This window comes from Nocardia aurea (genome assembly GCF_003123685.1).
GTDB classification, from domain to species: domain Bacteria; phylum Actinomycetota; class Actinomycetes; order Mycobacteriales; family Mycobacteriaceae; genus Nocardia; species Nocardia aurea.
The window spans coordinates 56,924-172,266 of the sequence record NZ_QCYJ01000175.1 but is presented as its reverse complement, the minus strand read 5'-3'; the positions used below and the strand labels follow the sequence as shown (position 1 = coordinate 172,266).

The 115,343-nt window shown below is 67.5% G+C and carries 106 protein-coding genes and 1 tRNA gene (2 of these 107 running past the window's edge); 54 read left to right on the top strand and 53 right to left on the bottom strand.

All coding sequences use genetic code 11. From position 1 onward, the window contains the following. Positions 1 to 347, bottom strand: the 5' portion of a protein-coding gene (locus DAT37_RS43360) for a tyrosine-type recombinase/integrase (protein ID WP_109530786.1). The gene continues 904 nt to the left of window position 1, outside the view; the window shows 347 of its 1,251 coding nt (coding positions 1-347); it begins with the start codon at positions 345 to 347; its stop codon lies beyond the left edge, outside the window. A gap of 772 nt (positions 348 to 1,119) precedes the next feature. Here DAT37_RS43360 and DAT37_RS46315 point away from each other — a divergent pair. Then, positions 1,120 to 1,572, top strand: coding sequence for a helix-turn-helix domain-containing protein (locus DAT37_RS46315; RefSeq protein WP_332873400.1), 453 nt, complete (start codon positions 1,120 to 1,122; stop codon positions 1,570 to 1,572). 246 nt (positions 1,573 to 1,818) lie between these two features. Continuing rightward, positions 1,819 to 3,084, top strand: a complete 1,266-nt coding sequence (locus DAT37_RS43350; RefSeq protein ID WP_109530785.1) for a site-specific integrase — start codon at positions 1,819 to 1,821, stop codon at positions 3,082 to 3,084. Between the two features lie 85 nt (positions 3,085 to 3,169). On the opposite strand, the gene DAT37_RS43345 is transcribed toward DAT37_RS43350, so the two are convergent. The 3 genes from DAT37_RS43345 to DAT37_RS43335 form a co-directional block, all read right to left on the bottom strand. Further along, positions 3,170 to 3,243: transfer RNA gene (locus DAT37_RS43345), tRNA-Pro, on the bottom strand. A gap of 180 nt (positions 3,244 to 3,423) precedes the next feature. After that, entirely contained in the window at positions 3,424 to 4,278 is an 855-nt protein-coding gene (locus tag DAT37_RS43340) for a crotonase/enoyl-CoA hydratase family protein (protein WP_198654729.1), read from the bottom strand. Between the two features lie 268 nt (positions 4,279 to 4,546). Then, on the bottom strand, positions 4,547 to 6,376 hold the full coding sequence (locus tag DAT37_RS43335; RefSeq protein ID WP_109530783.1) for a flavin-containing monooxygenase: 1,830 nt from the start codon (positions 6,374 to 6,376) through the stop codon (positions 4,547 to 4,549). A 137-nt stretch (positions 6,377 to 6,513) separates the two neighbouring features. Between DAT37_RS43335 and DAT37_RS43330 the strand changes: the two genes are divergently transcribed. From DAT37_RS43330 to DAT37_RS43300, 7 genes are all read left to right on the top strand, one after another. Beyond that, on the top strand, positions 6,514 to 7,803 hold the full coding sequence (locus tag DAT37_RS43330) for a GAF domain-containing protein (protein ID WP_109530833.1): 1,290 nt from the start codon (positions 6,514 to 6,516) through the stop codon (positions 7,801 to 7,803). A gap of 10 nt (positions 7,804 to 7,813) precedes the next feature. Further along, on the top strand, positions 7,814 to 9,028 hold the full coding sequence (locus tag DAT37_RS43325; protein ID WP_109530782.1) for a transcriptional regulator: 1,215 nt from the start codon (positions 7,814 to 7,816) through the stop codon (positions 9,026 to 9,028). A 115-nt stretch (positions 9,029 to 9,143) separates the two neighbouring features. Next, complete coding sequence (gene adh, locus DAT37_RS43320) at positions 9,144 to 10,661, top strand: aldehyde dehydrogenase (RefSeq protein ID WP_109530781.1); 1,518 nt, start codon at positions 9,144 to 9,146, stop codon at positions 10,659 to 10,661. After that, complete coding sequence (locus DAT37_RS43315) at positions 10,661 to 11,056, top strand: DUF779 domain-containing protein (protein ID WP_109530780.1); 396 nt, start codon at positions 10,661 to 10,663, stop codon at positions 11,054 to 11,056. Before adh ends, DAT37_RS43315 begins: the two co-directional genes overlap by 1 nt. 202 nt (positions 11,057 to 11,258) lie before the next feature. Next, positions 11,259 to 12,338 carry an alpha/beta hydrolase gene (locus DAT37_RS43310; RefSeq protein WP_109530779.1) on the top strand — a complete coding sequence of 360 codons (1,080 nt, stop codon included), beginning with the start codon at positions 11,259 to 11,261 and terminating at the stop codon, positions 12,336 to 12,338. 114 nt (positions 12,339 to 12,452) lie between these two features. Then, positions 12,453 to 13,439, top strand: coding sequence for an alpha/beta hydrolase (locus DAT37_RS43305; RefSeq protein WP_109530778.1), 987 nt, complete (start codon positions 12,453 to 12,455; stop codon positions 13,437 to 13,439). 99 nt (positions 13,440 to 13,538) lie between these two features. Beyond that, complete coding sequence (locus DAT37_RS43300) at positions 13,539 to 14,969, top strand: carotenoid oxygenase family protein (RefSeq protein WP_109530777.1); 1,431 nt, start codon at positions 13,539 to 13,541, stop codon at positions 14,967 to 14,969. 3 nt (positions 14,970 to 14,972) lie between these two features. Here the strand turns inward: DAT37_RS43300 and DAT37_RS43295 are convergent, their stop codons facing one another. The 4 genes from DAT37_RS43295 to DAT37_RS43280 form a co-directional block, all read right to left on the bottom strand. Further along, positions 14,973 to 15,284 (bottom strand): Rieske (2Fe-2S) protein, encoded by a 312-nt coding sequence (locus DAT37_RS43295; protein ID WP_109530776.1) that lies wholly within the window; start codon positions 15,282 to 15,284, stop codon positions 14,973 to 14,975. Next, positions 15,281 to 17,785, bottom strand: coding sequence for a nitrite reductase large subunit NirB (nirB, locus tag DAT37_RS43290; RefSeq protein WP_109530832.1), 2,505 nt, complete (start codon positions 17,783 to 17,785; stop codon positions 15,281 to 15,283). The genes DAT37_RS43295 and nirB overlap by 4 nt, the downstream gene beginning before the upstream one ends. A gap of 32 nt (positions 17,786 to 17,817) precedes the next feature. Further along, on the bottom strand, positions 17,818 to 18,171 hold the full coding sequence (locus DAT37_RS43285) for a molybdopterin oxidoreductase (protein ID WP_109530831.1): 354 nt from the start codon (positions 18,169 to 18,171) through the stop codon (positions 17,818 to 17,820). A gap of 100 nt (positions 18,172 to 18,271) precedes the next feature. Then, a complete protein-coding gene (locus DAT37_RS43280; RefSeq protein WP_157979001.1) occupies positions 18,272 to 18,799 on the bottom strand; it encodes a DUF2269 domain-containing protein in 528 nt (175 codons plus the stop codon). 262 nt (positions 18,800 to 19,061) lie between these two features. Here DAT37_RS43280 and DAT37_RS43275 point away from each other — a divergent pair, with 262 nt between their 5' ends. Then, positions 19,062 to 21,182 carry an acyltransferase family protein gene (locus tag DAT37_RS43275; RefSeq protein WP_232840350.1) on the top strand — a complete coding sequence of 707 codons (2,121 nt, stop codon included), beginning with the start codon at positions 19,062 to 19,064 and terminating at the stop codon, positions 21,180 to 21,182. Between the two features lie 106 nt (positions 21,183 to 21,288). On the opposite strand, the gene DAT37_RS43270 is transcribed toward DAT37_RS43275, so the two are convergent. The 3 genes from DAT37_RS43270 to DAT37_RS43260 form a co-directional block, all read right to left on the bottom strand. After that, positions 21,289 to 23,820, bottom strand: coding sequence for a DUF6493 family protein (locus DAT37_RS43270; protein ID WP_109530773.1), 2,532 nt, complete (start codon positions 23,818 to 23,820; stop codon positions 21,289 to 21,291). Positions 23,821 to 23,822: 2 nt separating this feature from the next. Beyond that, positions 23,823 to 25,148 carry a zinc-binding metallopeptidase family protein gene (locus DAT37_RS43265; RefSeq protein ID WP_109530772.1) on the bottom strand — a complete coding sequence of 442 codons (1,326 nt, stop codon included), beginning with the start codon at positions 25,146 to 25,148 and terminating at the stop codon, positions 23,823 to 23,825. Positions 25,149 to 25,239: 91 nt separating this feature from the next. Then, positions 25,240 to 25,527: a hypothetical protein gene (locus DAT37_RS43260; protein ID WP_109530771.1), complete on the bottom strand. Its 288-nt coding sequence runs from the start codon at positions 25,525 to 25,527 to the stop codon at positions 25,240 to 25,242. A gap of 180 nt (positions 25,528 to 25,707) precedes the next feature. Here DAT37_RS43260 and DAT37_RS43255 point away from each other — a divergent pair, with 180 nt between their 5' ends. Both DAT37_RS43255 and DAT37_RS43250 read left to right on the top strand, forming a co-directional pair. Then, on the top strand, positions 25,708 to 26,721 hold the full coding sequence (locus DAT37_RS43255; RefSeq protein ID WP_109530770.1) for a sensor histidine kinase: 1,014 nt from the start codon (positions 25,708 to 25,710) through the stop codon (positions 26,719 to 26,721). Position 26,722: 1 nt separating this feature from the next. After that, complete coding sequence (locus tag DAT37_RS43250) at positions 26,723 to 27,376, top strand: response regulator transcription factor (protein WP_109530769.1); 654 nt, start codon at positions 26,723 to 26,725, stop codon at positions 27,374 to 27,376. A gap of 35 nt (positions 27,377 to 27,411) precedes the next feature. Here the strand turns inward: DAT37_RS43250 and DAT37_RS43245 are convergent, their stop codons facing one another. Both DAT37_RS43245 and DAT37_RS43240 read right to left on the bottom strand, forming a co-directional pair. Beyond that, positions 27,412 to 28,626 (bottom strand): amidohydrolase family protein, encoded by a 1,215-nt coding sequence (locus DAT37_RS43245; RefSeq protein WP_109530768.1) that lies wholly within the window; start codon positions 28,624 to 28,626, stop codon positions 27,412 to 27,414. 215 nt (positions 28,627 to 28,841) lie between these two features. Further along, positions 28,842 to 29,234, bottom strand: a complete 393-nt coding sequence (locus DAT37_RS43240) for a pyridoxamine 5'-phosphate oxidase family protein (protein ID WP_109530830.1) — start codon at positions 29,232 to 29,234, stop codon at positions 28,842 to 28,844. 226 nt (positions 29,235 to 29,460) lie between these two features. Here DAT37_RS43240 and DAT37_RS43235 point away from each other — a divergent pair, with 226 nt between their 5' ends. Then, positions 29,461 to 32,709 (top strand): BTAD domain-containing putative transcriptional regulator, encoded by a 3,249-nt coding sequence (locus DAT37_RS43235; RefSeq protein WP_232840349.1) that lies wholly within the window; start codon positions 29,461 to 29,463, stop codon positions 32,707 to 32,709. Here the strand turns inward: DAT37_RS43235 and DAT37_RS43230 are convergent. The 8 genes from DAT37_RS43230 to DAT37_RS43195 form a co-directional block, all read right to left on the bottom strand. Next, positions 32,696 to 33,370, bottom strand: coding sequence for a hemerythrin domain-containing protein (locus DAT37_RS43230; protein ID WP_109530767.1), 675 nt, complete (start codon positions 33,368 to 33,370; stop codon positions 32,696 to 32,698). The genes DAT37_RS43235 and DAT37_RS43230 overlap by 14 nt on opposite strands. A gap of 331 nt (positions 33,371 to 33,701) precedes the next feature. Beyond that, on the bottom strand, positions 33,702 to 34,472 hold the full coding sequence (locus DAT37_RS43225) for an SDR family NAD(P)-dependent oxidoreductase (protein WP_109530766.1): 771 nt from the start codon (positions 34,470 to 34,472) through the stop codon (positions 33,702 to 33,704). Between the two features lie 54 nt (positions 34,473 to 34,526). After that, positions 34,527 to 35,288: a crotonase/enoyl-CoA hydratase family protein gene (locus DAT37_RS43220; RefSeq protein WP_109530828.1), complete on the bottom strand. Its 762-nt coding sequence runs from the start codon at positions 35,286 to 35,288 to the stop codon at positions 34,527 to 34,529. 117 nt (positions 35,289 to 35,405) lie between these two features. Beyond that, a complete protein-coding gene (locus DAT37_RS43215) occupies positions 35,406 to 36,584 on the bottom strand; it encodes a thiolase family protein (protein ID WP_109530765.1) in 1,179 nt (392 codons plus the stop codon). A 123-nt stretch (positions 36,585 to 36,707) separates the two neighbouring features. Further along, positions 36,708 to 37,979 carry an NAD(P)/FAD-dependent oxidoreductase gene (locus tag DAT37_RS43210; RefSeq protein ID WP_109530764.1) on the bottom strand — a complete coding sequence of 424 codons (1,272 nt, stop codon included), beginning with the start codon at positions 37,977 to 37,979 and terminating at the stop codon, positions 36,708 to 36,710. Next, positions 37,976 to 38,167 carry a rubredoxin gene (locus tag DAT37_RS43205; protein ID WP_109530763.1) on the bottom strand — a complete coding sequence of 64 codons (192 nt, stop codon included), beginning with the start codon at positions 38,165 to 38,167 and terminating at the stop codon, positions 37,976 to 37,978. Before DAT37_RS43205 ends, DAT37_RS43210 begins: the two co-directional genes overlap by 4 nt. 2 nt (positions 38,168 to 38,169) lie before the next feature. Beyond that, entirely contained in the window at positions 38,170 to 39,018 is an 849-nt protein-coding gene (locus DAT37_RS43200) for a mycofactocin-coupled SDR family oxidoreductase (protein ID WP_109530762.1), read from the bottom strand. Positions 39,019 to 39,072: 54 nt separating this feature from the next. After that, positions 39,073 to 40,611: an aldehyde dehydrogenase family protein gene (locus DAT37_RS43195; RefSeq protein WP_109530761.1), complete on the bottom strand. Its 1,539-nt coding sequence runs from the start codon at positions 40,609 to 40,611 to the stop codon at positions 39,073 to 39,075. 91 nt (positions 40,612 to 40,702) lie between these two features. On the opposite strand from DAT37_RS43195, the gene DAT37_RS43190 reads away from it, so the two are divergent. From DAT37_RS43190 to DAT37_RS43175, 4 genes are all read left to right on the top strand, one after another. Further along, positions 40,703 to 41,923: a CaiB/BaiF CoA transferase family protein gene (locus tag DAT37_RS43190; protein WP_109530760.1), complete on the top strand. Its 1,221-nt coding sequence runs from the start codon at positions 40,703 to 40,705 to the stop codon at positions 41,921 to 41,923. A 129-nt stretch (positions 41,924 to 42,052) separates the two neighbouring features. Beyond that, positions 42,053 to 43,351 (top strand): amidohydrolase family protein, encoded by a 1,299-nt coding sequence (locus tag DAT37_RS43185; RefSeq protein ID WP_109530759.1) that lies wholly within the window; start codon positions 42,053 to 42,055, stop codon positions 43,349 to 43,351. A 147-nt stretch (positions 43,352 to 43,498) separates the two neighbouring features. Beyond that, positions 43,499 to 45,022 (top strand): class I adenylate-forming enzyme family protein, encoded by a 1,524-nt coding sequence (locus DAT37_RS43180; RefSeq protein ID WP_109530758.1) that lies wholly within the window; start codon positions 43,499 to 43,501, stop codon positions 45,020 to 45,022. Further along, the gene (locus DAT37_RS43175; RefSeq protein ID WP_109530757.1) at positions 45,019 to 45,321 is read left to right on the top strand and encodes a hypothetical protein; all 303 of its coding nucleotides are present in this window, start codon (positions 45,019 to 45,021) and stop codon (positions 45,319 to 45,321) included. Before DAT37_RS43180 ends, DAT37_RS43175 begins: the two co-directional genes overlap by 4 nt. Before the next feature lie 69 nt (positions 45,322 to 45,390). On the opposite strand, the gene DAT37_RS43170 is transcribed toward DAT37_RS43175, so the two are convergent. The 10 genes from DAT37_RS43170 to DAT37_RS46175 all read right to left on the bottom strand — a co-directional run bounded on the left by DAT37_RS43170 (position 45,391) and on the right by DAT37_RS46175 (position 55,580). Next, positions 45,391 to 46,008: a cysteine hydrolase gene (locus DAT37_RS43170; RefSeq protein ID WP_198654728.1), complete on the bottom strand. Its 618-nt coding sequence runs from the start codon at positions 46,006 to 46,008 to the stop codon at positions 45,391 to 45,393. A gap of 25 nt (positions 46,009 to 46,033) precedes the next feature. After that, complete coding sequence (locus DAT37_RS43165; protein WP_109530756.1) at positions 46,034 to 47,047, bottom strand: aromatic ring-hydroxylating oxygenase subunit alpha; 1,014 nt, start codon at positions 47,045 to 47,047, stop codon at positions 46,034 to 46,036. 92 nt (positions 47,048 to 47,139) lie between these two features. Then, positions 47,140 to 48,069: a TIGR03619 family F420-dependent LLM class oxidoreductase gene (locus tag DAT37_RS43160; RefSeq protein WP_109530755.1), complete on the bottom strand. Its 930-nt coding sequence runs from the start codon at positions 48,067 to 48,069 to the stop codon at positions 47,140 to 47,142. A gap of 15 nt (positions 48,070 to 48,084) precedes the next feature. Then, on the bottom strand, positions 48,085 to 48,969 hold the full coding sequence (locus DAT37_RS43155) for an alpha/beta hydrolase (protein WP_269814837.1): 885 nt from the start codon (positions 48,967 to 48,969) through the stop codon (positions 48,085 to 48,087). Further along, positions 48,966 to 50,624, bottom strand: coding sequence for a thiolase C-terminal domain-containing protein (locus DAT37_RS43150; protein ID WP_232840348.1), 1,659 nt, complete (start codon positions 50,622 to 50,624; stop codon positions 48,966 to 48,968). Before DAT37_RS43150 ends, DAT37_RS43155 begins: the two co-directional genes overlap by 4 nt. Before the next feature lie 7 nt (positions 50,625 to 50,631). Continuing rightward, on the bottom strand, positions 50,632 to 51,834 hold the full coding sequence (locus DAT37_RS43145) for an acyl-CoA dehydrogenase family protein (protein ID WP_109530753.1): 1,203 nt from the start codon (positions 51,832 to 51,834) through the stop codon (positions 50,632 to 50,634). A 9-nt stretch (positions 51,835 to 51,843) separates the two neighbouring features. Then, positions 51,844 to 52,896, bottom strand: coding sequence for an acyl-CoA dehydrogenase family protein (locus DAT37_RS43140; protein WP_109530752.1), 1,053 nt, complete (start codon positions 52,894 to 52,896; stop codon positions 51,844 to 51,846). A gap of 26 nt (positions 52,897 to 52,922) precedes the next feature. Beyond that, complete coding sequence (locus tag DAT37_RS43135; RefSeq protein ID WP_109530751.1) at positions 52,923 to 53,756, bottom strand: amidohydrolase family protein; 834 nt, start codon at positions 53,754 to 53,756, stop codon at positions 52,923 to 52,925. After that, positions 53,757 to 55,400, bottom strand: a complete 1,644-nt coding sequence (locus tag DAT37_RS43130; protein ID WP_109530750.1) for an AMP-binding protein — start codon at positions 55,398 to 55,400, stop codon at positions 53,757 to 53,759. Positions 55,401 to 55,457: 57 nt separating this feature from the next. After that, a complete protein-coding gene (locus tag DAT37_RS46175) occupies positions 55,458 to 55,580 on the bottom strand; it encodes a hypothetical protein (protein WP_269814836.1) in 123 nt (40 codons plus the stop codon). A gap of 245 nt (positions 55,581 to 55,825) precedes the next feature. On the opposite strand from DAT37_RS46175, the gene DAT37_RS43125 reads away from it, so the two are divergent. Then, a complete protein-coding gene (locus tag DAT37_RS43125; protein ID WP_232840347.1) occupies positions 55,826 to 56,644 on the top strand; it encodes an enoyl-CoA hydratase/isomerase family protein in 819 nt (272 codons plus the stop codon). 64 nt (positions 56,645 to 56,708) lie between these two features. Here DAT37_RS43125 and DAT37_RS43120 read toward each other — a convergent pair whose 3' ends face one another. Both DAT37_RS43120 and DAT37_RS43115 read right to left on the bottom strand, forming a co-directional pair. Beyond that, positions 56,709 to 58,205: an acyl-CoA carboxylase subunit beta gene (locus DAT37_RS43120; protein ID WP_109530749.1), complete on the bottom strand. Its 1,497-nt coding sequence runs from the start codon at positions 58,203 to 58,205 to the stop codon at positions 56,709 to 56,711. A gap of 100 nt (positions 58,206 to 58,305) precedes the next feature. Continuing rightward, positions 58,306 to 59,541 (bottom strand): cytochrome P450, encoded by a 1,236-nt coding sequence (locus DAT37_RS43115; RefSeq protein WP_109530748.1) that lies wholly within the window; start codon positions 59,539 to 59,541, stop codon positions 58,306 to 58,308. A 155-nt stretch (positions 59,542 to 59,696) separates the two neighbouring features. Between DAT37_RS43115 and DAT37_RS43110 the strand changes: the two genes are divergently transcribed. The 6 genes from DAT37_RS43110 to DAT37_RS43085 all read left to right on the top strand — a co-directional run bounded on the left by DAT37_RS43110 (position 59,697) and on the right by DAT37_RS43085 (position 65,772). Continuing rightward, on the top strand, positions 59,697 to 60,494 hold the full coding sequence (locus tag DAT37_RS43110; RefSeq protein ID WP_109530747.1) for an SDR family oxidoreductase: 798 nt from the start codon (positions 59,697 to 59,699) through the stop codon (positions 60,492 to 60,494). Positions 60,495 to 60,671: 177 nt separating this feature from the next. Further along, entirely contained in the window at positions 60,672 to 61,880 is a 1,209-nt protein-coding gene (locus tag DAT37_RS43105) for a cytochrome P450 (protein ID WP_232840346.1), read from the top strand. After that, a complete protein-coding gene (locus tag DAT37_RS43100; RefSeq protein WP_109530746.1) occupies positions 61,870 to 62,646 on the top strand; it encodes an SDR family NAD(P)-dependent oxidoreductase in 777 nt (258 codons plus the stop codon). The genes DAT37_RS43105 and DAT37_RS43100 overlap by 11 nt, the downstream gene beginning before the upstream one ends. Further along, positions 62,646 to 63,896 carry a CaiB/BaiF CoA transferase family protein gene (locus tag DAT37_RS43095; RefSeq protein ID WP_109530745.1) on the top strand — a complete coding sequence of 417 codons (1,251 nt, stop codon included), beginning with the start codon at positions 62,646 to 62,648 and terminating at the stop codon, positions 63,894 to 63,896. Before DAT37_RS43100 ends, DAT37_RS43095 begins: the two co-directional genes overlap by 1 nt. Next, positions 63,893 to 64,693, top strand: a complete 801-nt coding sequence (locus DAT37_RS43090) for an enoyl-CoA hydratase/isomerase family protein (RefSeq protein ID WP_109530744.1) — start codon at positions 63,893 to 63,895, stop codon at positions 64,691 to 64,693. Before DAT37_RS43095 ends, DAT37_RS43090 begins: the two co-directional genes overlap by 4 nt. A 323-nt stretch (positions 64,694 to 65,016) precedes the next feature. Then, a complete protein-coding gene (locus DAT37_RS43085; protein ID WP_109530743.1) occupies positions 65,017 to 65,772 on the top strand; it encodes a TetR/AcrR family transcriptional regulator in 756 nt (251 codons plus the stop codon). 97 nt (positions 65,773 to 65,869) lie between these two features. Here DAT37_RS43085 and DAT37_RS43080 read toward each other — a convergent pair whose 3' ends face one another. Both DAT37_RS43080 and DAT37_RS43075 read right to left on the bottom strand, forming a co-directional pair. Next, the gene (locus DAT37_RS43080) at positions 65,870 to 66,778 is read right to left on the bottom strand and encodes an enoyl-CoA hydratase/isomerase family protein (RefSeq protein ID WP_109530742.1); all 909 of its coding nucleotides are present in this window, start codon (positions 66,776 to 66,778) and stop codon (positions 65,870 to 65,872) included. 23 nt (positions 66,779 to 66,801) lie between these two features. Next, positions 66,802 to 67,509 carry a hotdog family protein gene (locus DAT37_RS43075; protein WP_109530741.1) on the bottom strand — a complete coding sequence of 236 codons (708 nt, stop codon included), beginning with the start codon at positions 67,507 to 67,509 and terminating at the stop codon, positions 66,802 to 66,804. 112 nt (positions 67,510 to 67,621) lie between these two features. On the opposite strand from DAT37_RS43075, the gene DAT37_RS43070 reads away from it, so the two are divergent. The 7 genes from DAT37_RS43070 to fdxA all read left to right on the top strand — a co-directional run bounded on the left by DAT37_RS43070 (position 67,622) and on the right by fdxA (position 75,274). Continuing rightward, complete coding sequence (locus DAT37_RS43070) at positions 67,622 to 68,425, top strand: enoyl-CoA hydratase/isomerase family protein (protein WP_109530740.1); 804 nt, start codon at positions 67,622 to 67,624, stop codon at positions 68,423 to 68,425. Next, positions 68,422 to 69,267, top strand: a complete 846-nt coding sequence (locus DAT37_RS43065) for an enoyl-CoA hydratase/isomerase family protein (protein ID WP_109530823.1) — start codon at positions 68,422 to 68,424, stop codon at positions 69,265 to 69,267. The genes DAT37_RS43070 and DAT37_RS43065 overlap by 4 nt, the downstream gene beginning before the upstream one ends. Then, positions 69,267 to 70,751, top strand: coding sequence for a class I adenylate-forming enzyme family protein (locus tag DAT37_RS43060; RefSeq protein WP_109530739.1), 1,485 nt, complete (start codon positions 69,267 to 69,269; stop codon positions 70,749 to 70,751). The genes DAT37_RS43065 and DAT37_RS43060 overlap by 1 nt, the downstream gene beginning before the upstream one ends. Then, entirely contained in the window at positions 70,741 to 73,656 is a 2,916-nt protein-coding gene (locus DAT37_RS46610) for an AMP-binding protein (protein ID WP_408637498.1), read from the top strand. The genes DAT37_RS43060 and DAT37_RS46610 overlap by 11 nt, the downstream gene beginning before the upstream one ends. After that, on the top strand, positions 73,653 to 74,075 hold the full coding sequence (locus tag DAT37_RS43045; protein WP_109530738.1) for a PaaI family thioesterase: 423 nt from the start codon (positions 73,653 to 73,655) through the stop codon (positions 74,073 to 74,075). The genes DAT37_RS46610 and DAT37_RS43045 overlap by 4 nt, the downstream gene beginning before the upstream one ends. A gap of 215 nt (positions 74,076 to 74,290) precedes the next feature. Continuing rightward, complete coding sequence (locus DAT37_RS43040) at positions 74,291 to 74,887, top strand: TetR/AcrR family transcriptional regulator (RefSeq protein ID WP_109530737.1); 597 nt, start codon at positions 74,291 to 74,293, stop codon at positions 74,885 to 74,887. A gap of 42 nt (positions 74,888 to 74,929) precedes the next feature. Continuing rightward, entirely contained in the window at positions 74,930 to 75,274 is a 345-nt protein-coding gene (gene fdxA / locus DAT37_RS43035; RefSeq protein ID WP_109530736.1) for a ferredoxin, read from the top strand. Positions 75,275 to 75,336: 62 nt separating this feature from the next. Here the strand turns inward: fdxA and DAT37_RS43030 are convergent, their stop codons facing one another. Together DAT37_RS43030 and DAT37_RS43025 are read right to left on the bottom strand one after the other, a co-directional pair. Next, positions 75,337 to 76,836 (bottom strand): class I adenylate-forming enzyme family protein, encoded by a 1,500-nt coding sequence (locus tag DAT37_RS43030; protein ID WP_109530735.1) that lies wholly within the window; start codon positions 76,834 to 76,836, stop codon positions 75,337 to 75,339. 6 nt (positions 76,837 to 76,842) lie between these two features. Next, entirely contained in the window at positions 76,843 to 77,352 is a 510-nt protein-coding gene (locus DAT37_RS43025) for a DoxX family protein (protein WP_109530821.1), read from the bottom strand. 170 nt (positions 77,353 to 77,522) lie between these two features. On the opposite strand from DAT37_RS43025, the gene DAT37_RS43020 reads away from it, so the two are divergent. Then, on the top strand, positions 77,523 to 78,713 hold the full coding sequence (locus tag DAT37_RS43020; protein WP_109530734.1) for an acyl-CoA dehydrogenase family protein: 1,191 nt from the start codon (positions 77,523 to 77,525) through the stop codon (positions 78,711 to 78,713). A 62-nt stretch (positions 78,714 to 78,775) separates the two neighbouring features. Here the strand turns inward: DAT37_RS43020 and DAT37_RS43015 are convergent, their stop codons facing one another. The 3 genes from DAT37_RS43015 to DAT37_RS43005 all read right to left on the bottom strand — a co-directional run bounded on the left by DAT37_RS43015 (position 78,776) and on the right by DAT37_RS43005 (position 82,888). Beyond that, positions 78,776 to 80,446 (bottom strand): acyl-CoA synthetase, encoded by a 1,671-nt coding sequence (locus tag DAT37_RS43015; RefSeq protein WP_109530733.1) that lies wholly within the window; start codon positions 80,444 to 80,446, stop codon positions 78,776 to 78,778. 87 nt (positions 80,447 to 80,533) lie between these two features. Beyond that, positions 80,534 to 82,054 (bottom strand): coniferyl aldehyde dehydrogenase, encoded by a 1,521-nt coding sequence (locus tag DAT37_RS43010; protein WP_109530732.1) that lies wholly within the window; start codon positions 82,052 to 82,054, stop codon positions 80,534 to 80,536. 24 nt (positions 82,055 to 82,078) lie between these two features. Further along, positions 82,079 to 82,888 carry an NAD(P)-dependent oxidoreductase gene (locus DAT37_RS43005; protein WP_109530731.1) on the bottom strand — a complete coding sequence of 270 codons (810 nt, stop codon included), beginning with the start codon at positions 82,886 to 82,888 and terminating at the stop codon, positions 82,079 to 82,081. Between the two features lie 370 nt (positions 82,889 to 83,258). Here DAT37_RS43005 and DAT37_RS43000 point away from each other — a divergent pair, with 370 nt between their 5' ends. The 7 genes from DAT37_RS43000 to DAT37_RS42970 all read left to right on the top strand — a co-directional run bounded on the left by DAT37_RS43000 (position 83,259) and on the right by DAT37_RS42970 (position 89,882). Further along, positions 83,259 to 84,080, top strand: coding sequence for a mycofactocin-coupled SDR family oxidoreductase (locus tag DAT37_RS43000; RefSeq protein ID WP_109530730.1), 822 nt, complete (start codon positions 83,259 to 83,261; stop codon positions 84,078 to 84,080). A gap of 114 nt (positions 84,081 to 84,194) precedes the next feature. Beyond that, positions 84,195 to 84,923: a 3-oxoacyl-ACP reductase FabG gene (gene fabG / locus DAT37_RS42995; protein ID WP_109530729.1), complete on the top strand. Its 729-nt coding sequence runs from the start codon at positions 84,195 to 84,197 to the stop codon at positions 84,921 to 84,923. Then, a complete protein-coding gene (locus DAT37_RS42990) occupies positions 84,920 to 85,801 on the top strand; it encodes a hypothetical protein (protein WP_109530728.1) in 882 nt (293 codons plus the stop codon). Before fabG ends, DAT37_RS42990 begins: the two co-directional genes overlap by 4 nt. Continuing rightward, positions 85,794 to 87,005 (top strand): acetyl-CoA C-acetyltransferase, encoded by a 1,212-nt coding sequence (locus DAT37_RS42985; protein ID WP_109530727.1) that lies wholly within the window; start codon positions 85,794 to 85,796, stop codon positions 87,003 to 87,005. Before DAT37_RS42990 ends, DAT37_RS42985 begins: the two co-directional genes overlap by 8 nt. A gap of 2 nt (positions 87,006 to 87,007) precedes the next feature. Next, positions 87,008 to 87,460 (top strand): MaoC family dehydratase, encoded by a 453-nt coding sequence (locus tag DAT37_RS42980; RefSeq protein WP_109530726.1) that lies wholly within the window; start codon positions 87,008 to 87,010, stop codon positions 87,458 to 87,460. Next, on the top strand, positions 87,457 to 88,695 hold the full coding sequence (locus DAT37_RS42975; protein WP_109530725.1) for a CoA transferase: 1,239 nt from the start codon (positions 87,457 to 87,459) through the stop codon (positions 88,693 to 88,695). The genes DAT37_RS42980 and DAT37_RS42975 overlap by 4 nt, the downstream gene beginning before the upstream one ends. Continuing rightward, positions 88,692 to 89,882, top strand: coding sequence for an acyl-CoA dehydrogenase family protein (locus DAT37_RS42970; protein WP_109530724.1), 1,191 nt, complete (start codon positions 88,692 to 88,694; stop codon positions 89,880 to 89,882). Before DAT37_RS42975 ends, DAT37_RS42970 begins: the two co-directional genes overlap by 4 nt. A gap of 22 nt (positions 89,883 to 89,904) precedes the next feature. Here DAT37_RS42970 and DAT37_RS42965 read toward each other — a convergent pair whose 3' ends face one another. Further along, positions 89,905 to 90,969, bottom strand: coding sequence for an NAD(P)H-dependent amine dehydrogenase family protein (locus tag DAT37_RS42965; RefSeq protein ID WP_109530723.1), 1,065 nt, complete (start codon positions 90,967 to 90,969; stop codon positions 89,905 to 89,907). Positions 90,970 to 91,215: 246 nt separating this feature from the next. Between DAT37_RS42965 and DAT37_RS42960 the strand changes: the two genes are divergently transcribed. The 3 genes from DAT37_RS42960 to DAT37_RS42950 all read left to right on the top strand — a co-directional run bounded on the left by DAT37_RS42960 (position 91,216) and on the right by DAT37_RS42950 (position 93,098). Beyond that, positions 91,216 to 91,983, top strand: coding sequence for an alpha/beta fold hydrolase (locus DAT37_RS42960; protein ID WP_109530722.1), 768 nt, complete (start codon positions 91,216 to 91,218; stop codon positions 91,981 to 91,983). A gap of 219 nt (positions 91,984 to 92,202) precedes the next feature. Continuing rightward, positions 92,203 to 92,682: a DNA-directed RNA polymerase subunit beta gene (locus DAT37_RS42955; protein ID WP_109530721.1), complete on the top strand. Its 480-nt coding sequence runs from the start codon at positions 92,203 to 92,205 to the stop codon at positions 92,680 to 92,682. 143 nt (positions 92,683 to 92,825) lie between these two features. Beyond that, on the top strand, positions 92,826 to 93,098 hold the full coding sequence (locus DAT37_RS42950; RefSeq protein ID WP_157979000.1) for a hypothetical protein: 273 nt from the start codon (positions 92,826 to 92,828) through the stop codon (positions 93,096 to 93,098). Positions 93,099 to 93,140: 42 nt separating this feature from the next. Here DAT37_RS42950 and DAT37_RS45190 read toward each other — a convergent pair whose 3' ends face one another. Genes DAT37_RS45190 through DAT37_RS42905 form a run of 9 tightly spaced genes read right to left on the bottom strand, consistent with a single transcriptional unit; the run spans position 93,141 to position 102,545 of the window. After that, on the bottom strand, positions 93,141 to 93,971 hold the full coding sequence (locus tag DAT37_RS45190; protein WP_198654727.1) for a hypothetical protein: 831 nt from the start codon (positions 93,969 to 93,971) through the stop codon (positions 93,141 to 93,143). 56 nt (positions 93,972 to 94,027) lie between these two features. Beyond that, entirely contained in the window at positions 94,028 to 95,299 is a 1,272-nt protein-coding gene (locus DAT37_RS42940) for an MlaD family protein (RefSeq protein WP_109530719.1), read from the bottom strand. Beyond that, the gene (locus tag DAT37_RS42935; protein WP_109530718.1) at positions 95,296 to 96,396 is read right to left on the bottom strand and encodes an MlaD family protein; all 1,101 of its coding nucleotides are present in this window, start codon (positions 96,394 to 96,396) and stop codon (positions 95,296 to 95,298) included. The genes DAT37_RS42940 and DAT37_RS42935 overlap by 4 nt, the downstream gene beginning before the upstream one ends. Further along, positions 96,393 to 97,499, bottom strand: coding sequence for an MCE family protein (locus DAT37_RS42930; RefSeq protein WP_232840345.1), 1,107 nt, complete (start codon positions 97,497 to 97,499; stop codon positions 96,393 to 96,395). The genes DAT37_RS42935 and DAT37_RS42930 overlap by 4 nt, the downstream gene beginning before the upstream one ends. Then, a complete protein-coding gene (locus DAT37_RS42925; protein ID WP_232840344.1) occupies positions 97,496 to 98,554 on the bottom strand; it encodes an MCE family protein in 1,059 nt (352 codons plus the stop codon). Before DAT37_RS42925 ends, DAT37_RS42930 begins: the two co-directional genes overlap by 4 nt. A gap of 5 nt (positions 98,555 to 98,559) precedes the next feature. Next, positions 98,560 to 99,597: an MlaD family protein gene (locus DAT37_RS42920; protein ID WP_109530715.1), complete on the bottom strand. Its 1,038-nt coding sequence runs from the start codon at positions 99,595 to 99,597 to the stop codon at positions 98,560 to 98,562. Beyond that, entirely contained in the window at positions 99,594 to 100,859 is a 1,266-nt protein-coding gene (locus DAT37_RS42915; RefSeq protein ID WP_109530714.1) for an MlaD family protein, read from the bottom strand. The genes DAT37_RS42920 and DAT37_RS42915 overlap by 4 nt, the downstream gene beginning before the upstream one ends. Positions 100,860 to 100,863: 4 nt before the next feature. Continuing rightward, positions 100,864 to 101,718, bottom strand: coding sequence for an ABC transporter permease (locus tag DAT37_RS42910; RefSeq protein WP_109530713.1), 855 nt, complete (start codon positions 101,716 to 101,718; stop codon positions 100,864 to 100,866). Continuing rightward, positions 101,718 to 102,545 carry an MlaE family ABC transporter permease gene (locus DAT37_RS42905; RefSeq protein WP_109530820.1) on the bottom strand — a complete coding sequence of 276 codons (828 nt, stop codon included), beginning with the start codon at positions 102,543 to 102,545 and terminating at the stop codon, positions 101,718 to 101,720. The genes DAT37_RS42910 and DAT37_RS42905 overlap by 1 nt, the downstream gene beginning before the upstream one ends. A gap of 980 nt (positions 102,546 to 103,525) precedes the next feature. On the opposite strand from DAT37_RS42905, the gene DAT37_RS42900 reads away from it, so the two are divergent. Then, positions 103,526 to 103,990: a hypothetical protein gene (locus DAT37_RS42900; RefSeq protein ID WP_109530712.1), complete on the top strand. Its 465-nt coding sequence runs from the start codon at positions 103,526 to 103,528 to the stop codon at positions 103,988 to 103,990. 198 nt (positions 103,991 to 104,188) lie between these two features. On the opposite strand, the gene DAT37_RS42895 is transcribed toward DAT37_RS42900, so the two are convergent. After that, positions 104,189 to 104,830, bottom strand: a complete 642-nt coding sequence (locus tag DAT37_RS42895; RefSeq protein ID WP_109530711.1) for a TetR/AcrR family transcriptional regulator — start codon at positions 104,828 to 104,830, stop codon at positions 104,189 to 104,191. A gap of 74 nt (positions 104,831 to 104,904) precedes the next feature. On the opposite strand from DAT37_RS42895, the gene DAT37_RS42890 reads away from it, so the two are divergent. The 8 genes from DAT37_RS42890 to DAT37_RS42855 all read left to right on the top strand — a co-directional run bounded on the left by DAT37_RS42890 (position 104,905) and on the right by DAT37_RS42855 (position 112,626). Next, positions 104,905 to 105,732 carry an SDR family oxidoreductase gene (locus tag DAT37_RS42890; protein WP_109530710.1) on the top strand — a complete coding sequence of 276 codons (828 nt, stop codon included), beginning with the start codon at positions 104,905 to 104,907 and terminating at the stop codon, positions 105,730 to 105,732. Between the two features lie 34 nt (positions 105,733 to 105,766). Continuing rightward, on the top strand, positions 105,767 to 106,696 hold the full coding sequence (locus tag DAT37_RS42885) for an alpha/beta hydrolase (protein ID WP_109530709.1): 930 nt from the start codon (positions 105,767 to 105,769) through the stop codon (positions 106,694 to 106,696). Positions 106,697 to 106,902: 206 nt separating this feature from the next. Further along, a complete protein-coding gene (locus DAT37_RS42880) occupies positions 106,903 to 107,511 on the top strand; it encodes a TetR/AcrR family transcriptional regulator (protein ID WP_109530708.1) in 609 nt (202 codons plus the stop codon). 210 nt (positions 107,512 to 107,721) lie between these two features. Next, positions 107,722 to 109,254, top strand: a complete 1,533-nt coding sequence (locus DAT37_RS42875) for a nitric oxide reductase activation protein NorD (protein ID WP_109530707.1) — start codon at positions 107,722 to 107,724, stop codon at positions 109,252 to 109,254. Continuing rightward, on the top strand, positions 109,251 to 110,057 hold the full coding sequence (locus tag DAT37_RS42870) for a CbbQ/NirQ/NorQ/GpvN family protein (protein ID WP_109530706.1): 807 nt from the start codon (positions 109,251 to 109,253) through the stop codon (positions 110,055 to 110,057). The genes DAT37_RS42875 and DAT37_RS42870 overlap by 4 nt, the downstream gene beginning before the upstream one ends. A 141-nt stretch (positions 110,058 to 110,198) precedes the next feature. After that, positions 110,199 to 110,933, top strand: a complete 735-nt coding sequence (locus DAT37_RS42865) for a hypothetical protein (RefSeq protein WP_109530705.1) — start codon at positions 110,199 to 110,201, stop codon at positions 110,931 to 110,933. A 34-nt stretch (positions 110,934 to 110,967) separates the two neighbouring features. After that, on the top strand, positions 110,968 to 111,405 hold the full coding sequence (locus DAT37_RS42860; protein ID WP_109530704.1) for a hypothetical protein: 438 nt from the start codon (positions 110,968 to 110,970) through the stop codon (positions 111,403 to 111,405). A gap of 60 nt (positions 111,406 to 111,465) precedes the next feature. Beyond that, complete coding sequence (locus DAT37_RS42855; protein ID WP_232840343.1) at positions 111,466 to 112,626, top strand: phosphotransferase family protein; 1,161 nt, start codon at positions 111,466 to 111,468, stop codon at positions 112,624 to 112,626. A gap of 44 nt (positions 112,627 to 112,670) precedes the next feature. On the opposite strand, the gene DAT37_RS42850 is transcribed toward DAT37_RS42855, so the two are convergent. After that, on the bottom strand, positions 112,671 to 113,468 hold the full coding sequence (locus tag DAT37_RS42850) for an SDR family NAD(P)-dependent oxidoreductase (protein ID WP_109530703.1): 798 nt from the start codon (positions 113,466 to 113,468) through the stop codon (positions 112,671 to 112,673). A gap of 200 nt (positions 113,469 to 113,668) precedes the next feature. Here DAT37_RS42850 and mftA point away from each other — a divergent pair, with 200 nt between their 5' ends. From mftA to mftC, 3 genes are read left to right on the top strand one after another with little or no spacing between them, the layout of a single operon-like run. Further along, positions 113,669 to 113,776, top strand: coding sequence for a mycofactocin precursor MftA (gene mftA / locus DAT37_RS42845; RefSeq protein WP_109530702.1), 108 nt, complete (start codon positions 113,669 to 113,671; stop codon positions 113,774 to 113,776). Further along, positions 113,766 to 114,059 (top strand): mycofactocin biosynthesis chaperone MftB, encoded by a 294-nt coding sequence (gene mftB / locus DAT37_RS42840; RefSeq protein WP_109530701.1) that lies wholly within the window; start codon positions 113,766 to 113,768, stop codon positions 114,057 to 114,059. The genes mftA and mftB overlap by 11 nt, the downstream gene beginning before the upstream one ends. Before the next feature lie 16 nt (positions 114,060 to 114,075). Further along, positions 114,076 to 115,281: a mycofactocin radical SAM maturase gene (mftC, locus tag DAT37_RS42835; protein ID WP_109530700.1), complete on the top strand. Its 1,206-nt coding sequence runs from the start codon at positions 114,076 to 114,078 to the stop codon at positions 115,279 to 115,281. 20 nt (positions 115,282 to 115,301) lie between these two features. On the opposite strand, the gene DAT37_RS42830 is transcribed toward mftC, so the two are convergent. Next, positions 115,302 to 115,343: the final stretch of a formylglycine-generating enzyme family protein gene (locus DAT37_RS42830; RefSeq protein ID WP_109530699.1), read on the bottom strand. The gene runs 873 nt beyond the window's last position; 42 of the gene's 915 nt are visible here — the last part of the coding sequence; the start codon falls outside the window, past its right edge — the gene reads right to left on this strand; it ends in the stop codon at positions 115,302 to 115,304.

Genomic DNA, 115,343 nt, shown 5'->3' with positions numbered 1-115,343 from the left:
GCCTCGAGGGTGGCGTGCTCGCCGAAGAACGGGACGATGTCGTTGACGATGTAGCGGTGGTAGTTGGCGCGCCCGTCCTCCTGCACGCTGGTGAGACGGTCGATGTAGCGGGCCAGCCACTCGACCAGCAGGACCGCGCCAGTACCGGCGTCGCGTTTGCCCGCCAGGACATCGCGAGCGGCGTCGAGGCCGATGCGCTCGATCAGATCGGCCCACCACTGGGCCTGGTCGTACTCGTCGAAGCTCTCGGCCGACTGCCGCCGTTTGCCGTCGAGGTCGTAGTAGTGGAACGGGACCTGCCAGCTGACGGTGCCGTCCTTGCGGGGCCGTGGGCGAGGTGTGGGCATACGCCACTCCTGTCGTGTCGAAGATGGCGACACGAGCTGCCTGAGAGGCGGTGGTGACGGCGGTGATGACCGCGATCGAGATCCAGGCTACCGAAGTAGCCCCTGACCTGCACATGAAAAAGTGGAGCTAAGGGGACTCGAACCCCTGACCCCCACATAACATAGTAACCGCAGGTCAGAGGGCTAACTACCTCTTGGACCAGGTGGCGCTCCGACCCGCTTGACGGCGTGTCACGTCAATTCACTACACATGAGTACAGAATTTGATGACGGCGATCGCGGACAAAGGATTGCCAGTTTCACTGACGGCGCGGTCACTCGACCACGGCTTCCGCTGCGTTGCTTTCGGATTCGACTGGATCTCGTTCTGACTGAATCACCGAAGGTCACCTGTAGATATGGGCGATGAGGGGCGCACAGAAGGGAGATCCCATGCCTGGTTCAGCATCTGAAACATCGCACGTCCGAATGGTTGCCAATCGCACGTCAGCCGTGTTCGGGTTGCAGTCGGAGGATCGTTCAGGAGGTCGACCGTTCGCTGGGATTCATCGGTTATTGCCTACTTTTCCGGTCGACCCTTCGCATTTGTGTCGCAGCAGGCTAGCGGTGCACAATGTGGTGCTTCGGATTGGGACGCACGCCCGGTCCGAAGCGCCGTCTTCTGCCGTCGTCTCTGCACTGAATGGTTCGAGCCGCCCGAACCTGTGGTCCGGGCGGCTCGCCTCCCTACCACGCGAGTGACGCCGCCACTCCACGCGCTCGCCGATCGTAGATGTGCCACCGCACAACGAGTCGACAACCAGGCCACGAACAGGACCTCGCGCCGATCGCCTGTCAACCGAATCTAGCGAGATGGGGCGATCTCGGTGTTCAATGGATACGGGGTACGTCTGCGTTAGGGAGGATCCGAGAGAGGTGTCCTCCCATGCCGCAAAAACGCCCACCGAACCGACTTACCCACTCGGGAAGTAACGCCTCTGACGAGCCATCCATCACCAGCCCCGCCAGGTCCGATGACGAGGTTTGGCTGAGTTCACTCGATGTCTCCCAGCGATTGAAGATTCCGATCAAGACGCTGGCATCGTGGGCAAGCGCCGGACGCGGGCCCCGCTTCGCCCGAATGGGCCGATACCGCCGATACCGCCTCAGCGACCTATTGGCCTGGGAACAAGAACAACTCGCCCGCGGCGGGGGCGCACGCGACGGTTCGCGAACACGCGACTGACCGAACCGACGAGCCATGACGTGGCACTTCATCCGTCCCGCCTGGAGCGATCAGAGTGACCAACGGCAGCATCTGAGCTATTTCATGGCTACTACTCAGATCTTGTGGCGCTCACAGCGTTTTGGTCAAGATTCTCTAGCAAGTTCTGTCCGCGAGCGCACTCCAACGGCTGACACAGCATGGCCGATTCCGGACGGCACACGGGCTCGTGAACTGCGGGCAATCATCGACTTATAGAGGGGTGTGATGAGCGGTAGGTTACCGAAGCCGGTCGGGACGTTCGGGGTTCCGACCAAACCGAAGAAGCAGCGCAATGGGCGTTGGCGCACCACGGTCCGCTACTACGGTGCGGGCGGGGCGCAGCAGCTCGAGCGCATGGGCGTCAGCGCCGACGACGCCCGTAACCGGTTGGCCGAGGCCATGCGCGATTTCCGTGAGCAGCTCGGTCGGGATCGGATCACGCGTAACACCAAGCTGATCGCGTTGGCCAAGGAACTGCTCGTCGACCTCGCCGGTGACGACGCCTACACCGCGGGCAATATCGAGGACTACCGGCGCGAGATCTACGTCTCCACCGACCGGCGCGCCAACAAGGCCACGATCAAGATCGAGAACTCGATCGGGCACTTGCAGATCTGGCAGGCCACCCCCGGCGAACTCGACCGACACCTCAAACACCTCGTCTCCCTCGGCCTGCGACGCAAAGCCAAGCAGCACAAGATCATCCTGCGCGCGATGATGCAGATCGCGGTCCGCCACGGCGTCCTCGACACCAACCCCATCGACGGCGTCGCCGCCTTCACCCGACGCCGAGTCCTCGCACGCGGCAAAATCCAGGACCACGGCGCGTTGCCCGCGTTCCGGGCACAGGTACGGGCCTGGGCACGCGGCGAGGCGATCCCGGGCACCCCCGCCCACACCAGCGGACCCACCCGGGACTGGACCGTGGTGTGGGTGGTCGACGTGATCACCGGCACCGGAATGCGACCCCACGAAGTCTTCGCGCTCCTGCTCGACGATATCGACCTCGATGCCAGCGACCCCTACCTCGATGTCACCGGAACATTGGTCGAGGTCAAAGGCTCCGGCGCCGGAGGCTGGGTACGTAAACCCGCACCCAAGTCCGAGAACGGGTGGCGACGGATCCTGTTGCCCGAACACACCGTCCAAGCCCTCCGCGAGGCCATCAAGGACCTCGAGGTCACCGCGGGCCCGAACCCGGACCGACTGCTCTTCCCCGCACGCAACGGCTCTGTGCGTAACCCCAACAACTTCGGCCGCATCTGGCGCGCAGCGCGTGGTGAGGACTTCGCGTGGGTCACTCCTCGCACCTTCCGCAAAGGCGTGGCCACCGCGGTCGACCACGCCTACGACAACCCCGAACGCGCCGCCCGACAACTCGGCAATACCCGCGAGGTCGCCAAGACCCACTACATCGACGTGCCCGAAACCGTGCCCGACAACCGCGCCGTCCTGGAAGCCTGGGCACGCGGACCGGGAACGAAAACGTGAGATTTATGTGAGAACGCTCAAATCCCGAGCCTTCTCCGGGAACGAGAAAACCCCTTCCGATGCTGGTCGGAAGGGGTTTACACTGTCGGGCTGACAGGATTTGAACCTGCGACCACCTGACCCCCAGTCAGGTGCGCTACCAAGCTGCGCCACAGCCCGTTGCCCCCGCTCGGCGGGTGCTTGATGAGGTTACCCCATCACCCCCCTGCTGGACCAAATCGGCTGGACGCGGCACGTCGGGGCGCGGTTGACGTGCGAGGAAGGCGATCTCGTCGGCGATATCGGGCCGCACGGAATCGGGCTCGACGAACCGAATAGGTAGCAGCGAAAGCGGACGTGTCAGTGCGACGGCCGGAACGGTGGGACGGCGAGGTCGGGGCCGAAGATGTCGGGGACGTCGCGGGCAACGCTGTCGGGGAATCGGGCGGGGCGTTTTTCCAGGAAGGACGAGACGCCTTCCAACGCGTCGGCGCTGGCGCCGCGGGAGAGGAGGGCGCGGGATTCGATGCGGTGGGCGATCATCGGGTGGTCGGCTCCCAGTCCGCTCCAGAGCATTTGGCGGGAGAGTGCGACGGAGACGGGGGCGGTGTTGTCGGTGAGGCGGCGGGCGAGGGTGTCGGCTTCGGCGACGAGGGTTTCGGCGGGGTGTAGGGCGTAGAAGAGGCCAGCGGTGAGGGCTTCTTCGGCGTCGACGAGGCGGCCGGAGTAGACCCAGTCGAGCGCGGTCTGCATCGGGACGAGGCGGGGTAGGAACCAGCTGGAGCAGGATTCGGGGACGATGCCGCGGCGGTTGAAGACGAAGCCGATGCGGGTGCTGTCGGTGGCGAGGCGGAAGTCGGCGGCGAGGGTCATGGTAATGCCGACGCCGACGGCGGGGCCGTTGATGGCGGCGATGACGGGTTTGCGGAATTCGAACATGCGCAGGACGACTTCGCCGCCGATGTCGCGGAAGTCGTCCGGGTCGCCGGGGTCGGCGACGAAGGTCTGCGCGCCCGCGGAGAGGTCCGCGCCCGCGCAGAAGGCTCGGCCGGCGCCGGTGAGGACGACGGCGCGGATCCGGTCGTCGCGGTCGCAGGTGTCGAAGGCCTCGATCAGTTCGTGTGCCATGGCGGTGGTGAAGGCGTTGAGCTGTTTCGGGCGGTCGAGTGTGATGGTGGCGACGGCGTCGGTGACATCCAGGCGAATATCGGGCATGGCGGTTAGCATGCCATTCGGGCGGGTGATCGACGGGCGCGGTCGACCCGGTTCGGTACGTGGGCGGCGGGCACCGCGGGGTCGGCCTACGGCGTACCGGCCCGCCGATCGACGCCCAGTCCTCGTCGCCCCCACTCCACCGGCCGGTTCGGCACGGCGCGCCCGCGCGGGACGCGCTTTCTACCGCACAGCGGCGGTCGCCGCCCTTGATCGTCGGATAGATCGGTGTCGGTGATCGAGATCGGAAAGCGCTTGTGCGGTGCGCATTTCAGCTGCGGTGGTGTACTTCCTGTAGTCCGTACACGGGTGTCGGAATACTCTCGTATCGCGCTTTCAATTGCAGTGCGAGGTACAGCGAATAGTGCCGGGACTGGTGCAGGTTGCCGCCGTGGAACCACAGTCCTTCCTGCTGTGTCGGCTTCCACATGTTGCGGAGTTCGCCTTCCCACGGTCCGGGGTCCTTGGTGGTGCCCGATCCGTAGCCCCAGCATTTGCCGACTTTGTCGGCGACCTCCTGTCCGATGAGGTCGGCGGCCCAGCCGTTCATCGATCCGTAGCCGGTCGCGTAGACGACGAGGTCGGCGGGGAGTTCGGTGCCGTCGTCGAGGATCACGGCGGTTTCGGTCAGCTCGCGCACTTCCCCGTGCGCGAGGGTGATGTCGCCGTCGGCGACCATTTCGGCGGCGCCCACATCGATGTAGTAGCCGGAGCCGCGGCGCAGGTATTTCATGAAGAGACCGGAATCGTCGTCGCCCCAGTCGATTCGGAATCCGGCGTGTTCGAGTCGTCGATAGAATTCGGCGTCGCGTTCGCGCATGGCACGGTAGAGGGGGCGCTGGAATTCGGGCATGAGGCGGTAGGGCATCGAGGCGAAGGCGAGATCGGCTTTGTCCGTGGTGATTCCGGCGTCGATCGCGCGTTCGGAGTACAGGTCGCCGAAGGCGAGGTCCATCAGTGACTCGGATTTCACGACGTGGGTCGAGGAGCGCTGCACCATGGTGACCGAGACCGCGCCCGCTTCCCACAGGGCGGCGCAGATGTCGTGCGCGGAATTGTTCGAACCGATGACGACCGCGCGTTTGCCCGCGTAGCCGTCGGGGCCGGGGTGGGCGCTGGAATGGTGCTGGTCGCCCATGAAGCGGTCCATGCCGGGGAAGTCGGGAATATTCGGTTTGCCCGACATTCCGGTGGCGAGTACCAGGTGGCGAGGTCGGAGTTCGACGGCCGCGCCTTCGCGTTCGACGGCGACCGTCCACTCCCCCGCGAGTTCGTCGTAGCGGGCGGAGGTGCAGGTGGTCGACGACCAGTACGGGACCTCCATCACCGTGGTGTACATCTCCAGCCAGTCGGCGATCTTGTCCTTGGGGGCGAAGACGGGCCAGTTGTCGGGGAACGGGAGGTAGGGCATGTGGTCGTACCAGACGGGGTCGTGCAGGCACAGCGATTTGTAGCGTTTTCGCCACTGGTCGCCGGGGCGGTCGTGGGCGTCGACGACCAGGGCGGGCACGCCGAGCTGGCGCATGCGGGCGCCGAGCGCGATGCCTGCCTGGCCGCCGCCGACGATCAGGGTGTAGGGCTGACGGGTGTAGCCGAGTTCCCGGTCTTCGAGAGCGCGCTGTTCGGACCAGGTGACCCGGCTCGGGTCCGCGCCGTGTCGCACTCCGGTGGGGCGGCGGGTTCGGGTTCCCTCCTCGAAACCTTTCAGTTCCCGCAGGGCGGTGAGCAGGGTCCAGGCGCCTTCGTCGGCGAGTCGCAGGTGTCCGGCGCCGCGACCGGCGGCGGTTTCGAAACCGATCCAGGCGGTGACGACGCCGTCGTCCTCGGTCGGCGGCTCGGTGGTGTGGAATCCGGAGGGGTTGGTCGCGTCCGGATCGGCGCGCAGCAGGTCGGTGATGGCGGCGCGGCCCTCGACGGTGGTGATGTTCCAGGTGAAGGCGATGAGGTCACGCCAGAAGCTGTCGGTGGCGAACAGAGCGGCGGCGGCCTCGGCGTCGCGGGCGGCGAGTGCGGTCTCGAAGGCGGCCAGCCAGGCGTCCACGCGCTGCTGTGGTGTGGGGGCCGCCGGGTCGCGCACTATGTGATCGAGCGTCTGGGTCATGAATACTCCTCGGCATGGATCTGTGAGCTACAGCACAGCGCATGCCGCGTAATGTCACAATCGTTGCAACGCGTTGCGACCGACGCGGGCAAGATCCGGTCGCGCGACCGGGACCGCACGGACGAGGGATGGAGATCGTGGGTGACTTCGCCGCCATCGAACCCGGTACCGACCTGTCCGGTTACGCCCGCCAGCTGATCCGGATGCACGGCGCGTTGATCGGCGGCAGCCGGTCGACCCTGCGGCCCCGGCCCCTCGTCGGCAGATCGTGGTCGCGCGCGCTCGACGCGGGGCTCGCGCCCGACCACACGAATGCCCGCGCCGTGCTCGGATTCGACGAGGTTGAGATCCGCCGACGCACCTCGGTCCTGGCCGACGTCGTCGGCGATATGCGGAATGTGATCTCCGGGGTCGGTGACGACTCGGATATGTTGCTCGTCGTCGCCGACGCCGAGGGGGTGGTGCTGTGGCGGCACGGTTCGACGCGGATTCGCCGACAGGCCGACGCGCTCGGTTTCCAGGAGGGGACGCGGTGGAGCGAGGACGCGGTCGGCACCAACGGCATCGGCACCGCGATCACGGAAGCCACTCCGGTGCAACTGTTCTCGGCGGAGCATTTCGAACGCAACCAGCACCCTTGGTATTGCACGGGAGCGCCGGTGCACGATCCGCGGACCGGCGATCTGCTGGGCATCATCGACATCAGCGGGCCCGCCCTCTCACTGCATCCGGCGGTCACCGCGCTCGTGGCGACTTCGGCGCGGCTCGCGGAGACACAACTGTGGCGTCGGCACGAGGACAGGCTCGAACGACTGCGGACCTCGGCGGGACCGGTGATGGCCGCGTCCACGGGGCCCGCGCTGGTGGTCGATGACGAGGGGTGGGTCGCGCACGCGGTCGGTGTCGCGCCGGTCCGGCGCATCCCGGTGCCGCGGACGGGCAAGGCGATGAGCGTCCCGGGGCTGGGGATGTGTGTGGCGGAGCAGATCGTCGACGGCTGGCTCGTGCGACCGGAAGCGGGCGGTCTGACGGTGCGCGTCGAACTGGCCTTGACCGATCCGCCGACCGTCGCGGTGCAGGGCAGCGGGTCGGGCTGGCGCAGCGCCGTCTCGGTGCGGCACGCGGAAATTCTTGTACTGCTTCATCTTTCGGGTCGAAACGGGATGACGGTGACGCAGGTGAGCCAGGCGTTGCACGGGGACCCTGATCACGAGGTCACGGTCAGGGCGGAGATCTCACGACTGCGCCGGATCCTGGGATCGGTATTGGCGAGCAGGCCGTACCGCTTGGCCGACGGGGTCGAACTGTCGGTGAGCTACGGCGATGCCGAGGGTTTGGCGGGGTCGGATTTCATCCGTCGGGTGGCCGGGCCCGATGTGCGAGCGTTCGCGATGGCCGGTTGGCCGGGCCTGCCCGGCGAGATGTGAGGGGCGACCGTTGGCGCAACGTCGGATCCTGTCCCAGCAGCGAGCCGCGCTGGAGGACGCGTGGGCTCGCTGGCTGACGCGCGGGGCGGAGGGGGCACCCGCCGGTGATGACGCGCCGCCACGCGGCGAGGTCGAGCGATCGTGGCAGCGGTCGCTGCGCACCGTAAATCCGGCGCGCGACTGCGCGCCCAGCGCCGGGGATATCGACGCGCGATGGGCCGACTCGGCCTTGCGGGCGCCGGTCACCGAGCTGACCGGGGAATTGCGCAGCATCGCCGACGACGCCGATTTCGTGGCCGCGGTGACCGACGAGACCGGCACGATCCTGTGGTCCTACGGCGGCCGGGTGATGCGGCGGCGGGCGGAGCGGGTGAACTTCGCGCCGGGCGGGCAGTGGGACGAACCGCATATGGGCACCAACGCGCTGTCGCTGGCGTTGCGGACCGATCAGCCGCACACCGTCTTCTCCGCCGAACATCTGGTGGCCGCCCTGCACGGGTGGGTCTGCTACTGCGCGCCGATCCGGGCGGCGGACGGTCGTCAACTCGGTGTGCTCGACCTGTCGACCACGTGGGACCGTTCGCATCCGCTGGCGATATCGACGGTGCGGACATTGGCGACCGCCATCGAGAGCAAATTGCAGACGCGCAGCGCGATGGCGTCCGGGGTGGCGCTGCGATGTCTCGGGACCGGCAGTCTGACCCGCGACGGGGCACCGGTCCGCTTGCGGCCGCGACACCTGGAGATCCTGGTTCTGCTCGCGCTCGACCCGGAGGGGTATTCGCACGAGCGGTTGCATTTCGCGATCTACGGCGATCGGCCGGTCGGGGCGAGCACGTTGAAATCGGAGATGTCGTATCTGCGGCGTGCGACCGGCGGTGATATAACGAACCGGGTCTATCGGCTGGTCAGTCCGATTTCCTGCGACGCGGTCGATGTGGCGGCGGCGTTGGCCGCGGGTGATACGGCCACGGCGGTGCGGCTCTACCGCGGTCCGCTGTTGCCCGGGTCGGAGACGCCGGGGATCCTCGGGTGGCGGCAGTTTCTCGAGGTCGGTGTCCGGACCGCGGTGCTGTCCAGCGGCGAGGCGGAGTTCGCGCTGCGCTACGGCCGGTACGCGCCCGACGATATCGAGGTGCACGAACACGCCCTGCGGCTGCTGCCGAAACACGACGCGCGTCGCGCGGTGGCCGCGGCCCGTTCGCATCACGCGTCGCGCGACTGAGTCGCGACCGGATCGCGCGGCAGTTCTCCTCAACGTTTCCTCAACCCTCGCCGACGATAGTGACACCCGTCACGGCATCCACCGTGTACCAGCACTCGTCGAGGAGTTATCCGCAATGATCTACGCAAAGCCGGGGACCGACGGCAGCATCGTCGATTACGCAGCCCGATACGAGAATTTCATCGGTGGCGAATGGCTCGCGCCGGTGGAAGGACGCTACTTCGACAATCCCTCCCCCATCGACGGGGCCACGTTCTGCGAGGTCGCGCGTTCCTCGGCGGCGGATGTCGAACTCGCGCTCGATGCCGCGCATCGAGCCGCGGACGCGTGGGGCCGGACCTCGACCACCGAGCGCGCCAATATCCTCAACCGGATCGCCGACCGCATCGAGGAGAATCTCGAAGCGCTCGCGGTGGCCGAGACCTGGGAGAACGGGAAACCGGTCCGGGAGACGCTCGCCGCCGATCTGCCGCTCGCGGTCGACCATTTCCGGTATTTCGCCGGGGCGCTGCGCGGTCAGGAAGGCGCGATCTCCCAGATCGACGCCGACACCGTCGCCTACCACTTCCACGAACCGCTCGGCGTGGTCGGGCAGATCATTCCGTGGAATTTCCCGATCCTCATGGCGACGTGGAAACTCGCGCCCGCACTCGCCGCGGGCAACTGCGTTGTCCTCAAACCCGCGGAGCAGACTCCGGCGTCCATCCTGAAGGTGGTCGAACTCATCGCGGATCTACTTCCGCCCGGAGTTCTCAACGTGGTCAACGGATTCGGTGTCGAAGCAGGCAAACCGCTGGCCTCGAGCAGCCGGGTCGCGAAGATCGCCTTCACCGGAGAGACGACCACCGGCCGACTGATCATGCAGTACGCCAGCGAGAACATCATCCCGGTCACGCTGGAACTCGGCGGCAAGAGTCCCAATATCTTCCTGCCCGATGTGATGGCCGCCGACGACGAATTCCTGGACAAGGCGGTCGAGGGATTCGTGATGTTCGCCCTCAATCAGGGCGAGGTCTGTACCTGTCCGTCACGCGCGCTGATCCATTCGTCCATCTACGACGAGTTCATGGCCCGGTGCGTGGAGCGGACCAAGGCCATCGTGAGCGGCAATCCACTCGACGAGGCCACCATGATCGGGGCCCAGGCCAGCAACGATCAGTTCGAGAAGATCATGTCCTATATCGATATCGGGCGAAAGGAAGGCGCCGAGATCCTGACCGGCGGCAATCCGCGCAAGGTCGCCGACTTCCCGGACGGCTTCTATGTCGAACCGACGATCTTCAAGGGCCGCAACGATATGCGGATCTTCCAGGAGGAGATTTTCGGACCCGTCGTCTCGGTGACGACCTTCGATTCCACCGACGAAGCGCTCACCATCGCCAACGACACGCTCTACGGCCTCGGCGCGGGATTGTGGACGCGGGATATGAACACCGCCTACCGGTTGGGCCGCGAGATCAAGGCGGGCCGGGTGTGGACCAATTGCTACCACGCGTATCCGGCGCACGCCGCGTTCGGCGGATACAAGAAATCGGGGATCGGCCGGGAGAACCACAAGATGATGCTGGAGCACTACCAGCAGACCAAGAATCTCCTGGTCAGCTATTCGCCGAATAAACTCGGCTTCTTCTGATGGCGGAGGATGTCCGTCGCGTCGAACTCACCGGATCGGCGGAGGAGATGCTGCGGAAGCTGATCGGGACGCACGGCGCGGTGATGTTCCATCAGTCGGGTGGCTGCTGTGACGGCAGTTCCCCGATGTGTTATCCCCGTGGTGAATTCCGGGTCGGCGCGTCGGATGTCCTGCTCGGGTATGTCGCCGAGCAGACGCCGTTCTGGATGAGCGCCGATCAGTTCGCGTACTGGCAGCACACCCATCTCACGATCGATGTGGTGGCCGGGCGCGGCAGCGGGTTCTCCCTGGAAGCGCCGGAGGGTGTGCGATTCCTGATCCGCTCGCGGCTGTTCACCGACGACGAGGTGGCCGCGCTGCGCCCGCCGCCGACCGGGGCCGAGCAGGTGTATTGAGCGTGGTGGATCCCGCGGCCGAGCTCTCGTCCGCGGGATCCACGGTCGGCGGGTTCCTCGGAGATCCGTGACGAAGGCGGGGGGGCTCGTCGTTCGAGCGAGTCAGAAGCTGTACGTTCGGCGACTCCGATCGTGAGGCTCGCGCGACCGCGTCGTCGGATGGGTAGCATCCGGGTCTGTACCGCAGACGAACGAGGTGTCCGTGACGGCCGAAACTTCTCTCCCACCCGAGCGGGTCGGCACCCGTGTCGCTGTCGCGGCCGTGCGCGGGCTGCTGCGGCTGCCCATGGGCGTGAAACGCGCGATGGCGGGGCCGGTGATCGTGCGTGACGGCCGGGAACTGGATCTCGACGCCCAGTTGATCATGCGCGTCACCGGGCTGTTCTCGCGGCGGTCGACCGATCCCGCGGTCGGGCCTGCCTGGCGACGCGCTCAGGCGCTGCGGATGTCGGCGATCGGGGCGGGGTACCGCGCGGTCGTCGGCGTCACGGAGACGACGGTCGCGGGGGCGGCCGGGCCGCTGAAGGCGCGGGTGTACGACCCCGATCACGCGGGTACCGTGCTCGTGTATTTCCACGGCGGTGGCTGGGTGATCGGCGATCTCGACACCCACGACGGATTCTGTCGGACCCTCGCGCGCCGCGGCGGAATTCGGATCGTCGCTGTCGACTACCGGCTGGCGCCGGAGCATCCCTATCCGGCTGCCATCGACGACGCCGAATCCGCGTTCCGCGATATCGTCGGGCGCGCGAGCGAATTCGGTGTCGCGCCCGAACGGGTCGCGGTCGGGGGCGACAGCGCGGGCGGATATCTCGCGGCGATGCTGTGCCAGCGGGTGCTCGCAGACGGCGGCCCGAATCCGCTGCTGCAATTGCTGATCTATCCGCCGACCGAACTGACGGGGAAATCGGAATCACGCGCGACGTTCGCGGAGGGTTTCGCGTTGACCCGCCACGATATCGACTTCTACGACAATTGTTTCCTGGTGCCGGAGATCGATCGGGCGCGGCCGGATGTGTCGCCGTTCTACGCGGAGTCGACGGCGGGACTTCCGCCCGCCGTGGTCATCACCGCGGGTTTCGATCCGCTGCGTGACGAGGGCGAGGCGTATGCCGAGCGACTGCGAGTCGACGGTGTGCCGGTGGTGTTGCGCCGTTTCGACGGGTACATGCACGCCTTCGTCAACAACGCGCTGGCCTTCGGCGCGGCGGTGGAGGAAATCGCCGGATTACTCGCGGACGCCGTTCCCGCCGAATCACGCGATACCGCCGCGGAGTCATAGCGCGAACCGATTCGCCGCACGAATCGTTGTCGAACCGAGCAACACTTGCGTGCTTCCCCCGTATACCGCCGCCCTACCCATAGGCTCGGATCGGCACGGTATACGCGCGCCGGAATGCCGTCACGGAAGGACAGCGCTGTGGAGAGGCCGCTCTATTACCGGGATCAGTCCGATTGGCGAGCGCTGCAACGTTATCTGCCGTCGCGGCTGCGTCTGAATGACGCGACGGCGCCGACCGAGGATTTCTGGGAATGGCGCGGCAATACCGTGCACCTGGACCGCTATCCCGATCCGGATGCCCCCGCGAAGGTGGTGTTGCATCACGGCGTCGGTACAAACGGCAGGCAGATGAGCCTGATCCTGGGTGCGCCGCTGGCGCGGCGCGGATTCGAGACGGTCGCCATCGACAATCTGGGCTACGGGCTGACGACCACGCGGCCCGGCTCGGTGCACTCCTACGACGACTGGGTCGATCTCGTCGTGGATTTCCTGGCGTTCGAGCAGGCCAGGGACGACCGGCCGATCGTGCTGTTCGGGCTGAGCGCGGGCGGCATGCTGGCCTATCACGTGGCGGCGAAGGCACCGGCCGCGACATTACGCGGCCTGGTCGGCACGACATTTCTCGATCAGCGCGAACAGAAGGTGCGCGACAGCACCTCGCACGACATCGTCCAGTCCCGATTCGGACTGCCGTTCCTCGGTCTGGTGGCCAAGACCCCGGCGGCCGGAATCGAATATCCGATGAGACTCGGCGCGAAGATGTCGGCGCTGGTCAACGATCGCGGTGCGCTGCGCGTGATGACGCGGGACAGGACCTCCGGCGGCAATTGGGCCTCGGCGCGTTTCCTGGCCACCTACAGCACCTACACCCCGGCGGTGGAGCCCGAGCAGTTCGACGCGTGCCCGATTCTGCTGACCCAGCCGCACCGGGATCGCTGGTCACCGCTACCGCTGAGCGAATGGTTCCTCTCGCGCGTCACCCACGTTCCGGTGCGCACCGTATTGCTCGACGACGCCGGTCACTATCCGATCGAGGACGCGGGGCTGCGGCTGCTCGAGGACGCGGTCGCCGATTTCACGACGGAGGTCTGCGCGCCCTGACCGGACGCGGGGATTCCCTCGCGCGCGGATTTCCGGCATCGTGGACGGTGAGCGACCGGCACCCAGGCCGTGCCGGCACCGGCCAGCCCGAGGAGTCGTATGACCGCGCCACAGACCGCATCCACGGCTCCACCCCCGGTGAATATGGTCGGGCACGCCCACCTGTCGGGAGTGTTCGCACCGCAGCGCACCGAGGTCGATGTGGACGAGCTGACCGTGGTCGGCGAGCTCCCCGCGGACCTGAACGGCACCTATTTCCGCAACGGACCCAATCCCAGGTTCGATCCGATCGGGCGGTACGTGTACCCGCTCGACGGCGACGGCATGGTGCACCGGCTGCGCATCGACAACGGGCGGGCCGGGTACTCCAACCGATTCGTGCGCACACCGATGGTGCTCGCGGAGGAGAAGGCGGGTCGCGCGCTGTGGGGTGGGATCACCGATACGTACTCCCCCGGTCCGGATCTGGTCGGGCCGGAGTTGGCCGGGAGCAGCCGTCAGCTGCCCGATATCAACGTGGTCGCGCACGGCGGGCGGTTGCTGGCGATGGCGGAGAGCGACCTGCCCTACCGTCTCGACCCCGCCGACCTGGCCACCCTCGGCCGTACCGACTGCGACGGTGCGATGGCGCTCGGCAGCACCGCGCATCCGAAGATCGATCCGGCGACCGGTGAACTGGTGCTGTTCACCTACCGGTTGCAGGCCCCGTTCCTGGCGTGGTCGGTGCTGGGTCCGGACGGGTCGACGCGGCGGGCGCCGACCGCGATCGAGGGTGTCGACGAGCCGGTCATGGTCCACGACATGGCGTTGACCGCGCGCTACATCGTGCTGTTCCTGTGTCCGCTCGTCTTCGACATACCGGGCATGCTGCGCGGTGCGTCGCTGCTGGACTGGCGGCCCGCGCGGGGCACGCGAATCGCGCTGATCCCCCGTGACGGCGCGGCGGTGCGGTGGGCCGAGACCGATGCGTTCTGGGTGTGGCATTTCGCGAACGCCTACGACGAAGCCGACGGCACCGTCGTGGTCGACTATGTGCAGTGGGCCTATCCGGGTGGACTCGCCGATGTCGACACACCGCAGCGCGGCGGGCTGGTCCGCGCGGTACTCGATCCGCGCACCGGGGATGTCGATCGAACCGAACTCGCGATGCGGCCGGTCGAATTCCCCCGCATCGATGACCGGGATCTCACCGCGCCGCACACCACGATCGCCACCGCGGGCATCTCGGGCACGGACCGGACCAGGGACGCGCTGATGTTCCTCGATCCGCGACGTGGCACCGAAATATGGTGGAAAGCGGGACCTTTCGCGGTCGGCGAGCCGGTGTTCATGCCGGGTGAGCAGCACGCGTACTGGGGCACGCTCGGCACCGATCTGCGCGATATGACGTCCTGGTTCCATATTCTGGCCGCGCAGGACCCCGCGGCGGGTCCGGTCGCCTCGATCCGGATGCCGATCCGGGTGCCCGCCGGATTGCACGGGTCCTGGTTGCCGTCGGACGGCGATCTGCTCGATCCCGGCGCGCGGTGAGAGTCAGGTGAGGCCCGCGACGCGGATGGCGCCGTCGGTGTCCACGGTCGCCCGATACGCGCACACCCCGGGGCCGCCGCCGGCCTCCGCCCCGGTGGCGAGGTCGAAGGTGCGGCCGTGCAGCGGGCACACCACGACGTGGTTGTCGGCCAGTCCGTCGGCGAGCGGGCCGCCCAGATGCGGGCAGACCGCGTCGAGGGCGCGCACGGTGCCGTCGCGCAGCCGGTAGACGGCGACCTGCGTTCCGTCGACGGCGTACGCGCGGCCCTCGCCGACCGGGATCTCGTCCAGATGCCCGACGATGTCGCCGGTCATCGGATCGGCACCTGAGGCAGCACCGTCAGCGGCAGCGAGGTGCGGAACTGTCCTGGGGTACTGGGTTCTTCGCGGTCCTTCCACGGGTCGCGATAGGCTTCGACGGCCTTCTGCATCTCGGCGTCGAGGCGGGCCGCGTCACCGTCGCGATCCTCGACGACGACCGCGCGGATGACCTCGATCCCCACGCGCGGCACCCAGGCGTAGGTGCGTTCGAGCCAGTTGGCGTGTTCGCGGTAGTACTGGAGGAAACGGCCTGCGAGTTCGATGACACGTTCGGGGGTGTCGACGGTGGCCAGCAGGTCGCCCTTGCGGATATGCGCGCCCGCCGCGCCGCCGACGTAGATCTCCCAGCGTCCGCCGTCGACGGCGACGACGCCGAGGTCCTTGCACAGCGCTTCGGCGCAGTTGCGCGGGCAGCCGGTGACGGCCAGTTTCATCTTCCCCGGACCGGCGATGCCCTGGAAGCGCTGTTCGAGCGCGATACCGAGCGCGGTGGAATCACCGACCCCATATCGGCAGAAGTCCGATCCCACACAGGTTTTCACGGTGCGGAAACTCTTGCCGTAGGCGAAACCCGACGGCATGTCGAGATCGGCCCAGACGGCGGGCAGATCTTCTTTGCGCACACCGAGCAGGTCGATGCGCTGCCCACCGGTGACCTTGATCATCGGGACCGCGAATTTGTCGGCGACGTCGGCGATCTTGCGCAACTGGGCGGAATCGGTGACCCCGCCCTTCATCTGCGGCACCACCGAGAAGGTGCCGTCGCGTTGGATATTGGCGTGCACGCGATCGTTGACGAACCGGGCGTCGCGTTCATCGATGAATTCGTCGGACCACATCATCTGCAACAGCGAGGCCAGTCCCATCTTGGAATTGGCGTCCTCGCGGCCGTCGGGGGCGAGCGCGGCGAAAACCGAAGAGACCGAATGCAATCGGAGCTCCCTGATCAACCGCATCAGTTCCGGTTTCTCGTAGGGGACGCCGGGCACATACCAGCGCGCCGACGGATCCTCGGCGATCTCACCGCCCGCCGCCCATTCCACGATCTGGGCGACGAGGGTTTTGCACGATCCACATCCCTTGCCCGCCTTCGTCGCGGCCATCACCCCCGCCACCGTCTGCTGTCCGCCCTGCACACAGTCGACCAGCGTGGCCTTGCTGACGCCGTTGCAATTGCAGACCTGGGTGTCCTCGGCCAATTCCGCGACGCCGACCTCCACGTCCGGGGTGCCGATATCGAACATCAGCGAGATGCGTTCCTCGGGCAGCGGCAGGCCGCGGTCGAACGCCTGGGTCAGGAAGGCGACCTTGCGGACGTCGCCGACGAGGGTGGCGCCGACGAGTTTGCCGTCACGCACCACGATGGTCTTGTAGACGCCGTGTTTGGGTTCGGAGAACTGGACGAACTCGTCGTCGGGATGTTCGGGCGCCTTGAGCCCCATCGCCGCGACGTCGACCCCGGCGACCTTGAGCTTGGTCGCCATCCTTGAACCGTGATAGGCCGCGCGGCGGTCGGCGCCGGTGAGATGGTCGGCGAGCACTTTGGCCTGGTCCCAGAGTGGGGCGACCAGGCCGTAGACCTGGCCGCGGTGCTGGGCGCATTCGCCGACGACGTAGATGTCGTCGTCATCGATCGAGCGCATGTGGTCGTCGACGACGATGGCGCGCTCGACGGTCAGGCCCGCGCGCTGGGCGAGACCGACGTTCGGCCTGATCCCCGCGGACACGACGAGCATGTCGCAGGGGATCTCGGTGCCGTCGGCGAAGGCGACGCCGGTGATCCGGCCGTCGCGCGAGAGTACGCGTTTGGTGCTCTGCCCGGTGCGGACCCGGATCCCCAGATTCTCGACCGATCTGCGGACGATCTCGCCCGCCGCCGTGTCCAGCTGGGCGTTCATGAGCGTCATCGCCGAATGCACGACATCGACCTCGAGGCCGCGGTTCTGGAGGCCGCGCGCCGCCTCGAGTCCGAGCAGACCGCCGCCGATGACGACCGCCTTCTTGCGCCCCGCCGCGTAATCGATCATCGCGGTGCAGTCGTCGAGGCTGCGGAATCCGAAGATGCCCGCCGTGAGCGTTCTGTCGTCGGCCCACATGCCCTCCATGGGCGGGAAGAACGATCGACTGCCGGTGGCCAGGATCAGCCGGTCGTAGCGCAGCGTGGTGCCGTCGTCGGCCTGGACCACCCGGGCGAAACGGTCGATGCGGACCACGCGGCCGCCTGCCCGCAGATCGATAGCGTTGTCGGCGTACCAGTCCGGCGGGTTCAGGAAGATCTCGTCGGTGCCCTCCGATCCGGCGAGCACATTGGACAGCAGGATGCGGTTGTAGTTGCCGTAGGGTTCGTCGCCGAAGACGGTGATGTCGAACATCTCCCGTCCCTCGCGCGAGAGGATCTCCTCGATGGCGCGCACCCCGGCCATCCCGTTACCGACGACCACCAGACGGGCCTTCCCCGTCGGTGACGCGCCGTTGCCGGTGCCGGATGCGGTCATGGTCGCGGTCATGGCGCGGTCCTTCCCACGACTCAGATCTCGACGAGACCGAGGTCGACGATCACGGTGCCGTCGACCCCGGCCGGGGCTGCGACGAACAGTTCGAGCACGGTGTCGGCGAGCAGGTCCTCCACCACGCGCAACGAGACGTGGGTCGCGCCCTTCGCCGCGATCGGGAAGTACCGCATGGGGCTGCCGTCACGCATGAGCAGTACCGAGATCATGTCGTCGGTGCTGTTGCCGCCGCGGAAGTACACCGGTTGGATGATCGCGCCCGCGGGCACCACGTAACGCAGCGTCGGGTCGAGCGGCAGTGGATTGTCCAAGCCCTTGCCTTCGAAGACGAAGGCACCCTGCAGGAATCGGGGCGTGCTGGTATCGGGCATCTGCATTCCTCCGAATGTCGAGCACTGCTGGCCGGTTCAGCCAAAGTAGTTGCGCGACGTTGCGGTCACATTGCCCGCAGGATTCGACCGTGGGTCCGAGTCAGGACCGCGTGGTACGACGCCCCCACGGCTTCAGCACCGAGATCACCGTGCACAGCGTGTAGGTCGCCGAGGCCACAGCCAGTGCTACCGCGAGGGTGACCGGAAGGCGATCGAAACCGGTCGAGGCCGGGTCCGCCGAAATCGCGGCGGCGTCGTCGAGATGGCCGCGCAGCACGGTCAGCGACGCGGTCAGCCCGCCGATGGTCAGTACCAGTTTCACGATCACCCACCAGTACCGCAGCAGCCCCCATTTGCTGCCGACGCCGAGCAGCACGCCCGAGACCGCCGCCGTCAGACCGAGCGGGACGATGAGCAGATCTCCCACCAGATCGTCGGCCCGGTAGGCCGCTCTGGTCATGGTGTCGTCACCGGTGGCGACGGCCGAGACGGCGAGCGTCAGCATCGCGAGCGTGACGCCGAGCCAGGCCACCGAGCTGAGGGTGTGGACGACCAGGATGCCCCGGTGCGCGCGGCGCGGGAGCCGGAGTCGGACCACCGGTCGGTCGGCTGTCAGTTGTGCGGTCATCGCGAATTCCCCTCGTATGGCGGCGTCTGGCACACCGTTCGTCAGCAATTCTGGAATTCGGACCCCCACCCCGTCATCGGCCCAGCGGCGTCGACTCCGCTACGCGCGCACGCGTACGGTGCCGCGATCGGAGCGAGACCGGTGCGAGCGCAGTCGTTTTGCCATCGAGCGCCGATTGCGGCATCTTTACTGTTCGACTACCCGGCGCTCACCGGCCGGCGACTCGCGGCCAGGATCGGCGCGAGGGTCGGAAAGGAGCAGCGTGGTACCGGTATCCCCGGACGCGGCCACTCGCGGAAGCGCGATCGTCCCCGAGTCGGCGACCTCCATGGATCCACCGGGACATCGGGTCTCGCAGGATATTCCGGAATATCGCGACGACCTGGACGGATTGCGCGGTATCGCGATCGCGCTGGTGGTCGGGTTCCACGTGTGGATGGGCCGGGTGTCCGGTGGCGTCGACATCTTCCTGGTGCTGTCCGGGTTCCTGTTCACCGGAATGCTGTTGCGCCGCAGCGCGACGACGGGCGGCCCCGGCATCGGGGCGACCTTGCGCCGAACCGCCCGCAGGCTGACGCCCGCGCTGGTGGTGGTACTGGCGGCCGTCGTGATCGCGACCGTGGTGGCCAGGCCCTACACCCAGTGGGGCAACATCTCGATCCAGACGCTGGCTTCGACGTTCTACGTGCAGAACTGGTTCCTGGCCAGGGCAGAACTGGATTACCTCGCGCCCAATCCCTCGGTGAGTCCGCTGCAACATCTGTGGTCGATGTCGGTGCAGGGGCAGTTCTACCTGGCGATACTGCTCGTCGTCGCCGTGTGGGCGTGGATCGCGCGCGGTTCGACGCGCGACCGGTGGCGGATCGGTTTGACCGCACTGCTCGTCGCGGGCGCGGCGCTGTCGTTCTGGTACGCCGCCGACGGGGCGCAGCGGCACCAACCGTGGACCTACTACGACACCGGCGCCCGGATGTGGGAACTGCTCGCGGGCGCGGTGCTGGCGGGCGCGGCGCCCTGGATCCGGCTGCCGCGAGTGGTGCGGACGCTGCTGGCGATGGCGGGGATCGCCGGGGTGCTGACCTGCGGGGTGCTGATCGACGGCGCGACCGAATTCCCCGGCCCCACCGCCCTGTATCCGGTGCTGTCGGCGGTGGCGCTGATCGTGGCGGGCATGAATGCCGAACCCGCGCGGCGGCCCTGGGTGAACCGGTTGCTCGGCACCAGGGTGTTCGCGGGCCTCGGATCGGTGGCCTACGCCTTCTACCTGTGGCACTGGCCGATCCTGATCTTCTATCTGTCCGAATACGGGGCGCCGTCGGCCGGACTCACCGACGGTCTCGTCGTCATCGCGGCGGCGCTGGTCCTGGCCGTGGTCACGCAGCGGCTGGTCGAAACGCCGCTACGTCGTCCGGCGGGCGCCGACGACTATTCCGTCACCGTGCGACGTTCGCTCACCACCGCGGTCTCGATCATGGCGGTGGCGGTACTGGGCTCGACGGTGACCTGGCAGGTCATCCTGCGCGCGAATCCGGCGAGGCCACCCGCCGAGCTGAAGTTGGAGAAATATCCCGGCGGCGCCGCGCTGGTGCCGGGTGTCGCCTTCGAACCGGCTCCGATGCGCCCGACGGTCCTCGAGGGCTGGGCCGACGCGCCGCCGCCGACGCGCGACGGCTGCATCACACCGGACCGGGAGGTGCGCAGCTGCGTCTACGGTGACCCGACCGCCGAACGCACCATCGCCGTGGTCGGCGGCTCGCATTCCGAACACTGGATTCCCGCCTTCGAGATCCTCGCCCGCGACCACGGTCTGCGGATAGTCACCTACCTCAAGGAGGGCTGTCCGCTCACCCTCGTCGACCAGCCCGTGTACTACGACTCGCCGTGGCCCGAATGCCGGGAGTGGTCGGTCGAGGTGATCGACCGGCTCGCCGAGACCAGACCGGACTGGGTCTTCACCCTCGCCACCTACTACCGCGTCGAAGGCGCGGGTGACGAGGTGCCCGCCGAATTCGCCGCGGTGTGGTCGGAACTGGGCGAACGCGGCCTCAACGTCTTGGCGATGCGCGATACGCCCCGTCTGCGCCGCGACGGGGTGCTGTACCGCGCGATCGACTGTCTCGGTGGACACGGCACCGCCCACAGTTGCGGGGTCGACCGCGCGGTGGTGCTGGACCCGGTGAATCCGGCGATCGCGGCGGGCGCGAGTCATCCGAACATCTTCCCGATCGACCTCTCGGATTCGGTGTGCCGACCCGACCGCTGCCTGGTGGTGGAAGGCAATGTCCTGATCTACCGCGACGAACACCACCTGACCGCCAGCTACGCCCGTTCGCTGGCTCCCGAACTCGGGCGACAGATCGGCACCATCACCGGATGGTGGTAGCTGACCCGAAATACCCGGTCACGGTCGTCGGCAGACGATCCGGTGCGGGGCGGTACCGGGAGGCGCGGGGGGCGGCCGGGGGGTACGCACCCGGCCGCACGCTCGGTCAGGGGCCCATCAGGAGGGTATTCAGGCGGGTGGCCTCCTTCGCGACACGGGTCGAGCGCGATTTCGGCGTCCACGCGGTCAGGGCCGGGATCGTGGCGCGGACCCGGTGCATGTCGGCCGCTTCGCTCGCCGCGGCCAGCAGGTCGGCCAGCCCCGTGGGTGGTGCGGTGTCCGGCGTGGGTAGCAGGGTGGTGATGGCGGCGGTGAACAGCGGCCACAGCTGCGCCCCGGCGCGTACCGCCTCGGTGAGCGAGGGCACCACGCGGCCGAGGACGATATCGCCGGTGCCGACGAAAACGCCGAGGTGATGACCGAGTTCGGCGGCCGGGAGCGCGTTCTGGGCGGCGAGGCAGAGCAGGGCGTCCAGGGCGGCGGCTCGGTCGATCGCTCGCTGCGAGGCCAGCGCGTACAGCAGGACGGTCGCCGTCGCGCGATCTGTCGCGCCGGTCGCCTCCGACAGCGCGAGGATGGTGCCGTCCTGTTCGTACTCACCGGTCGGCCACCAGGCCGCTTGGTCGAGCAGGTGCGCGGCGATCACCTCGCGGTGCGAGGGCAGCACCGACGGCCACCAGCGCGCCGACCATTCGAAGATGTCGGATTTCTCGCGGGAGGTGTCCGGTGTGAAGAGCCGGGCCGCCGCCGACGCCGGATCGGGCGCGCGGGTTCCGGTCACCACGAGGCGGGTGACCCTGTCGTCGGCGCGTCTGCGATCCCATTGATCAGGACCCCATGCCTTGATTTTCGCGATGCGGTAGGTCAGGTCGACGGGGCCGGGACCGTCCGCCGATATCCACGCGCGAGCCGTCGCCGCGGCGGGTGAGACCAGACCGTCGAGCAGAGGCACCCGAGCCGCGTCCAGCGGCAGGCGGAGCAGTGCCTGCTCCAGATCGAAACGGCCCGGCTGCCTGCCCGCCGCTTCCCAGGCGCGCAGGCGCGCGGCGAAGATCTCGGGATCGAGGTGACCGGTGGCGCTGGTCGGCGTCGCGAGCAATGCCGGGCCGCCGAGCAGGTCGGCCGCCTCCCGGAACCGTCGCCGGAACAGGGCGTCGGGGGCGGGCGCGGATTCGAGCTCGTCGTCGACCGGACGCGGCGCCCCGGCGAGCAGCGCGTTCAGCAGGATGTCGTTGTCTTCCGGGTGATAGCGCGCGCCGTACTGTTCGATATCGGGCCGCAGTTCATCGATCGCGGCGGGGCCGTGGGTGACCAGTCCCGCCATGAGCCGTTCCACCTCGGGCCAGGCCGGATCCCAGCCGTGGTAATTCTCGATGATCGCCTCGCGCAGTTCGGCGGGCGAGGCGATGGGCGGATCGAGTTCACGCGACACGACCGGAGGCAGCACCGGCACCTCGATCGGTGTCACCTCCACGGCGCCGTAGGCGGCGGCGATCGCGTTTCGTTCGGTCGACGGCAGGACCGACGCGGACTGCCGGACCATCTCGGCGGTGAGCGGATCGGCGAATTTCCCGCGTTTGACGACGATTCGCACCGCGCGGTCACGGATCTCGGGGTGTTCGTGTCCGAACACGCCCGCCACGAGTTCGATGGATATGCCCTGCCTGTCCGCCGCCGTGGCTGTGCGGTCCAGCCATGACAGCGTGGCCTTGACGATTCTGCGTTCGGGCCGGAACAGCAGCGCCCGCGCGGCTTCGGCGAAGGTCTCCGTATCGAGCGATTCGGACTCGTCGACGGCCCGCACCCGAGCGAACGCCAGTTCCGCGACGGCCACCGCCGCCGCGGGAAGCAGCCGGAGGTAGTCGCGCATCCGCGAGGCCGCCTCCCCCGGCGACGGTGCGAGCGACTCGTGCAGGTGGACGAACCAGGCGAGGTCGCCCGGTTTGCCGCCGCGCAGCATCCGCCGCAGGCATCCGTCGAGTAGTTCGTCGCGCTTCATATTCGCGAGCACCCTGACGCTCATCACCTCGGACGGATTCACGAAGGCCGATCCGAAGTCCGCCCCGACGAACCGCGACAGGTATTCCCCCGCCGCGTCGGTGTCGAAAATCGCGGGGGCCATTACCGGGAACAGCGGGTCGTCGGCGGGCTCGGTCGAGATGTGGCGACGCAACCAGCCGACGACGATCCCCTCGGTCTTCGGGATCTGTTCCGCCTCGTCGTACAGCCCGACGATGACCTCCCAGAACATGTAATCGGGCTTCCAGCGGTCGAAGTCCGACGCGCGCAGCCGATCGGCCAACCGCCGCGCCAGGTCGAGTCGCCAGGCGGGAGTCCGAGGCGATACCGCCCTCAGCACGTGCGGGGCGATGCCGTCGACCCCGCGCCTCGGGCGCAGATCGCGGCGCGTGAGCCAGGCCGCGACGGCCGCCGCGCCGCCGAGGCAGCCCGCGCCCGCCACCCGAAGCGGCATGGTCCGCAGGTCGCTCTCGCCGAGTGGGACGCATTCGCGCAGGTACCCCGGAAGTGCGGCGGCGACCTCCTTGCGGCCCGCCTCGTCGATTCTGGCCGCGAGTGCGGCGACTCCGGCCGAATTCCCCGTCTGAATGCGGGTGCGCATCTCCTCCCAGACACTCATCGTCACGCCTGCCTTCCGGCGTGCAGGCGGGTGGCCAGCACGTGTTTGCACGGTCCGCGTCCGCCCCGGTGATCGATCCACCACACGCAGGTACACGATCCGTTCTCCACGCGCACGTGATAGACGTGTTCGCCGGAGGTCACGGCCGCGACCCCGCCCTCGCCCAGGCGCACCGCGCCCTGTTCGGTGAGCGCGCGAGCGGCGCGCAATCGCGGGTTCATCGCGGCGACGCGGTCGACGTCGTAGGGCAGTTCGCGGTGGAAGAAGGCGGCTTCGGCGGTGTCGTAGCCGACTTTGCCGCCCGTGCCTAGCTGGGTGAGCGCGGCGCGTACCCGGGCGATGGGCAGTCGGGCGCGGTCGGCGAGATCGGCCGGGTCCAAACGCGGTTCGAAGGACAGCGACGCGGCGACGACTTCGGCGTCTTCCGCGGTTTCGTCGCTGATCAGGGATTCCAGCACCGCCCCTTCGCCGGAGAACCCGCGTCGATCCTCCGGGGAAAGCGTGAGAACGTAACGCATGCCGGGTAATTCGAGTTCCCACACGCAGGCGACCGGACCCGAGTTCGCGGTGACGGCGGGGCCGTATACCCGCAGCCCGGTGGCGAAGCGCAGCAGGGGCAGCAGGGTCGTCAGCCGTTCGGCTCCCGCCAGGCAGAGTGCGCCGGGCGCGGGTCTCGCGGTGGGCCGCAGGCTCCGTCCGGACGGCTGGACCCACAGGTGGCCACCTCGGCGGGGCAGTCCGCGCAGGAATCGCACGGCGTCGGCGGCGGATAATTCCGCGCGCAGGTCGAAATCGGAGACGATGGCCTGGACTTCGGCGAAGGAACGCAGCCAACGGTCCGGCAGCGGCACCTTCTTCTCCACCGTCGCGCCGTCGAGCGTGGTGACGACGAGTTCGTCGGCGCCCACGGCGAGGTGCAACGGATCGGACCCGCCGACGCGCGCGAGCGCTTCGCGCAGTGGGCCGTTCACGTCGACGTTGGTGGTACCGCGCGCGGTGACCTCACCGTCGAGCGCCTCCGACAGCACGTCGAGCCTGGCGTAGACGCCCGCGCACGCGGAGAACGATTCCATCCGCAGCCGGTCGCCGTTGCAGGTGACCACCGGGTCGCGCATGGACGTCGGCTTCGGCTGGTAGTACCTGGTCTGCGCGACGTCGGCGAGGGCGAGCAGACCCGCCGCCGCCACATCGCCGCGAGTGAGCAGGCCGCTGAAGAACCGGGGGTGGGCGACCGCGCCCTCGGTGCTCACCCCGCCCGATGTCGCGAGGCCGAGCCGCCCGTCGGAAAGGCCGGAGGGGGCGGCGTAGGAATAAGCCTGAGTGGTCATGCGGAGGAAGGTAGACGCGGGTACCGACAAGTTCGAACAGGCCGAATCACCTTTCGGCACAAGGGGTCACGGTATCGCGGGAATGCCGAGGTCACCGGTGCGCGGTCGCGGTCCCGCGGCGTTCACGGGTGAGCAGATCCAGGCGTCGTTCCACCCGGGCCAGCCGATCGCCGACCGAGCGGCTACGCAGGAGATCGGCGAGCCGGTCGGCGTCCTCGGCGCGCAGCGCGATATCGGCGATCGGCTCGTCGGACTCGCCGTAGAGCAGCAGGCGACGGGTGCCGCCGGTTTCCAGCAGCAACGCGAAATGCGCGCCCTCGGGGGTACGGAGGTGGAAGAGCACACCGGTGCCGGGGACTGTCGTCCGGTCGATATCCATTCGCGGAACTCCTCTCACCGCCGGGCGTCTTCGGCGTCGTGTCCCAGTCTCGGACCTCGTGCGCGTCGGGGGTATCGGCCGCGGCACCCATTCCGCCGGGGCGCACGCGCGCGCGAGCCGCGACCGAATGGGTATCGGGCCCCATGGACAGCGCGGCGACGATGCGGCCATGCTGGATTCATGACGACGCTCGCGGCGCCACGGAAGGGGTGGGGTCGGCGTGGCCGAACACCCGTGCACGCGCTGTTCCGCCGGGTGTGCGTGATCAACGGCCTCGTCTTCGCCCTCGGCACGTTGGTGCTGGCGCTGTCACCGGCGACGGTGTCGGCGCGCGTGCGATTGACCGAACTGCCGGTGCTGGTGATCGGGCTGGCCGTCATCCTGGCCGCGAACGCCTTCCTGCTCCGGTCGAGCCTCGCGCCGCTGGACGCGTTGATCGCCTCGATGCGCCGGGTGGATCCGCCGCATCCGGCGAACCGGGTCGACCGCAGCGGTAACGGCGACCTCAACGACCTGATCGAGACGTTCAACGCGATGCTGGACCGGCTCGAATCGGAACGTTCGGTGGCGGGCGCGGCCGCGCTGGCCGCGCAGGAGGGTGAGCGTCAGCGTATCGCGCGCGAACTGCACGACGAGATCGGCCAGAGCCTGACCGTCGCGCTGCTGCGGCTCAAAGGCGTGGTGGACCGTGCGCCGGAACCGCTGCGCGAACAGGTATGCGACGCACAGGAAACCGTGCGCGCGTGCCTGGACGAGGTGCGCGGTATCGCCCGACGGCTGCGGCCGGACGTCCTGGAGGATCTCGGTCTCCCGAGCGCGATCAACGCGCTGTGTCACGAATTCGCGCGCACCGCGGGCATCACCGTCGCGCGCGATATCGATCCGGAACTGCCGCGCCTGGATCCCGATGTGGAATTGGTCTGCTATCGGATCGCGCAGGAGAGCCTGACCAATGTGCTGCGGCACGCGGGGGCCGACGCGGTGGCGCTGCGATTGACCGCCGACGCCGACGCGGTCACCGTGCGGATCACCGACGACGGGCGCGGCGGCGCGGTCGTCGACGGTGCCGGTATTCGCGGGATGCGCGAACGCGCGTTGCTGGTGAACGGTGTGCTGACCGTCGACTCACCCGCGCGGGGCGGGACCGAGGTGCGCCTGGTGATTCCGGTGGACCGCCCCGGGAAGGACAGCTGACATGCCGGGGCCGACCCGTATCCTGCTGGCCGACGATCACGCCCTGGTGCGCAGCGGGCTGCGGATGATACTGGACAACGAACCGGATCTGACGGTGGTCGCGGAGGCCGCCGATGGATTCGACGCGGTCGCCGCTCTCGCCGAGACGCCGGTCGATCTGGTGATTCTCGATATCGCGATGCCGCGCATGACCGGCATCCAGGCGGCCCGCGAGATCACCCGCACCGATTCCACCGCGCGCGTCCTGATGCTGTCGATGTACGACAACGAACAGTATTTCTTCGAGTCGTTGAAGGCGGGCGCGTCCGGCTACGTCCTGAAATCGGTGGCCGACCGCGATCTGATCGAGGCGTGCCGGGCCACCATGCGCGGTGAGTCGTTCCTGTATCCGGGCGCGGTGACGGCGCTGGTCCGCGACTATCTGCAATTGGTGCGTCAGGGTCGTTCCCTGCCCGACGCCATCCTGACGCCCCGCGAGGAGGAAGTGCTCAAACTGGTGGCGGAAGGTCATTCGACCCGTGAGATCGCCGAGACGCTCGTCATCAGTACCAAGACCGTCGATCGGCACCGCGCCAACATGCTCCAGAAACTCGGCCTGCGCGACCGTCTCGCCCTCACCCGCTACGCCATCCGCGCCGGCCTGATCGAACCGTGACCCGTGTGGCGACGTAGCGGATGGCCCGCCGCCGGTTACGCGGTCTGAACCGGAACCCGCGAGCCCAGCAGTTCGAGTGCGTTGTCGCGCATCACCTTTCGGGTGTCCTCGTAGGAGAATTCCGGGAACTGCGGGATATCGGCGGTGAAGGTCGTGGGATCGGCGAGGCCCTCGCCGTGCGGCCAGTCGGAGCCGAACAGGATCTTGTCCACGCCGATGGTCGCGGCGAGCAACTTGACGTCGTCCTCGTAGTACGGCGCGATCCAGACGTTGTTCTTCAGCTGCTCCACCGGATCCTCCTTGAAGTGGTACGGCGCGGTGTTCGCGGCCTTCTTCAAGCGCTTGATCAACCGGTGCACGAAGTACGAGCCGTTCTCGATGCTGGCCACCTTGAGGTTCGGGTGGCGGGTGAAGACCTGGTGCACGATCAGCGAGGCCATGGTGTCGTGGATGGCGCGGTCGTCGAGCAGGATCTGATCGAGCGGATCCTTCTTGCCGAAGCCCTCGAATGTCGCCTTGCCGCCCCACAGCGCGTTGATGGCGAGGTATCCGCTGTCGGACAGGTGGAAGCCGACCGGCACTCCCGCTTCGGCCAGACGCGCCCACACCGGGTCGTGCAGCGGGTCGCCCAGGGAGCGCGGCTTGGCCACACCGGGTACCGGCGCCGGGCGGACCAGCACCATCTTGGCCCCACGGGCCAGCACGAACTCGACCTCCTCGACCGCGGCGACCGGGTCGGCGAGGGAGATGATCGGCGCGGAGATCATCCGATGGTCGGGACGATCGAAGCCCCAGTCCTCGTCGAGCCACAGGTTGAACGCGTGCAGCGAGGCCATCGTGGCGGGGATGTCGTGTTTGAGCGCTTCCTCGACACCGCAGGCGAAGGTCGGCAGCATGAAGACCGTTTCCAGACTCTGCCGATCCATGACGCGCACCCGGGCGTCGCGGTTCTGGTACTCGGGGTGATCCGCCATGCGGTCCACCTTCATCAACGAGGCGGGGTCGACCCCTTCGGGAATCTCGCCGCGGAACAGCAGATCGAGGCAGCCGGGCTCGATGATGGGGTCGAAGGTCGGGTTCGGGACGAAGCTGTTGACCTTGCCGCCCATCACCGCGAGCGTGCGTTTGCCGTCGTTGACCATGCGCACGCCGCGCTGCCTGAACTCCTTGGGCAAATGGCGAGTGAACGCGTCCAGCGTCTCGTAGTAGTGGTTGTCGACATCGACCGCCAGATAATCGAGCTTCGTCATTTCTTGTCCCTTTCGCTCCGGACAGGGCGCCCATCGCCGCAACCGGGTGGCCACGACCTCCCGGCAGGCCGTCGCAGGCTTACACGTATCCCTTACTGTACACCTATCGGTAGCGCGGTCCGCAAGTCACTCGGGAACCGGATCGAGGGTCGCTCACCGACGCCACACCCCGCCGCGACGGCACGCGTCGGGGCCGAAACAGCGAGGGCGGGATATCACTTCACGGTGAACTTGGTCGCGTCGAGGATCAGGATGACGCGATCGTAGACATCGTCGGGCAGTGCGCTGTCGGTGTCGCCGTAGCGATCGCCGAGCTCACGATAGAACTCTCCCTTCGGATCACCGAGGACGGTGATCAGCCATCCCTGCGTCTCCAAACAGCGCGAGGGCACATCCGGATCGGTGATGAGAAAGGCGTAGTTGGGGTTCGCCTGCAAGCTCGTGAACTTGCGACGCGGGATCGTGTGACTCATGCGCAGGCGCGCACCGTCCCACGTGAAGCGCATCGGCGTCAGATCGGGGGCCCCGTGCGGGGTCACGGTCGCGAGCACACCGACGATCGGACGTTGCAGCAGATCCTCGTATCCGGCAGGCACTTTTGAGATCATGAATGACTCCACCATAGGTCGACAGGCGCGAAAGTTGGTTCAACTGTAATCGATACAGTACGCGGATTGCCCGGGTCGCCGTCGTGTCCTCGCGGAGACCGGGTGACGAGGCGGGACAACGCGGCGGGCGTACTCGAGCGATCATGTGTCGGGAATCGTCGTGCGCAACGGTGCGCGGCGCGGGTCGCGAGAGGTGAGCGGACGTGGCTGGTCACGGGAGTCGACCGTGAGGATCTCGGTGCTCGGACCGATCCGGGTGGAGTTCGGCGCGGGTGTGGCCGATCCGGGCACGGGCCGTCAACTCGCGGTGCTGATCAGACTGCTCGCGGCGGGCGGACAGGTGGTCTCCACCGACCGCCTCATCGACGATCTGTGGAACGGCGAACCGCCGCCGAAGGCGCTCGCGGCACTACAGGTGCACGTGTCGAATCTGCGCCGGATCCTGGAACCGGATCGGCCACCGCGCGCACCGGCTCGGATCCTGGTCAGCGAGCAGCCCGGCTACGCGCTGCGCCTGCCGGAACACGGCGTGGACGCGTGGGAGTTCGACGCGCTGATCTCGGCGGACGCCGACGCCGACGCCGAGGCCGATCCGGCCGCGCGATACCGGCGTCTGACGACCGCGCTCGCGCTGTGGCGCGGCGATCCCTTCGGCGCCTTCGCGGCGGAATCGTGGGCCGAGGCCGAGGCCGCGCGGCTGCACGCCCTGCGCCTGTCCGCCGTGGAGTATCGCGCGGCGGCAGCGCTGGAACTCGGCAGAGCCGACGAGGTCGCCCATCTGCTTCCCACCGAATGCGCGCAGCATCCGGCGCGCGAGGAACTGTTCCGGCTGCTCGCGCTCGCCCAGTACCGGCTCGGACGTCAGGCCGACGCGCTCGCGACGCTGCGGACCGTGCGGGAATATCTGTCCGAGGAACTCGGCGTCGATCCCGGCCACGCGATCCGGCAACTCGAGGTCGACATCCTCGGTCACTCCCCCGCCCTCGTCGCTCGTCCGGCCGAGCCCGATGTGGTCGCCGAACCGCGTGGCGGCGATACTCGCGCCGGGACCGAACAGCGCGAATTCGCCGGGCGCGAAGCGGAATTGGCGACACTGACGCGGACCGCCGAATCCGTCCGCACGTCGGGCCTGCGGGTGGTGTGGGTCGTCGCCGAAGCGGGCGGCGGCAAATCCACCTTCGCCGAGACCGCGGCGGCACGATTGCGAGCACGGGGGTGGACCGCGGCGACCGCCCACTGCCCCGAGGTGGACGGCGCGCCCGCGGCGTGGGCGTGGCGTGAACTGCTCGGCGAATTGGGCGACGGCGCCGATGTCGCCGACCCATTCGACATCGCCCGCGCGGTCGTCACCGCCTGCCGGGATCATCCGGACGGGGTGCTGCTCGTCGTCGACGATGTCCACCGCGCCGACAGCGCGACCTTGCAGGTGCTGCGCCAGACCATCGCGTGGATGCGGCAGTTGCCGGTGCTCGTCGTGGCCACCTATCGACCGTCCGAGGCCGGGGCCGAACTCTCGGCGACGGCCGCCGCGCTGGTCGCGGTCACCGCCGACCGGCTCGAACTCGCCGGTCTGTCCGACGACGGGATCAGGGAGGTCGCCCGGTCGGCCGGTCTCGACCCGTTGGACACCCCGACGCTGGAGCTGTTGCGCGCCAGGACCGACGGCAATCCGCTCTTCGTGGGAGAACTGGCGAAATGGGTGGCCTCGCGCGGTGCGCGCGAGGCGTTGACCTCGCTGCCCGGCGGTATTCGCGATGTGCTGCTGCGCCGGGTCGACCGGCTGCCCGCGGAGGTCGGACGGATGTTGCGGCTCGCGTCGGTCTGCGGGCGCAGCACCGCGATCGACACTCTGCTCGCGCTGTGGACGAATCCCGGTTCGACCGAGGGAGAGGACGAACTGCTCGACGCCATCGACACCGCGGCGGTGGCGGGTCTGCTCACCGCGGACACCGACCTGGTCGTCTTCCAGCACGTGCTGATCCGCGACGCCCTCTACGAGAGCATCCCGGCGTTGCGCCTGCGCCGACTGCACTGGCGCACGATGGGCTACCTGGAATCGCTGCCGAATCCCGACGCGGACGAACTCGCCTATCACGCGGCGCGTGGCGCGACGCCGCAGACGGTCGAGCACGCACTCGGGCACGTCGAAGCGGCGGCGCGAGCCCGGTTCGATTCGGAGTTCAGGGCCGATTCCGCGCCGCTGTGGCGTTTCGCCGTCGAATTGCGTGACAGCGCGGGGCACGGCACACCCGGGGCGCCCGCGGCGGATCGCGCGGCCCTGGTCACCGCCCTGTGCGCGCTCGTCACCGCGCTCGCGCATCGCGGTGAGGTCTCCCAGGCGCGTTCGGTGCGGGCGCGGGCGTTGTCGCTGGCACAGCGTGACGGCGACGAGCGGCTGACGTTGCTCGCCCTGACCTCGTGGCGCACACCGCGAATCTGGACCACGCGCGAACAGCGTCTCGCCGATACCCAGATGACCTCGGCGGTGCTCGCGGCATTACCCGACACGACCGGAGCCGATCGGGTCCGACTGCTCGTCACCGCGGTCTTCGAATTCGAGGGCAACGACACCCCTTTCACCATCGAATGCGCTACCGAGGCCGCGCGACTGGCGCGCGAAATCGGTGATTCCGAATTGTCGTGCGCCGCGCTGAACGCGCTCGCCTACACCGCACTCGGCCCGGATCTGAACACCGAACTCCCCGCTGTCACCGAGGAATTCCTCACCGTGGCAGCCGATTCCGGCATCATCGTCTATCGCGCCGCCGCGCACTACTATCGCTTCCTCGCGCACCTGTCCCGCACGGATCTGCTGTCGGCGGCCTCGGAGGTTCGACTCGGACTCGAGACCGCCTCCAGCGGCCGGGTCGGCGAACTGGTCGTGGTGCTGTCGGCCTTCGACGCCGTACTCGATGTGCTGCGCGGCGATCTCGACCGGGCCGCTGGCCGCTATGCCGATCTGGCGGCGCGGCTCACCGCCGCCGGTTTGGCCAACGGCGCCGAGATCGGGCTGGTCGGACAGATGGTGATCGCCTGGTTCCGCGGCTCCTTGACGCACCTGGTCGAACCGCTGTCGCTGTCCTATGACTATGCGCCGCAGACCATCTCGTGGGTGTACGTGGTCGCGTTGCTCGACGCGGGGCGCGAGGCCGATGCCCGGGTGGTGGCCGAGCGCGACCACGAGGTCGGTCGCGATTTCTACTGGACGGCGCTGTCGGTCTTCCAGGCCCGCGCGCTGGTGCGGTTGCGGATGCGGGACCGGGCCTCGGCGCTCTACGACGAACTGCGGCACTGGTCGGGCACGGTCGCCGGGTTGAATTCCGCGTCGGTGACCTTCGGTCCGATGGACGATGTGCTGGCCGAACTCGCGGAACTGCTCGGTGACACCGAGGCTACGACCATGCACCGCGACCGTGCCGCCGACGTGCGGGAGCAGGTCGCCGCCGCGTTGGCCGCGATGGTCAGCCCGCGATGATCGCCTCGCGCTTGTCGAAGGCGCGCACCAACACCTTCAGCATCAGGCGGATCACCACACCGGCTTCGGCCCGCATCTTCGCGAGTTCGCGTTCGTCGGCGTAACGGACCACTCTCGGCACCTCGAATTTCATATCGCCGCCCTTCTTCGCGGCCTTCTCGACCCGATCCCAGTCCGCGACGGCGACGTACCGGTCGACGACGGGGAATACGATCTTCTCCTCCTCGCCGATATGTTCGGCCAGCAACGCGTGCGCCGATTCCAGCGCGACGGCGAGTTCGCCCGCCACCCTTGTCCTGTCGACACCGGCGGCGCGGAACCCGGTCGCCCGGTCGCGCAGTGTCGCCAGCACGGCCTCGAGCTGGACGTGGTCGTCGGAGAGTTCGTGCACGTCGATGGCCGAACCCGCCGACGCGACCAGAATCGGCCAGACGACGTCGTCCTCGATGCTGTGGTGATGGTGGATCGAGTCGCACAGCAGGTGCACGTACTCGGCGATCGCATCGGCGCGCCGCTGTCCGCACACCGATCCGGCGGCGATCGCACGCGCGATCCCCGCGAATCGGGCGGTGTCGGCGAGCATGCCGCGATGGGCGATCCTCATACCGGTGACATCGGGGGTCACACGGGCGGTGACGGCGGGGTCGGGCGTGCGTGTCATGGCGACTCCTTGGCTGTTGGCGGGATCTCGGGCTTGTTCGCCCCGTGTGGATCCCACCTTGCGCCGGGCGACTTGCGGCAGACTTGTCCCCCGCTTGCGCGCCTGCTCGTGCTCCCCGGTGGCGGACTCGGGTCGCTCGCTGTACTTCGACACCGCCACGGTCCGGGACGGACGTACTTCCTTCCCGTGCAACAGGTTCGATCATCATCCAACCGTCCGGGTCCGGACAGCGCGGTACCCGGGGTCCGCGGATGACCCCGGGTACCGTCACGCCGCTGTCCCGCCACTCCGGGTCCGGTACCCGCCGGAAGAGTGTCGTGGAATCGGGCGTCTACTTGGGCTGGAACCGCTGTCCGCCGTCTATGCGCACGACCTCACCGTTGATGTAGGGGTTCTCCAGCAGGTGCTGGGCCAGGAAGGCGTACTCGTCCGGGGTGCCGAGACGCTTGGGGAACGGGACCGCTTTGGCGAACTGGCCGAGCTTCTCCTCGCCGAGGAAGTCCATGATCGGGGTGTGCATCGTGCCGGGGGCGATGCTGTTGACGCGGATGCCGAGGACGCTCAGGTCGCGGGCGGCGGTGAGGGTCAGTCCGATGACGCCACCCTTGGCCGCGGAGTACGCGGACTGGCCGATCTGGCCTTCGTAACCGGCGATCGAGCTGGTCATGACGATCGCGCCGCGCTCACCGTTGTCCTTCGGATCGAATTTCGCGATCTTCGCCGCGGTCAGGCGCAGCACGTTGTACGTGCCGGTCAGGTACAGCGCGATCGTGTCGGTGAAACCCTTGAGGGTGTGCGGGCTTCCGTCGCGGTTGACGACCTTCTCGAGCACACCGAATCCGCCGTGGGCGATCACCGCGGCGCGCAGGGTGCCGAGTTCGTCGGCCGCCGCGAACGCCGCCTCGATGGTCGAATCGTCCAGCACGTCGGTGCGGACGTAGACCGCCTTGTTGCCGAGTTCCTCGGCGAGTGCCTTGCCCTTGTCGTCGTTGACGTCGGCGATGACGACGGCGGCTCCCTGGGCGTGCAACCGGCGAACCGTCGCGTCACCGAGACCGCCCGCACCGCCGGTCACCAGTACTACTTCACCTTCGAAAGACACTGCGTCTCCTTTGATTCGATGGGGGTTGTTCGTCGGATCGGAGCGGCCGCGGGCTCACTGACCGGTCCAGACGGGGGGCCGTTTCTCCGCGAAGGCCTTCGCGCCTTCCTGCGCGTCCTTCGTGCCGAACACCGGGGCGATGAGCTCGATCTGCTTCTGCCACATCTCGGCGGTGCTCCACTCGGCGGATTTCACCATGACCTCCTTGGTCACCGCGACCGCGATCGGACCGTTGGCCGTGATCCGGTCCGCCAGCGCCAAGGCCTGCTCGAGCGCTTCACCGGGTTCGGCCAGGACATTCACGAAACCCCAGCCCGCGGCCTCTTCGGCGGTGAAATTGTCACCGGTCAGCGCCAATTCGAGCGCCTTCTGATACGGAATGCGGTGCTGTAGCCGCAACAACGCGCCGCCGCCCGCGACCAAGCCCCGTTTGACTTCCGGGATACCGAATTTCGCGGTCTTGGCCGCCACGACCAGATCGGTGGCCAGTACCAGTTCCGTACCACCGGCCAAGGCGAAACCCTCGACCGCCGCGATGAGCGGCTTGATCGGCGGCTTCTCGGTGAACCCGAGACCGCGACCGGGGATGTAGGGGTAGTCGCCCGCCGCGAAAGCCTTCAGATCCATTCCCGCGCTGAAGTTCCCCCCGCTTCCGGTGAGCACCGCGACCGACAGCTCGGGACTGCCGTCGAGCTCGTCGAGCGCATCGGCCAAGCCCTGGCTGACCGCCAGATTGACCGCATTACGCGCGTCGGGCCGGTTGATCGTGATGACCAACGTGCGCCCGCGGCGTTCCAGCAGCACTTCGTCCGACACCGGTACCTCCACTCGTCCTTGTTATAGAAAACGCTACTATAAGCATTACCGTAAGAAAAGGGATGCTCGCTTCCCGGCGTGGATCGCCCGGGCAGCGAGCATCCGCGAAACGATCGGTCAGACCTCGATGACGAGGGCCCCACCCATGCCGCCGCCCGCGCACATCGCCGAGACGCCGATGCCGCCGCCGCGGCGGCGCAGCTCGTAGATCAGGGTCGCCACCTGGCGCGCGCCCGACGCCGAGATCGGATGTCCGAGACTGCAACCGCTACCGGAAAAATTCACCAGGTCCTCGTCGATGCCGTGGGCGCGGCACGCGGCGATCGGCACCGAGGCGAACGCCTCGTTGATCTCCCACAGCGCCACGTCGCCGACACTCAGACCGGTGCGATCGAGGATCTTGCCGATCACATTCGCCGCCGCGATGCCGTTGTCGGCCGGTGTGACACCGACATTGGCCCACGCCCGCACCGTCGCCATGACCTCGAGGCCGTTGGCCGCGGCGTAGTCGTCGGCGGTGACCGTGACGGCCGCGGCGGCGTCGTTGATACCGCTGCTGTTCCCCGCGGTGACCGAGAACCCCTCGATCTCGGGATGCAGGACCGGAAGCGAGGCCAGCCGCTCGAGGGTGGTGTCACGCCTGGGGTGTTCGTCGGCGGCGAAGTCGATGACCGAACCGTCGGCCTGGGTGATCTTCAGCGGCAGGATCTCCTCGGCGAATTTGCCCGCATCGGCCGCGGCGACGGCGCGCTGATGCGACCGCAGCGCCCATTCGTCCATCGCCTGCCTGCTGATGCCGACCTTCTTGGCGGTATTCCAACCCACGGTGATCGACATGTCCAGGGCGGGCGCGTCGGGGGTCTCCGGATGCGACGGCGGCATCCAGGGCTCTTTGAATTCCATCGGGTCCGACCCCGGCACCCGCCACTTCATCAGCGGCGAGGTCGACAGCGACTGCACGCCACCAGCGACGATCACCCGTTCCGCGCCCGCGCCGATATGGGCGGCCGCGTTGGCGATCGAGGTCAGGCTGCCCGCGCAGTGCCGGTTCACCGCCTGGCCCGGCACGCTCTCCATACCGCTGGCCACGGCGGCGTGACGAGCCAGATCGCCGCCGCCGTAATTCAATTCGGCGAGGATGACGTCGTCCACCTCGGACGGATCGACCCCGGAGCGGCGGACCGCCTCGGTCAGGATGTTGATCGCGAGCGTCTCCGAGGACACGTTCACGAGCGCACCCTTGAAGGATCGGCCGATCGCGGTCCTGACGGCGCTGACGATGACGGGTTTGGCCATATCACTCAACCTCTGAGTTATCGAGCCGCACCCGCTGGCGCGGCGTCCATGATGGGAGATTCAACTACGGTATTTCATACAGTATGATCGACAAACGCGGGTCGACGTCGGGCGACCCGGCATCTACTCACGCGCCACGGCGGCGAATCTCGCCGGTTCGGCTGCCAGTGCGACGAGGTTCGGATCGTCGCCGTCGAGCGCGTCCCTCGGCAGGTACGGGCCGTTCGCGATCAGCGCCTGCGCCGCACGCACATCGCGAGGTCGGCCGACGCCGATCACACCGACCAGGCGATCGTCGGCCAGGCTCAACGCCAGGAACGGGCCGGCGTCGAGATCGCCGCGCACGATCAATTCGGTGCCGAGTCCCGGCCAGCCCGCGATCTGGAGATTGCGGCCGAACTGATTGGTCCAGCACCACGGCACCTCCTCGTAGGGCGCGCTCGCCCCGAGCACGGCGCGAGCGGCCGCCGCACCGTGAGCCTGGGCGTGGTTCCAGTGCTCGACGCGTTCGGTGCCGCCCAGGATCCGGTTCGGGAAACGCGCGACGTCACCTGCGGCGTACACCCCGACCGCCGAGGTGGCGCAGAATTCGTCGACGACGATGCCGTCGTCGACGAGCAATCCGGCGTTCTCGGCGAGTTCGGTGTCGGGCGTCATCCCGACCGCGACGATCACCACGTCGGCGAGCCATTCGCGTCCGTCGACGGCGACCGCGCGGGTGCGCGCGCCTTGCGCGTCCACCCGCGACAACCGCACCCCGGTGTGCACAGCGACCCCTCGATCACGGTGCAGCCGTTCATAACTCGCGCAGATCGGTTCCGGGAGCACGCGTTCCAGCACACGCTCGCCCATCTCGAGCACCGTGACATCGGCGCCCATGGTCCGCGCGGCGGCGGCGGCCTCCATCCCGACCAGCCCGCCGCCGACGATGAGTACCGACGGGGTCGCGCCTGTCGAGGTGACCCGTTCGAAGGCCGCGCGTAGCGCGGTGACATCGTGCAGGTGTCGCAGGGTGTGCGCGTCGGCCAGGATCGGGTCGAGCCGCCGCGGTCGTCCGCCGGTCGCCAGGATCAGCGTCTCGTAGGACAGTGAGTCGCCGTCGTCGAATTCCACGCGCGCCGAAGCGGTGTCGACGGCGGCGACGGTCGCGCCGACACGCAGTTCGATCGACTGCTCCGCCCAGAACGTGATGGGCTCGAGGTGCGCCTTCGCCGCGACGGCGCTGCCCGACAGCAATTCCTTGGAGACCATCGGGCGTCGGTACGGGATCGACGGATCGTCGCCGACCAGGACGATCGATCCGGCGAAACCGTCCTTGCGCAGTGTCCTCGCGGCGGAGGCGCCCGCGATACCGGTGCCGACGATGACGACGCGACCGGATCGCGGGACCGTCATCGTGACACCTCCACCATTTCGAAATCGGCCTTCTCGGCGCCGCAATCGGGACAGGTCCAGTCGGCGGGGATGTCTTCCCAACGGGTGCCGGGCGCGAGGCCGTCGTCGGGCCAGCCGAGCTCCTCGTCGTATTCCCATCCGCAGATGATGCAGCGGTAGAGCTTGTACGCGATGGTGGTTTCGGTCACAGTCACTTCCCCCAGGGCACTGCCTTGACGAACCCGCCCGCGTCGACCCGCAGCTGGCTGCCGGTGATGTAGCGCGACTGGTCCGAGGCCAGGAAGACGACGAGGTCGGAGACATCCTGCGGCTGGATGTAGGGAACCGGCATCGCCTGCATCGCCGGGAACGCCAGTTCGGCGTCCTCGCGCGTGGGGGATTCCTTGTCCGGCCGGAAGATCTTGTACATGCCCTCGTTGTGCAGCATGTCGGTATCGACATTGGTCGGATGCACCGCGTTGACCCGGATGGACTGTTTGGCCAGCTGGATCGACAGGTCGTTGACGTAGTGCGCGACCACCTGTTTCGCGAGACTGTAGGCCGAACCGCCCGGCCCCTGTTTGGTGGAACTGCCGAGCTGGGCGGCCAGCGAGCCGGTCGCGATGATGGACGCGCCGGGACTCAGATGCGGGATGCTGGCCTGCACGACATTGAAGACGCCGACCAGGTCGGTGTCGATGGTGTCCGACCACGACCGCAACGTCTGCCCCTTGCCCAGCGGCGCGATTCCGGCATTGGCGACCACGATGTCGAGTCGGCCCAGTGCCGCGACGCCCTCGGCGACGGCGTTCCAGACGGCGGTGCGCTCGCGAACGTCGACGATCACCGGGTGGAAGCGGCCACCCTCTTTCTCCACCAGCCTGCCGGTCTCCTCGAGATCCTCCGGGCGGGCGAGCGGGTAGGTATTGCCCTCGAGGTCGGCGCAGATGTCGAGGGCGATGACGCTCGCGCCCTCGGCGGCGAGATTGACCGCGTGCGAGCGTCCCTGCCCGCGCGCGGCGCCCGAGATCACCGCGACCTTGTTATCCAATTTTCCCACTACTGGCAACCTTTCAGTGTTTCGTCGGCCGGGATACACCGGGCCGGGAGCCGTTCAGCCACGCGGAATCCGGGAGCCGATGGTCTTGGTCTCGAGATATTGCTGAAAACCCTCGATGCCGCACTGGCGGCCGACGCCGCTGTTCTTGAAACCGCCGAAGGGCGCGTCCGCGCCGTAGAACATGCCGCCGTTGACGCCGATCGCGCCGGTCCGCACCCGGCGGGCGATCGCCATCGAGCGTTCGGCCGAGGCCGAGAGCACCGCGCCGGCCAGGCCGAAGGCGCTGTTGTTGGCGATACGCACGGCGTCCTCGTCGTCGGAGAACGGCAACACGATCAGCACCGGACCGAAGATCTCCTCCTGCGCGAGCGCCAGGTTCGGATCCTCGGAGGCGAAAACGGTGGGCTGCACGAAATGGCCGTCGGCCAGATGCGGCGGAAGATCCTCGACCGCGCCGCCACCGATGATCAGCCGCGCACCGTCATGCACGCCGCGCGCGCAGGCGTCGAGCACCCGCTTCTTCTGCGCCGCGCTGATCACCGGGCCGACGAGGGTGTCGGGCAGGGCTGGATCACCGACCGGCACCGCGGCGAACGCGGCGGCGACCGCGGTGGTCATATCATCGAACATCGAGCGGTGCACCAGCATTCGGCTGGTGGCCGCGCACGCCTGACCCGCGTGCACGCAGACGCCGATCGCGCTCTGTAGCGCGTGCATGGGATTGGCGTCCTCCAGCACGATCAGCGCCGACTTGCCGCCCAGTTCGAGGAACGTGCGCTTCATGGTGTCGGCGCCGTCGCGCATGAGCGTGCGCCCGACGGCCGTCGATCCGGTGAACGAGATCAGGTCGACGCGCGGATCGGTCGCGAGCAGTCCGGCGACCTCGTTGGACGGGGTCGCGACGACATTGACCACACCCGGTGGAATGTCGGTGCGCTCGGCGATCAGCCGCCCGATCCTGGTCGCGTTCCACGGCGTGTTCGGATCCGGTTTGAGGACAACGGTATTGCCCGCGGCCAAGGCCGGGCCGAGCTTGTTGAGAACGACCTCGATCGGGAAATTCGACGGGCAGATCGCGGCGACGACGCCCACCGGTTCCTGGACGACGGTGCGCCGGTTGCGATCACCGAACAGTCCGCCGCCGTCGAGTACTCGCTCCCAGGCGAAATCGTCGATCAGCCCGGTCGGATACCGCAGCGCGTCGGCCAGCGGCCAGTCCAGCTGCGCGTTCCGCGTCGTCATCGTGGGGCAGCCGACCTCGGCGACGAGTTCGGTTCGCAGATCTTCCTTTTCGGCTTCCAGCGCGCTCTGGAGTTGTTCCAGGCAGCGGCGGCGCAGCGCGCGGTTGGTCGACCAGTCGGTGTCGTCGAAGGCCCGCCGGGCAGCCGCGATCGCCCGCAGCATGTCCTGCTCGCCCGCCGCGGCGGTGGTGCCGAGCAGCAACCCGGTCGCCGGACTGTGGTTGTCGAAGGCCGCGCCCGAGGCGGCGCCGGTCAGCTCCCCGTCGATGAGCAATCGGAATTCGGCGCGTTCCGCCGCCGCGCGACCCACGTCCGGACTGAGGGCCACACGCTCCCCGACGATGTCACTCACTTTTCCTCCTGATCACCATCCTGGATGATTAACTGTAACCATTACCGTATAGTACTTCAAGATACGTGTCGATCGTGGAAAGGGAGCACCGATGTCGGGTCTGCTCAATGGCGTCAAAGTGGTCGAGTTGGCATCGTGGACATACGTGCCCAGCGCCGGAGCGGCACTCGCCGACTGGGGCGCGGACGTGATCAAGGTCGAGGACACCCGGGGTGGCGACCCCTGCCGGAACCTGGTCGTCGGCGGCCTGGACGGCACCGGCACACCCGTTCAGGCCAATTTCATGATGGAACTCGGCAATCACGGCAAGCGCAGTATCGGCGTCGACATCAAGTCCGAACAGGGACGAAAGATCCTGGGCAGATTGATCGCCGACGCGGACGTGTTCCTGACCAATTGGCTGCCCGCCGTGCTGGAGAGAGCCGATCTGTCGGTCGAGCGGATCCGGGAATTCAATCCGAAGGTGATCATCGCGCGCGGCAGCGGCCACGGCAGCCGCGGCCCGGACAAGGATCGCGGCGGATTCGACGGCGCCAGCTACACCGCCAGGGCGGGCGTCGCCTACGCCCTGACCCCGACGAACGCCGAATTCCCGATGGCGCAGGGCCCGGCCTTCGGCGACCTCCAGGGCGGTATCACCCTGGCGGGCGGCATCACCGCGGCGCTGTTCCACCGCGAACGTACCGGCCACGCTCCCCTGGTCGACAGTTCGCTGCTGGCACAGGGCATGTGGGCCGTCGCTCCCGATATCGCGGCCGCCGACTACTACGACATCGATCGCATTCCCGCGGGCGAGGCGGGCACCGCCCTCAATCCGGCGGTGAACCGCTACCGCACCCGCGACAACCGCTGGGTGCAATTGCTGTTCCTCCAGACCGATCGCTACTGGCCCGGATTCTGCGAACGCATCGGCAGGCCCGACCTCGGCGTCGACGAGCGGTTCACCCCGCTGGCCAATCTGGTCCGCAACCAGGAGGCCGCGACCGCCGAACTGCGCACGACCTTCGCCGAACACGACCTCGCCCACTGGCAGAAGGCGCTGACCGACGAACCCGGCGTGTGGGCGACCATCGCCAGCCCGCGGGAAGTACTCGACGATCCGCAGGTGGCGGCCAACGGCTATCTGATGACGGTCGCCGACAGCGCGGGCAACGAGTACCGAACCGTCGCGGCCCCCGTGCAATTCGACGAGACCCCGGCCCCGCCGGTGCGCGCGCCCGAATACGGCGAGCACACCGAGACGATTCTGCTCGAACTCGGACTCGACTGGGACGACATCATCGCCGCGAAGGAATCGGGCGCGATTCTGTAGCGCCGGACCGCGCGTGGATTCGGAGCTGCGAAAACAGGCCATCGATCGGCCCGGACCCCCTCCCGTGCGGCCCACCATGCGCTATATTGTAAGACATACTGTAGACCTTTCTCAGAGGAGTGTGGTCGTGTGGACAAGAACGACATGATCCTGATCAGCGTCGATGATCACATCATCGAGCCGCCGGACATGTTCAAGAACCACCTGCCCAGCAAATACGTCGACGAAGCCCCCCGATTGGTGCACCTGGAAGGTGGCGCCGATGTGTGGAAGTTTCGCGACACCGTCATTCCCAATGTCGCGCTCAACGCGGTGGCCGGACGCCCGAAAGAGGAATACGGGCTCGAACCCGACGGCCTCGACGAGATCCGCCCCGGATGTTTCGACGTCGACGAGCGCATCAAGGACATGAACGCGGGCGGAATCCTCGCCTCGATGAATTTCCCGTCGTTCCCCGGTTTCGCCGGACGGCTTTTCGCGACCGAGGATTCGGACTTCTCCCTCGCCCTGGTACAGGCCTACAACGACTGGCATATCGACGAATGGTGCGGCGCCTACCCCGGCCGGTTCATTCCGATGGCGCTGCCGGTGATCTGGGACGCGGAATTGTGCGCGGCCGAGGTGCGCAGGGTCGCGGAGAAGGGCGTGCATTCGCTGACCTTCAGCGAGAATCCGGCGGCGTTGGGATACCCGAGTTTTCATGACCCGCACTGGAACCCGCTGTGGAAGGCGTTGGTGGACACCGACACCGTGCTCAGCGTGCACATCGGCTCCTCGGGGCGCCTGTCGATCCCCGCGGTCGACTCGCCACCCGACGTGATGATCACCTTGCAGCCGCTCAATATCGTGCAGGCGGCGGCGGATCTGCTGTGGTCACGACCGGTCAAGGACTACCCGGATCTCAAGATCGCGCTGTCCGAGGGCGGGACCGGCTGGATTCCGTATTTCCTGGATCGTGTCGACCGGACCTTCGAAATGCATTCCACCTGGACCATGCAGGATTTCGGCGGCAAGAAGCCGTCGGAGGTCTTCCGCGACCACTTCCTGACCTGCTTCATCAGCGATCCGGTCGGGGTGCGGCTGCGTCACGAGATCGGCATCGACAACATCTCGTGGGAGATGGACTACCCGCACAGCGATTCCATGTGGCCCGACGCCCCCGAGATCCTGCACGCGCTGCTCGAGCGCGAACAGGTCCCCGACGAGGACATCGACAAGATGACGCATCTGAACGCGATGCGCTGGTACTCCTTCGACCCGTTCAAGCATGTGCCACGGGAGAAGGCGACCGTCGGCGCGCTGCGTGCGGCGGCGGGCGACCACGACGTCAGCATCCAGGCGCGCAGCCACAAGCACACCGCCGCGGCGGACAAGCTCGCGGCGTTCTCGGCGCAGATCAAAGCGGCGACCGCCCACACTGCCAGCTGACAGCGGCGCCGCGACGACCCGGTCGCGCGCGGCCTGCCCGCCGCAGGATGCGGCCGCCCCGCCGTAGCGGTGGGGCGGCCGCGAACCCGTGTACCCAGACACGTACTGAGATCGTTCCGGTTCAGTGGAAATCCGTGAGGTGAGACGTTGAGCATTTCGGTTCTGCTCGAAATGGTCGCGGGAGGTGATCCCGATCGGGTCGCCGTCGTATCCGACGGCACCCGGATCACGAGCGCGGAATTGAGCACGATGGCCGACCGCGCGGCCGGATTGATCGGATCGTCGGGCGCCGAACATGTCGCCTATGTCGGCACCGGGGGAATCATGTTGCCCCTGTTGCTGTTCGGGTCCGCACGCGCGAGTCGGGCCTTCACCCCGCTCAACTATCGCCTCAGCGCCTCGGCGTTGCGCGAGCTGATCGACCGGCTGCCCGCGCCGCTGGTCGTGGTCGACGCCGAATACGCCGAGATGGTCGCGGGCTCGGGTAAGCAGACCATCGACTCCTCGTTGTTCTTCGCCACCACGCGCGCCGTCGGCACCGAGGTCGCCACCGTCGACGCCGACCCGGACAGCGTCGCGGTGCTCCTCTTCACCTCGGGGACCACTTCGCGTCCCAAGGCCGTCGAGCTGACCCACGCCAATCTGACCAGCTACGTGATGGGCACCGTCGACTTCGGCTCGGCCGAACCCGACGACGCGGCGTTGATCTGCGTGCCGCCGTATCACATCGCCGGTGTGGGCGCGGCGCTGTCGAATCTCTACGCCGGACGAAAGATGGTGTACCTCAGGCAGTTCGACGCGAACGAGTGGATACGGCTGGTACGCGACGAACGGATCACCAACGCCACCGTGGTGCCGACCATGCTCGACCGGATCGTCACCGCGGCGCGGGGCGGAACCGGAGGGGCGCTGTCGACCCTGCGCACCCTCGCCTACGGCGGATCGAAGGCGCCGCTCCCGCTGGTGCGCGCCACGCTGGCGCTGCTGCCCGAGGTCGGGCTGGTCAATGCCTACGGGCTCACCGAAACCAGTTCCACCATCGCGGTCCTGGCGCCCGAGGATCACCGGCTCGCCCACGGATCCGACGATCCCGCGGTCGCCAGACGACTCGGTTCCGTCGGCCGCGCGGTACCCGGTGTCGAATTGCAGATCCGCGACAAGGACGGCGGCGTCCTGGCCGCCGACGAGATCGGGGAACTGTTCGTCCGGGGCCCGCAGGTCTCCGGCACCTACGCCGACATCGGTTCGGTACTCGACGCCGACGGCTGGTTTCCCACCAAGGATCTGGCTTCCCTGGACTCCGACGGTTACCTGTTCATCGGCGGGCGCTCCGACGACACCATCATCCGCGGCGGTGAGAACATCGCACCGGCCGAACTGGAGGATGTGCTCGTCGAGCATCCCGAGGTGCGCGAGACCGCCGTCATCGGGCTGCCCGACCCCCGGTGGGGCCAGATCATCGTCGCCGTCGTCGTACCGGCTCCCGGCTGCGATCCCGATCCCGAGGTCCTGCGCGCCTACGTGCGCGAGAACCTGCGCGGCTCGCGCACCCCCGACCGGGTCGTCTTCCGCGATCAACTGCCGACCACCCCGACCGGCAAAGTCCTGCGCCGCGCCCTCGTCGACGAACTCGTCTCCCCCACCACATCTCTCGTTCAGGAGTCCCCGTGATCAAGAGCGGCACCCGGCTCGAAAGCCAGGTCTGTGACACCCAGGTGATCGTCATCAAGTCCACCGACGCCGTGGACGCGCTGCGCTGCGGCGGAGCGCCGATGGTCCCGGTCGGTGCGGACAAGTCGGCCGATGCCGTCCTCGATCCGGACTTCGCCGACGGTAACGCCATGGGCAAACGGTACGTGCACGAGACCGGCGCGGAAATCCTGGTCACCAGGCCCGGAACCGGCACCCTCGACGTGGACGCGACCCCGTTGCGGATCAAGGAAGCCAAGCAACTGCCGTCGAGCGACTGACGGGCATCACGACGAAAGCTCGCCGACTCCTCGGATTCCCCGGAGTCGGCGAGCTTTCGTCGTTCGCGCCTACCGCCAGGCGGCGAGCAGTTCCTCGGTCGTGGTGACGGTCGCGAGCAGCGAGAGGGTGTTGTCGATGATCGCGTCACCGTATGCGCGCGGCACCCCCGCGACGGCGTCGCGCGGCAGCACGACGTGATAGGCGGCGTTGACCGCGTCCATGACCAGATTGGGTATCGCGACATTCAGCGAGACACCGACCGCGACGATCGTGGTCACCCCCAGATTGCGCAGTACGGCGTCCAGATCGGTTCCGCCCATCGGCCCGAGCCCGTGCTGGCGGCTCAGCACCAGATCCGAAGGCTCCGGGCCGAATTCGGGCAGTAGGGCGGCGCCGGGGCTGTCCGGCGCGACCGCGACACCACGTCGTCCGATGGCGAAGAGTTTCGCGTTGTGATTGGAACCCAGACCGTCGGCCCGCCGCCGCACCATGCAGTGCACGACGTGCACGCCCGCTGCCCTGGCCACCGGCAGCAGCTTCTCGATATTGGGCAGCGCCTCGCGACGCGCCTCCTCGGCCAGAGCGGGCAGTCCGGCCTCGGGGCCGACCACCGCACCCTGACATTCCTGTGTGATGACGGCGGTGCGCTCCGGCACGACCAGATCCGCCAGGCTTCGGGCACTCATGCCGCCACCGGCGCGCACATCGGGGTCACGCGGACGTACTCGTCGCGTCGGCCGGCGGCACGTCATAGAACTGGGTGGCCCATTTGCGTAGCGACAGATACGGTTTCGCGTCCTTGGGCGAGAGCGGCGGGCGTTCCACATACTTCTGGTGACGCCAGATGCTCAGGTCCTCCCACACCGTCACCAGGAATTGCTTCTCCACCCGCGCCCGAACCTCCGGCGGCGGCACATCGGATTCGTCACCGGGATTCTTCGGCCACCAGATCGAATAGAACAGATCCGAGCATTCGTCGTCCACGGGTGTCGTGGCGAAGATCAGCCGATGTTTCGAGGAACCGTCGAACGCGCTGATCGAGCCGCCGAGTCCGAACATCTGGGCGTGGATCTTCAACGCCATCTTGTTCGGATCGTCGCTACGCGCGTCCGGCCAGCCCGTCAGGAAGTTCCAGGTGTGGTCCACCGCGCTGTAGTCCAGCATCTGCGGTGTCACGGTCGCGCCGTGCACGTACTCGAAATGCAAACTGTCCGGGCCGTTTTCGAGCACGACTTGCGGATGCACCGGTTCCCGCTCGGTCTTGCTGGAGAACTCGGGATAGGGCCGATAGAAATTCTCCGGATCGGTCTCCAACTCGGGGAACATCCGCAGGATGTCGGGCATCTCCCACTGCGGCTCCTTGCCGTCGGGCTGATGCCACATGAACACGCAGCCGTTCTGCTCGTTGACCGGGTACACCCGCAGCCGCAGACCGCGATTCACCCGATCCTCGCCGGGGATCTTGCGGTTGGTGCCGTCCGGGCCCCACCGCCAGCCGTGGAAAGGACATTCGACGCAGTCGCCGACCACCTTGCCCCCGTAGCCGATATGCGCGCCGAGATGGCGGCAGTGGCCGGTCAGGATATGCAGCTCGCCGGACTCGTCGCGGTAGGCGACCAGATCCTCACCGAAGTAGCGCAGCGGCCGGACCTCTCCCAGTGGGAACTCGGCCGACCAGCCGACCATGAACCACCCGGTGACCTTCCAGGTGAAGGGAACCTTCACGTGACACCTCCGCGTTCCGAGAACGTTACTGTTACGCTTACAGTAACGCATGGAGTTCGACTTGACGACCCCCGAACGGCGGATCGGACTCGTTAGTGGCTTCCCGCTCGCGCGCCGGAGACGACGACCTCGCCGAAGGTTTCGATGAATTTCGTCGCCGCCGCCGGACCGGAGCCGTCGACGTGCACCACCGCGTAGGTCGCCCCGCGTCGTTCCAGGTCGTCGAGGTGGTCCAAGGCCGCGCGCACCGAGCCGCCGTCGTCGAAATCGAGGTGCGGACACACGACCTGTACGTCGACGGTCGAGGGATCGCGGTCCGCGGCCTCGAGTCTCCTGCGCAACAGGTCGACGCCCTCGCCGAACTGACTCGCGTTCTCGATCGCGGTGGTGCGCATGGCCGCGGCCATCGTGGCGTCGGCGATGATCGGCATCCATCCGTCGCCGTGCCGCACGACGCGGCCGATCGCGGTCGAGCCGTTGCCGCCGATCCAGATCGGCGGATGCGGGCGCTGCGCGGGCCGCTGTAGCCACATCGGGCCGATCGCCGCGAAATCCGCACCCGTCACCGGCTTCTCGGGATCGGTCCAGATGCCGCGCAGCGCCGCGAGGGCCTCGTCGAGCAACGCGGCCCGCCGCTCGTGTTCGACGCCGAGCGCGGAGAATTCGGCACGCAGGTATCCCGCGCCGACACCCGCGATCAACCGGCCGCCCGAGACGATGTCCAGACTGCCGAGCGCCTTGGCCGCCGCGTAGGGATTGTGGAAGGGCAGAACGTACAGATTCGTCATCACCCGGATGCTCGAGGTGACACCGGCCATGAAACTCAGCGCGGCGATCGGATCGAGGGTGTTGTGCCCGCCGTTGTTACGCCACTTCAGTGACGGCGCAGGATGTTCGCTCAGCGCCACCGCCGTGAAACCGGATTCCTCGGCCCGCGTGACGACCTCGCGGATCACCTCAGGCCGCAGGAAGATATCACCCGCGGAAGGCAATTCACTCGGGTACTCGAGTACGTATTTCATCGAACGGCCTCTCGATCAGGGGAGCGCGCATTCCTCGACGAACGACAGCAGGCCGAGGTGGTAGGCCGCGGCGCCGAAACCCACGCTGATGTTGTGTCCACTTCCGGTCTGTTCGTGCGTGACGAAACGCGGTGCGGCGGTGAAGAATCCCGCGATCTCGGCCAGCGCCTGCGGATCGCTTCGCCAGACCCGCTCGTATTCGGCGTGGCTGAATCGCACCGGGACCCGCACCCGCCCGGCCAATCCCGGGAATTCGGTCGGCCAGTCGCGCACCACCGCCCCCTCGTATCGAGGCGAAGGGCAGGTCAGCGACTGACCGCCGTAGACATCGGCGGGATAGAGGTGCTCGGGATGCCAGAGCAGATCGCGGATACCGGCGGCACTGCGGGTGTGGCGCATCTCCTCGATGACGCGTGACGCCTCGGCGTGTTTGCGGACTCCGGTGCCCGCGAGTTCGAGGCCGAGCAGGTCGTCGCCGCGATCGTCGGCGGCCATCCGCGCCGCGAGGTCGCATCCCGCGGAATGTCCGAGCAGGAAAACACCCGCACCGCGCGAACTCTCGGCGAGCAGTGCGTCGACGGCGCGGAAGCAGGCATTCACGCGGCGCTCCGGCGATTCGAAGCGATCACCCCACGGCGCGGAGGATCCGTATCCGGGCCGATCGACGGCCAGCACGCTGAATCCGAGCGTCGCGCCGAGACGCAACAGCGACAGCCGCGGGCGACCGGGTACGTCGAAATAGCGCGAGGTCGTCGCTCCCCCGTGCACGGCGACGAGCACCGCGCGCGGTTGGCTCACCTCGGCGCACAACGCCGACATGGGAATACCGTCCACCTCGACCTCGCGGGCCGCGACGGTGCCGGAGGAGGTGTACCCCGTCGACAGGCGCGGCGCGGTCACCGATCCGCCCGCAGGAGCAGGACACCGCTCGGCGTGAGCCCACCGCTGCTCGCGACGGCGACGCGCGCGTCGGGAATCTGGCGCGCACCGGCCTGGCCGCGCAGTTGCGTGACCGCCTCGTGGATGAGCCCCATGCCGTGGGTGCGACCGTGTGAGAGCTGACCGCCGTGGGTGTTCAGGGGTAGCACGCCGTCGCGCGCGATGTTCTTGCCCCCGTGCAGGAAATCCTTCGCCTCGCCGATCCCGCAGAAGCCGAGCGCCTCGATCCACGACAGGCAGTTGAAGGTGAAACCGTCGTAGAGTTCGGCCACATCGACATCGTCGGGACGCAGTGACGTGCGCGACCACAGGTGCGCGGCTTGGCCGAGTACTTGCGGTTCGTGGGTCAGGGTGCTCTGATCCCATTCGAGGCGTTCGATGATCTGGGTTCCCACCGCTTCGACGAGCACCGGCGGCTGGGCCAGATCCGCGGCGGTCTCGCGCGCGGAGACCACCACCGCGACCGAGCCGTCGCAGGGGACGTCGCAGTCGTAGAGCCCGAACGGCGTCGTGATGGGACGTGCGGACAGATAGTCGTCCATGGTGAGCGGATCGCGGTAGATCGCCGTCGGATCGAGGGCGGCGTTGGCGCGCTGGTTGAGCGCGATCCAGCCCAGTGTCTCGCGGTCGGTGCCGTAGCGATGGAAATGTCGCTGGGCGGTCTGGGCGAGCAGGTGCGCCGCCGACACCGCGCCGAACGGCAGCAGCCAGCTGTCGGCGATACCCGACGGCGGCGAGATCCGGCCCGCCCGAACCAGTTCCGCGTAGGTGGATTCCCAGACCGTGCGGAAGCACAGCACGTGCCGTGCCAATCCGCTCGCCACCGCGAGCATCGCCGCGATGACCGAACCGCCGGGACCGAAGGTCTCGCCGCCGCCGTTGTACCAGGTCGGACGCAGACCGAGCGCGGATTCGACGGCGGTGACGCCGCCTTCGCCGAACGGACCGAAATTCCCCGACCCCGGATAGGTCGACAGCCCGTCGATATCCTCGAGGCGCAGACCGGCATCCTCGACCGCGGCGCGACAGGCCCGCACCGTGAGCGAGAGCGGATCGGCCATCAGTCTGCGCCCGATCGGCGACATCCCGATGCCGGTGATGGCGACCTTGTCCTCGAATTTCTCCGTGGTCGCCATCGGCCGGACATGCGCGCGCATGGACGCGGGATCGATGGGGTCGGCGGGCAACTCGGCGACCGGCGCCGATTCCCGGGCCGGCCGGAACAGCGGTAGCCATACCGCGCCGACCCGCGTGAACACCACTTCCATCCGCAGCCCGAGTTCGAGCTGTTCCGGATCGCACTCCACCGTATTGGTGGTCAGGCGAACCCGGGTGTCCTCCTCGAGCGCGACCTGCGCGACGACGTAGGGCGCGGGCAGACCCGGCAGCGCGAAGCGGTGATTGACGGTGAACCCGATCAGGGTGGCGTACCCGGACACCGCCCGCACCCCCATGCGGTCGCCCCGGCAGTGCCTGCACACCGGTTGCGGCGGATGGATCAGCGCCGCGCACGACAGGCATTCCTGAATCCGCAACCTGCCGTCGGCGCCGGAGGTCCAGAAGAACTCGGTCTCCGGGGTGAGCGACGGTTGCGGACGTTCCGATGTCCCGGACACCCCGATCTCAGCTCACCTTCGCCTTCGGCTTGGCCGGATGCGAATAATTCGGCCTGCCGAGTCCGAGCACGTGCTGGGCGATCATATTGCGGAAGACCTCGAGTGTGCCGCCGTAGATTCCGCACAGCGGCGCCCACCGGTAGACGTACTCCATGCCGCCGTTGTCGGCGGCGCCCTCGGTCTCGATCGGCAGCGCGGACGCGGGCCCGAGGACATCCATGAGATCGGGCGAGATATCGCGCATCGTCTGCGCGAGCGCGACGCGGCCGAACATGTGCGGCGCGGACAGGGCCGCCTCCACCTTGGCGATACTGCGGCCGAGCCGGTAGCCGACCGAGGTGTCGTCGAGCAGCCTGCGACCGTCCGGGCCCGGCTTCGCCGCGATCGAGACGACATTGTCGACCGAGGTCGCCATCATGGTGCCCTGGTGGATCAGGATCGAGACGTCCTGGAGGCCGTCCTCGGCCGCGCCGACCACGCCGTGTTCCTCGTTCAGCGGCCCCATCAGCACCGCCCAGCCGCCGTTCACGTCACCGAGGCGGTACTTGTCGTCGATCCTGACATCGCTGTAGTAGACGATATTGGTCCGGTCGCCGTCGACCGTGCGGATGCCCTGGATCTCGATGCCGGGGGTATCGAGGGGAACCAGGAACATGGTGAGGCTCTTATGTTTCGGAGCCTCGGGATCGGTATTGGTGATCAGGAAGACGTACTGGCAGTTGTGCGCGCCGGTGGTGAACATCTTCGAACCGTTGATCACCCACTGATCGCCGTCGCGCACCGCACGGGTCTTGGACATCGCCACGTCGGATCCGCCCTCGGGTTCGGTATAGCCCAGGCACAGCCTGACCTCACCGCGTTCCAACCGGGGCAGTACTTCTTGCTGGAGTTCGGCCGATCCGTGTTTGCGCACGGAATTCACCACGATCGAGGTCGTGCCCCAGGTGACCCAGGGAATATGCACCCGCCGCCGCTCCAGATCCCAGATGCGCCGCCGCAGCCGGTTCAGACCGCCTTCTTCCTCCGAATTCAGTTCCGCGGCCAGCCAACCCGCGGCGCCCATCGCCAGGTGCACGCCCTCGTCGAAATTGTCGCCGGTTTCGCGGTCGCGCCTGCGGACCTCGTCGGTGACATGGGTATCGAGGAACGCGCGTACCTCGTCCAGGAATGCCTGGTCGTCATCGGACAGTTCGACACGTGAGAAATCCATGATGTCCTCCTAACCCTGCTCGGCCGCGAAACGCTGCGCGACCTGGATGGCGGTGGCGGCCAGATCACCGGCGGCGAGCGGCCATCCCCTGGCGCGCAACAGATATGCCGACGCCAGCGATTCGGTCGCCACGCCGAGCCCGCCCTGGACCTGCACCGCCATGGTGGCGGCCTTGGGAGCCTCCTCGGCGATGTAGCAGAAGGCGGCGGGGGGCAGTGCCGGTTGGTATTCGGGCTCGTGTTCGAGGAACCAGGCCGCGCGACGGGTCAGGTTGCGCGCGGCATTGACCGTGATCGCGATATTGGCCAGCGGATGGGAGATGGCCTGCAACGTCGAGATCGGCACACCGAGGGTGTAGCGGGTCGTCGCGAATTCCGCCGCCACCCGCATGGTCTCCTCGACCAGGCCGACGAGCGCGGCCGCGGTGAGCACCCGCCATTCGTCGAGCGCGCGTTCGTATTCCGCGAGCGCGTCCGCGCCGGAGGCGAGCACGGTGCGACGATCGGCGGCGGCCGGATCGACCCAGGCCATCGGGAGTCGACCGATATTGTCGACCTTCGCCGGGCGGGTGTCGAAACTCAGCCGCACGATCTCGTCACCGTCGCGCACGACGATGTGGTCGGCGATCGAGCCGGAAGCGATCAGGCGGACACCGGTCGCCGCGTCGACACGGGTGTCGAGGGCGACCAGTTGCCTGCCCTCCACCACGTCCGCGGTCTCGGGTTCATCGGCGGCCAGCGCGCCGAGGCGCACGAGCAGACGCGCGGCGCAGATGTGATCGATCCACGGCACCGGGGCGATCGCACGCCCGAGTTCCTCGGCGACGAGGCTCAGATCCACCAGCGTCGCGCCGTCGCCGCCGACCGATTCGGGCATCGCCATGCTCGTCGCGCCGGTACCGCACAGCTGTTCCCACAGATTCTTGTCGAATCCCGCCGGTTCGGCCGCGCGGACGACCTCGAGGGAACTGCGTGTCTTGAAGAACTTCACATACACGGCCTGTAGTTCCGACTGGTCCTCCGACAGGCTGTAATCCTGCCTGCGCAATTCATAGCGGTCCATATTCGTTTCTCCTCATTCGCCGCGCGTCAGGCGCCGACGGTTCGATCGCCGAAGAAGAATTCCTGTGCGTTGTTGTAGAGATAGTTGTCGAGGACGTCCTCGGGCAGATCCAACGCGACAGCTTCGGGCACGAGTCTGCGCATCGACAGCACCGGCCAATCCGAACCGAAGATCACCTTGTTCTTGCCGCGCGTCCGCATGAAATGGATCAGGCTGTCCGGCAACCGCTTCGGCGACCAGGCCGAGGTCATCAGCCGCAGATTCTCGTATTTCATGAGCAGGCGGATCGCGATATCCCACCACGGATCGGCGCCGTGGATCATGCACAGCCGCAATTCGGGGAACCGGTAGCAGACCCGATCCAGATACATCGGATTCTGCACCTCCCCCGGAATCGGAGGGCCGGGAATGCCGGTGTTCATGCACAGCGGCAGGCCCAGTTCGGCGCATTTGTAGTACAGCGGGTAGTAGACCGCGTCCGTCGGCGGATACTGCCCGTCGCCCCAGAAACTCGGCCCCGAAGTCGTGTAGGCCACCGGCAGATCGTTCACCAGCGCGCCGAGTTCACGCAGCGACGCGACCGGATGGAGAAGGTCGACCCCGTTGAGCGCCAACGCGAATCGGTCCGGACGCGCCTCGACGAATTTCAGCGCGGTCGTCGACGGCTTGGCCATCGAATACATCAGGATCGACTTCTCGACACCCTGTTCGTCCATCTCGTCGAGCAGTTCGCTCAGCTCGACCTGCGCGTACATGGAGGTCGCACCCTTGAAGTAGTCATCTCTGACCTTCAACATCCAGCCGGGTTGCTCACGTTCACCGAAATGAACGTTGACCAGGCAGTCGTTGACCTTCCGCATCTATCCGGCTCCGATTTCTTCGATGTCGGCGTCCGCCTTGGCGGCGTCGACCGCGTGTTGCAACGCCCACCTGTAATCCGGCTTCCCGTTGCCGAGGCGTTTGATCTCCGGGACGAAGATGACGGCCTTGGGCACTTTGTAGCCGGCCAGTTCGGTACGGCAGGACTGCTGTAGCCCCGCCTCGGTGATTCCTTCGGCGCCGCCGCGGCACACCAATGCCACGACTTCCTGGCCCCATTTCATACTCGGACGGCCGACCACGAGCGCGTCGCTGATGTCGGGATGCGCGCGCAGCACCTCCTCGACCTCCTCGACGAAGACCTTCTCGCCGCCGGTGTTGACCACGAGCGCGTCGCGACCGAGCAGCCGCAGGGTGCCGTCGGCGTCGACGGTGGCTCGATCACCGGGGATGGCCATCCGTTTTCCGTCGATTTCGGGGAAGGTCCGCTCGGTGGCCTCGCGATCGGCCAGATATCCCAGCGGCACCCGACCGACCCTGGCCGCCCACCCGATCTCGGCATCGCCCGGCTCGAGAAAACGGCTGCGGTCCTGGGATATCGCGGTGGCGCCCGGCCCGGGGGTGAAGGTGTCGACCTCGGCGCCCTTGGTGCTGCGGCCGAACGCCATGCCACCGGTTTCGGAGGAGCCGTACCCCTCCACGACGTAGGCGTGCGGGATCAGTTCCAGCAGTTCCCGTTTGTACACCGGATTGGTCGCCGCTCCGCCACTGCCGATCGCGAGCAGCGACGACAGGTCGTAGTCCTTCTCTCGCAACGCGCGGACCAGCGGCGCGGCGTAGGCGTCGCCGACGATCGTCATCAGCCCGACCTGCTCGCGTTCGACGATCTCCAACGCGCGATGCGCGTCGAATTTCTGCCGATCGTCGTAGAGCACGATCGTCTGACCGACCAGCAGTCCCGCGCAGGCGGTCATGATGCCCGCGGCGTGCGACAGCGGGGATACCGCGAACCAGACCTGTCCGGTCCAGTTCGTGAGATCACGGAGCAGATCGGCGGATTCGTGATCCGCGCCGTTCATCGACGACACGTAGAGATCGCTCTGACGCCACAGCACGCCCTTGGGCCTGCCGGTCGTGCCGCCGGTGCACAGCATCACCAGATCGTCGGGTTCGGTCTCGATGACCGGCTCCGGCGCGCCCGCCGCGAGGGCGTCCTCGAACGCGATCGCGCCGTCGAGCTCCGGCGCGTCACTGCCGTCGTCGACCGAGATCAGCAATTCCACACCCTCGGGCGCGGCCTCGGCGACGACCTCGCCGAAGGATCGGTGGTAGACGATGCCGCGCGGCTGGATGTAGGCGAGCAGATCGCGGACCTCACGCGCGGTGTAGTAGGTGTTGATGTTGACCGGGACGACGCGGCCCTTGAGACAGCCGAGCATCACGTCGAGGTACTGGTCGTTGCGCATCAACAGCGCGACGCGGTCCTGTCCGCATTCCCACCTGTCCAGTTCGGCGCGCGGCGTGTGGACACCGAACCCTCTGTCGGCCAGGAAGTTCGCGAACCGGCGCGTGCGCAGCGCGGCTTCGCCGAAGGTACGCCGCCTGGTTCCGCATACGGTCATCAGGCGGTCCGGCACGGCCGCCGCGATCGTGTCGAAGACGGCTCCTATCGTCCACTGGGTCAACAGAGTTCTCCGATCACGAAGTCGCGCCCGCCGCTACGGCGGGTGACGACCGGTTTCTCACACATGGATTTCGTCCTGTCCGGCTGTCGCCGGCGAGGCGACGCGGATGCCGGGGAATTCGGGAGCGCCGTTGCGCACGAAGGTGCCGCCGACCGGCACGATCTGGTCGAGACGAGCCATATCGGGTGCCACCTCCTGATACCGAACGGCTGCCGCGAACCGAATAGATATGTCTACTGTATACGTATCGGTAGAGCTTCGCGCAAGGGTTGGGGATGCTCGGCGCATCCCTCGGGTTCGCGACGTACCGGATATGGCCCGCGACCATCGCGCAATCAGCGACAACCATGAACGGTATCGTCTACTGTATAGATGACAGTAAGGCGCGGACAACCCACACGGCCCAGGAAGACACGGGTACGACAGTGAACAACGACAACGCTCCCACCACCGAGGAGCCGACGGTGCGCAGCCACCGCGACGGCGCGGTCCTGCGTCTGACCATCGACCGCCCCGGCAGGCGCAACGCGCTCTCCCACGCCATGATCGACGAACTCGTCGGCGCGCTCACCGCGGCCGCCACCGACGACACCCTGCGCGTCGTCCACCTCACCGGAGCGGGCGCAGATTTCTGCTCCGGGGTGGACTGGGTGAGCACCAACTCCAACGGCGAGCGCCCTAGAACGGGCGATCTGGTCCGGCGCATCCCCCATACCGCCCACCGCGTCATCGAACTGGTCCACTCCCTGCACCTGCCGGTGGTCGCCACGGTCAGGGGATGGGCGGCGGGCATGGGCTGCAACCTGGCCATCGCCGCGGATTTCACCCTCGCCGACACCGACGCCGTGTTCTGGGAACCCTTCCTGCCCCGCGGCTTCAGTCCCGACACCGGCTCCACCTGGCTGCTGCCGCGCCTGGTCGGCGTGACACGGGCCAAACGGATGCTGTTGCTCGGCGAGAAGGTCGGCGCGGCCGACGCCGAGGACTGGGGTCTGATCTATCGCGCCACCGCCCCCGACGAACTCGACGCGCGGACCGACGAGCTGATCGCCCGCTTGGCCGCCGCGCCGACGATCGCCTTCGGACTCGCCAAACAGGCCATCCACCGCAATCAGCACACCGGTTTGGCCGATGCCATGGACCATGAGCTCTACGGGCTCGAACTCGCTTGCCGCACCGTGGATTTCAAAGAGGGTCTGGCCGCGTTCCGGGAGCGCAGACCCGCGGAGTTCCGCGGCAGATAGGCACCGCGCACCGACAGCGCGAAGGGTCTCCGGATTCCACCGGAGCCCCTTCGCGCTGTCGTGATCAGGGAATGATGGCGGTGCGGTACACCGGTTCGGGAACCGCCTGCCTGGCGTAGATGCCCCGTTGCAGCGAGACCAGCAGGGCGTTGCGCGTCTCCTCCGGCCGAATGAGTTCGTCGAAACCCATGTGTTCGGCGGAGTGGTAGGAGGCCTGCAATTCCATCTCCTGGAGTTCGGCCGCCAGATCGTCCTGCGCGTGGGAGGCGTTGCTCAGCGCCGCGGCGCTCATCGCCCCCATCGTCGCGCCCGGGTAGGCGAAAGTGGCTGTCTGGCTGTCGAATCCGATCAGCGACATCACCATCGAGCCGAAGCCGTAGGCCTTGCGCAACGTCACGTGCAATTTCAGCGTGGTGGCCGCGGTCTGCGCGACGAACATCCGCGCACCGCTGCGCAGCACCCCTTCGGCTTCGGATTCGCTGCCGGGCAGCATGCCTGGATTGTCGGCGAGGAAGATGATCGGCAGGTGGAACGAATCGGCGACCTGTATGAAATGGGCCGCCTTGTCCGCGGCGTCGCTGTCGATCGAACCCGCGAGCACCTTCGGCTGATTGGCCACCACCGCGACGGGATGACCGCCGAGATGGGCGAGCGCGCAGACGATGGCCGTGCCGAATTCGGGCTGCACCTCGAACCAGTCGGTGTCGTCGAAGACCACGTCGAGCACGGCCCGCATGTCGTAGGTGCTGCGATTGTCGCGGGACACGATATTCAGCAGTTCCGGTGTCGCCCTCGCGCCGGTCGAATCGTCGGGCAGGTAGACCGGCGGATAGGACCACGCGCTGGACGGGAAGTAGGACAGGTAGCGGCGGATCTCGTCGAGGACCTCCTCGTCGGTCTCGCCGACGTTGTGGACGACCCCGCTGGCCAGCGCCACGTTCGGCCCGCCCAGATCCTCCTTGGTGACATCCTCGCCCGTCGACATCTTCACCACCGGCGGCCCCGCGGTGAAGATCGCGCCCTGACGGCTCATGATCGCGAAATCCGACACCGGCGCGATCAGCGCGCCGTGACCGGCCGACGGTCCGAGCACCCCGGTGACCATCGGAATCCGGCCCGAACACTGCGCCTGGGCGAGCAGATCGGTGGGGGTGCGACCGTAGTGGGCGCCGGTGGGACGAAATCCCGCGCCTTCGAGCAACATCACCAACGGCACTTTGTTCCGCACGGCCAGTTCGGCCAGCCGGTAGCGCTTGGAATTGCTGCCGGGCGCGATGGTGCCCGCCAGCGTCGTGAAATCCTCGGCCCCCACCATCACCGGCGACCCGTTGATCAGACCGGAGCCGGTCACGATCGCGTCGGCGGGGACTTCACCACCGACCAGGGTGCCGAATTCCTGGAACGTGCCGGGATCGAGCAGCCGCTCGATTCGCGCACGCGCGTCCAGTTTGCCCTTGCCCCGATGTTTGGCGACCCGCTCCGGCCCGCCCATCGCCTGCGCGAGGGCACGGCGGCGCCCGAGATCGTCGAGTGTTTCGTCCCAGGTCTGGGCATTGGTCATTTCCGGATCCTTTTTCCTGTGCCGACTCCTCGACCGGGGCGTGTCGATGGGTCGGTGCCGCGGTATCGCCCCCGCGGCGCTGCGGTGGGTTTGCCGACGGTCAGGTCAGCGAGTATCGAATCGGAAGGTGCTTGAGACCGCCGACGAAAGTCGTCGCGGTGAGTTCGGGCTCACCCGCGAGTTCGATCGACTTCAGCCGGGGCAGCAATTCCGCGAGGAACTTTCCGATCTCCATGCGGGCCAGACCCGCGCCCAGGCAGAAATGTACGCCGAATCCGAAGGCGACATGCTTGTTCGGCTCGCGTTCGATATCGAAGCGGAACGGATCGACGAAGGCGTCCTCGTCGCGATTCGCCGAGACATAGGAGAGCAACAGCGAATCACCCGCCGGAATCGACACGCCGTTGACCACCGAATCCTCGGCGGCGGTGCGCATGAACGCCTTGACCGGCGTCACCCAGCGGATGATCTCCTCGGTCGCCTGCGGGATGAGGTCGAGGTTGCCGCGCAGCAGATCGAGCTGTTCGGGATATTCGGCGAGGGCGCGCAGGCCGCCGGAGATGCTACTGCTGGTGGTGTCGTGTCCGGCGGTGGCGATGATCGCGTAGTAGGACATCGTGTCGATATCCGAGAGCGGCTCTCCGTCGACCTTCGCGTTGGCGATCGTCGAGGCGAGATCGTCGGTCGGATGCTCGCGCCGCGCGTCGGTCAGCGTCTTGAAGTACGCGAACATCTCCAGCAACGAGTTCATCGTCTCGTCCGACGGCGTCGACCGCTTCAGTTCGTCGTCGTCGCTGCCGACCAGTTCCTGGGTGAGTTTGAGCATCAGCGGGAAGTCGGACTCGGGGACGCCGAGCAGCGACATGATCACGTAGAGCGGGAAGTTGACCGCGACCTCCTGGACGAAATCGCATTCACCACCCGCGTCCCGCATCTTGTCCACGTAGCGTTTCGCGAGCTCGTCGATCCGGACTCCCATCGCGCGCATGGCCTTCGGACTGAACCAGTCCGCCGCGATGGCGCGCACGATCCGGTGTTGCGGATCGTCCATGTGGATCAGCGTGCGAATCCCCACGGCCGCCTGCATCTCGTCGGACTGGGCGGTCATCAGCACCGGCCGCGGCCAGTTGGTGAAAGCGCGGTTGGCGCGTTCGACCGCCATCACGTCGGCGTGTTTGGTGATCGCCCAGAACGGCTTGTACGACGGCGCCTCCACCAGTGAGACGGGAGCGGTCGCACGCGCCCTCGCCAGCGCGTCGTGCAGTCGCTTCTCGTCGGTGTACGCGGTCGGGTCAGCGAGTACGTTCGCGGCTTCGTCGACGATCGGCATGCTCATCAGCGGCCCTTCCGTTCCTTGGGATTTCCCGCGATCCGGGCGCCGCGCACGCGACGTCCCGATCGTTGTGTGGACCACAAGCGTGATTTATAGTGACCCTTACTGTCAAGCATTCTGTAATGGATGCCAGTTAGCGTATCGGAGCGGCGGTCCCCATGGTTTCTGAGCAACTTCCCGAGCAACGCAAAGTCGTCGTGGTCGGCGCCGGATCGGGCATCGGAGCAGCGACGGCCGCGCATTTCCACGAGCGCGGCGACTACGTGCTCGCGGTGGACGTCCGCCCCAACGAGACGCCCGCTTCGCGGCACGAACTGTGCGATCTGCGCGACGCCGCCGCGATCGCCGCGCTGCTGGACCGGATCGGACCGGAGTGGGATCTGCTCGCCTACGTCGCCGGCGTTCCCGGCACCGCGCCCGCCGCGGACGTACTGAAGGTCAACTACCTCGGCATGCGACTGTTCACCACCGGCATGCTGCCACTGCTGCGGCAGGGCGGCGCGATCGTGACCGTGGCCTCGGTCGCCGCACTGGGCTGGCAACAGCGCGTCGACGACTTGAAAGGCCTATTGGAGGCGACCGACGCCGAGACCGTCGAACAGTGGCAGGCGACCCAGGATCCGAATTACCCGGTGTACAGCACCTCCAAGCAGGCCGCGATCATCTTCGCGAAGCGACTGGCGCCCGCTGCCTGGCAGAAATACGGGGTCCGCGTGAACACCGTGAGCCCGGGGCCGACCGAGACGCCGATCCTCACCGATTTCGAGGATTCGATGGGCAAGGAAGTCCTCGACACCGTGAAGGCGATGGTCGGCAGGCATGCCACCGTCGCCGACATCGTGCCGGTGATCGCGTTCCTCGGCTCCCCCGAAGCGCGCTGGATCAACGCCCAGGACATCCACGTCGACGGCGGATTCGTCGCGCCGATGGCGGTCGGCGCGCCGATCGAGCTCTGACCGGACGGCACGATCCGAGCGACAGTCCGCGCCGATCGTCGCGGTGAACCCCACCGCGACACCGCGCACCGACCGCGAATTACACATTGCCGCAAGAACTGAGGCCATATACTGTATGCATTACAGTAAGAGATACTCTTCGAGAGCCGTGCGGTGTGACGAAGTCAGAGGTGAGCTGTGGACAGCCCTGTTCAGGACAAATCGGTAGCGAGTGGGGACACTCTCGATCTGCGTGATCCCTACCCGTTCTTCACCGCGAGACGGCGCGAGGGCGGCGTCTTCCACGGAACGGTCATGGACTACTCCAAGACCCCGGAATCGTTGCGCCCCGCCGATTCCTACGCCGCGCTGTCCTGGACGGCGGTGAACAAGGCCCTGCGCAACAGCAAGGTCTTCAGCACCGCGCTCTACGACTCGACGATCGGCGTCTTCATGGGGCCGACCATCCTCGCGATGGACGGCATCACGCACAAGGCGCACCGGAACCTGGTGTCGGCGGCGTTCAAACCGCAGTCGCTCTCGGTCTGGGAACCCGACGTCGTGCGACCGATCTGCGAATCGCTGATCGACGAATTCATCGCCGCGGGCCGCGCGGATCTGGTGAAGGATTTCACCTTCGAATTCCCCACCAGGGTCATCGCCAAGCTGCTCGGTCTGCCCGCCGAGGATCTGCCGTTCTTCCGCCGGGCCGCCGTGTCGATCATCAGCTACGCGGGCAATGTGCCGCGCGCGCTGGAGGCGTCCAAGGAACTGAAGGAATACTTCCTCGGACATATCGAACAGCGCAGATCGAATCCGACCGACGACATCATCAGCGATCTGGTGACCGCCGAGATCGACGGCGAGAAACTCAGCGATCGGGCCATCTACTCCTTCCTGCGATTGCTGTTGCCCGCGGGCCTGGAAACCACCTATCGGTCTTCCGGGAATCTGTTGCACCTGCTGCTGACCCATCCCGAGCAATTCGCCGCCGTCGAGCAGAACCACGACCTTCTCCCGCAGGCGATCGAAGAGGGACTCCGGTACGAGACGCCGTTGACCCTCGTGCAGCGTTATGTCACCGAGGACACCGAGTTGGAGGGCGTCGCCATTCCCCAGGGCGCCGTACTCGATCTGGTCCTCGGCGCGGCCAACCGCGACGAGAATCGCTGGGAGCGGCCGGAGGAATTCGATATCCACCGCACCCATATCCCGCACATCAGTTTCACCGCGGGTGCGCACACCTGCCTCGGACTGCATCTCGCGCGCATGGAAACCCGCGTGGCGATCGAGGCGCTGTTGCGGCGGCTGACGAATATCACCCTGCTGACCGACGGCGACCCGCATATCTTCGGTCAGCCGTTCCGCTCCCCTACCTCGATTCCGGTGACCTTCGATGTCCGTTGAAACGCGCCACCGCGACCTCTTCGATCTGTCCGGGCGCTCGGCGCTCGTCACCGGCGCGGCGGGCGGTATCGGCGCGGCCGTCGCCGCCGCGCTGGCCGAGCGGGGAGCCGCGGTGCTCGTCACCGATATCGACGGCGCGGCCGCGGCGGTGACGGCGGACAAGATCGTCGCCGACGGCGGCAGGGCCGCGAGCGCCGCGCTCGATGTCCGCGACAGGGCGGCGGCCGAATCGGCAGCGGCCGCGGCCGCCGAACTGGCCGACGGCACCCTGAACATCGTGGTCAACAACGCCGGTGTCACCGATCCGGCGATGTTCGGCGACACCACCGAGGAATCGGTGCTCAGGATGCTCGACATCCATCTGATGGGCGCGTTCCGTTGTGCCAAGGCGGCGCTGCGATACCTGCCGACCGACGGGACGGGGCGCATCATCAACGTCACGTCGTCGGCGGGTCTGGTCGGCACCCTCGGCCAGATCAACTACTCGGCCGCGAAATCCGGCATCGTCGGCATGACGAAATCGATGGCGCGGGAATTGGCGCGCAGGCAGATCACCGTCAACGCGCTCGCGCCCGCCGCGGCGACCCCGATGACCGCGACCATCCGCACCGATCCCAAATTCGCCGAGCAGATGCTCAACCGTATTCCCATGCGGCGCTGGGCCGAACCGCGCGAAGTCGCGGGCGCGTTCGTCTTCCTCGCCTCCGACGCCGCCTCCTTCGTCACCGGCCAGGTGCTGCCGGTGGACGGCGGACTGGTGATGTGATGACCGAGCCCACCGCGGGTCCGCTCGCGGGAATCACCGTGGTGTCGCTGGAGCAGGCGGTTTCCGCGCCCATGTGCACGCGCACGCTCGCCGATTTCGGCGCCAGGGTCGTCAAGGTCGAGAATCCGCGCGGGGGCGATTTCGCACGTCACTACGACGACGTGGTCAACGGTCTCGCCGCGCATTTCGTCTGGGCCAATCGCGGCAAGGAATCGGTCACGCTCGACCTCAAGCACCCCGACGGGATGGCGGCGCTGCACCGTCTGTTGGAAACCGCCGATGTCTTCGTCTCGAATCTCGCGCCGGGCGCGACCGCCGCGCTCGGCGTCGGTCCCGACGATCTGGCCGGCCGGCATCCCGACGTCATCGTGATGGAGATCGACGGCTACGGCGCGGGCGGGCCCCTGTCGCACAAACGCGCCTACGATCTGCTGGTCCAGGCCGAATCCGGGGTGTGCGCGGTCACCGGATCGCCGGGCGCGCCCGCGAAACCGGGTCCGCCGATCGCCGATGTCTGCTCGGGACTGTATGCGGCACTGACGATTCTGGCGATGATCTGCGCCAGACGCGCGGACGGGGCGGCCGCGACCCAACCCGCCGCGGCCTCGGTGAGCCTGTTCGACACCGCCGCGGAATTGATGGGGTACGCGCTGAACTACACCCGTCACACCGGGGTGGACCAGCAACCGCTCGGCATGAGTTCCCCCGCGGTCGCGCCCTACGGCGCCTACCCCACCGCCGACGGCCACACCGTGGTTCTCGGCACCACCAACGACCGGGAATGGCAACGCCTGAGCCGGGAGATCCTCGAAAGACCCGACCTGGCCGAGGATCCGGCGTTCGCGCGCAATGCCGACCGGGTCGCGCGCCGACCCGAACTCGACGCGGCACTGACCGATTGGTGCGCGCGCCACGACCTGGCGGTCATCCAGTCGCGTGCCGACGCCGCCGGAATCGGCAACTCGCGCTACAACACTCCCGGCGAGATGATCGCGCATCCGCATCTGGCCGCCCGCGACCGCTGGCGGCGGATAGACACTCCGGTGGGCCCGGTGCCCGCCCTGCTGCCGCCGCCGATCATCGCGGGCTTCCAGCCGCCCATGGGCGCGATCCCCGGTCTCGGGCAACATACCGATACCGTGCTGGCGGGCGCGGGTTTCGGCACCGACGAGATCGCTCGCATGCGTGCGGCCGGGGCGATCGGCCCCGACGCGGACGACGCGGCGCAAGGGAAAGGAACGACGTCGTGACCGACGATTCTGTACTGCTCATCGAGGATGTCGGCAATGTCAGGACTTTGACGTTGAACCGCCCGCACCGCAAGAACGCGATCACCAACGCCATGTGGGCCGCGTTGCGGGATACCCTGCACGAAGTGGCTTTCGGCGGGCAGATCCGCGCCGTGGTGCTGACCGGAGCGGGCGGGGCGTTCTGTTCGGGCGCCGATATCTCCGACACCGCCGGTATGGACGAATTCCCCGACCCGAGCCGGGATATGCGCGCCATCAACGAGACGGTGCTGCGCCTGCACGATCTCCAGGTGCCCACCATCGCGAAGGTCGACGGCGTCGCGGCGGGCGCCGGGTGGAATCTGGCGCTCGGCTGCGATCTCGTCGTGGCGACGCCGGAATCGCGGTTCTGCCAGATATTCAGCCGCAGGGCGCTGTCGCTGGATTGCGGCGGTTCCTGGCTGCTGCCCAAACTGGTCGGACTCCAGCAGGCCAAGCGGCTGGCCTTCCTCGCCGACATGATCAGCGCCGAGGAGGCGCACGCACTCGGTCTGGTGACCTGGATCCAGCCCCGCGACGGTATCGACACGTTCGTCGACGACCTCGCCGTCCGCTTGGCCTCGGGTCCGCCGACCGCCCTGGCCCAGACCAAGGCGCTGCTGAACGGCGGCACCGATCACACGATGCGCGAAGCGCTCGCCAACGAGGCGCGCGCCCAGACGATCAATCTGTCCGGCCGCGATGTCCTGGAAGCCTTCGCGGCCTTTTCCGAGAAACGCGATCCGGTGTTCACCGGAACCTGGGGACCGACCGGGTAGGTTGTCTCACCGGAATTCCTTGTGACCGGAGGCCGAATACATTTCGAGAACGTTCTCGAACTGTGAGCCAGGTAACTCCGGAACGGTCCGAGGCAATGGCTCCGGGTGCTGTTCACGGGCTACTCGCCACCCCCTCGAAACACTCCGACAGTAACCTCCGTGGTACGATTTACTGTGCTACTTTCAGTCCCGTCACTTCGGCGAGTTACGGATACTCGAAACGTGTTTCGCGGACCGAACTCTGGCACCGGCTCATCAGTCGAGACCTGAAGTGACGTGTTCGTGTTCAGGTAAGTAGACCTTTCACGGAAGTGGGATCTGGAATGACGAAACGAAGCGCCGCAGCAAAGCGGCCGAGGCGCGAGCGCGGCTCTCTCAATCCAGAGGACATCATCGAGGGCGCTTTCGAGCTGGCCGAACAGGTGTCGATCGACGGTCTGAGCATGCCGCTGCTCGGCAAGCACCTCGACGTGGGAGTCACGAGTATCTACTGGTACTTCCGCAAGAAGGACGACCTGCTCAACGCGATGACCGACCGCGCGCTGAGCCAGTACGTCTTCGCCACGCCGTTCATCGAGGCCCGCGACTGGCGCGAATCGCTGACCAACCACGCGCGCACCATGCGCAGCGCGTTCCTCGGCAATCCCATTCTGTGCGATCTGATCCTGATCAGGTCCGCGCTGAGCCCGCACGCCGCCCAGCTGGGCGCGCGGCAGACCGAACACGCGGTGGCCAGCCTGGTCGAGGCGGGTTTGTCGGTGGACGAGGCCTTCGACACCTATTCCGCGATCAGTCTGCATATTCGCGGTTCGGTGGTGCTGCAACGCCTTTATGACAAGAACAAAGAACAGGACGCGCAGGCGGGCGCGTATTACGACGATATCGTCGTCGAGCCCGAGACCACGCCCCTGCTCGCCGAGGCAATGGCCAAGGGACGTAAGTCGGGCGCCCCGGACGACCACAACTTCGAATACGGTTTGAAATGCATTCTCGATCACGCCAGTTCGCTGATCGGCACCCAGCAACCCGCGACGACATCGGCGCCACGGCGCGCGAGTAAAGCGGCGGCAGCCGGGTAGGACTCACTCGATGCCGTCGCATGCGAGAGGGCCGGATCGGATACGAAGAAGAGGCCGACGCGATTCGCGTCGGCCTCTTCTTTTGTTTCAGCAGGGGCTACGGCGCGTCGGGTTCGGGAACATGGAAATGCTCGTCCCGTAGTTTGAATGCCTCCTTGGTGCCGTGTTCGGCGCGGGTCTTCACGAAATTGAATTCACCCGGTGCGAATTGCAGATTCGTGCCGAATGCGTGGAACAGATAACTCGCCACTTCCTCACCCTGGTAGACCTGGCTCTGTTCGACCAACCGGAATGCCTCCTTCGCGATGACGACACCGTCGGCGGGCATCTTGGCGGCCTTCTCGGCCCAGTAGCGCGCCCGCGCGGTCACCGCCGCCGGATCGCAGGTCTCGGTGAACACGCCGAGATGCTCGAGGGTTCCCGCTTCGATGATGTCGCCGGTCAACAGCATCCGGCGCGCGAGAACCGGGCCGAGCCGGTGGAAGAACATGTGCAGGCTGCCGAGCGCGGGGCCGAGGAAACGGGTGGCGGGCATGCCGATCTTGGCATCGCGCGCGATCACCGAGATATCGGTCATCAGCGCCATTTCGAAGCCGCCGCCGAGCGCGTATCCGCCGATCTCGCCGACGGTGATCTTCGGGAAGCCCAGGAAATTGTGGTAGAAGCCGAACGATTTTCGATCGACGGTGAGTCTGCGTCGCTGGCTCGGCCTGCTCTTGGCGGGCTTACTTCCATTGGCTCCGTTGCCCTGTCCGCGCTCGCCGTACCAGCCGTAGGCGTTGTTCATATCCGCGCCGGTGCTGAAAACGCCTTCCGCACCGCGCAACAGGACCACGGTGATGTCGTCGTCCTCGGCCACCTCGTCCAGATAGCGCGCCAGACCGTCGCGCATGGCGGCGTCGTAGGAATTGCGCTGCGCGGGATTGTTCAGCGTGACGGTCGCGATTCTGCGATCGGGATCCACCTCGTAGAGAACCCTGCCGTCGGCGGCGCTGGAACTGCTCATCGGTATGCCTCTTCCTTCTGTGATCATGTGCGGATCCGGCGCTTTCCGTAGCGCGATGTCCCCAACTGCTCGAGCGGAACGGCCACCGTCTGCACGACCGCGCGGCACAGCACCTCGCCCGCGCGCAGCAGCCTGGCCGTCGATTCGATACCCGCCTCCCCCACCGTTCGGGTGATGTCGAAATCCAGTTCGACCAGAATCGGGGTGGGGCGGCGATAGGTGATGTTCATCGACCGGGTCTTGCCCGACAGGCCGACCGCGCAACTCTGTTGCTGGATGACGGCGTCGAAGAACACCCCGAGGAATCCGCCGTGCACCAGGCCCGGCGGTCCTTCGTGCACCAGCGGAAAGGTGATGCGGCCGTGCGCATTCCCGGCGTCGAGGTGGTCGAACTCGTATTCGGGGAAACACGGATTGAACGCGCCGATATCGGCGGCGTGGTCCAGGTAGACGCGCTGGGTGTCGCTGCTCGCCGACCCGATCCGAGGCGCGGGATCGGGCGGTGTCGCCGCGGCGAGTTCGCGTTCCCATTCCTCGATCCTGGTGACGAGAACATCCACCGTCGGGTGCGGATGCTCGAGCGCCAGCAGCACGCCCGCGAGCCTGCGGATGGCCGCGGCGGCGGCCACGGTCTGCGGCAGCGGTCGTTCACCGAAGCGCAGTTCGGGACCGCGCGGCCCGGGCACGGGGGGTTCCGCGTCGCCCGGGAGGGTCTGCCCGTTCTCGGCCATCGGACCTCTTTCCTCTTCGGCGCTTCCCGCCACCTTTGCAGGGGCTGACGGTATTGTCTACTGTACATATAACAGTAAGGTTCAGGCACGGCCCGGCCCAGGAGGAACAACGATGCCGTTCGACACCATCGGATACGAGGTCGACGGGCATACGGCGACCATCACGCTGAACCGCCCCGACGCCCTCAACGCGCTCAGTCCGCATATGATCACCGAGCTGCGCGCCGCCTACGCCGAAGCCGAGAACGACGACAAGGTCTGGCTGCTGGTCGTCACCGGCAACGGCCGCGCCTTCTGCACCGGCGCCGACGTCAAGGCGATCCCCGGTGACGGCAAGGTACTCAACGAACGGCCGTACCTGTCCAGCTACGAACAGTGGGAGGCGCCCCAGGAGGGCACCCCGCCGTTCCGCAGCATGACCAAACCGATCCTGGTCGCCGTCAACGGAATCTGTTGCGGCGCGGGCCTGGACTGGGTGACCACCGGCGATATCGTCATCGCCTCGGACAAGGCCACCTTCTTCGATCCGCACGTGAGCATCGGGCTGGTCGCGGGCCGGGAGGTGGTCCGGCTGGCGCGGGTGCTGCCGCGCACGGTCGCGTTGCGCATGGCCCTGATGGGCAAGCACGAGCGGATGAGCGCCCAGCGCGCCTACGAACTGGGCATGGTCACCGAGGTGGTCGAGCACGAACGTCTGCTCGAGCGCGCGCACGAGATCGGCGACATCCTCAATTCCAATGCCCCACTGGCTGTTCGGGGCACGCGGCTGGCGATCATCAAGGGACTCGACGTGCCGCTGCACGAAGCCGAGATGCTGGCCGAATCCTTCCGTGAACGCGTCACCCGCACCGAGGACGCGCTCGAAGGCCCCAAGGCCTTCGTCGAGAAGCGGACACCGGATTGGCAGTGCCGATGAGTGCGGGGGGCAGGCCCGATGCGGAAGTGGAAGCGGCGAACGTGACCGGTTTCGAGACGATCATCGTGGAGACGAACGAGATCGATCGGGTCGCCACCATCACCCTGAACCGGCCGGATCGGCTCAACGCCTTCAACCGCGTGATGTGCGAGGAGATACGCGAGGCCTGGCATCTGCTCAAGCTCGACGACTCTGTGCACGCCGTGGTGCTGCGCGCGGCGGGCGATCGGGCCTTCAGCGCCGGTCTGGACATCAAGACGCCCTACGGGCAACCGTCGAGCGTGTGGCACCACGACGATCCCGGCGAGGCGCTCAGCCCCAAATGGCAGAAGATGTGGAAGCCGGTGGTGTGTGCCGTGCAGGGCATGTGCACGGCGGGCGCGTTCTATTTCGTCAACGAGGCCGACGTGGTGATCTGCTCGCGGGAGGCCACCTTCTTCGACTCCCACGTGTCGGCCGGACTGGTCAGCGCGCTGGAACCGGTGGGACTCATGCGCCGCGTCGGTCTCGGTGAGACCCTGCGCATCGCGCTCATGGGTAACGACGAACGCGTGAGTGCCGAGACCGCGCTGCGCATCGGCCTGGTCTCGGAAGTCGTCGCGCGCGAACAACTCTGGGCACGCGCGCACGAGATCGCGGCGACCATCGCGGCCAAACCGCCCGCGGCGACGCAGGGCACCGTCAAGGCGATCTGGGAATCGCTCGACATGCCCTACCGTGCCGCGATGGACCACGGACTCATCTACACCCGCTTGGGCAATCCGATCGCCACAGCCGAACTGGCGGCCGCCGCGAACGACGCGGACGGGCGCGCTGTCCCGACCGAACCGAGGATCCGTTGATGACCGCTCATTCCCTGAGTCGCCGCATCGCCGAGGTGCTCGCGCTCCAGCCGGGCGCGCCCGCGCTCGAATACGACGACATCTGGTATTCGTGGCGCGCGCTCGGCGATCTGGCGCACCGCGTCCACGCGCGGATGGGAGCGCCGCGCCAGGTCGGCATCCTGCTGCGCAATCGGCCCGAACATGTGGCCGCCCTGCTGGGCGTGCTGCTCGGCGGCGGTACCGTCGTGGTGATCAACCCGTCGCGTGGCGACGACCGGACCCGCGCCGATATCGCCGCGCTGCGCCTGCCGCTGATCGTCGGCGGCCCCGACGACCTCGCCGCACTGGTCACGCCCGGGTCGGGCACGGCGACGCTGACGATCACCGATCTCGGTGCCGAACCCTCGGTCGGTCCATCCGAAAACATTTCCGATGCGGCGTTTTCCGGCGTCGCGGTGCGCATGCTGACCTCGGGCACGACCGGTCCGCCCAAACGGGTCGACATCACCTACGACATGCTGGCCCGCTCCGTGATGGGCCCCGATCCCGACCGGTCGCCGTCCCCGACGCAACCACGTCGAGGTGTCGCGATCGTCAACGCGCCGCTGGTCCACATCGGCGGGGTCTTCCGAATCCTGCAATGCGTCACCGAGGCTCGCCCCTTCGTCTTCCTGCCGCGATTCGAACTCGACCGCTGGGCGGCGGCGGTGCGCAAGCATCGGCCCGCCGCGGTGTCGCTGGTACCCGCGGCCCTTCGTATGGTGCTGCACTCGGACCTCGACAGCGCGGACCTGGACGGCGTGCGCGTCGCCACGTCGGGCACCGCACCGCTGTCGGCCGCGGACGCCGACGCCTTCTCCGAGAAATTCGGCATCCCCGTGCTGACCTCCTACGCCGCGACGGAATTCGGCGGCGGCGTCGCGGGCTGGACGCTACCCGACCACCGGAAGTACTGGAATGCCAAGCGAGGCAGCGTCGGCCGCGCGAGCGGAGGAGCACAGCTGCGTGTCGTCGACGAAGACGGCGCCGTGGTGCAGACCGACGAGACCGGTCTGCTCGAGGTGAAACCGGGACAACTCGGGCCGGAGGCGGACTGGATCCGCACGACCGACATCGCGCGGATCGACGCCGACGGATTCCTCTACATCCTCGGCCGCGCCGATCAGGCGATCATCCGCGGCGGATTCAAGATCATGCCCGACGATGTGCGCGGCGCACTGGAGAGCCATCCGTCGGTGCGCGGCGCGGCCGTGGTCGCCCGGCCCGACGAACGGCTCGGCGAGACACCGGTGGCGCTGGTGGAATTACGCGACGGGCATTCGGCCGCTTCCCACGACCTGGTCGACTATCTCGGTACCGTGCTGGCTCGCTACGAGATCCCGACCGAGATAGCGATCGTCGACGCCATTCCGCGCACCCCGTCCGGCAAAGCGGATCTGACCGCGGTCCGACGTCATTTCACCGAAGCCACCTCGTCGGTTCGAGGCGATCATGTCCGATGAATCCCGCACCGTGGCCCGCGTCCTGCGCGAGCACGCGCGGACCCGTCCCGATCATCCGTTGTTGATCTGCGATGACGAGCAGCTCGATTACGCCACCGCGCAACGGCTTTCGGCGCGGCTGGCCCGGGGACTCATCGCGCTCGGCGTCGGGAAAGGAACCCACATCGGGTTGCTGTATCCCGATGGCGTCGATTTCGTCGTCGGCGCGCTCGCGGCCGCGCGGATCGGCGCGGTGGTCGTCCCCTTCTCGACGGTCGCCACCACCGTCGAACTGCGTGAGCGGTTGATCGACGCCGATATCCGAATCCTGTTGGCAGCCGACGCCTATCGATCCCACGACTATGTACGGCAGCTGACCGAGGTGGTCACCGAACTCGGATTCGCGGCCGGTGATCGCCTGCTCTGTGCGACGGTTCCGCAATTACGCCATATCGCGATCAGCTACCGAACCGGTACCCGTGACCGAGTCCGCGATATCGCCGACCTGGACCACCTCGCCGATTCGGTGGACGAGGCGCTGCTCACCGCCTCGGAAGACGATGTCGCCCCGGCGGATACGCTCGCCGTCGTCTACACCTGCGGTTCGACCGGAGCGCCGAAGGGCGCGGTGCACACCCACGGCGCCCTCCTGGACCATCAGGCGAGCCTCAACGACATTCGCGGCGTGAGCGAGACCGACGTCCTGTTCCGCGACTCACCGTTCCACTCGATCGGCGGTTTCGCCTCCGGACTGCTCGCGACGCTGATGGCCGGAGCGACCCTGCACTGTTCGACCGCCGTCGACACGGGCGGCGCGACCCTCGATCCGCTCGGAATCACCTTCGATCCGCAAAGCGCACTCCCCGATCGGCCCGGTTCGACCGAGGCGGGCGGCGTCGTGCTGCTCGGCGGCGACGGGACCGATCGACCGGAGCATCAGCGCGGTTCCTTCGGCAGACCCGCGCCCGGCTTCGGTGTCCGCGTCGTCGATCCGACAACCGGCGACGAGGTGGCGGTCGGCGAGAGCGGCGAACTGTGTATTCGCGGCCCGTACGTCATGCAGAGCTACTACAAGCGCGGCCGCGAGGAATGCTTCGACGCCGACGGCTGGTTCCACACCGGCGATCTGGTGCGGGTCGACGACGAGGGGTCGGTCCACGGCCTCGGGCAGCGCGGATCGCGGATCGAGAACCAGGACTCCCCCCGCCCAGGCGAGCAGGCTCGCACCGGGATCACCGATTCCCGGGCACGGGAGATCTCCGACTCCGACACCACCCGGCGGCGGATGCTTTCCATGGCACAGGTGCCCGAGCAGGACCGGGAGGCCGAAGCGGTTCTTCCGCGTACCGTCGACGAACTGGTGCGTTCGCGAGCCGTCGCGAACGCGGCGCAGCCCGCGGTGATCGACTCGACGGCACACCTGACCTACGCCGAACTCGACACCGCGACAGAGCATTTGGCGGCCGCGTTCATCGAGGCCGGTATCGCCGCGGGCACGAAGGTCGGCCTGGTCATGCCCAACGGCATCGGCTGGGTGCGGATCGCGATCGCCCTCACCAGGATCGGCGCCGTCCTCGTTCCGCTCAGCACCCTGCTCAAGACCCCGGAACTGATCGCTCAACTGCGGGTCGCCGCGGTGCAGACCCTCATAGCGGCCGAGGAATTCCGTGGGCACCGCTATGCGGACGGATTGCGCGCCGCCCTGGCACTGCCCGACGACGACGCGACGATCCTGCACCCGGAACTGCCCGCGCTGCGCCGGATCTGGACCGTCGAGCACACCGCACGACTGCCGGCCACGCCGGAGGCCGCGGCGGTCGCGCGGAGTTCGGCCGCCACCGTCACCGCCGCCGATCCGCTGACCATCATGTTCACCTCCGGCAGCCGTGGCCTGCCCAAGGGCGTGATCCACTCGCACGGCAACGCCTTCGGCGCGGTACGATCCGGGCTCGCGGGCCGCTGCATCGACGGCGACACCCGCTTGTATCTGCCGATGCCGTTCTTCTGGGTGGGTGGATTCGGCGGCGGGGTGCTCTCGGCGCTGCTGGCGGGCGCGACCCTGGTCACCGAGGAGATTCCCGGCCCGGAGACGACGTTGCGTCTGCTGGAACGCGAGCGCGTCACCCTGTTCCGCGGCTGGCCGGACCAGGCCGAAGCGCTGGCTCGCCAGGCGGATTCGATCGGCGCCGATCTCTCGGCGCTACGCCCGGGCAGCCTGGACGCCCTACTGCCGGCGAACCACCGCGCCCGCCCCGGCGCCAGGGCCAACCTGTTCGGCATGACGGAATCGTTCGGCCCGTACAGCGGCTACCCGGCCGACACCGATATGCCCGAATCCGCGTTCGGAAGCTGCGGTAAACCCTTCGACGGGATGCAGGTGCGTATCGCCGACCCGGCCGACGGCACGCCCGTTCCCACCGGGTCGATCGGCGAAATCCTGCTGCGCGGCCCGCATATGCTGCGCGGCATGTGCGGGCGGAGTCGCGAAGACCTGCTCACCGAGGACGGTTTCTATCGCACCGGCGATCTCGGCAGGCTCGACGATGCCGGATTCCTCTTTTACCACGGACGTTCCGACGACATGTTCAAAGTCAGCGGTGCGACGGTCTACCCGAGCGAGGTGGAGAAGGCGCTGCGCGGCGTCACCGGTGTCGAGAACGCCTTCGTCACCTCGGTCGACGCGGGACGCGGCGATCAGGTGGCCGCCGCGGTGGTGTGCGATCGCGCCGCCACCGCCGCGCGGATACGCGCGGGCGCGCGAGATCTGCTCAGCGCGTTCAAGATTCCGACGATCTGGCTGCTGCTGGAATCCGACGAGAGCATCCCGCGCGGGTCGACGGGCAAAGTCGACGTCAACGGCCTGCGCGATCTGCTGTCCCGCAAGGGATACGCGGCCGACGAACTACGGAGTGAGCCGACACCATGACATCGATACAGGAGATCAGCGGGCTGTTCGACCACATCGGGTACCGCAAGGAACGCGACGCGGACGGATCGCTGGTCTGGGAACTCCCGGTGGCTCCGCACGTGGTCAATACGGCGGGCGGTCTCCAGGGCGGCCTCATCGCGACCCTCGCCGATATCGCGGCGGGCACCCTCGCCCTGGAGACCCGCCCACCGAACGCGGGCGTGGTCACCTCCGACCTGAGCGTGCGCTATTTCCGCCCCATCACCGGTGGCGCGGCCCGCGCGGTCAGCAGGATCGTGCACGCGGGCAAACGGTCGGTCGTCGTGCAGGTCGAGGTGATCGAGATACCCGGCAACGAGTTGGCGGCGCTGGCCACGGTGAACTTCGCGACGGTCGAGTTCGCGAATCGACCGCGAAACCCGATGTCAGGAAGGTAATCGGTTGATCACTCCACTCGAGTGATCAACCGAGATACGTGACCCGGTTCACTCCTGTGGGGCACTTCGCGCGACCTCCCGCTCGCCCGCCCGACAGCCGGTCCCCGAGCGGCCATAGACTGGATCCGCCCGAAACTCGCTCACCCGCCGCATGCGCAACCGGGCCGCAACCGACACCGCAGGCTTCGCGCCTCACATATCCGGGAGGCCACACGATGAAGCCCGCCCGTGGCTCCGATGAGGACTCACCGACGCGTACCGCGCTCCTCGATGCCGCCGAGCAGATCATGCGAGAAGAGGGCTACGCCGCGGTCAGCACCCGACGCCTCGCGGCACGGGCGGAGACGAATTCCGCCCTCTACCACTACTACTTCGGCAATATGGACAATTTGTTCGTCGAACTCTTCCGTCGCGGAGCCGAACGCAGCTACCACCGCCAACTCGAAGCGCTGGCCTCACCCCAACCACTGTGGTCACTGTGGGAAGCCATCCACGACCAATCCCACACCGCGCTGACCATGGAATTCGTCGCCTTGGCCAACCACCGCAAAGCCATCCGCACCGAGATCGCCGACTCCTCGCGACGCTTCCGAACCCTCCAACTCGACGCCGTCACCAAAATCCTCGCCGACTACGGCAAACCCGCCGAAACCTACACCCCAGGCGCACTGGTCCTGCTGATGTCCAGCATTTCGCGCTTCCTCCGGATGGAAGAAGCCTTCGCTGTCGACACCGTCCACGACGAGGCGATCGAACTGATCGAATCCTTCCTCCGCGCGGTCGAAGGCGAACGCCGACAACCGCGGCCGTAGGCGAACGCCGACAACCGCGGCCGAACAGCGGAGGAGAACATCGTGACGTTCGTGATCGGCGCCGCCTGCGTCGACATCCCGGATCGGGCCTGCGTCGAGGAGTGCCCGGTCGACTGCATCTTCGTCGGTGATCGGATGGCGTATATCCAGCCCGACGAATGCACCGACTGCGGCGCCTGCGAGCCCGCCTGCCCGGTCGAGGCGATCTACTACGAAGACGACCTCCCCTACGGGCAGGAGCGGTTCGTCACGGAGAACGCCCGGTTCTTCAGCGCACCGCTGCCGGGCCGGACGATTCCACTCGGCAGCCCGGGTGGCGCGACGGCGGTCGGCGCGATCGGAGTCGACACGGACTACGTGCGGGATTACCGGGTGGACACCGACTGAATCGTCGCGGCGTGAATCGGCACCTGGCGAATCCACACGGCGTGAGTTTCCGGCGACCGTCCTCACTCTCCGACGTAGAGCGCCGCCACCTCGTCCACCTTCGCCTTCAACGCCGCGTTGCGTGGGAGCCGATCGACGATGACGACGGCGACCGGGACGTGGTGGCTCGGCAGTGAATCACGGACCAGCGCTCGCAGTTCCGTCTCCGACGGGATCGGCTCGCCGCGGCGTGGTTCGATCGCGGCGAACGGCACCTGGCCGAGTCTGCGGTCGGGTACGCCGACCACGCAGGCGTCGCGGACGGCGGGGTGGGTGAGCAGCACCGCGCGCACGGTTTCGGGCAGGATCTTGAATCCGCCGCGGTTGATCGCGCCGTCCGCCCTGCCGTGGATCGAGACGAAGCCGTCGGCGTCGACCGAGGCGAGATCGGTGGTGCGGATCCAGTCGGGGCCGAGTACCGCGACCCTGCCCTCCAGGAGTCCGCGTGTACCGGTGTCCACCTCGGAACCGGTCTCGGGATCGATGATCCTGATCTCGACACCGGGTAGCGGCATGCCGACGCTTCCGGGTTTCGTCGCGCCGAAGCGCTCGTGCAGATCGGGTGTCCACGCGCAGACCGAACCCGCGAATTCGGTCGCGCCGTAGGCCCACAGCAGGGGAATGCCGTAGCGCCGCTCGAATTCCTCGCGCAGTTCCGGTTCCAGCGGGCCCGAGCCGCCGGGCAGGGAGGTCAGCGAGGCCAGATCCTCGCGCGCCACATCGGCTTCCAGCAGCATGCGCACGATCGTCGGCTGCACGCCGGTGCGGGCGATCCGGTAGGTCTTGACCGCCCGCACCCATTCCTCGACGCTGAACTTCTCCAGCAGGACCATGCGTTTGCCGAGGAAGGGGGCGGCGAGCAGCTGGCAGATGCCGATACTGCCGAAGGGCCAGAAGACCAGTTCGGGCGGATCGTCGGGCGGCGCCTCGGTCGCGCCGCCGGTCATGCTGCGCACGGTGTGCGCGAGCGCGGGCAGCGGGATCGGCAGACGTTTGGGCGGGCCGGTGGTTCCGCTGGTCAGGATATGCAGGCCGGGTACGGCCGGTTCCGGCGCGCGTGCGCGATCACCGGCGACGACGGTCTCGACGCGGGGCGGGTCCAGCGACAGCGCCACCCCGACGCTGCCCGCCCGCTCGCACGCGGCCACCACGGCCGGGGTCCAGTCCCGCCGGTCGGCGATCACCGCGCTCAGCCGCAATTGTTCGACGTCGCGGGCGATGGCCCGATCGGACTGATAGCTGTTGATCATCGCGACCGGACGGCTCTCGGTGATGAAGCCGAGCACGACCGCCGCGTGCGGCAGCCGGTTGCGCACGACGACCCCGACCCGCTCGGTGGTCGACACCCCGGCCAGGTCGAGCGCGCGCGCCGTGTCGCGGATGTAGGCGGTGATGTCGTCACCGGAATACCAGCGCCGCTCGAATTCGATACATGGCCGGTCACCGTAGGCGTGCAGTCGCGCCGCGAGTCGGTCCGCGAATCCCGTTGCCGCGTCGTTGTTCTGTGTCGTGGGGTCGTCCATGCTGCTTCACGCTTCGTTCGCGGGCGCGGGCCGGTAGAAGAGTGCGAGTTGCCCGATCCCGCCCGCCAGGCCGAGACCGAGCGCGACGCCGAAGCCCAGCGCGCCGTCGATCCGGTCCGAACCGAGGAGCAGATCGTCGACGCTGATCGCACCGGGGCCGAGCGTGGCCACCACCACCGCCGCGACCGCGAGCACCAGGTTGTACTCCCAGCCGTCGCGCACGATGAAGAATCCGTTGGCCCGGTGCACGGTCCACCCCGCGACCAGCATCAGCGCGACGAATCCGGCGGCGGCCAGCGGTGTGAGCAGGCCGGCCGCGAGCGCGAGGCCGAAGCCGACTTCGCTGCTCGCCGCGAGCCGCGCGTGCAACAGACCCGGTGTCATCCCGATACTGTCGAACCACGACGCCGTGCCCGCGATCCGTCCGCCGGAGAAGAATTTGGCGTATCCGTGCGCGGCCAGGGTGAGCCCCAGCAGTGCGCGCAGGATCAGCAGACCGATGTCGACGGCGTTCATCGTCGCGACCTCCGATCCGAATGGGAGGATCCGGTCGACCGAACGGAGCGGCAAGCCACTCCCGTAATCCATACCGCTAGCATTACAGTAATGTTATACAACCCGAGGCTGTGGTCAAGGGAACGCACCGGAGCCCGACCGAGCGCCCGCAGATACGAGGAGGCCATGCCATGACGAGTCCGTCCGCCGTCGGCGACGCGGTAACCGCCGAGGATTTCCGCGAGATCCTCGCCCAGACCAGGACATTCGTCCGAACCGTCGTCGAGCGGGAGCGCGAGATCGCCGAGCAGGACCGGATGCCGGACGAGATCGTGGCACAGGCCAAGGCGATGGGCCTGTTCGGCTACGCCATCCCCCAGGAGTGGGGCGGGCTCGGACTGGATCTCGCCCAGGACGTCGAACTCGCGATGGAATTCGGCTACACGACCCTCGCCCTGCGCTCGATGTTCGGCACCAACAACGGCATCGCCGGGCAGGTGCTGGTCGGCTTCGGCACCGAGGAACAGAAATCGCGATGGCTCGAGCACATCGCCTCCGGGTCCGTGGTCGCCTCCTTCGCGCTGACCGAGGAGGGCGCCGGTTCCGATCCGGGTTCGTTGCGCAGCACCGCGACCCGGTCGGGCGAGGACTGGATCATCAACGGCGAGAAGCGTTTCATCACCAACGCGCCGGTGGCCGACCTGTTCGTCACCTTCGCGCGCACCCGCCCCGCCGACGAGAACGGCGCGGGCATAGCGGTTTTCCTGGTTCCGGCCGACACACCGGGCATCGAGGTCGGCCCCAAGGATCGGAAGATGGGCCAGGAAGGCGCGTGGACCGCGCAGGTGCGGTTCCAGGACGTGCGCGTCGGCGGCGACGCGCTGGTCGGCGGCGCCGAGGACATCGGCTACCGCGCGGCGATGACCTCGCTGGCCCGCGGCCGGGTGCATATCGCCGCGCTGGCGGTCGGCACCGCGCAGCGCGCCCTCGACGAATCGGTGGCCTACGCCGCGTCCGCCACCCAGGGCGGCACGCCGATCGGGGAATTCCAGCTGGTGCAGGCGATGCTGGCCGATATGCAGACCGGGGTCATGGCGGGCCGTGCGCTGGTCCGCGACGCGGCGGCGAAATGGGTGTCCGGGCAAGACAAGCGCGTCGCGCCCTCGGTCGCGAAACTGTTCTGCACCGAGATGGCGGGCGATGTCGCCGATCTCGCGGTGCAGGTGCACGGCGGCACCGGCTACATGCGCGACGTCGCGGTGGAGCGGATCTACCGTGACGTGCGACTGCTGCGCCTGTACGAGGGCACCAGCGAGATCCAGCGGCTGATCATCGGCGGTGGTCTGGTACGCAAGGCCAGGGGTTCGTCGCGGTCGAGGTGAGCGGGACGAACAAAGAGGCCCTACCGGTACGCCGGTAGGGCCTCTTTTCGCAGACGCGACGATCAGTCAGCGGCGACAGCCTGCTCACGCGCCCAACGGTAGTCGGCCTTGCCCGCGGGGCTGCGGCTGATCGCGGGACGGAAGACGACCGCCTTGGGCAGTTTGTACCGGGCGATGGAAGCGGCGGCGTGCCCGATCAATTCGGCGGCGTCGGCGCTGTGGCCTTCGACGAGTTCCACGACCGCGACGACCTCCTGCCCCCAGCGTTCGCTCGGGCGACCGACGACGAGGACGTCGGCGACGGCCGGATGCGAGGAGATCGCCACTTCGACCTCCTCGGCGAAGATCTTCTCGCCGCCGGAATTGATCGTGACGGCGTCGCGGCCCAGCAGTTCGATATTGCCGTTCTCCAGGTGACGCGCGCGGTCACCGGGCAGCACGTAGCGCACACCGTCGATCACCGGGAACGTCGCCGCGGTCTTGACGGGGTCGCCCTTGTAGCCCAACGGTGTGAACCGGCGCTTCGCGAGCCAGCCGAGTCCTTCGTGACCCGCGTCGAGCACGGTGCCCAGATCCTCGGCGACCACCCTGGTATCGGTGCCCGCCGTGAAGGTTCCGGTCGAGACGAAACCCGCCGCCGACACGTGGTGCAGCTGCGTCCCGGTCTCCGACGACCCGACGCCGTCGAGTACCGCCAGGCCCGGAATCGCCTCGATCCACTGCTGTTTGACCGTCGGACTCAGGATCGCGCCGCCGTTGGCCAGCGCCGCGAGCGAGGACACGTCCGCCCCGGTCTCGCGGACCGCGGCGAGCAGGGGACGTGCCATGGCGTCACCGACGACGATCGCGATCGCGACCTTCTCGCGTTCGATGGCGCGCACGATCTCCTCGCCGTCGACGCGATCGAGCACCGACGACAGCACGACGGTCTGGCCGGTCGTCATCGCGGTCATCACCGCCCACTGCGCCGCCCCGTGGATCAGCGGCGGCAGCAGCATGAGTTTGACCCCGGGGTTCTCGGCGGCGCGCGCTTCTATCTCCTCGTAGGAACCCACCGTGTCCCCGGTGCTGACATTCCCGCCGCCGCAGGCCGCCATGTAGATGTCGTGCTGACGCCACAGCACCCCCTTCGGCATCCCCGTCGTACCGCCGGTGTAGAGCACATACAGATCGTCGGGCGAGGGTTGTACGGGTATCGGGTCCGGTTCGGTGGCGGCGATCACCGTCTCGTAATCGACCGCGCCGTCGAGCAATTTGTTGCCGGAATCGTCCGCGATCTGGATCAGTACCCGCAATTCGGGCAGTTCGGCGCGGATCTCGGCGACCCGGGGCGCGAATGTCGCGTGATAGACCAGCGCGGTCGCCCCGGCATCGGCCAGCAGATGCTGGAGTTCGTTCTTGACGTAGCGATAGTTGACATTGAACGGCGCGACCCGCGACCGGAACGCGCCGAGCAGGCTTTCGACGAATTCGTTGCCGTTGTAGGCGTAGATGCCGAGCAGGTCCTGGCCGACCTCGTGATTGTCGAGTGTCGCGCGTTCGGTATGCGCGCCGAGTCCCCGGGAATGCAGGTACGCGGCGAGGCGCTTGGACCGTTCGGCGATCTGGGCGTAGGTGTGGCGTCGATCGCCCTGGACGATGAGATCCCGATCCGGCAGCGCGGCCGCGGCGGCGTCGGCGGCGCCGATGAGCGTGAATTGCGATGGTTCGGACCCGGTCGCGGAAGGGGACAACGTGACTCCTCGGTCTTCTGCCGCGCGCGGCGCAGGCTGGGTTCTACAGGGTGATGGACGTGGCGGTCGGATGTGCGCGTATTCGATTCACGCGCCGGGCAGTCGCCCCCGCACCCGACGCCGGTTGCGCCTGCGCGCGGAACGCAGCGCGAAATCGATCATTCGCTCGGTGCCGCGCCCGAACGGCGGGGCGGCGATTCCGGTGATCGCCAACGGCAGGTCGGTACCGGCGACGGTGCGCCGATGGCTGAAGGTGTCGAAACCGGTTTTGCCGTGGTAGGCGCCCATGCCGCTATGGCCGACGCCGCCGAAGGGCGCTTCCTCGGCGAACATGTGGATGGCGAACTCGTTGCGCGCGATGCCGCCGCTGCGGGTGCGGCCGACGAACCGGCGGAAATCCGCGCGATCCGGTCCGAACCAGTAGGCGACCAGCGGCGCGGGCCGCTCGTTCACGTGGTCGATGACCTCGTCGAGCGCCTTGTACGGACGAATGATCAGCACCGGGCCGAAGATCTCCTCGGAGGCGATCCGCATATCGTCGGTCACACCGCGCACCAGCGTCGGCGCGATCTTGCGCGCGGCGGCGTCGGGCAGCGCCTCCCCCTCGGGCGCGATCGTTTCGACCCGCGCGCCCAGTTCCCTGGCCTCGTCGACGAGAGCGAGCACGCGCTCGTAGTTGGCCTGGTTCACCGAGGCGGTGTAGTCGGTGTTGGACACGATGGTGGGGAACATCCCGCGCAACTGTTCGCGTAGCGCGTCGACGAAACCGTCGACGCGATCCTCCGGCACGAAGACATAGTCGGGACAGACGCAGACCTGTCCGCCGTTGACCATGCGCGCCCGGGCGATCCGGCCCGCCGCGTGGGCGATGTCGGCGTCGGGTGCGACCACCACCGGGTTCTTCCCACCGAGTTCGAGGGTGACCGGCACCAGGTTCTCGGCGGCGGCGCGCTGCACCGCCCGGCCCACCCCGGTCGAACCGGTGAAGAACAGGTGGTCGAACGGCAGGCGGGTGAACGCCGCGCCGATATCGGCGCCGCCTGTCACCACGGCGAGTTCGTCGGGGTCGAAATATCTCGCGGCCAGAGTCCGCGTGAGTTCCGCGGTGTGCGCGGTGATCTCCGACATCTTGATCATCACCCGATTGCCCGCCGCGAAGGCCGACGCCGCGGGAACGACGACGAGTTGCAGCGGGAAATTCCACGGTCCGATGATCCCGACGACCCCCAGTGGCGCCGGCTGTACTTCCACCCGGACCCCGAACAGTCGCGACACCCGGCTGACCTTCGTGGCGCGCATCCACTTCGCCGTGTGCGAACGGGTGTGCTCGAACGCCGTGAGCATGCCGGTGATCTCGGCGAACAACGTGCCGGTGCGCGAACGGGTGCCGAAATCCCGCCCCATCGCGTCGACGTAGTCATCGATATTGTCCAGCACCATGGCCAGCAGGCGATCGATGCGGTTGCGCCGCACCGCGGCCGAGGGCGGCCCCTCCTTCAGGAAGGCGGCGCGCTGCGATGCCAGGATGGCGGCCAGTTCGGCGGGATCGGTGGATTCTTCGCGCGGCCGGTCGTGTTCGACGGGCTGTTCGGCGGTTGTGGCGTCCATGGGGTGATATCTCTCCGGTGCAACTCAGCTGAGATCGAACGGGCCTTCGTTGATGACCGCGGCGAGCCGGCCGAGATCGATGCCGAGATCGGCAGTGGCGGCGACGCACGCCGCCACATCCTTGCGAAGGAAGGGCGCGGCGAGCTGTTCGAATTTCGCGAAACCGCCGGTACGCAGAATGGAGTCGGCCGCGTAGCTCCGCCCGCTGGCCACCGACAACGCGCGCAGCAATTGCCCGTCCTCGATTCCCAGCTTGCGCCCGACCTCCGCGGCCACCGCGACCAGTTGCGCGTTCGCCGCGAACAGCGCGTTGTTCACCAGCTTCACGCCGAGCGCGCTGCCGAGCGCGCCGGTGCCGATGATGGTTTCGGCGTAGGAGGCCAGGACCGGGCGCACCGCCTCGACCGGATCGGCCGGGCCGCCGAGCAGCACGGTCAGCTTTCCCGCGGCGATATCCTCCGCCGATCCGCTGACCGGTCCGTCGAGCAGGGTCGGGCCGTCGGGACGGAACGCCGCCAGATCCTGCACGGTCGAGACCGTGCCGGTCGTGTGCGAGACCACCACGGCGTCGGGGCGGGCTTTGGCGAGCACACCCTCCGGTCCGCCGAGCACCTCGACCAACTGGGCATCGGAGAACAGGCAGGCGATGACCACATCCGCGACGGCGGCGGCCTCGGCCGCCGAGTCGACGACCTCGGCCCCCTCGGCGCGTAGGCGCTCGCGCACCGGCTCCCGTCGCGCGAACACCACCGTCCGGAAACCGGCCCGCACCAGCCGGACCACCATCGGTTCGCCCATCTGCCCGGCCCCGACAAACCCGACGACCTGCGACATCCGCGCACTCCTTCTTCGCGATCAGCCCGGGTCCACCGCCGCGTCCACACGGGGGCAAGCCACGAACAGAGAACCATCCAGTAATGGCAACTGTAACAGCGGACACAAGATCAGGACAGTGGCACGGGGAGTTTCCCTCGCCCACACGCGAACTGGTACGACTAGGTTGGAATACGACCTCGCGGCACACCTTGCCGCGAGGTCGTCAACACCATAAAGTTACATTCCGGAAGGTTACCGTTGTGCTTACCATATCTAATACGATAGGCACTTCTCCTGTTCCGCGCATCGCCTCGGGACAGATCGCCTTCCGGTCACCGCGTCCGACATCTCAGCGATAACCGACGCTCGACACACACGAGGAGCACATGTGACCGGCCGACTCACGGACAGGGTGGCATTCATCACGGGGGCGGCACGAGGTCAGGGGCGCGCGCACGCTGTGCGCATGGCGACCGACGGCGCCGACATCATCGCCGTCGACATCGCGGGCCCGCTCCCCGAAGCGGTGCCCTACGATTCGGCCACGCCCGACGATCTCGCCGAAACCGCCCGCCTGGTCGAGGCGACCGGTCGACGCATCCTCACCTCCACGGTGGACACGAGGGATCTGGACGGCCTACGCAAGGTGGTGGACGAGGGCGTCGCGACCCTGGGACGGCTCGACGTCATCGTGGCCAACGCCGGAATCTGCATTCCGGAGCCGTGGAACGTCATCACGCCCGAATCCTTCCGCGACGTGATGGATGTCAATGTCACCGGCACCTGGAACACCGTCATCGCGGGCGCGCAGCACATCATCGACGGCGGGCGCGGCGGCTCCATCATCCTGATCAGCTCTGCCGCCGGAGTGAAGATGCAGCCCTTCATGGTGCACTACACGGCCAGCAAGCACGCCGTCACCGGAATGGCGCGCGGCCTGGCCGCCGAACTCGGCAAACACGATATCCGCGTCAACAGCGTGCATCCCGGCGCGGTCAACACGCCGATGGGCAGCGGTGACATGGTGGCCGCCCTCGGCCGGGCGCTGGAAACCAATCCGCAGCTGGCGAATATGACCACGCCGTTCCTGCCCGCCTGGATCGCCGAGGCGGAGGACATCGCCGACACCGTCACCTGGCTCGCGAGCGACGAATCGCGCTACATCACGGCCACCCAGATCTCGGTGGATCTGGGTTCGACCCAGTACTGATCTCCGGCCGCGCGGGACGCGGTCGGCGGCCCTCGGTCCCGACCGCGTCCGCTCGCGGCCGACAGCGCGCACTCGGCGTCGAGTGGGCGGCAAACGCGGAAAGGATATTCGCACATGTCACTTCTCGAGGGCCGGGTCGCGGTCGTCACCGGCGGTGCCCAGGGCATCGGACTCGCCATCGCCGCGGCGTTCGTGCGCGAGGGCGCGCGCGTCGTGGTCGGCGACCTGGATCCCGGAACCGCGCGCGAGACCCTCGGCTCCGAGGTGGCACGTGCGGTGCGGTGCGATGTCACCAGCGCGGTGGATGTCTCCGCGCTGCTCGACACCGCACGCACCGAATTCGGTTCGGTCGACGTCATGGTCAACAACGCGGGAATCACCCGCGACGCGACCATGCGCAAGATGAGCGAAGAGGATTTCGACCAGGTGATCTCGGTCCACCTGAAGGGCACCTGGCACGGCACCCGGCTGGCCTCGGCGATCATGCGCGAACAGCAGCGCGGCAGCATCGTCAACATCTCCTCGCTCTCGGGCAAGGTCGGTATGGCGGGCCAGACCAACTATTCGGCGGCCAAGGCGGGCATCATCGGCCTGACCAAGGCCGCGGCCAAGGAGACCGCTCGATACGGCGTGCGGGTCAACGCGATCCAGCCCGGCCTGATCCGCTCGCCCATGACCACGGCGATGCCCCAGCACGTCTGGGATCAGAAGATGGCCGAGATCCCGATGACGCGCGCGGGCGAACCCGAGGAGGTCGCGAACGTCGCGCTCTTCCTGGCCTCGGACCTGTCCTCCTATATGACCGGCACCACGCTGGAAGTGACCGGCGGGCGGTTCATGTGAGCGAGTGGGAACCGCACACCGTCGTCACCGAGGAATACGTCGATCCCACGCCGGTGGCCGCGCTGAGCGCGGTACTCGATTCGGGTGCGCCGCCGCTCGCCGCCGGTGATCCGCTGCCGCCGCTGTGGCACTGGGCCGCGCTGGCCCGCTGGCCCATGTCCTCGGCGATCGGGCCGGACGGGCATCCCGCGCGCGGAACTTTCCTTCCGCCGGTGGACTTGCCGCGCCGCATGTTCGCCGGTGGTGACGTGCGTTTCGACGGCACGGTGACGATCGGGTCGACGGTGCGGCGCGAGGCGCGCGTGGTCTCGGTGACGCCCAAGACCGGACGCAGCGGTTCACTCGTCGTCGTCGACGTCGAGATCCGGCTCTACGCTGACGGCGACACCGCCGCCGTGGTCGAACGCCAGAACCTGATCTACCGCGAGGCAGGTCCGGGCCGGACCGCGCCGGAGTTCCCGCCCCCGATCGAACCGGTCGGCGCGCCACTGCGGCGACTGCGGGAGTGGGAGTGGGAGTTGCGCACCGACCCCACGGTGTTGATGCGTTTCAGCGCCGCGACCGCCAATCCGCATCGCATCCACTACGACTGGCCCTACGCGACCGGCGTCGAGGGCTATCCGGGACTGGTGGTGCACGGGCCACTGATGACCTTGGCGCTGGCCGAGACCCTCCGCGCGGAGCGACCCGACGCCACACCCGTCCGTTTGCGGCACCGCAACCTCGCCCCGCTGTTCTGCCCCGAGCCCGCCCGGATCCGCCGCGGCGACGCCGCCGACGCCGATCTCTCGGTGGCCGTCGTGAGCGGAGACGCCGACAAGCCCGTCGAACACACGGTTCTGACCGCCGATTTTCCTGGAGACCGAATCCATGCGTGAAGTAGTGATCTGCGAACCCGTCCGCACCCCGATCGGACGGTACGGCGGGCAGTTCCGATCGCTGTCCGCCGTCGATCTCGGGGTCACCGCCCTGCGAGGGCTGCTGGCGCGCACCGGAATCAGCCCCGATGTCGTCGAGGACGTCGTCCTCGGGCATTGCTATCCCAACAGCGAGGCGCCCGCCATCGGGCGCGTGATCGCGCTCGACGCGGGCCTGCCGGTGACCGTCGGTGGTATGCAGATCGACCGGCGCTGCGGTTCGGGGTTGCAGGCGGTCATCCAGGCCGTCATGCAGGTATCCAGCGGCGCGAACGACGTGGTGGTCGCCGGTGGCGCGGAAAGTATGAGCAACGTTCCCTTCTACTCGCTCGATATGCGGTGGGGCGGCGCCCGCGGCGGTGTGCGCGTGCACGACGGCCTGGCCAGGGGCCGCGAAACCGCGGGCGGGCGGCACTATCCGGTCCCGGGCGGAATGCTCGAGACCGCCGAGAACCTGCGGCGCGCGTACTCGATTCCCCGCGAGGAACAGGACCGGCTCGCGGTGACCTCGCATCGACGCGCCGTAGCCGCCGCGCAGAGCGGGGCGAGCGCCGAACAGATCATCCCGGTGACGGTGTCGTCCCGCACGGGCGAGACGATCGTGGACACCGACGAACACCCCCGCGCCGACACCACCCTCGAATCCCTCGCGGCGTTGAAACCCGTTCGGGCGAAAATCGATCCGGAGTCCACCGTGACCGCGGGCAATTCCAGCGGCCAGAACGACGCCGCCGCGATGTGCCTGGTGACCACGCGGGACAAGGCCGACGAACTCGGACTCACGCCGCTGGTCGCGCTGACCTCGTGGGCGGTGGCCGGTGTTGCGCCCGACAGCATGGGGATCGGTCCGGTGCCCGCCACCGAGGCCGCCTTGCAGCGCGCCGGGCTCACCCTGGCCGATATCGACCTGATCGAATTGAACGAGGCGTTCGCCGCGCAGGCGCTGGCCGTCATGCGGGAGTGGAAATTCGGCGAGGCCGATCTGGAACGCACCAATGTGCACGGCTCCGGCATCTCCCTCGGCCACCCGGTCGGCGCGACCGGCGGACGAATGCTGGCCACCCTCGCCAGGGAGATGCACACCCGCCAGAGCCGCTACGGACTGGAGACGATGTGCATCGGCGGCGGCCAGGGTCTCGCCGCGATCTTCGAGAGGGTGGTGTGACCATGCGGACCTTCACCTCGGTGGACGAACTGTCCGAGGCGATCGGCGAAACCCTCGGTCCGGGACCGTGGTTCACGATCGACCAGTCCCGGATCGACGGTTTCGCCGAGAGCACCGGCGACGACCAGTGGATCCACGTGAACCCCGAACGCGCCGCCGACGGCCCCTACGGCGCGACCATCGCGCACGGGTACCTGACGCTGTCGATGATCCCGTTCCTCGGCCGCGACATCTACGCCATCGATTTCGGATCGTCCCGAATCAATTACGGCAGCAACAAGGTTCGATTCCCGACCGCGGTGCGCGCCGGTACCAGGATCCGCGCGAGCGCGACCCTGGGGGAATTCCGCCTGGAGAAGGAGCGCGGTCAGCTGACCGTGCGGTGGGTCATCGAGAACGAGGGGCAGGACAAACCCGCCCTGGTCGCCGAGACCATCACGGTGGTGAACCTGTGACCGGCGGCGCGGCGCGACCGCTGGCCGGTCTGCGTATCGTCGAGATCTCCAGTTTCGTCGCCGCACCCCTGGCCGGAATGACGTTGGCGCAGTTGGGCGCCGAGGTGATCCGGATCGATCCGATCGGCGGAGCGGCCGATTGTCACCGGTGGCCGCTCACCGAGACCGGCGCGAGCATCTACTGGACCGGGCTGAACAAGGGCAAGCGCTCGCTGGTCGCCGATCTGCGCGCACCGGCCGGGCAGGAACTGGTCGCGCGGGTGATCACCGAGAGCGGGCCGAACGGCGGGATTCTGCTCACCAACGCGGCGGGCCGCGCCTGGCACGGATACGACGCGCTGGCGAAACGGCGGCCGGATCTGATCCACCTGGAGATCCCCGGCCGCGCCGACGGGTCGACGGCGGTCGACTACACGGTCAACGCGGCCGTCGGCTTTCCGCTCGTCACGGGACCACCCGAACACGACGGCCCGATCAATCACGTCGTCCCGGTGTGGGATGTGGCGTGCGGCCTGTACGCCGCGCTGGCGATCACGGCGGCGGTGCGCCACCGTGAGGCGACCGGCGAGGGCAGTCGTATCGTGCTGCCGCTCGAGGATGTCGCCCTCGCGACCGCGGGCAATCTCGGATTCCTCACCGAGGCCGCGATCAACGGGACCGACCGACCGCGTGTCGGCAACGCCATCTACGGGCAGTACGGGCAGCATTTCACCAGCGCCGACGGTGTCGCGTTCATGGTCGTCACGTTGACGGGCAGGCATTTCCGCGATCTGACCGAGGTCACCGGCACCGCCCGTGTGGTTTCGGCACTGGCCGCCGCACTCGACGCGGATTTCTCCGACGAGGGCGCCCGCTACCGGCATCGCGATGTCCTCACGGGCCTGTTCACCACCTGGTTCCGCGAGCATTCCGCCGACGACATCACCGAGGCGCTCGGCGCGGTATCGATCCTGTGGGATCGATACCGCAGCTTCCGCGAGGTCGCCGCCGACGCCAGGGTCACCGCCAATCCGATGTTCAGCGTGCTGAACCAGCCCGAGATCGGTGACTACCTCGCACCCGGCTCGCCGATCTCGGTGGACGGCAACCATATTCCCGCCCGCAAGGCGCCGAGGCTGGGCGAACACACCGAAGCCGTCCTGCGCGACGACCTCACCCTGGCCGAGGAGGCCATCGCCGAACTGCGCGGCCGCGGCACCGTGGCCACCGACTCTCCGGAACGGATCACCTCGTGAAACTCGCACAAACACTGGGCCTGACCGAGGTCCAGACCGAAATCCTCGCCACGGTACGCACTTTCGTGGACAAGGAGATCATCCCCAACGCCCAGGAACTCGAGCACGCCGACACCTACCCGCAGGCGATCGTCGACCGGATGGCGGAAATGGGCCTGTTCGGGCTCATGATCTCCGAGGAATACGGCGGTCTCGGCGAATCACTGCTCACCTACGCGCTGTGCGTGGAGGAACTCGCGCGCGGCTGGATGAGCGTCTCCGGGGTGATCAACACCCATTTCATCCTCGCGTATCTGATCGACCGACACGGCACCCCGGAACAGAAGCGGCATTTCCTGCCCCGCATGGCCACCGGCGAGGTGCGCGGCGCGTTCTCGATGTCGGAACCCGAACTCGGCTCCGACGTGGCGGCCATCCGCACCAAGGCGGTCCGCGACGAGTCGGGCGACTACACCCTCGACGGCCGAAAGATGTGGATCACCAACGGTTCCACCTCGACGGTGGTCGCCGTGCTCGTACGCACCGACGAGGGCCACGAGCGCGCCCACGACAACCTCACCGCCTTCCTGCTGGAGAAGCCCACCGGCTACGGCGAGGTCGCGCCGGGACTCACCATCCCCGGCAAGATCCACAAGATGGGTTACAAGGGCGTCGACACCACCGAGATGCTGTTCGACGGCTACCGCACCGGCGCGGACACGATCCTCGGCGGCGCACCCGGCAACGGTTTCAAACAGATGATGGACGGCATCGAGGTCGGCCGGGTCAACGTGGCCGCGCGCGCGTGCGGAATCGCGTTGCGCGCCTTCGAACTCGGCGCCCGCTACGCCCAGCAGCGTTCGACCTTCGGCAAACCCATCGTCGAACACCAGGCCATCGGCTTCTCCCTGGCCGAGATGGCGACGAAAGTCGAAGCGGCGCATCTGATGATGGTCAACGCCGCCCGGCTCAAGGATTCCGGTCAGCGCAACGACGTCGCCGCGGGTATGGCGAAATATCTGGCGAGCGAGTTCTGCAACGAGGTGACCCAGGCCAGCTTCCGGATCCACGGCGGTTACGGGTATTCCACCGAATACGAGATCGAACGCCTCATGCGCGAAGCGCCTTTCATGTTGATCGGCGAGGGAACCAGCGAGATCCAGAAGCGGATCATCAGCAAGGGCGTGCTGCGCGACTACCGACTCTGATCGCGAGCGGGGCTCGTGCGGGTCACAGCGACACGAGCCCTCTCGGGAGCGGCAGGATATCGGCGTAGGTGACGATGCCGGGCGCGGCGGCGACAATCTTGGGGATCGCGTTGATCGCGGGCATCGAGGTCAGGATCATCGGCAGCCGCATGAAATCGTTGAGCGTGGTGCCGACGAAATCCGGCGGCGGTGTGACGTCGAGCCGCAGCGCGATCGTGGGACAGCCGTCGACCTTGATGCGATGGCCGGTATCGATCGGCCAATCCGGTTCCAGGGTCTGGCCTTTGCGCCAGACGGTGCGCAATTCCACGATGCTGCGCCCGCCCACCTTCCCGTGCCAGCTGGCCGCGATCCCGGCCACGCATCCGGCGGCGATGGTCCACGATCCGAGGTCGACGTCGTGAGTGGTCTTCGCGTACTCCGGTTCGCAGACGATCTCGTCGAATTCGATGCCGAGCGCGTCGCCGATCAACTCGACCGCGTCGATGAACACCTCGGTGGCCTTCGCGGTCATCGCCGGCAACTCGGGGTCATCGATCGGTCGCGCGAAGCCGACGGGCAGTTCGGTGGCAGGCGAATCGTAGCCGCTGATATCGGCTTCCTCGGTGACGGTGATCTTATCGATCCGCTCACAACCACCCGCGGCGACGATGGCGAGCAGATCTACGAATCCTGGATTGATACCCGAGCCGAAAATCGACGACCCGCCTTTCGCGCACGCCTCGACGATGCGGGCCCGTCGCTGCGCGCCGAGCGAATGCCCGGTGACAAAGGCCGCGGTGGTGACGACGTCGATACCTGCTGCGAGGATGCCCGCCAATTCCTCGACGTCGATCCACATCGGGTTGTAGACGACGCAATCGGGTTTCAGTGCCAGCAACGCGGCGACGTCGTCGGTGGCGGCGACGCCCACCGGGCCGAGATCGCACAGTTCGCCGACGTCTCTGCCGACCTTGTCCGGCGACCACGCGTAGCACCCGACGAGTTCGAGGTCCGGGTGCGCCACGATGCTCCGCACCGACTGCCTACCGACATTGCCAGTCGTCCATTGCACGACGCGGAGGGGAGAAGTACGAATAGTTGCCATAGATCGTACTGTAATCTCTACAGTAAATCTCCGTAGACACTTTGGCAAACCTGTCCGATCCGGCCGTTGCCGTGGGGAGCGATCGGCGTGCCGACGCGCTCGACCGAGCCGGAACGGCCGTCGACCGGTTGCCGACCACCGACGCGGCACGCGCGCGAACATCGGTTGATATCGTCCGGGATACCCACGGGCACCCCAGGATCCGCAGAACCGCGACTCCTCGGCCCCGGAAAGCGCAGGATACAGATGACACCCACCGACACCCCGTTGCTCCTCTTGCACGGTGTCATGATGTCGGAGACGGTGTGGGACCGCGTGATTCCCCGACTCGGTGAGGGCCGCGAGGTCATCCCGATGACGGCGATGGGGCACCGGGGTGGTCCGGCCGCGCTCGATCGTCCCGCGCTCGTCAGCCATCTCGTCGACGACGTGGAACGGCGACTCGACGCGCTCGGGCAGGCGCGGGTGCATATCGCGGGCAATTCCCTGGGCGGCTGGATGGCAATCGAACTGGCGCGGCGCGGGCGTGCCGCGAGCGTCTGCGCGATCTCACCCGCCGGATTCTGGGACGCGGGTGCGGCGAGCAACAGCGACGCGACGGCCACGCTGCGCCGCGAGGTCACCCTCGCGCGCATCGGCGGAGTACTCGCCGCACCCGCCATGCGGGTACCGCCGCTTCGCCGCGTGCTGTTGCGCAATATCGCCGAACACGGCGATCGGATCGGCGCGGCCGAGGCCGCGAAGATCGCGGCCGATGTCATCGCGTGCACCGTGTCCGCCGATCTGCTGTCGACATCGGAACAGATCGTGCCGATGCGCACGCTTCCCTGTCCGATCACCCTCGCGTGGGCCGGAAGCGACCGGGTCTTTCCGCCGTCGGTCAACGGCGTGATCGCGCGACTACGACTGCCCGACGCCCGATTCCTGCTGCTCGACGGTGTCGGGCACGTGCCGATGATCGACGATCCGGCGCTCGTCGCCGCGACGATCCTCGACACGCTCGAGTCCCCCTGATTCCGAACGACATCCGTGTCGAGCGATCGGTAGCCATCCGGTGGCCCACCAGGATTCGGCCACGAGAGAAAGTTCCGGCCGAAACTTGTCGCGGAGTACGCCGGAATGGTCTGCTTGACCCGCGACCGGCGTGACAAGCCTCGAAAGCTTACGCCCATCAGGAGTTTCCACGAGCCGGGAGCACCATGTACCACCACTGCGAGCAAAGGCGCTTTTCGCATGGACCACCCTGCTTCGGGAGACGAGTCGTCCTCCCGGTGCGATTACTACCGGCGTATCTGTGATCTCCCCGCCGCACTCGATCCGTCCCGTCCCGACCGGATCGTCATGCGCACCACCACGGTGTGGGGTCTGATCATGCCCACCGCACTCGGGCAAGCGGTACAGGCCGAGATGAGGAAACGACAGGCCGAACTCGGGCCGATACTGTCGCATCCCCGTTCCCACCGTTGGACGTTCCTGATCCAGCCGGATCTACCGGAGGACGACCGATCCTTCGCCGAGATGTTCCGCTCGAATGTCTCGGTGGTGCGGACCGGCGGCACGATCGCGCTACCGGGCCCTTCCGAGCGAGGCGCCGAATTCCGGGTGTGGGTGGAACCGCCGCGATCGGCGTTCCGGCCGTCCGGGCGCGCGGTACTGGACGCGGTGCGCGCGTGTGGGCCGCATCCGGAGCGCCGGACCGCTACCTCGGCCTGATTCCGGTCGCCCGAATGCTCGCCGACCGGAATGTCCCGGGCGGCGAGCCACCGGCCCGCGATTGCCTCCGCTATCGCGCGGCAAAGCTATGTTTCGGCCTTTACCGTTGCAGGACAACTCTTTTCGACGCTCACACTGCTACCTTGACACCTGTGAAGCGCCTACCGACCAACACCGGAGCACGCGGCGAGGAGATCCGGACCACCGAGTACGACGGGATCACGGCGACGTGGTTCGCCCGCGACGGAGTCATCCATGTCGTCGGCGTCCGCGATACCGACGGCGCCGAAGCGCTTTTCGACGGCGCGCCGTCGCTGGGGGAATGCTTCGACCGGATGCCGCGCAAACTGTGGGATCGGGTGCGGTTCCAGCACCGGGACGAGCGCGTCTCCGAAGGCGCGCGGTCACCGAACTAGCGCGTTCTGAACAGCAAGTACACCAAGCTATTTCGTGCCCCGTCAGAGGAGGCTGACCCGGCTCGCCAGCCACCGGCCGTCGACCAGTTCCATCGTCATCGCCACCCGGGTACGGTCCACCTGCGGAGTGGTCGAGGCGGCGTTGGTGACCGTCTGGTCGATGAACAACAGCACCTCGACCTTCGTCGTCGTCGCCGATTTCACCGCCGCGTCGAGTACGGTGCCGGTGCCAGTCGCCTTGTTGTCGAGCAGCAGTTGACGCAACTGCCCGCTCGACCGGGTGTACATATCCTTGAACTCACCGGTCGACCCGTCCAGTACCGCCGTGAAATCCCGGTCGAGATTGCCCGAATCGACACTGGTCAACGTCACCCCGTAGGCGCGCGCGGCGGCCAGACCCGCGGCGGCCGCGTCATCTTCGTCGCTCTGCTGCTTCGCGTTCCACCCGAAGATCGCCGCCAGCACCACCGCCGCCACGGCCACCAGGATCAGCAACGGCAGCCGGATCTTGCGCCACAGCAGCAGCGCGATCATCTTGCGGATCTGCCACTTGGACGGCATCACGAATTCCGGCTGCGCGGAGTCGGTTTCGGCTGCCGCCGCGTCGGCGGCGGGTTCCCCCGCACCGCCGGACACGGTGGCGGCGGCACCCGCGTCGCCGGACACGGTGGCCGTAGTCCCCGCATCCCCGGTCACGATGACGGCGGTACCGACGTCGGTGGCCGCGGTGCCGACAGCGGCGGGGTCGCCCGCAGGTTCGGCGGTGGCCGTCGCGGAGGTCTTCTTCGCGACCGATACCGGTTCCACGGGCTCCACCGTCGCGTCCCCGTCGGTTCCCTTGTCCTCGACTGCCGTTCCGGTGGGTTCGTTCATGACTTTCTCTCCTAGCGTCGAACAGTTTCCGCGGTCGTGCGGGCGCGTGGCCGTACCTATCGGGTAGGTGGCAGCGGGAGGGGTATGGACAACGGGCCGAGCGGGGTGGGCGAGGCGGTCCGGTCGGCGGGTTCGCCCGGTGGCGGTCCGTTCGGAATCTGCTCTCCCAGCGGTCGCGGCGCGTTGCGCGCGCCACGCACGAGGATCGACGGGTCGTCGTCGGGGCAGAACGTGTACAGGTACGGCTCCGAGTAGTCGGCGATCGCGGGCGCCCGACGCGGCAGTTCGTACTGGCAGGTGGCCCGTGGATACAGGTTGACCAGTCCCCACAGGCCGCCGTCGTGCATCACCGTGACCAGCGCGTCCAAGGTGGACCCGCCGCGCATGGTCGGGAAGAAGAACTCCTGCAACGCCGGAACGCGCGAATTCGTCAGCTGCGCGACCGTGGACAGATTCGTCAGCAACCCGACGACCTCGGCGGAATTGTCCGACAGCACCGCGTCCAGCGCGGCGAGTGTGCCGGGCGCGGCACCGAGCAGATCCACGAAACCGCCCGTCTTCGCCTCGACGCCGCGCATGAATTCGGCGGCGTCACGAGAGAACGTCGTCAGACCCGCCGAACCGTCGCCGAGGGTGGCCAGCACCGTCTTGCTGTCACGCAGCAGGGCGACCGTCTGCGGGAGCACCGAATCCAATGTCGACACCAGGAAGATGCCGCCGTCGATGATGTCGGTGAGTTTACGCGGACCGTCCGGGCCGACGCCGAGTTCGTCCACCACGGCCGCCAGTTGCGCCGGATCGACCTGTGCCAGCGTGGAATCCAGTTTGCCGAGCATCTGCCACAGCGGTACCGGCGCCGAGGTCCGGTCGATGGCGATCTCCGCGCCGTCCACCAGGAACGGACCGTCGTCGCGAGCGGGGCGGAAATCGAGGTACTGCTCCCCCGCCGTCGACAGGCTCGTCACGTCGACGGTGCCGTCGGCGGGAACCCGCACCTCGGCGTCGATGGTCGCGACGGCGACCACCCCCGTCGGCGTGAAATCGACCGATCTCACCTCACCGATCGGCACCCCGCGCAATGTCACGTCCTGACCGGCGAGCAGTCCGCCGGACTGTTCCAGTTGCACGCGCACGGTGTAGGTGGCGGCCGTCGGATCGACGCCGAGTGCCCCGAACACGAGGTACGTCGCGCCGAGGACCGCGGTGACGCCCAGCGCCACCGCCGACAGCGTCAGCCGGTAGGGCCGTCCGCCCCGGACCGCGCCGACCACGATCCGGGCCGGAGCGTCGGCGACCGTCGCGGCGAATCCGCCGAATCCGCCGCTCATCGGCCCGCTCCGAAGACGCGATCACGCAGTTTCAACAGGGTGTAGGTCAGCGTGCCGACCAGCGCCTGCCAATCGCTCGCGTCCGGAAGGCGGTTGCCAGGATCCGCGGAGTGGTTGACATCGGGCAGGGCGCCCACCGCGAAGTCGGCGAGGTCGACATTGCCGTGCGCCGAGGTGCCGCTGGTCAATTTCAGGATGGTGGGCAGCATCGCGTTCATCGCGGCGAGGCTGGCGTCGGGACTGGTCGCGGCGTTGTTCAACTGCTCGGCCAGTTCGTCGAGATTCGCGATCAGGCCGCCGGTCTCACCTCCCTGCACCACCGGGAATTTCGCCAGCTGGGTACTGAGGTTCTCCACCTGTCGCACCAGAGCGAGGGCCTGCTGGGAACTCGCGTCGACGGTGCCGAGCGCCGGGCCCGCCGCGCCGACGAATTCGTCGATCACTCCGCGCTGGGCGGCCAATTCGGCGACCAGCCTGTTGGTTTCGGCCAGCGCGACGCGGATGTCCTCGGAACGGGCGGCAAGCGCCCCGACCATGGCTGTCGACTGGTCGAGCAGCGTGCCGAGATGATCGCCCCGATCCCCCACCGAGCGCCCGAGGCCGTTGACGACCGAGGTCAGGTTCCTGATCGCCCCGCCGTTGACCAGTAGCGAGGCCGTCGTCAGCAATTCCTCCACGGTCGCCGCCGCCGAGGTGGCCGGGATCGGGATGGTGTCGCCGTCGCGCATCGCCGCGGTGGCGGGTGCGGCGTCCGCGGGCGCGGCGAGCGCGACGTAGACATCGCCGAGCGGTGTCGCGGTGCGCAATTCGGCCCTGGTGCCGATCGGCAGCGTGACACCCTCCCTGATACGCATGGTCACCGACGCGGTGTAGTCCGACACCGACATGTCGGAGACTTCCCCGACATCTGCGCCCGCGAGCCGGACCTTCGCCTTCGTCGGCAGGTTCAGCGCGTTGGCGAAACTCGCGTGGATGGTGTAGCTGTCACCGCCGACGCCGGGCGTGGTCAGCGGCAGATCCCCGAGTCCCATCCCGCATCCGGAGGTGGTCACCACGAGGCCGAAGGTGATCCCGAGAAGTGGATATCGTCGTCTCATCCGGGCAGCCTCGTCATCGCTTCCAGCATGTCGGTGATCCCGAAGTCCGGGCCGAAGTCCTGCAAAGTGCCCGTACTGCACCCCAATTGGCGCAGACCGAGGATATTGCACACTTCCTTGATCATCTGCCCGTCGAAGAAGACCCGTTCCAGCAGCGCGTGGATACGGACACCGCCGTTGGGCTGATCCACCGCGTTGTAGCCGTTGGCCATCAGCAGCGGTGTCACGTCCAGGAATTCGGCGAGCTGATCGCGATAGTCGGCCAGCGTTCGCATCACCGTATTCGTGTCGGCGACGGTGGTACGCAGGGCCTCGCGGTTCGCGGTGAGCAGATCGTCGGCCTGGCGCATCAGGGCGTTGATCTGCGCGCCCGTCGTGCCCGCGCCGATGTCGAGCTGGGTGAGCATATCGCCCAATTGCACCGAGGCGGCGCCGAAATCGCGGATCAGCCCGTCGTTGGCGGCGGCCGCCGACACCAGCGCCGACAGTTCGTCGACGATCTGGGTGACCGTATCCCTGGTCTCGGCGCCCGCGTCCTCACCCAGGCGCAGCGCGCGCGCCACTTCGTCCATGGTCGCGCGCAATTCGTCGCCGTTGCCGGTGGTTGCCGAAGTGGCGACCGCGAGCAGGCGCGCGATCGGGCCGTCGCCGCTCTGCTCGCCCTCCAGCCCGTCCGACATTCGGTCGGCCATCGAGATCAGCCGGTCGACGCCGACGGGGGTGCGGGTCTTGTCCGGTGCCAGCCGGGCGCCGTCGCGCATCACCTCACCGCCCCGGTAGACGGGGGTGAACTCCACGTGGCGGTCGGTGAGGACCGATGTCGACAGTGTCACCGCGGTCGCGTCGGCGGGAATCTTCACCTTTCCCTCGATGCGCATGGTCACCTCGACATGGGTTCCCCTCGGGGCGATCTCGGTCACCTCGCCCACCGGCATGCCGAGTACCGCGACGGCGTTGCCGACGTAGAGTCCCGCGGCGTTGTCGAATCGGGCGACGACGGTGATGTCGTCACCGCCCGAGGTCAGCGGACCGCCCGCGCAGCCGACGACCGCGCACACCGCGACCGCGACGGCCGCGCGCAGCACCATGGTCATTCTTCTCATTCGCAGTCCTCGAAATACGGCGGCAGGTTCGCCTGGTCGGCCCGCCCGCTGATCGCGCACATCCACGAGTCGACGAGCACCCCGCCCGGCGCGTCGAAATCGACGGAGTTGCCGTTGCCTGCGGAATTGGCGAGATTGCGGACCGCGACGGGCAGGATCTCCAAGGTGTTGCGCAGCAGGTCGTCGTGTCGGGCGAGACTGCCGAGCAGGTCGTTGAGCCCGTCGAGCATCTCGTCGACTTTCGGGCGGTCGTCGACGACGATCTGCCTGATCTGCTCGACCAGTCGCGTCGTCGCCGACATCAGCAGTTCGATGGCCCCGCGCCGGGAGGTGATGTCGCGCAACAGATCACGGCCCACCGTGACGATGGTCGCCACGTCGCCCTTTTGACTGTTCACGACCGAGGTCAGCTCGCGCACCCCCGACAGCAGCGAGCCGAGTTCGTCGCGGCGACTGCCGAGGATATTCGCCAGCGCGCGGATATTGGTCAGCACACCGGGGAGCACGGCGGGCACGCCGTCGAGTTGGGTGGCCAGCGCGTCGAGCGAGGTGCCGATCTGTTTCGCGTCGATCTGCTCGAAGGTGGTGGTGGCATTCTCCAGCGCCGCCTGGAGATCGTAGGGAACGGCGGTGTGCGAGAGCCGGATTCGGTGATCGGCGACCTCGCCGCCGCCCGCGGGCAGCAGTTCGAGGTAGCGCGCGCCGAGCAGGGTGGTCAGTTTGATAGCGGCGGTGGTCTCGGCTCCCAGGTGCACGTCGTTGTCGACGCGGAAGGTGACCAGCACCCGATCTCCGGTCAATTCCTGCCCGGTGACCGCCCCGACCTGCACCCCCGCGACGGTGACCCCGTCGCCGACGCGCAGACCGGCCGCCTGGGCGAATTCGGCGTCGTAACTGCGTTCGCCGATACCGATCGAGCTGAATCCCACCGTGGCCGCGAGGACGCCGACGAGCACGATCAGCGCGACCAGTCCGAGCATGCGCGAATTCCGCGATTCGAGCGGTTGCCGCAGCGCCACGAGCATGCGACCGGAACGAGAGGACGGTGTCGACATGGCACTCACCTGCACATCGGCGATTGTTCGACGGTTCCGGACGGCGTCGCCATTCTGATGATGGCGGGTATCAGGTCCGACAGGGCGGGCACGGCGGTGAAATTGAGATTGCACAGGTAGACATTCATATTGGCGCCCTCCTGGCTGATCCTGGCCATACCTTTGAGCAGCGCGGGCAGATTGAATCCGAGATAGGCGAACTGATCCTTGTTCTCCTCGAAATGCCGGGTGAACCCCGGTTCCCTGCTGAGCATCCGATCCAGGGCCGGACGGTCCTGTTCGACGATCGTCGCCATCCGTCCCGCCACCACCGAGGTGTCGGTGAGGGTGGTGAGGAATTCCTCCCGGTGACGCGCCAGACCCTCCACGATCGATCGGGTGCTGGTGATCAGCGTGCCGAGATCGCCGCGCCGCACGGCGATACTCTGGACCACCTGGTTGAGATTGGTGATGACCGATCCGAGTATCTGATCGGGTCCGGCCAGTGACTGCGCCAGCGTCGACATCTGCTCGATCAGCACGGTCAGCGAACCCGCGTCGCCCTGAAGCGCGGTGACCAGCGCGGCGGTCAGATTGTCGACCTGGTGCGGGTCGAGCCCGCCGAACAACGGCTCGAAACCGTTGAGCAGCGCGGACAGATCGAAGGACGGTTCGGTGTGCTCCACCGGGAGTTGCGCGCCGCCCGGCAGTTCTCCCGGCTGTCCGAAATCGCCGCGCGACAGTCCGAGGTAGCGCTGACCGATCACGTTCTGATAGGTGATCGCGGCCTTGGTGTCGCCGTAGAGCTTCTGGCGTTCCTGGACCCGGAAGCCGACCCTGGCACGAATTCCGTCGAGTTCGATGGTGTCGACGCGCCCCACCCTGACCCCGGCCATCCGCACGTCGTCACCGACGCGCAGCCCGGTCACATCGGTGAAGATCGCCGAATACGACCGGGTCGAGCCGTCGACACCGCGGTGCAACGTCACGAAGGTCATCCAGATGAGGGCGAAGGCGACGACGAGGAAAAGACTCAGTCCGATCGCCGACCGGCGGTAGTTCATCGGGGGGCACCTCCTGTTTCCGGCGTTGCGACGGTGAGCAGCGGAGCCAGCACGGCCTCGGCGGCATTGGCCTCACCGGCCAGCACCCGGCCGATGAGATCGAGCAGTTCGGGACCGAGTACCGGTCGTGGCATAGAGCGCGGGTCGAGTACCGCGGGTAGCGGCGCCACCGTCGCCTCGGTGGGGGCGGTCAGGCAGCTCGCGCCGGCGAGGTCCCCGTAGCGTGGGCAGTCCGCGCGGGTGTACGGGGTGTCGGGCGTCATGCGGATCTGGAATTTGCCGGTTCCGTTCTGCGATTCCTCGTTCCAGAATTCGGCGAACCAGACATCGGACAGCTTCTTGATGCGACCGACGATCGGCCCGAAACTCGAACTGCCCGCGGAGAATACGTCGAGGACCGGGGTCAGCTGATCGGTCGCGGTGACGAGTTCGTCGACGTGGTGGTCCATTCCCGTCCCGACCGTGGACAGGGTGGCGGTACCCGCGGTCAGCAGGTCGAGTAGTTCACCCTCGCGCTCCACCACGGTGCGCATGGGGATCACGGCGTGGTGCAGGACATCGAGCAGATCCGGTGCGGCGGTGGCCAAGCCCTGGACGGACTCGGTCAGCGCCGACATGGCGGACGGTTGCCCCGGCGGCGCGATCTGCGCGCCGAGTTCCCTGGTGATGCGGTCGAGTTGAGCGCCGGCGCGCACCAGATCCGCGCCACGCCGGTCGGTCGCCTTGGCCACCGCGGCGAGCACGCCGACGGTGTCACTGGTCCCGATCCTGGCGGTGGCGGCCACGATATCGCGCAACTTGGTCAGCGCGGTCTGCAATTGCACCGTCGACAGACTCTGGTCCTGGGCGATCTCGGCGCCCGCGCGCAACCCCGGCCCCGGCCCGTTGTCGACCAACTGCACCGAGGACACCGCGAAGATATTGCTCGGCACCACGCGCGCGGTGACCGAGTTCGGGATGCTCGGCAACGATCCCGGATCCAGTTGCAGGCGAACGTGACTCGCACCGCCGTCGACGGCGGGAACCACCTCGGCGACGGTGCCGACGAGCACACCGCGGAATTTCACGTCCGAATCGGGCGGCAGTCCGTCACCCACTTCGTCGAGCAGGGCGACGATCTGCGCCTTCGATTCGAAGGTTCCGGTCGATTTCATGAACACCAACCCGAGACCGACTGCGATGACCACGGCGAAAATAGCTCCGCGCAGCAGCAGCGCGCGCCCGGACGGTCCGCGCCCGTCCTTGTCGAACAGCACCGACATCGGCTCAACCTCCCAGCCGCGCGCTGGCCCCGATACCCCAGAGGGCAATGGTGAGCAGCAGATTGACGACGATCATGACCGAGATCGCGGCGCGCATGGCACGCCCCGCGGCGATTCCGACACCCTGCGGTCCGCCCGCGGCGTAGAAGCCGTAGTAGCACTGGATGGTGGTCGTCAGGATCACGAAGACCACGGCCTTGAGCAGCGAGTAGACGATATCGGGCCCGTTGAGCACGAGTTGGAAATAGTGGTGATAGGTGCCGACGGACAGCCCGCCGGAGGCCGCGACCACGAATTCCACGGCGAGATAGTTGACTGCCAGACAGACCAGATACAGCGGCACGATGGCGACCACCGAGGCCAGCAATTTGGTGCTGACCAGATAGGGAATGGACCGAATGGCCATCGACTCCATCGCGTCGATCTCCTCGGCGATACCCATCGCGCCCAATTGCGCGGTGAATCGGCATCCCGCCTGCGCGGCGAAAGCCAGCGATGCCATGATCGGGGCCAATTCCCGGGTCGACGCGGTGGACGCGACCAATCCGATAGCGGGTTCCATTCCGAGCAGATGCAGCGCGTTGTACCCCTCGAGTCCGACGATCGCGCCACCTGCCGCACCGAGCACGATGATGACGCCGGCGGTACCGCCGCCGACGACAATCGAGCCATTTCCCCATGCGATATCCGACAGCGTTCTCATGAACTCTGTTCGATAATGCCGCAACATCACCGGAATCGCTGCGGCGGCGCGGAAGAAAAAGGTGATCATATGGCCCAGCCGCATGAATGCGGTGCCGATGGATCGTGCATATCCGATGAGCAGACGGGTGCCCGGCGGATGATAGGTCGCGGCCATTACAAACCCTGCCTGGGAAACAGCATCATGAACAACTGGGTGAACAGCACGTTGACGATCATCAGCAAAAGGATCGAGGACACGACGGTGGAATTCACCGAATTCGCGACACCGGCCGGGCCGCCCTTGGTGGTGAGACCTTTGTGGCAGGCGACCACGGCGACGATGGCGCCGTAGACCACGGCCTTGATCAACGTCAGCACCATGTCGCCGACCGTGGCGAAGGACGCGAAAGTCACCACGAAGCTACCGGGCGCACCGCCCTGGGCGAAGACGTTGAACGCGTAGCCCGCGACGAATCCGACGAAGCACACGACTCCGGTCAGGGATACCCCGATCAGGATCGCGGCCGCGAAACGGGGCACGACCAGGCGCCGGATCACCGACAATCCCATGATCTCCATCGCGTCGAGCTCCTCGCGGATCTTGCGGGAGCCCAGATCGGCGCAGATGGCCGAGCCGACGGCGGCGGCCATCAGCAGCGCAGCGACCATCGGCGCGCCCTGCCGGATCACGGCGAGCCCGCTGGCCGCGCCCGCCAACGACGTCGCGCCGACCTGTCCGGCCAGCAATCCGAATTGAATGGACAGCGTGACGCCGATCGGCAAGGCGACGAATATCGTCGGCAGGACCGCCGCCGAAGCCATGAACGCGGCCTGCTGGACACATTCCCGGAACGGGAGACGTCCGGTCGCGATATCGATCAGCAGATACTGCACGGTGCGCACGCCGAGCAGGAATTGACCGCCGACAGTTTCGAGCGCCACGGCCGGATGCCGTTCCAGATAGCCACGGAACCAGGCGAGGATTTCACGGCTCGCCGACATCTTCGCGGGTGTCGGTCCCTCGGATTTCGCAGACAGGACAGGTTCGGGTGCGGCGCGGAAACGGTTCGTCATGGTCTGAACGTCTCCATTCGAGTAGGGGTGATCCGCGAATTCGCTGCACCGAGTGTGCTGGTGCCCGCACGGTCGCGTCAATAGTGGATCCATAAATTATCAGATTTGGATTCCGGACACTTCTCGCGGAAATGCCGAATAACCCGTCCGACTTCGGACGAGTATTTCGCATCAAGCGCGACGAATATTCGCCACGCGAGATTAAATAGTATCGAGCCTATTTTTAAGACCTGCCGGAGCGGCCGATCGAGCCGATATCCCTCCGATCACTGCCGCACCGCGGGGTGACACCCCGGGATATCACCGCGAGGGTTCGCCGGTAAAACGGCGACCGAGCCCATCGCACCGGCGAGCCGAACGCGACCGGCGTGGTGCGCGAGCGCGTCGCGCGATCATCACCGCGACGCCTGCCGCGCGGCACGACAGGGCTCACCGCCGATGCCCGTTGCCGCACTCGACGCCCGACAGCGGCCGGCGACGAACGCGCCCCGACGACGGGGGGACCGCGATGTGACGACACGGGCACGTTCCGCCCACTTCCGCTGTTCGACACCGCGCTACCCCGACCTTCTGTCTGTTCGCTTCCACACCACGGGCGCTCGCAGGCCGCACCGAATCGACCCCCTCGGGGATTCCCGATCCGTCGGCCGTCCCGCCGGCCACCTTCTTGGGCAACTATACAGTAGGTGTTACAGTTAATCGCACAACAAACGTCCGGTCGGGCTGTGCGCGGACCATCGGGCGGGACGACGCGGCCCGGGCACGGCGAACAGGCGGCGGCGGAGCGACATGCTCACCGACGCCGCGGCGGACTCTCGGCCGCAATCCCCGCGAACCGCCGATTCGCCCCGAATCATCCCGCTCGGCAGTATGATTCGTAGATACCGCTCTGTATTCAGGAGGTCGCCGTGGCCACGTCGAAGAAGCGGGATCGCACCGCGCCCATCGCCGGACTCGGCCCGCACACCGTCGAAACCTTGATCGACGCGGGCGAGACGCTGGCCCGCCGGGTCCGCCACGAGACCCTGCACAGCCCGCGCCCGGTGTTCCTCTATTACATCGCCCAGACCTTCGACACCTTGACCGCGAAACTGTCGGCGGGCAAACGTCCGCGACCCGCGACACCCGCCCACCAGTTGTGCCTGCACCTGATGATCGCGGTACTCGAGGAGCGGGAGCCTGGCGATTCCGTTCTCGCACAGGTCCGCTCGACGCTGATGCCGGAAGGCACCCACGAATCACTCGCCGCGATCGGCCGAATCCCGCTGCGCCCGGACCGCTCCTTCGATTTCGTCGCCCTCGGCGACACCCTGTACGGCCACGGCATGGGCGCGTTCTTCGCCCCGTTCGAGTCCGACGACTTGGTCGCCTAGGCGGTTTCGACACCTCGGCGCCCCGAGGTGGAACGGGTCTGCGGTATCGAATAGGTATGCGCGACAACCGCGATGGTCCCGGCGTTCCCGACACCGGGACTGGCAGCTCTCCGGCATGCGCAGGTCGGTAGGTGAACCCACCGGGTACGCCTCACTTCGTCGCCGGACCCGTGTCCTTTCGAGGCCGGCGACCCGCCGTTACCCGCGCTCCCCCGGCCCGTCGGCCACTTCGCGGGAGGCTTGCCGCCGAGCCGGATGCGCCAGACCCGCGAAGAGCAGGTCCAGCAGCCCCTCGGCGCTGCGGTATCCGGTCGGCGGGCGACCCGCCAGCGCGCGATAGAGCAGCGTGCCGATCACCGCGTCGGCCGCGGCGTCCAGATCCGCGTCGGCGCGGATCTGGCCCCTCTCCACGCCCGCGGCCATCCGCCGGATCAGGTGATCGCGGCTCGGACCGGTCAGTTCGCCGTAGAGTCGCTCCGCGTCGGCGGCGCTGTCGGCGGCGGCAGCGGCGAGCCCGCGAACCATCGCGACGGAGGCGGCGTCGTCCATCCGCTGGAACTGCCGATCCAGCCAGGCGCGCAGATCGGCTTCGACATCGCCCGAATCGGGCGGGACGCCACCGCTGGTGTCGAGGTAGCCGGACAGGACCGCTTCGGCGACGACCGCCGCCTTGGAAGGCCACCAGCGGTAGACCGTCTGCTTGCCGACGCCCGCGCCCGCCGCGATCGCCTCCATCGTCATCTGTTCGTAGCCGACAGATCCCAGCAGGTCACGGGCGGTTTCCAGAATCGCGCCGTGGGCGCGCGCGCTGCGCGGCCGACCTCGCTGCGTACCCGACATGTCTCGAAACCTTAGGGGACGCCCATACTGCCATTACGATACGATTCGTCTCGTAATACCGGATAGGAGTCCCCGTGGACAGAGATGTAGCGGTTGTCATCGGCATCGGCGGCATGGGCCGGGCAATCGCCGGTCGCATCGGCAGCGGGCGTTCGATACTGCTCGCCGATTTCGACGAAGCCGCGCTGACGGCCGTCGCCGCACAACTGCGCGATGCCGGACATCTGGTCACCGCGCGCGTGGTCGATGTGGCCGATCAGGACTCGGTGCGATCCCTCGCCGACGCCGCCGCCGCGCTCGGCCCGGTCACCCACCTCGCCCACACGGCGGGACTCTCGCCGACGCAGGCCACGGCCGAGCGGATCCTGCGGGTGGATCTCGCCGGCGTCGCCTACGTGCTCGACGAATTCGCCCGGGTGATCGCTCCCGGCGGGGCCGGGGTGGTCGTCGCGAGCATGGCGGCGCACATGTCGGGCGCGCATTTCGCCGAACACGACCGCGCGCTGGCGGCCACCCCGGCCGCGCGACTGCTGGCGCTGCCCTTCCTGTCCTCCGATGAGCTGAGCCATCCGACCGTGGCCTACGCACTCGCCAAGCACGCCAATGTCCTCAGAGTCCAGGCCGCGGCGGGCGCGTGGGGCACGCGCGGCGCCCGCGTCAACTCGATCAGTCCCGGCATCATCTCCACGCCGATGGGTCAGCAGGAACTCGACGGGGCGACCGGCGAGCATATGCGCGCTATGGTGCAGATGTCGGCTACCGGCCGCCTCGGCACCCCGGACGATATCGCCGCGGCGACGGCGTTCCTGCTCGATCCGCAGACGAGTTTCGTCACCGGGACGGATCTGCTCGTCGACGGCGGCGTGGTCGCGGCGGCCCGCGCGCTCGCGCCCGCGGAGTAGAGCGCGCACCGCGCGGGAAGGACATGCGACGACGATGTCGGATCACGCTTTTCACCCCGGACTGCCCCTGGCGCGGTTCATGCCCCGCGATGTGATTCGCCCGCGCACCTTGAAGGTGACTCGCGCACTCGCGAAACTGGCCCTCGGCGGGCCGCTGTCCGGCGCGACGACCGCGCGGGTCGACGCGGAGGTCTCGGTGCGCGTCTTCCGACCCGAGGCCACGCGATCGGCGACCTCGGGCGCACCGGGACTGCTGTTCATCCATGGCGGCGGATACGTACTCGGGTCCGCCGCCATGGGCGACGATCTCTGCCGACGGGCCGCCCGACGCCTCGGGGCGGTCGCCGCCTCGGTGGAATACCGGCTCGCCCCGGAGCATCCCTACCCCACTCCTTTGGAGGACTGTTACGCGGGATTGCGTTGGCTGGCAGCACAACCCGATGTCGATCCGGACCGGATCGCGATCGTCGGAGAGAGCGCGGGCGGTGGCCTCGCCGCCGCGCTCGCCCTGCTCGCCGCCGAACGCGGCGAGATCCGTCCGGCGTTCCAGGCACTGTCGTATCCGATGCTCGACGACAGAACGACGAGACGCACCGATATCGATGACAGCACCCTGCGCCTGTGGAGCCGGAGCAACAACAGTTTCGGTTGGCGCTCCTATCTCGGCGCCGCGACGACCGGCGAGGTACCGGCACTGGCCGCGCCCGCCCGATACGACGATCTGTCCGCATCGCCGCCCGCGTGGATCGGCGTCGGCACCAATGATCTGTTCCACGACGAGGACGTCGCCTACGCGCGCCGGCTGAGCGACGCCGGAATCGCCTGCACCCTCGATATCGTGCCCGGTGCGTACCACGGCTTCGACCTGGTCGAGCGGCGCTCGTCCGTCACCCGGGATTTCTCCTGCAGGCGCATGGCGGCACTCGCGATCGCCCTCGGTGACGGCGACCGCACCGTCGCCTGATCCCCCGAAGGCGCCGCCGAATCTCGGCGGCGACTTTCTATTGACTCGATTCAATGACATCTGTCAGTATATTCACTACCGCTCGCGGCCGGAGGCTCTTATCCGACAGCGAGATCAGCAGGTGGAGAACAGATTCCGCGCCGTAATGGCTCCTCGCTGTCTACCTTCATTGACAAATGTCAATGGCGTCCGTAAGAAGTCGAGCCATGAGCGAAATCCAGGACAGGCCACGGGGGCGCGAAGCCCAGCGCTTGCAGACTCGCCAGCGCGTGCTCGACGCCGCCGTCGCCGAGTTCAAGGAGACCGGAATGGCCGAGGCCGACGTGGGCGCGATCGTCGAATCCGCCGGGGTGGCGCGCGGCACCTTCTACTTCCACTTCCCGACCAAAGAACATGTACTGCTCGAGCTGGAGGCTCGGGAGGAAGCCAGGATCGCCCGGCAGCTGACCCGCTTCCTCGCCGAACCGCGCGACCTGCCCTCGGCCCTGTCGAAGACGATCCAGCTGGTCGCGGCACTGGAAGGCAGGCTCGGCAGCTTGCTGTTCAAAGACCTTCTGGCCGTGCACTTCTCACCGACGAGACCGTTGACCGACGAGTGGATGGAACATCGCGTCATCGTGCTGGTCGTGCGGATACTGGAGAACGCGCGCGACGCGGGTGAGGCCGAACTCGCGGTCGACCCCTACCACAGCGCGGTGTTCTTCCTACTCGGTCTCTACGCCCTGCTGACCACGACGACCAGCACGAAACAGTTGCGTGACGTGGCGCTCGACAGCTACCTGACCACCGTGCTGCGCAGTCTGGAGCCGCGATGAGTACGGCGCCACCATCAGCCGACCGATGCCCGGCATCGGCGCACCGAAGGATACGGAGATACGGGTATGTGGCAAGACATCTTTCGCCTGGCGGTCGCGTGGGGCGCCGTCATCGGAATCATCGCCTTCTGGTACTGGGTGATGAAGAATATCGGGACCTTCTGATCGTGGGCGCATCAGACGATCGTCGACGTCCGCGCGGTGCCGGTGATGACCGATAGCGCTGCGGCGCACGCGTTGTCGATCGAACGTAGTTGCGCGGTGACGGCGGTGGCGTTCTCCGAACGCCGCCGCGAGGGTGTTCGCCTGATGACGGGGGAACGCCGTGGTTTCGGGTTGAACGCGACGCGACGCGTCGTGCACGTCCCGTATCCGCCGATCGGCCCCGGCTGGACCCGCACGACGCTGAGCTGCGGGGTGGCGTTGCAGTGCGCGCCGTCCAAGGACCGGATCGCCCGCTACGCCCTGCACGAGCTGTCACCGCGACAACTCGGCGCGCTGTCCCTGGTCGAGGGCGCGGTGGCCGCGGGCTGGATCGGCGACCGATTCCCCGGGCTGGTCCCGGAGTTACGCCGGATACTGCCCGATCTCGAGATCGCCGACCACGACCTCGACGGTGACGAAATACTCGACCGTGCCATGGATCTCGCGCGTTCACGGCGGCCGTTGACCGGACATCCACTGCTGGGGAATCTGCCGTTGGCCGCACCCGCGCGCGGTGCGCTCGCCGCGGCCGCGCGGCGGGTATACGGCCGGATGCCGTGGACCTCCTCGCGCAGCGATTCCTACCGCGTGATGTCGGTACCGGTCGGCGGTGACGGTGGCGCCCGCAATGCCAACCTGCCGCCGCCGAGCCGACCCGAGAACGAGGACATCGAGATCCGGGCCGATCAGCGGGCCGGGGTTCCGTACCCGGAGTGGAATCAGTGGACCGATTCCTTCCTGCGCGACCACGTCGCGGTACTCGAACGCAAGCACCCGACCCGGTCGCGACCGGTCGGCGCGGTATCCCCCGACGTGCGGCGCTGGTTCGAACAGCACACCCACCGCGCGATGCGCACCGGCCTGGACGACGGCAGCGATCTCGACATCGACCGCTACGTGCGCCACCACGTCGACCTGATGGCGGCGCGGGCGAGCGAACCGCGGGTCTTCCGCGACCTGCTGCCCAGCTCACGTGACGTGGCCACCGCGCTACTGCTCGACGGCAGCTCCTCGCTCGGCGTGCACGGCGGCCGGATCTTCCGTCTGGAACTCGAATGCGCCGACGCGCTGTCCCGCGCGATGACCGCGGCTCGCGAACGGCACGGCATCTTCGTGTTCACCGGCAACACCCGCCACCGCGTCGAGGTCGACTGCCTCAAGGATTTCCACGACACCCATTTCGTCGATCCGAGCAGTCTGGGATTGCGGACCGGCGGCTACACCCGTCTCGGCGCGCCACTGCGGCACCTGACCCGTCGGCTGCTCGAACAACCCAGCGAACGCAGGCAGATCATCGTCATCGGCGACGGCCTCATGTCCGACGAGGGGTACGAGGGCCGCTACGCGTGGGCCGATGTCGCCCACGCCGTCACCGAGGCCGACGAAGCAGGCGTGTCCATCTACTACCTCGGCGTCGGCCCCACCCGCGTCGATCCCCTGCCCGAGGTTTTCGGCCCCCGCCGCTCCCGACGCATCCGGCGCGCCGAAGAGCTTCCCCGCGTACTCGCCCATATCCACCGGGAGTTGGTTACTCGATGACGAACGATCTCTACTACGCCAACGGCACCGAGGTGCAACTGTTCGAATGGGCCTTCCAGCAACAGATGCCGGTGATGCTCACCGGTCCGACCGGATGCGGTAAGACGCGTTTCGTCGAACACATGGGGCAACTGCTCGGCCGACCCGTGGTCACCATCAGCTGCCACGACGATCTCACCAGTTCCGATCTCGTCGGCCGATTCCTCGTCTCGGGCGGCGATGTCGTCTGGAACGACGGTCCCCTGACCAGGGCCGTGAAATCCGGCGCGCTCTGCTATCTGGACGAAGTCGTCGAAGCCCGTCACGACTCGCTGGCCATCCTGCATTCGCTCACCGACCACCGGCGCACGCTGTTCCTCGACCGCGCCGACGAAGTCGTCACCGCGCCGGAGCCGTTCATGCTCGTGTGCTCCTACAACCCCGCCTACCGCAGTTCGCTCAAGGAGTTGAAACCCTCGTTCCGGCAGCGGTTCGTCACCATCGCGATGAACTACCTGCCCCCGGAACGCGAAGCCGACGTCCTCGTCGCCGAGGCCGCGGTCGACCGCGCGGTCGCACAACGACTCGTGAACTGCGCCACCACCATTCGTAACGCCGATGAGGTATTCCACTTCGAACCGCCCTCGACGCGGGTGCTGGTCGCCGCGGCGCGGCTCATCGCCGCCGGAGCGAGCGAACTCGAAGCGGCCCACGCCTGCATCCTGGCGCCGCTCAGCAGCGACGGCGCCATCACCGAAGGTCTGCGAGAGATCGCGGCGGCGAATCTGCTCGCCACCGACGGCTCGCACGTGCAGTCACCGTAGGAGGACAACTGCCATGAACGAACAAGACCGCAAACGAAAGCGCGCGCTGATCGTCTTCCAGATCGTCATGTACGGCTTTCTCCTGACGATGTTCCTCATCCAGATGAATATGTACATGAACCGGGATTGGTAGGAGCGGTCATGAATCTGCCGACCTTCACACGTCGCCGCGCGAGCGCGGATACCGCGAAAACCACCGCGACCTCCTCGGTCACCTACGACCAGCACCACGAACAGAGCCGCGCGGCCCAGCGTCACGCCGATATCTGGCTCACCATCGGCACCGCGTTGATGGGCACCTTCGTCCTGGGGTTCATCGGATTGCCGATCTTCCTGCGCGGCGTGTGGCTGCAACGTCAGGCCCAGAAGGCCGGGCTTTCGGTGCGGCCGATCATGGTCACGCTGATCGGGTACCTGGTCGTGCTGGACGCCTTCCTCAACAGCATCGGCTGGATTCTGGATCTGGGCGCCAGCCACACACTGATCACGCGCGTGTTCTTCACCGCGTGGGGGAATTTCGTCGACAACGGCTATTTCTGGCACTACAACGAATTGTGGATCGGCGGTTCGAGCGCGCCCGGCGAGAAGGGCTGGGAAGTCACGCTCATCTTCACCGTCTTCCCGATGCGCGTTGCCGCCGCGATCGCCTTCCTCCAGATGAAGCGCTGGGGACACCAGTGGCTGACGGTCACCTGCTGGTTCGGCGTCGTCATCTGGGTGGGTTACGTGGTCAATATGACCATGTACGCCGATATCCGTTTCGACGGCACCGTACTGCCGGTGGTCGGCTGGTGGTTGTACGACATCTTCTACATCACACCGTTCCTGGCGATTCCCTATCTGCACACCGTCAACCGCGAGATCTTCTCCGACTGACTCGACGAATCCTTCACGGCTCCAGGAGAATCCCATGAGCACATCCCCCGCCTCGACCGAGAACACCGGTGAGAAAGAGCTGCCGCTCGGCACGACACCGGCCTTCGCCGGAATGCACAAATGGCTCAAGCGCGGCATATTCGTCTGCCTGTTCGCGCTCGTCGTCGAAGGCGCGTTCACCGTGCCCGCCCTCGCCCTCTGGTACGGCTGGCCGACGCTGTCGTTCACCGAGATCTGTAGCGAACTGATGAAGGTGCGCTATTCCGACGACACCGTCGAATGCGAACACCCCTATCCGGTCGACGGCCCACCGTTCGGCGGCAAACCCGAGGCGGCCGATCAGACCACGGCGCGTGACGAATGGGGTGTTCAACCCAAACCCGATTACGGCCGAATCGGATTCCGCGAACTCATCCGGATCCACGAGGAGCGGATCGCCAGGCAGGAGGCCCAGAATGCGGCACCACGGTAGGAAAGCTATTCTGCCCGAGACATTCTGAACGCCGGGGACATTTTCGAAGAAGGGTGGCCTGTGACGCCGCAAGCTCTTGTGACGGCGCTCGGGATCGGCATGGCCGTGAAGGAGGCGATCCGCGCGGGTGTCGACCGGGCCGTGCCGTTCCGGGCGAGAATTCCGATCCGTGTCGCCGAGGCCGACGAACGCTGGCTCGGCGACGCACTCGGACTGCCGCCGGGTTCGATCACCTCGATCCGGGTGCTCGACCACGACTCCGGCACGGCGTCGCGGGCGCGTATCGCCGTGAAAACCGAGGCGGACCTGCCGACGCACCTGTTCTTGAAGATGGTGCCGCGCAACTATCTACAGCATGTGCTGATGAATATCTTCCGGCTCGGCACCAAGGAGATTTTGGCCTACCGCGCGCTCGGTGACAACCCGCCGGTGCGGGTGCCGCGCTGTTACGTGGCCGAGACCGACGGGTTCCGGCGGCGCAGCATCCTGGTCCTGGAGGATCTGTCCGAGACCGCGGAATTCCGGACCGTCATCGATTCGGTGACCCGTGCCGAGGCCGAGGCCGTCGCCGACGCCATGGCCGATCTGCACGCCGGATTCTGGGGCACCGACCGTTTCGCGGGCGATCTGCTGCCGTTGGCGCGGCGTTCGGCCACCGAGATCCGCATCGGCGACATCATCCGCAGGCAATTCCTCGCCCAGATCACCGGACACACCGCGGATCTGATCCCCGAGGAGACCAAGCGGCAGTGCCGGATGTTCTACGAGCGCAGCGGTGATATCGACGCGTTCTGGGCCGCGCAGCCGCAGACCCTGATCCACGGCGACCCGCACCTGGGCAATCTGTTCTTCGAGGGCGCCGCTCCGGGTTTCCTGGATTGGCAGGTCGCGTCGGCGGGCGCGGGCATCCGCGATCTCGCGTATTTCGCGACGGCCTCGGTCGAACCCGATCTGCTGCGGACAATCGAACGTGAACTGGTCGAACGGTATACGGCCCGGCTGCGCGCCGCGGGCATCGAGGTCGACACCGAGCGCGTGTGGACCCTGTATCGGGCCGCGGTCACCGAATTCTTCCTCGCCGCGGTCTGCACGGCGGAAGCCGGTGAGCGGATGCAGCCGCTGGATGTGTCGCGGGTCGGGGTGGAACGGGCGGTCGCCGGAGTTCTGGCGCACGACAGTTTCACGGTGCTGATCGAGCTGATCGACACCGCGGAAGCCTGATACCGCAACGGGATTCGGCGGTCCGCGCCGAATCCCGTCACCGGTCAGAGGAAATCCGAGCCGCCGTCGACATTGACGTTCGCGCCGGTCATGTAGGAATTCCGGCGTGAGGCCAGGAAGGCGGCCACCGGCCCGATCTCCTCGGGCAGGCCGGCGCGCGGCAGTTGCGCGGGGTGGCCGTAGTGGGTGTCGATCGCCTCCATGAGGCGGTAGGGGTCTTCGGTGTCGATGCCGACCGAGCGCGCCCACGCGGTCAGCGCCGGGGTGACGAAGGTGCCGGGCGAGACCACGTTGACCAGGATCTCGTCCTTGGCCAGCAGTAGCGACAGATTCTTCGACACACTCGTGACCATCGCCTTGGCCGCGGTGTAGGCCACCAGCGAAACCGTCTGCCGCTGAGTCGAATGCGCCGAGAAGTTGACGATGCGGGCCCAGTCGGCACTGCGCAGCAGCGGCAGCGCGGCATTGACGCAGTGCACGATGGAGAGCACGCCGTGGTCGAGCGCCTCGCGCCACTGATCGTCGGTCAATTCCTCGACGGTGCCCTGCACATTCGGTCCGACGGTATTGATCAGCGCGTTGAGTTCACCGTTCCAGCGCAGGCGCAATCGCGCGAAGACGTCCTCGACCTGAGCGGTGTCCATGACGTCGGCGGCGAGTCCGACCGCGTCGGGACTGCCCAGACGGGCCAGCTCCTCGGCCGCCGATTCCACGTCCGCGCGCGAGCGGCCGACCACGGCGACCCGTGCGCCCTCCTGCGCCAGGCAGCGCGCGGTGGCGAGCCCCATGCCGCGACTGCCGCCGACCACCACGGTCGCCGCGCCGTCGAATCCCAGATCCATCTGTGCTCCTCTTCCGCCGTCGCTCGGCCGGGACCCGGAGCCGCGATACGGCGCCACGCCGGACCGTCTTGAATACTGTATCCCATTCGGTAAATGAGACGACAGGTATCCGCGACGTCGGGCGAGCACTCCCCCTTCCATTTTGTCATTGGGTGCCATTATGCTGGCGGTCACATCTCTACAGCCTCCGAGGAGTACCCATGAGCGACGCGCCTGCCAACGAGACGGTTGCCACCAACGACACCCTGATCGAGGCCGACGTCCTCGTCGAGGAGGTCTCGATCGACGGAATGTGCGGTGTCTACTGACCCCGCCGCACCATTCGACCCGGCCCTGCCCTACACCTTGGCGGGGTCGGTGTCGTTGCGGCCAGAACCTTTCGGCGCGCTGGTCTACGACTACGCGACCCGACGGCTTTCCTTTCTGAAGACACCCCTGCTGGTGAATGTGGTCCGCGAGCTGGAGAACCATCCCGACGCCGCGAGCACCCTGGTCGCGGTGGATGTCCCCGCCGCCGACCACGACCGGTATCTACACGCTCTCGCCGGACTGTGCGAGTCGGGCACGATCGCGCTTCGCACAGCCTCCTGAAGCGGACGGGAACATCATGAAACTTGTCGATCATTTCGAATACGGCCTCGACGCCCCCATCTGTCTGACCTGGGAGTTGACCTACGCCTGCAACCTGGCGTGCACGCACTGCCTGTCCTCGTCGGGCCGCAGGAACCCGCGCGAGCTGAGCACCGAAGAATGCAAGGCCGTGATCGACGAGCTCCAGCGCATGCAGGTGTTCTACGTCAACATCGGCGGCGGCGAACCGACGGTGCGCCAGGACTTCTGGGAACTGCTCGACTACGCGGTCGACCACGGCGTCGGCGTCAAATTCTCCACCAACGGCGTGCGCATCACCCCGGAGCGGGCCGAACAGCTCGCCGCCAGTGACTACGTCGACGTGCAGATCTCACTCGACGGCGCGACCGCCGAAGTCAACGACGCCGTGCGCGGCGCGGGTTCGTTCGCGACCGCGTGGCGGGCCATGGAGAATCTCGCCACGGCGGGTAAGACCGGCTTCAAGATCTCGGTGGTGATGACCCGCCAGAATGTCGGTCAACTCGACGAGTTCAAGGCCATCGCAGACCGTTTCGGCGCGCAACTGCGCATCACCCGGCTGCGGCCGTCCGGACGCGGCGCCGATGTCTGGCAGGATCTGCATCCCACCGCCGACCAGCAGCTGGTCATCTACAACTGGCTGATCGCCAACGGCGAGAAGGTGCTGACCGGTGATTCGTTCTTCCACCTCAACGCACTCGGCTCGACCCCGCTGCCCGGCCTGAACCTGTGCGGCGCCGGTCGCGTGGTCTGCCTCATCGACCCCGTCGGCGATGTGTACGCCTGCCCGTTCGCCATCCACGACGAGTTCCTCGCGGGCAATGTCCGCGACAAGGGCGGTTTCGAAACGGTGTGGCGCGGCTCGGAACTGTTCACCCGCCTGCGTGAACCGCAGACCGGCGGCGGCTGCACCTCGTGCTCGGCGTTCGATTCCTGCCGTGGCGGCTGCATGGCGGCGAAATTCTTCACCGGCCTGCCGCTGGACGGTCCCGATCCGGAATGCGTGCGCGGCAATGCCGAACTGGCACTGGTCGGCGCGGGCGCCAACCGGCCCCAGCCCGACAAGGACCATTCGCGCACCGGTAAGCGCCGCAGCAAGTCGGTGGCGCTCGGCCTGCCCGCGCCGTCGCGGGCGACCGCGGTGATGGTCGCGCCCGATCGCGCCTGCGACACCAGCCCGCTGGCCGGATTCGGCGGCCTCTGACGGCGTAGGGACCGGCCCGGTCAGGGCCGGATGATCAACCGGAAGCCCAGGTGCGAGGTCGA

Bases quoted from the DNA above. Each gene is read 5' to 3' on its own strand.
- DAT37_RS46610 (WP_408637498.1), top strand. From the start codon at position 70,741: ATGTCCGATGAATCCCGCACCGTGGCCCGCGTCCTGCGCGAGCACGCG.
- DAT37_RS42885 (WP_109530709.1), top strand. From the start codon at position 105,767: ATGTCGGATCACGCTTTTCACCCCGGACTGCCCCTGGCGCGGTTCATG.
- DAT37_RS42925 (WP_232840344.1), bottom strand. From the start codon at position 98,554: ATGTCGACACCGTCCTCTCGTTCCGGTCGCATGCTCGTGGCGCTGCGG.
- DAT37_RS43120 (WP_109530749.1), bottom strand. From the start codon at position 58,205: ATGACCAATGCCCAGACCTGGGACGAAACACTCGACGATCTCGGGCGC.
- DAT37_RS42875 (WP_109530707.1), top strand. From the start codon at position 107,722: ATGACCGATAGCGCTGCGGCGCACGCGTTGTCGATCGAACGTAGTTGC.
- DAT37_RS43085 (WP_109530743.1), top strand. From the start codon at position 65,017: ATGACGAAACGAAGCGCCGCAGCAAAGCGGCCGAGGCGCGAGCGCGGC.
- DAT37_RS43075 (WP_109530741.1), bottom strand. From the start codon at position 67,509: ATGGCCGAGAACGGGCAGACCCTCCCGGGCGACGCGGAACCCCCCGTG.
- DAT37_RS43065 (WP_109530823.1), top strand. From the start codon at position 68,422: ATGAGTGCGGGGGGCAGGCCCGATGCGGAAGTGGAAGCGGCGAACGTG.
- DAT37_RS43140 (WP_109530752.1), bottom strand. From the start codon at position 52,896: ATGGACCGCTATGAATTGCGCAGGCAGGATTACAGCCTGTCGGAGGAC.
- DAT37_RS43300 (WP_109530777.1), top strand. From the start codon at position 13,539: ATGACCGCGCCACAGACCGCATCCACGGCTCCACCCCCGGTGAATATG.
- DAT37_RS43095 (WP_109530745.1), top strand. From the start codon at position 62,646: ATGACCGAGCCCACCGCGGGTCCGCTCGCGGGAATCACCGTGGTGTCG.
- DAT37_RS45190 (WP_198654727.1), bottom strand. From the start codon at position 93,971: ATGAACGAACCCACCGGAACGGCAGTCGAGGACAAGGGAACCGACGGG.
- DAT37_RS43070 (WP_109530740.1), top strand. From the start codon at position 67,622: ATGCCGTTCGACACCATCGGATACGAGGTCGACGGGCATACGGCGACC.
- DAT37_RS43260 (WP_109530771.1), bottom strand. From the start codon at position 25,527: ATGGATATCGACCGGACGACAGTCCCCGGCACCGGTGTGCTCTTCCAC.
- DAT37_RS43255 (WP_109530770.1), top strand. From the start codon at position 25,708: ATGACGACGCTCGCGGCGCCACGGAAGGGGTGGGGTCGGCGTGGCCGA.
- DAT37_RS43350 (WP_109530785.1), top strand. From the start codon at position 1,819: ATGAGCGGTAGGTTACCGAAGCCGGTCGGGACGTTCGGGGTTCCGACC.
- fabG (WP_109530729.1), top strand. From the start codon at position 84,195: ATGTCACTTCTCGAGGGCCGGGTCGCGGTCGTCACCGGCGGTGCCCAG.
- DAT37_RS43110 (WP_109530747.1), top strand. From the start codon at position 59,697: ATGGTTTCTGAGCAACTTCCCGAGCAACGCAAAGTCGTCGTGGTCGGC.
- DAT37_RS43295 (WP_109530776.1), bottom strand. From the start codon at position 15,284: ATGACCGGCGACATCGTCGGGCATCTGGACGAGATCCCGGTCGGCGAG.
- DAT37_RS43080 (WP_109530742.1), bottom strand. From the start codon at position 66,778: ATGAGCAGTTCCAGCGCCGCCGACGGCAGGGTTCTCTACGAGGTGGAT.
- DAT37_RS43040 (WP_109530737.1), top strand. From the start codon at position 74,291: ATGAAGCCCGCCCGTGGCTCCGATGAGGACTCACCGACGCGTACCGCG.
- DAT37_RS43160 (WP_109530755.1), bottom strand. From the start codon at position 48,069: ATGAAATACGTACTCGAGTACCCGAGTGAATTGCCTTCCGCGGGTGAT.
- DAT37_RS42880 (WP_109530708.1), top strand. From the start codon at position 106,903: ATGAGCGAAATCCAGGACAGGCCACGGGGGCGCGAAGCCCAGCGCTTG.
- DAT37_RS42985 (WP_109530727.1), top strand. From the start codon at position 85,794: ATGCGTGAAGTAGTGATCTGCGAACCCGTCCGCACCCCGATCGGACGG.
- DAT37_RS43240 (WP_109530830.1), bottom strand. From the start codon at position 29,234: ATGATCTCAAAAGTGCCTGCCGGATACGAGGATCTGCTGCAACGTCCG.
- DAT37_RS43270 (WP_109530773.1), bottom strand. From the start codon at position 23,820: ATGAGTGTCTGGGAGGAGATGCGCACCCGCATTCAGACGGGGAATTCG.
- DAT37_RS43340 (WP_198654729.1), bottom strand. From the start codon at position 4,278: ATGCCCGATATTCGCCTGGATGTCACCGACGCCGTCGCCACCATCACA.
- DAT37_RS43170 (WP_198654728.1), bottom strand. From the start codon at position 46,008: ATGAGTGCCCGAAGCCTGGCGGATCTGGTCGTGCCGGAGCGCACCGCC.
- DAT37_RS43135 (WP_109530751.1), bottom strand. From the start codon at position 53,756: ATGCGGAAGGTCAACGACTGCCTGGTCAACGTTCATTTCGGTGAACGT.
- DAT37_RS42980 (WP_109530726.1), top strand. From the start codon at position 87,008: ATGCGGACCTTCACCTCGGTGGACGAACTGTCCGAGGCGATCGGCGAA.
- DAT37_RS46315 (WP_332873400.1), top strand. From the start codon at position 1,120: ATGTGCCACCGCACAACGAGTCGACAACCAGGCCACGAACAGGACCTC.
- DAT37_RS43100 (WP_109530746.1), top strand. From the start codon at position 61,870: ATGTCCGTTGAAACGCGCCACCGCGACCTCTTCGATCTGTCCGGGCGC.
- mftA (WP_109530702.1), top strand. From the start codon at position 113,669: ATGAGCGACGCGCCTGCCAACGAGACGGTTGCCACCAACGACACCCTG.
- DAT37_RS43265 (WP_109530772.1), bottom strand. From the start codon at position 25,148: ATGACCACTCAGGCTTATTCCTACGCCGCCCCCTCCGGCCTTTCCGAC.
- DAT37_RS43245 (WP_109530768.1), bottom strand. From the start codon at position 28,626: ATGACGAAGCTCGATTATCTGGCGGTCGATGTCGACAACCACTACTAC.
- DAT37_RS43305 (WP_109530778.1), top strand. From the start codon at position 12,453: ATGCCGTCACGGAAGGACAGCGCTGTGGAGAGGCCGCTCTATTACCGG.
- DAT37_RS43315 (WP_109530780.1), top strand. From the start codon at position 10,661: ATGGCGGAGGATGTCCGTCGCGTCGAACTCACCGGATCGGCGGAGGAG.
- DAT37_RS42915 (WP_109530714.1), bottom strand. From the start codon at position 100,859: ATGTCGGTGCTGTTCGACAAGGACGGGCGCGGACCGTCCGGGCGCGCG.
- DAT37_RS42920 (WP_109530715.1), bottom strand. From the start codon at position 99,597: ATGAACTACCGCCGGTCGGCGATCGGACTGAGTCTTTTCCTCGTCGTC.
- DAT37_RS42865 (WP_109530705.1), top strand. From the start codon at position 110,199: ATGAATCTGCCGACCTTCACACGTCGCCGCGCGAGCGCGGATACCGCG.
- DAT37_RS43025 (WP_109530821.1), bottom strand. From the start codon at position 77,352: ATGAACGCCGTCGACATCGGTCTGCTGATCCTGCGCGCACTGCTGGGG.
- DAT37_RS42930 (WP_232840345.1), bottom strand. From the start codon at position 97,499: ATGAGAAGAATGACCATGGTGCTGCGCGCGGCCGTCGCGGTCGCGGTG.
- DAT37_RS42965 (WP_109530723.1), bottom strand. From the start codon at position 90,969: ATGGCAACTATTCGTACTTCTCCCCTCCGCGTCGTGCAATGGACGACT.
- DAT37_RS42895 (WP_109530711.1), bottom strand. From the start codon at position 104,830: ATGTCGGGTACGCAGCGAGGTCGGCCGCGCAGCGCGCGCGCCCACGGC.
- DAT37_RS43020 (WP_109530734.1), top strand. From the start codon at position 77,523: ATGACGAGTCCGTCCGCCGTCGGCGACGCGGTAACCGCCGAGGATTTC.
- DAT37_RS43250 (WP_109530769.1), top strand. From the start codon at position 26,723: ATGCCGGGGCCGACCCGTATCCTGCTGGCCGACGATCACGCCCTGGTG.
- DAT37_RS42850 (WP_109530703.1), bottom strand. From the start codon at position 113,468: ATGGATCTGGGATTCGACGGCGCGGCGACCGTGGTGGTCGGCGGCAGT.
- DAT37_RS42960 (WP_109530722.1), top strand. From the start codon at position 91,216: ATGACACCCACCGACACCCCGTTGCTCCTCTTGCACGGTGTCATGATG.
- DAT37_RS43280 (WP_157979001.1), bottom strand. From the start codon at position 18,799: ATGACCGCACAACTGACAGCCGACCGACCGGTGGTCCGACTCCGGCTC.
- DAT37_RS43190 (WP_109530760.1), top strand. From the start codon at position 40,703: ATGTCGGGTCTGCTCAATGGCGTCAAAGTGGTCGAGTTGGCATCGTGG.
- DAT37_RS43030 (WP_109530735.1), bottom strand. From the start codon at position 76,836: ATGGACGACCCCACGACACAGAACAACGACGCGGCAACGGGATTCGCG.
- mftC (WP_109530700.1), top strand. From the start codon at position 114,076: ATGAAACTTGTCGATCATTTCGAATACGGCCTCGACGCCCCCATCTGT.
- DAT37_RS42860 (WP_109530704.1), top strand. From the start codon at position 110,968: ATGAGCACATCCCCCGCCTCGACCGAGAACACCGGTGAGAAAGAGCTG.
- DAT37_RS43215 (WP_109530765.1), bottom strand. From the start codon at position 36,584: ATGGCCAAACCCGTCATCGTCAGCGCCGTCAGGACCGCGATCGGCCGA.
- DAT37_RS42910 (WP_109530713.1), bottom strand. From the start codon at position 101,718: ATGGCCGCGACCTATCATCCGCCGGGCACCCGTCTGCTCATCGGATAT.
- DAT37_RS43230 (WP_109530767.1), bottom strand. From the start codon at position 33,370: ATGACACGCACGCCCGACCCCGCCGTCACCGCCCGTGTGACCCCCGAT.
- adh (WP_109530781.1), top strand. From the start codon at position 9,144: ATGATCTACGCAAAGCCGGGGACCGACGGCAGCATCGTCGATTACGCA.
- DAT37_RS43210 (WP_109530764.1), bottom strand. From the start codon at position 37,979: ATGACGGTCCCGCGATCCGGTCGCGTCGTCATCGTCGGCACCGGTATC.
- DAT37_RS46175 (WP_269814836.1), bottom strand. From the start codon at position 55,580: ATGGCTCGTCTCGACCAGATCGTGCCGGTCGGCGGCACCTTCGTGCGC.
- DAT37_RS42940 (WP_109530719.1), bottom strand. From the start codon at position 95,299: ATGAGCGGCGGATTCGGCGGATTCGCCGCGACGGTCGCCGACGCTCCG.
- DAT37_RS43115 (WP_109530748.1), bottom strand. From the start codon at position 59,541: ATGAGCATGCCGATCGTCGACGAAGCCGCGAACGTACTCGCTGACCCG.
- nirB (WP_109530832.1), bottom strand. From the start codon at position 17,785: ATGACCGCATCCGGCACCGGCAACGGCGCGTCACCGACGGGGAAGGCC.
- DAT37_RS42870 (WP_109530706.1), top strand. From the start codon at position 109,251: ATGACGAACGATCTCTACTACGCCAACGGCACCGAGGTGCAACTGTTC.
- DAT37_RS43045 (WP_109530738.1), top strand. From the start codon at position 73,653: ATGACATCGATACAGGAGATCAGCGGGCTGTTCGACCACATCGGGTAC.
- DAT37_RS43010 (WP_109530732.1), bottom strand. From the start codon at position 82,054: ATGGACGCCACAACCGCCGAACAGCCCGTCGAACACGACCGGCCGCGC.
- DAT37_RS43285 (WP_109530831.1), bottom strand. From the start codon at position 18,171: ATGCCCGATACCAGCACGCCCCGATTCCTGCAGGGTGCCTTCGTCTTC.
- DAT37_RS42955 (WP_109530721.1), top strand. From the start codon at position 92,203: ATGGACCACCCTGCTTCGGGAGACGAGTCGTCCTCCCGGTGCGATTAC.
- DAT37_RS42935 (WP_109530718.1), bottom strand. From the start codon at position 96,396: ATGAGACGACGATATCCACTTCTCGGGATCACCTTCGGCCTCGTGGTG.
- DAT37_RS43145 (WP_109530753.1), bottom strand. From the start codon at position 51,834: ATGGATTTCTCACGTGTCGAACTGTCCGATGACGACCAGGCATTCCTG.
- DAT37_RS43335 (WP_109530783.1), bottom strand. From the start codon at position 6,376: ATGACCCAGACGCTCGATCACATAGTGCGCGACCCGGCGGCCCCCACA.
- DAT37_RS43005 (WP_109530731.1), bottom strand. From the start codon at position 82,888: ATGTCGCAGGTCGTCGGGTTTGTCGGGGCCGGGCAGATGGGCGAACCG.
- DAT37_RS42905 (WP_109530820.1), bottom strand. From the start codon at position 102,545: ATGTCGGCGAGCCGTGAAATCCTCGCCTGGTTCCGTGGCTATCTGGAA.
- DAT37_RS43060 (WP_109530739.1), top strand. From the start codon at position 69,267: ATGACCGCTCATTCCCTGAGTCGCCGCATCGCCGAGGTGCTCGCGCTC.